Origin of the sequence: Pseudoalteromonas sp. OANN1 (genome assembly GCF_024124685.1) — a bacterium.
Lineage (GTDB): Bacteria > Pseudomonadota > Gammaproteobacteria > Enterobacterales > Alteromonadaceae > Pseudoalteromonas > Pseudoalteromonas piscicida.
Window position 1 is genome coordinate 57,672 of sequence record NZ_JAMXSE010000009.1, and the last position, 101,128, is coordinate 158,799.

Sequence of the window (101,128 nt, forward strand, 5' to 3'; positions counted from 1 at the left end):
ATTTTAAATATTTTTTCAGCAATAAATTTGGAATAGACAAACCATCCAAATAACATCCCTATGATGCCGAAGAGTACGATCATTATGGATTGCATAATGCTTACCTCTTGTTGTTGTTTTAATTACACGCAGTTGGCGTGATTAGTTTGTTGCACGACAACTTCGAAGCTAGCACAAATTAAACTAATTGCAGTTATCTTTTAGTCTAGGTAGGTCAGAATTAGCCATCAAAAAGTCCCAATTGAGCTTGTGTGTTAGACTTTTCATTTAGCCCTAAGTGCAAGCCCACGAGGCGCACGGGTTTAAACTTTTGCCGTGACATTGCTTCAATCAATAGCTCTTCGAAAACGGGCAAGTCAATATGCTGGTATTGGCATTCTTTGGTGGTTTGGGTGAAATCGTAAAACTTCACTTTAACACCAAGCTTATTAAAGCCACGTTGCAAATAAGGCTGTGCTCGGCGAGTCAGTTCAGGTAACAACTTTTCTTTTATGACTTGTTTTAAGGTATCAAGGTCAAGCGTATCTTCTGCAAATGTGGTTTCAACGCCTATCGATTTACGCACTCTGTCGGTCTCAACTCGGCGCTCATCAATACCTTGACAACGCCGCCATAATACAGCGCCAAACTTGCCAAATGACTGGCGTAACTGAGTTTCAGACAGTGCTTTAATATCTCGACCATACTCAAGTCCCATGGCTAGCAAACGTTGTTGAGTCACTTTACCTACACCTGGAATTTTTTTAAGGGGTAACGCATCAATAAAAGCGCTCACTTGGTGAGGCGGGATCACACACTGACCATTGGGCTTGTTTTCATCGCTGGCAATTTTGGCTAAAAACTTGATTGGCGCAATTCCCGCCGAAGCCGTAAGGCCCGTTTCTGCAAATATATCCGCTCGGATCTGCTCGGCGATAAGCGTTGCACTGCCATTACATTGCTGACACTCAGTGACATCTAGATAGGCTTCATCCAAAGACAGTGGCTCAATTAGCTCAGTATAGCGGGCAAAAATAGTTCTAATTTGTTGCGATATTGCCTTATATACCTCCATTCTCCCCGGTACAATCACCAGCTGAGGGCAGAGTTTCTTCGCTTGATAATTCGACATGGCCGAGCGCACGCCATATTGCCGAGCAATATAGTTAGCCGTGGATAGCACCCCGCGATGGCTACGACCACCAATCGCCATCGGCACCTTTGCAAGCTCGGGGTTATCGCGCATTTCTACTGATGCATAGAACGCGTCCATATCAATATGAATAAATTTACGCACGTTAAAACACTGTCTAAATAAACAGTGTTTATTATGTGCTAATTTTCCAACTGTTGCAATCTTGAACATAGGCCTTAGTGTTCTGGGCTATACTTGTGTGGATGTCTGTTGCAAGTTGCACTGCAAAACAGAGATAATGCTAACAATATCAATACAGTTCAAAGTACTAAATCCGTCACTTTGGCTATATTTAATCATTCAGCAATCAATCAGGAGCCTGCATGAAGTACTCACGACTTGGTAGTAGCCCATTAGAAGTTTCGCGCATTTGTTTAGGAAGCATGACTTGGGGCGTACAAAACAACCAGCATGATGCCGACGAGCAAATCAATTATGCACTAAGCCGTGGTATTAACTTCATTGATACCGCTGAAATGTACGCGGTCCCTCCCTCACCTGAAACCTATGGTAAAACCGAAGCCATCATTGGCAATTGGCTAAAGCGCCACCAAGAAAAGCGCGAAAAGCTCGTGCTTGCAACCAAGATTGCGGGAAGCGGTTTGCCTTGGATCCGTGAAGGCGGCCCTATTACGGGACAATCAGTGATCCAAGCAGTGGATGATTCTTTAGCGCGCCTGAATACCGACTATATCGACCTCTACCAACTACATTGGCCAAACCGTACTTCACCGCACTTTGGTAAACAATGGCCAGGTATGGTGCCTTTGAGTGCGCTTGACCGAGACGAAGAACGCGCTGGCATGCTAGATATTTTAGAGGGCCTAGCGAGCTGTATTAAAGCAGGTAAAATTCGCCATTGGGGTCTTTCTGATGATACGCCTTGGGGTATTCACACTTACCTTAATTTGGCGATGCAGCACAACCTACCTAAGCCGGTTTCAATTCAAAATGAGTTTAGCTTGCTACATGCCAAAGATTGGCCTTACTTAATTGAGAGCTGTGTAAACGAAGATATTGCCTATTTACCTTGGTCGCCGCTGGCTGGTGGGATGCTGAGCGGTAAATATTTAGGGGGCGCAAGACCTGAAGGCAGCCGCTTTACCTTAGTGCAAAGACAAGGCCTATTTAGAGACACGCAACTAGCGCAAGAAGCCGTTGCAAAGTATCTAGAAATCGCCAAAGAATTTAATATGACTGCAGCGCAACTGGCGCTAGCTTGGTGCAATCAAGTCGATGGCGTGACTTCAACTATTATTGGCGCGACAACCATGGCACAGCTTAAAGAAAATATTCAAGCGTTTGAACAACCGCTATGTGCAGAATCTTTAGCAGAGGTTGATACGGTATTTAAAGCGTACCCAGCTCCGTTTTAATGTCTTCATTCGCGATACGCCGCTTTTATGCAGGCGTATCGCTTTGTAAACCCATTTTTGTTACCTAGATCGAAGTTAAAACCCCCATGCAAAGCTTAAACAACAATCCAGTCATTCCACTTCAAGGTAGCTGCTTTACCAGAAAAACTACTCGCGCCATTGTCCTTAGAGGCAACGACATCCTTATGCTTTACACCAAACGTTATGACGATTACACCTTGCCAGGTGGCGGCGTCGACGAGGGTGAAAGCTTAGAAGCAGCATTGGAGCGCGAGCTAAAAGAAGAAACGGGTGCAGTATCCATCACAGGTTTGACGCCGTTTGGCCGCTACGAAGAGTACCGCCCTTGGTATAAACCCGATCATGACAATGTGCATATTATTTCTTATTGCTACGTTTGTGAGATTTGTGGCGAATTTGATGCGCCAGCTATGGAGGATTATGAACACGCCAATGGTATGAAGCCGGTGTGGATCAATATAAACCAAGCCATCGCGCATAACAAAGCAAAACTCAATGATGCGAATAACAAAGGGATGTCCGTATTACGTGAACTCACTTTGCTAAAACACATTTCCGCGCAATTAGTCACAGATTAATTTGCCTATTGAGGGAACAATTAAGTCTTTATTAAGCTCTAACTCCGCATGACTCAAGGATTTAATAAGAATAATGCGGCTGCTCCAACACAACCTGATTAGTTTCACCATTATCGCCTCTATTGTGCTGCATCTACTGCTCGGCTGGTATCTGCAGCAAAGTATTTATATCCCCTCAAAGCCTGTAGAAATTAAGGCAATGAAAACCTATTTGGTTATTGAGCCTGCCAAGCCCAAGATGGAGCGTATTGAGACACCGACGATAACTGAAGATAAGCCAGTAGAGGAGTTAAAACCGACGCTGCCGGACGATACAGTTGAAGTACTAAAAACTGCGCAAGCAGAACAAAAAAAGCCTACGGTTGAAAGTACAACTAAGCACATAACCAAAGCAGCGGTCGTCACGCAACCTAAAAAATTAGACCATCGCAAAGCAATCTCTCAATTTCGTCAGCAACTTTTAGAGCGCGTTCCGAGTGACGTTGTACTCAGCCAAAGCCAAGAAAAGCCGCAGCGGATCACCGTGCCTAAAACGCATCAAACCACTGCTGCGAGCATGCAAAGAGAGCAACTCGAGTCTACGTCTCAATACACAGTCTACCGGGAAAATGGCCTGTGTTACGCTGAAGTTAGGCCCGACCCAAGCATTCCTACACCGGAAGGATTAAATAAGAATTGGCGTACTGCGCCTCGCCCTTGCGATGGCGGTGCCATTAAAAAAGCCTATGACGCCGCAATGAGTAAATGGCTAAACAAACGCTAATCTTGCTATCATAAAGCAAATCTATTGCGAAGAGTCCATTATGGAAAAAGTCACCATTTTAGTTGACGCCCAAAATGTTTATTACACCACCAAGCAAGCCTACCAAACAGGCTTCGACTATAATTCGTTTTGGCGCAAAGCGACGGCTAATCGCGAGGTATATCAAGCCATTGCCTATTCCAGCGAACGGGGTGACGACAAGCAAAGACAGTTCCAAAATATCTTGCGAGCGATTGGCTTTGAGGTGAAGTTAAAGCCTTATATTCAACGTGCCGATGGCTCCGCAAAATGTGATTGGGATGTTGGCATTACCATTGATGCCATGGAATGCGCGTCAGGATCCGATGTGATAATTCTAGTTACTGGCGATGGTGATTTTGATTTACTCGCGAATAAGCTCAGAGATAAATACCATACCCGAGTCGAAGTTTACGGCGTGCCGCAGCTTACCGCCGCTTCACTGATCCGTGCCGCCAGTGAGTTTATACCAATCGAAAACGAATTGTTGATTGGCAAGAAATAAAAAAGCAAAGCTCCTTGATAGCAGCGGCTTTGCTTGTTGACGAATTCGTCACTTTTGATTGCTTGGTTGTGCAATACACGCGTTTTAATCCGATAAGTAATATTCCACGCTCGTCACAACACGCACGATTTTTATCTGTGGCGTATTACTGTCTCTGTCGCGAATACTAAATTGTCCTTGCCTTGCCGATTTTATTTTGCCAAGCACAGAGTCGGAATCTTTAGCAAATTTGACCGCCACTTCTCGAGCTTTTTGTGTGGCTTCTTGCACCATTTCAGGTTTAATATCATTAAGACCAGTAAACAAATATTCAACCCGATTTTGATAGTCGTCTTTGGTGATAGCAATACCTTGTTTGGCCAGCTCACTTAACTGCCCTAGTGCTTGCGAGACTTTATCTGGATTATTGGAGTACACAGTCACACCGGCTTTTGCCACATAGCGAAACCCTTGATTGTTTTGACCGTACTCTTGGGCGTATTTATCCGTAATGGAAGGCGCTGATATCGAAAGCTCTGAAGCATCAAAGCCATGCAAGGTTAAGAACGCGCGGATCGCCGCATTTTTCTTTTCCGTGCGCTCCACCAAGGCTTCCAGATCGTTATCTGCATCACGATAAAATACGGGCCAAATCACCGTGTCTGCTGTTACTTCCTTTTCCGATAAGCCTTTTACACTTACCGTTCGCTCCATTCCTTTTACTTCTAGAATGGTCGATTTTACCATCCAACCGCTCACTACCACCGCTAGTGATAGCAAAGCTGCAGGAGCCAAATATTTACTCATAGTAGACATATCTCTGTCCTCAACGTTACGCCTCAGTCATAGTTTTCAAACAATTATTAAGGGGATAGATCAAAGTCTACCTTAATTGCACTCGAAAACCGCGAGCAAAATGGTAGAGTGGTGCTTATGAGCTGCGGCTGAACTAGGAAACAGTATGAGCGTAAAGCGTATTAGCCAATTTTTTAACCCCCAATCCATCGCGGTGATTGGCGCCTCTAACAATCCTGATCGCGCCGGCTTTATCGTAATGCGTAACTTGCTACAAGGCGGCTTTAAAGGGCCCATTATGCCCGTCAGTCCAAAGCATACCGCCGTGCATGGGGTGCTCGCCTACAGCGCCATCAAGCAGCTCCCCAAAGTCCCTGATCTCGCTGTTATTTGTACCAACAAACAAACCTTAGTGCAAATCATCAATGAACTTGGTGATATTGGCTGTCAACATGCAATCATCATCGCGGCGGGGCTTGATAATCAGCACAAACAACAATTAAAAGAAGCTGCCAAAATAGCGAAAGTCACTTTACTTGGTCCTAATTGTCTCGGTTTACTCATTCCTCACTTGGGTATTAATGCCAGCTTTTCTCATACCGTTGCAGCGCCCGGTAAGCTTGCTTTTATTTCACAATCGGCGGCGGTATGTTCAACCATACTGGACTGGGCACAACATAAAAAAATCGGCTTTTCTTACTTTGTTTCCGTTGGGGACTGCCTTGATATCGATTTCGACGAACTACTTGATTTCCTTGGACGGGATCCAAAAACCCAAGCTATTTTGCTTTACATTGATAATATCGACGATGTTAGGCGCTTTATTTCTGCAGCTCGAGCCGCTGCATTTAGTAAGCCTGTCATCGCCATAAAAACCGGAAAAACCAAGGCTGGCGCAATCGCTGCGCTGAATCACACCGGCGGCAAAACCTCCGATGACGCGGTTTATGATGCTATGTTCCAGCGTGCTGGTATGCTGAGGGTAAACGATCTTAGGGAACTATTTGCTGCCACTCAAACCCTTGCTTTACACCCCAAATTGCTGCAAGTAGAACAGCTGACCATTTTAACCAATGGCGGCGGCCCAGGCATTATGGCCGTCGATACCTTACTACAGAACTCAGGCAAACTGGCGGTGCTAAGCGAGCAGACCAAGCAAGCGCTCAGCGCCCTGATCCCACAAACGGATCATGCTTGTAACCCTATAGATATTTTTGGTGATTCCTCGCCAAAACGTTACCAACAAGCACTAGAGATTTTATTAAAGGCTGACGAAGTCAAAAACTTATTGATAATTCATACTCCTTCAGCGCTTGCGCCAAGTACCGCTTATGCCGAGATCATTGCACAAACCCTAGCCAAAATTCCAAAAATGGCACGCCCTTATGTGATGACAAACTTTATGGGTGAAGAAGCGGCCTACGCCGCAAGGCTTGTATGCGCAAATGCTAAGATCCCAACTTATCGCACCCCAGAAGGTGCCGTTGGCGCCTTTATGCACTTGGTGAGCTACCGTCGAAACCAAAAACATCTCACGCAAACACCTGAGTCCTACAGTGATGAAGGCCAGCTGCAACACCTGCAAAGCAAACGTTTAATCAATGACTTTTTAAATTCAGGTGCCAATAAACTCGCGACCCATTTGGCTTCTCAGGTGCTGGCTAATTACGATATAGAATGTATAGAGACACAAATCGCACTCACCCCCTCAGAAGCGAAAGAGCAAGCTCAGCAGCTTGGCTTTCCCGTTGCACTCAAACTGATAAGCCATGATATTCCTTCTAAATCGGAAGTGGGTGGGGTTGTACTCAACCTCAACGATGCCGAAGAAGTAGAACAAACCGCATTTTCGATGTTACTACGGATCCGTGAGGCGGCACCCGAAGCTGAAATAGAAGGTTTCTCTTTGCAACGCATGGCAAAACGCGCTGGTGGACAAGAATTACGGATAGCGGTAAAAACCGAACCCGGTGTCGGCCCTGTTATTTTACTGGGTGAGGCGGGCACTGGGCTTAATTTCTCGCAAGCTGCGGTGGCATTGCCGCCACTGAATATGAACCTTGCAAAGTACCTAATTGCAGCCGCCCATGATAAAGGCTTTATCAAAGAGCGGGCACTACCTGAAAAGGTCGATAAATACCGTTTATGCGCCCTACTCACTCGAGTGTCTCAAATGGTAGTCGACCAACCCGATATCATTGATATGGAGCTCAATCCTATTTTGGCCTGCTCGGGTCAGTTCCAGGTGCTCGACGCCAGTATTACGCTAAGACGATACGAGCCGGTATCTGGCCGTAAGCGCTTGGCCATCCGACCTTACCCCAGAGAGCTGGTAAAAACCGTGACGTTAAAAGATGGCCGCCCCGCAACCTTGAGACCTATTCGTCCTGAGGATGAAAGAGCGCACCAAGAATTTGATCAGTCTTTAAGTAAAGAAGATAGATACCGCCGCTTCTTTGGTGAACTGCCGCAATTTAATCATGAACAGCTCGCCAAAATGACGCAAATTGACTACGACCGAGAAATGGCGTTTATCGTCACTGTGCCTAATAAATCTAGCTACCAAACGCTTGGAGTATCACGCGTATTGATGGACCCAGATAACCAAGTGGCTGAATTTGCCGTAGTGGTACGCTCAGATTGCCAAGGCCTTGGGCTTGGACGCATACTCATGGAAGCCGCTATAAAGCACTGTCGTAAACAGGGCGTGCAAAGCATAGAGGGGATCACCCTGCCAGAAAACAGCGGTATGATAGGACTTGCCAAAAAGCTTGGATTTACCGTATCTCGAGATTTTGAGGAAGGCACCATTCAGATGGTGTTACACTTAAACTAAACACAAAAAAGATAAGGGATGCTGGCAACTTGATGCAACTTCACATCAGAGAAAAAACGGCTGCGGTGCTCGAGGCTACAGGGCAGTATCGAAAACTTGGGCGGGCAGTTGATATCTTCCTCATCACCCTGATTTTAACCAATGTCGTCGCTATCGTGTTGGAATCTGAGCGCGACTTAGCAACAGTTTACCATCACTATTTTCTAACCCTAGAGTTAGTAAGTGTGACCATCTTCGCCATCGAATACTTACTGAGATTTTGGTGCTGTGTCGATAAACTTGATTACCGCCATTTGGATATACCTAATTGGAAAAAGCGCCTAAAGTATCTGATATCACCGCTGGCGGTGATTGATCTCATCGCTATTTTACCAACCATATTAATGGCCTTTATCACTTTTGATCTGCGCTTTTTACGTGTTATTCGATTACTCAGGATCTTTAAGCTGACGCGCTACTCTCGAGCCATGCAGTTGCTGCTCGCAGCATTTAAAGAAGAGTCGAGCTCATTACTTGCTGCCTTTTTCATTATGAGTGTGGTGCTTATCATGGCCTCTTGCGGGATTTATCTTATTGAACACGATGTGCAACCGGATAAGTTTGGCTCCATTCCCAAAGCCATGTGGTGGGCGATGGCCACTCTAACCACCGTGGGCTACGGCGATGTTGTACCAATCACCCCGCTCGGGCAATTTTTTGGTGGTCTTATCACTTTACTCAGTATGGGTATGGTCGCGATCCCCACAGGCCTCTTGGCTTCAAGCTTTGCGGACCAAATGCGCAAACGTCGAGATGCGTTCAATGAGGCTGTGCTGCATGCATTAGTCGATGGCGATGTCGACAAAAGTGAAAGAGCCCATTTAGAAGCGCTTCGTATTGAGCTTGGCTTAAGCCAATTGGAAGCGAACCAAGCAATTAAACTAATGAGCAGTCAACGCGTCCATCATATGTACTGTCGCCACTGCGGTAAAAAGCTGTAGCCAAAGAGGCTACAGCGATGTTTCAAAGAGTAATTGCGCTACCTGTTCACCACTAATCGCCGAGCTGAAGCGATAGCCTTGATAATAATCAACTTGCTCAGCTTTAATTCGCTGATACTGTAGGTCGTTTTCCACCCCTTCAGCGACACATTTTAATCCCAGTCCATGCGCTAAATTTACACATGAGCGAATGATTAAATAGCTTTCAGGATCCTCAGCAATTTGTTGTACAAAGCTTTTATCTATCTTGATGACATCAATAGGCAATTGTTGCAGATAGGTCAAAGAGGCGTACCCCGTCCCAAAGTCATCCATATAGATACGACAGCCTAGTGCTTTTATTTCTTTCATCACTTTCACCGCGCTATCAACGTTAGAAAGCAATGCGGTTTCCGTTATCTCAAAAGCCACTGAGTGACCAGACACTTTACTGCGACTTAGCGCCTGTTGAATATTATCGACCAAGCTCGAGGATTCAAAATCAATGGCGGATAGATTAATAGATATATACAAATCGCGCTCAATGGTTTGCCAGTGTCTCAATTCAACCAATGCCCGAGAAAGGGTTTGTAAGGTAAGCTCGGTAACTACGCCTGCATGTTCAGCTGCTAGCGCATACTCCTGAGCGCAAAACTCACTATTTTCAGGCCAACGTAATAGCGCTTCAAAGCCAAGCAAGGTATCGCTTTGTACATCGACAATTGGCTGATAATGATTACTAAATTCACCATTTTTGAGTGCTCGCATAAGCGCTTGTTCGACTTCACGAGAACGTCTAACCTTGCCATTCATCTCTTCGCGGAAAAACTGATAACTAGAAATTTGTTGTACATTGACATGCTCAAGGGCCGCCTTAGCCGCTTGATTGAGCTCAAAAGCGTCGGACGCATCATCCGGGTACATTGCAATTCCTATCGTTGGTTGCATCTGCACAGTATGTCCAGCAGCCTCCAAAGGTGTGCTAAATGAGTGAACTAAACACTCTACATATTGATGCACCTTTTCAGGGTTATCGAGATGCTCCATCAGCACATAAAACGACTTATCATGCCCCGTTGCTAAACTGTCTAATTCTCGGAAGCAACAGCGTAGCTTTGTTGCAAGAAGTGGAAGCAGCTCGGCCACAAAGTCTGCACCATAAATATCGTATAGATTCTGTAAGCGATTGAATTTGATTACCAATAATGCAAAATGTGTCTCTTGAGCCTGCGACTGCTTGATAGCATGCTGCACTCTATCCATCAATAACGCTTTATTCGGCAACTTCGTCTGTAAATCGTAGTTAGCGAGCTGATATAGCTCTTTTTCAGTACGCTTTTGTTGGCTAATATCGGTTAGCACCACGACATAACTGTATAGTTCGCCATCACCATTTGCCACGGCACTAATCTTAATCAATACGTCTCTTTCGTCACCATTAGGCAGACTAACGACTTCCTCTGAACTCAAGTGCTGATGTACTGCCAACGCCAACGTTTGGCGTAAATACATCATCCGCTTTTGTCTCGACATCCCAAGTTTTACCGCAGTACTTGATGACGGGATAGAGTCAAGGTTAAAGGCATTTTGCATCGCACGATTACAAGCCTGGATACGTAGTCTTTTGTCTAAGATCATAACCCAGTCACGGGTCTGCTCAAACGCAGCCCCAAATAATGCGGCACGCTCTTCAAATAAACGTTCACGCGTTAAGTTGGTATAGGTGCCAGCCACTTGTGTGGGATTACCTTCATCCCACTCGAGTACCTTGCCAAAATCCTTATACCAACGCCACTGGCCTTTGCTGTCTTTTAATCGATAAGTACAGTCGATAAACCCTTTGTTCGTTGTGACGAACTCAAGCCACTGTAAACGGAACATGGCTCTATCCGAGGGATGTATCTTTTGCAGGTAATCGTCCAAGCCGACACTCTCAAGCTCGTAGTCGAGCTCCGTAACTAATCGAGGCTGATAGATTAACGTACTACCCGCATGCCACTCCCATACGCCGGAGTTACTTCCCTCTAGCGCCATTTTCAACCTAGCTTCGCGGTCTTGTGTTTCCTTATGAGCGGCAAGAATAAGTTGCTCAACACGATACTTTCGATAGCTCCAAAGAGACAGTAGTAAGAGCGTGAGAAACACATATCCAGCAATCGCAACGGGTGAACGCCACGCGGGATAGTTTACATTAATGGTTAATTTTGCAGGCGGCGTATAATCGCCCGTTAATGGGTCTTTGGCCCACACTTTTAACGCATATTCACCGGGATTAAGTTTAGGAAATACCACACGATTTTGATTGCGGCTCAAGATCTTCTGACCACCAGATATTTGATACTCATAAATGATCCGATCCTGATAGCTAAATGCCATCGCAGAGAATGACACTTCGAGTCCAATATCGTCATGTTCAAGTTCAATGTGATCAAATTGCTTTAATCCAGCTTTTTGATTTGGCCGAGAAATTAAATCCACGCTGGTGATATTAACATGATCAAGTAATGGCTTTTTAGGCCGATTGTCATCAGGAGAAAACACCACAAACCCTTTTAACATACCATACGCAATGCGACCATCTTCCAACATCACGGAAGCACCACCATTAAATTCATTAGAAAGTATGCCATCCTCGGTGGTGAATTGTTGTAAGTGCAAATTATCCGGATCTAGACGCCAAATTCCCTTGTGAGATGACATCCAAATCATTCCTTCTTTGTCTTGGCGCATTTCATACATCAAAGTATCTATTTTATGGGCTTTTAAATCGATGTTATAAATCGGCTCATAACCGTCCAGCGTCAGACCAATCAAACCAAAGGATGATAACGACAACCACAAGATATTATTTTTATCTATGGTATAGGTGGTGATATCAACCGCTAAATGCTTATTTGCCTTTGGCGCTTTATAGATCTCAGTTAGCGTTTCCAACTGCGGATCATATTGCAGCAATACGCCAGCATAGTAGTAAAGGGGTTTAAGCGGTTCGTTTGGAAGTGGTGGGTAGAAGCCATAAGTAAGAAACGGATCGACATTTTCAAATGACTTCGTCAGGTGTGTCAGCTCTGCTGTATCAATATCATAAACGAACATCCCAATGTCACTATTTACGAAATAAAACTTACCATCAGCTAACAACTCCCCTCCTTTCACAAAGGAGGTCAGTATCTCTTTATCTTCTGGGTTATTAGCCTTGGGTCTTGTCACTTCATGAGTAATAGGGTCAAAGACAAACAATCCTTTCACAGTTGTTAGCCAAAGCTTATTGTTATACTCCGCAATCTTCCAGATAATAAACTCTGAGAGAATTTCGTCACCCAAGTAACCCTTTAGAAACTGTTTAGTCTCTCTGGTTTTTGAGTTGTATCGTGTTAGGCCGTCATTTGTTGCCAGCCACAAGAACTGATTAGATTCATGCATTGCCCAGACATTACTGTGAGAAAAACCTTCACCTTCAACGGTAAGATCGCTAACGTTGTCAAACGCCAGCGTGCTGTCTGGTAAGTAAAATGCACCATCTTCTTTAGTCGCAACCCAAAGCCCACCATAGTTGTCTTTAACAATATCGATAACACTGGTATTTGATGGCAAAAATACGCTTGTAGACAAACGCTTATCACGAACCGCATTGCCATCTTGAATCGTGTAATAAACAAGACCTTTGTCGGTACCAAGTAGCAAGGTGTGTTCATCATGTCTGAGCATTTTCCATATGTTTAGCTCAGGAAGCAGCGTTTTAAACGGTACCTCTGCGTCAAAATCTTTTAGTAATTGAGAAATATCTAGCTCGTACATCCCCTGAACCGCTCCCACGAGCAAGGTATCTTGGTCTAAAATAAATAGTGATTTAGTATTTGTTTGATAGGGATGTGCAATGGGAGCAAGGTGGTCAAGGGGTCTTAGTTTTTTCGTTGTTAAATGATATGCAAACAAGCGCTCTGAAGTGGCGATAAACAAGATGTCTTGATGTTGATAAACGGCACGTATAAAACCGCTTTCTTCATCTAGCGGTAAAGTCACTTCACTCTCAAGTTTGCCTGTATGGATATTGAGGATAGCAACATCATTGGTGCGTACAACCCACATATGGTCATCATCTTTGGTTAAAACGATATTAACCAAATTGGAATAAAACTCGTCCTCTGTGGAGGGGGGTTCTATGTACTTTCTATACTCGTCTTTCATCGGGTCGTATCGCAATAAACCCGCGATCCCCGTGGTGATCCAAATGCCACCAAGGTTGTCCTGGTAAATATAATTCACTTGCACTTTATCAAGCACGCCATCTGGTCCATTCACGTCCAGCACTTGATAACCGTCGTAACGGTTAAGTCCTCCTTCGGTAGAAAGCCACAAATAGCCCTGCTCATCTATGAGCAACGTATTTACGTAACTTTGTGATAATCCTTCCGCGGGTGAAAGTCGAGAAATTTGTGCAGCATTTACCAATGCAGTAAATAGGCAAATACAAAATATAAAACACAGGCGAAACATAAAAAGCCGAGGTTGTTAACTAGACGTAATACATTGCCACGAGTTGACGATTTTGTCCAAGATAACTAGATAAGCGAGAAGCAAGTTCGGGTGGTAGCTCTCGTGAATTGCTTTGAAACCCTAGTGCACTGTAAAAGTCATGAAGATGACAGTAAGCAAAAGTATAAATTATCTGCTGTGGCTGCTGACTACGAAACTGTGCAATAACGGTTTCAATTAGTTTCTTCGCAATGCCTTGTTTTCTATGTTGTGAAGCAATATAAACGCCCACCAGCAACCAATATCCGTCTACCGGCTGCAAACGACAAGCTGCGATAATTTCATTGCTATTTTTTGCAACCCAAACTTTGTCGTGTTTTGCAGCTCGTCCCCGCACCTTATGTGCAGCATAAAACTTATTAACAAGCGGCGTCATTACGGCGGGGAGCAATTCAATTGTCAGCATCAAGCAAGCATTAGACTCAGGTAATACTCAAACTTTTGCTTTAGCGTATCCTGTTCAGACAACGGCCTTTGATTGATGGTGTCATAAATCGCTTCTCTACTTTTTTTGCCTCGTTTTATTTGGTAGGCCCAAAACGACGCCTCATACTCTAGTTGAATTTGGTATTTTTCTTGTCTAGGTAGCAAACACAGGTTATAGCTCATTACGCATCATTCAATTTTAAGCAAAGGAAAGCTCAAGTGTATCACAAGGCAGTCTGTCTATTGCAGCAAAATCTAGTTTTGATTAAAGCGCGATAGCGTGCCCTTTATTGTAAAAATTATGTATACTTAAATGCATAAAAATCGCTGAGTGACCCACCGAAGGAGTTGGATTGAAAGCCGTATTACTGTGTTTACTAATGATTATTTCAACTGTTGCACACGCCGCGAATGAACTGCCAAAAGTTATGCGCTTCAATAAACCGCCGCAAACTCCACAAGCGCTCTATGTGATAGAGCTGATGGAAATGGTTTATCAATCTCTCGGAATAGAGTTACGCCTTGAGGAGTTTAATCATAAAGGCTCTTTAATTGCAGCCAACGCAGGAAACTTAGACGGACAGCTAGCTCGAGTTGCCAGTGTGGAGAATGAGTATCCAAACCTGCGCCGTATTGACTATCCTTTATTTCAGTTTAATTTACAGTTATTCACCCTATGTGCTCACTGCAAGCTTAACGAAATCAAATCTTTAACGGTCCGCAGCGGCTACCCTGTCGCAACTACTTATTTGGCTGAACACCATACCACAGCCTATGTTATTGGCGTTAAAAGCGCGGTGGCGCAGCTTAACTTAGTCATGCAGAAACAGGTTGAAGGTGCATTAATACTCGACTTTCACTTAAAGCCACATCTAAAGAACATAAATGAAGAAACATTACAGATAAAAAATTTAGCCGTCGTTGAAAGTTTCCACTTTGTACATAAGCGTAACGAACAACTAGTTCCACTTATCAAAGCAAAGTTAGAGGAGTTTGAGCGACAAGGAATAATAAAAATGCTTAAAGCTAAATATCAAATTTAAAGTTTTCCCCTTTTTGATCATCATCCATATGCTCTGATTTTGACTTTCGTTGCAGATACCTTTTATAACGTTGCTGACACAACGAGATAACTTTACGCTTTTGCTCGTTATTCAAATTATTCCACTCAAAGCGCTCCTCGCGACTGCGATAGCAACCTTTACAATAACCGCGATTATTTACCTGACAGATCCCCTTACACGGACTTGGGATCTCGAATATCTCAATTTGTTCCATGTATGCGCTACACCATTAACCCTAACCTAAGCATACTGGCTAGGGTAAACTCTGCCAAGGTGTAATTCTGATAAGCTTGCTTGCATTCAACAACACTCAAATAATGTTCATGATCAAAATCAATCAAGGTTTGAAGGCGATTTTTGCAGCTTAATTAAGAATAAAGTTTGCGTGGGAATAGGCGAAATTGAAGCGGGAATTGACTTGTCTTGAAAAAGAGCGATAACCGCTCTTTTTATATCTCAAATTACAAAGGCTAGTCACTCGCTAGCCTAGCCTTTTTAAGATGAAGTGTAGGCAAACTAATTTAGTTTACCGTTACTTTCGCAAACTTACGCTTACCTACTTGGTAGATTTCACAAGAACCTTTAGTAACTTCTAATTTAGTATCTGTTACTTTGTCTTCGCCGTTAAGTTTTACTGCGCCTTGCTTGATCATGCGCATCGCCTCTGAAGTACTTGCCACTAAACCTGCTTCTTTTAGCAAGTTAGTGATAAACGTGCTTTCACCTTCGATAGTTACCGTGACTTCAGGGATCTCATCAGGTAAGGCATTTTTTTGGAAACGCTTGATAAAGTCTTGATGTGCCGCTTCAGCGTCAGCTTCACTGTGGAATCGAGCAATCATTTCTTTTGCAAATTCAATCTTAATGTCACGAGGGTTACGGCCGCCCGCAACTTCTTCTTTAAGTGCAGCGATATCATCCAGTGTTTTTGCACTTAGTAATTCGTAGTAACGCCACATTAAATCATCAGAAATCGACATCACTTTACCGAACATATCGTTTGGCGCGTCAGTAATACCGATGTAGTTACCTAATGACTTAGACATTTTCTGTACACCGTCGGTGCCTTCAAGTAACGGCATCATCAGTACTGTTTGCGGCTTTTGCCCTTCGTCTTTTTGTAGCTCACGACCCATTAATAGGTTGAAGCGCTGATCGGTACCACCGAGCTCAACATCCGCCTCTAATGCAACCGAGTCCCAACCTTGAACCAGTGGATATAAGAATTCGTGGATTGCGATTGCTTGGCCATTTGCATAACGCTTTTTAAAGTCGTCGCGCTCAAGCATACGTGCCACAGTTTGACGTGCAGCAAGCTTGATCATACCGGCAGTGCCTAGCTTTTCCATCCACTCAGAATTGAATGCAACTGTGGTTTTAGCAGGATCAAGGATTTTGAAAACCTGTTCTTTGTATGTTTCTGCATTTGCCAGTACATCTTCACGAGTGAGTGGCTTACGAGTTACATTCTTGCCCGTTGGGTCGCCAATCATACCGGTGAAATCACCAATCAAGAAAATCACCTCGTGGCCTAAGTCTTGAAAGGTTTTCATTTTATTGATTAGCACTGTGTGTCCTAAATGCAAATCAGGCGCTGTTGGATCGAAACCCGCTTTAATACGTAGTTTTTTACCTGACTTCAGCTTTTCTTTTAATTCATCTTGCAACAGAATTTCTTCTGCACCACGGCTAATCTCTGCAAATGCAGTTTCTAAATCCACAATTCTCACTCCAACAGCTATAACTTGTAATCGCTCGATTCTAGCCTATATTTATCCGAGTTTAAATGCACAAAACGCTGGTATTACGGGTTTATTACGTATATCCTGCAATATTATCTACAATAATTCTTGACAGCAGAAAAGGCGCATTATGGTTCATGTGGTTCATAAGCTCCCCAAAAAGCACAAAGTGCTCATCATCGGCTTCCTATCTGCGATGGTCGGAATTGCCCTGATCCCCTCTGAAAAAGCAACGGCTTCAAAAGACAATGACGGAAAAGCTTTAGAAGTTGGGAAACGTTATGAGTTGCCAGTAAAAATATCAGAAAAAACAGAGCAACTTACTGAATTAGATGCAGCGCCAGCCATCACGCCTGAGTCTGCCCCTAAACAACCTGTATTTGAATTTAAAGACCACAAAGTTAAGTCTGGTGACAGTCTAGCCGTGATTTTTAAACGCGCAGGTTATTCTGCCAAAACGTTACACAATCTGGTCAATACCAACGCAGAAACCCGTAAGCTGACTAAAATCCACCCGGGAGAAGTGCTTAGCTTTGCTAGCAATGATGAGGGTGAATTAGCTCAATTAAAATACATCTTGTCAAAAACGGACACCTTATTGGTCACTCTAAACGACGAGGGTAGCTACGAAACTAAAATCGAAAGCAAAGAAATCGAAACTCGCGAAAAATCAGCAGGTGGCGAGATCAGCTCCAGCTTCTGGAGCGCAGGTATTTCAGCCGGTCTTAGCGAACGTCAAATAATGAACTTCGCCGATATTTTTGGTTGGGATGTCGACTTTGCAAACGATATTCGCAAGGGTGACTCTTTCGCATTAGTGTTTGAAAAGCACTACGTAGACGGTGAAGAAATCGGCAATGGCAAAATTATTGCAGCCGAATTTATCAATCAGGGCGAGCGCTACAGTGCGGTTCGTCATACTGATGATGAGTTCTATACCCCTGAAGGCCGCAGCATGAAAAAAGCCTTCTTAAGAGCACCGGTTAACTTCAAATATATCAGCTCCAGCTTTAATCCGCGTCGCCTTCACCCCGTGACTGGTCGGGTGTCGTCTCACAATGGTATAGACTATGCGGCACGCGTAGGCACACCGGTGGTTTCCTCAGGTAACGGTAAAGTACTTAAGTCTGGCTACAATAGGCTCAATGGTAACTATGTATTTATTCAGCACGGTAGCAAATATGTGACCAAGTACTTACACCTGAATAAACGTGCCGTGAAAACAGGTCAAAAAGTGAAGCAAGGACAAAAAATTGGTACCGTCGGTGCAACCGGCCGTGTGACGGGTCCTCATCTTCATTATGAGTTTTTAGTAAACGGTGTACACCGTAACCCTAAAACGGTAAAACTGCCGAAGTCTGAACCATTACCTCAGTCTGAGCTAGCTAAGTTCAAACCCATTGCGGATGCAATGCTGGTAAAACTAGAGCGCAATAGAGAGTTAATGCTTGCAGCAGCAAACAAAGACTAAAAACTAAAAAAGGTAGCCGCGGCTACCTTTTTACTATGCTAGCTAAAGTTTATTTTTGATTAAATAAAGCAAGTGCACTATTGGTCATTGCTCTTACTCCTGTCGCGATGGCGATAGGATAATCCGGCGCAAATTTACTAGAGTGTAATGAAGGTAAAGGCTCACCGCTTTTTTGTGCCGCATCGAATACTGCTTGATTAACACCACCTAGCCAAAAAATGGTAATTGGCACATTGTCATCAGTACGACCATATAAGCCGAAATCTTCACCAGCCATCACCGGCTGAGATTGTTCAACATTTTCTGCACCAATTTCCTGCTTAATGGCGCTAGTTACAAACTCAGCCAACTCGGGGTTATTATACGTAGATGGAATGCTTTCGCTTTCATGAACGATAACCTCAGGCACAAGACTGTCCTCCAATCCTGCACTTTGTGCTATGCCTGCAGTCAGGCGTTTGATTGCCGTAATTTGTTGCTCACGTACATCCGGATTATAAGAACGTAGCGTCAATTGTAGCTTCACTTCGTTTGAAATGATGTTGTGCTTAGAACCACCGTGAATAGAGCCTACTGTGATCACCGACGGTTCTAACGGAGAGATCTCTCGTGATGTAATGGTCTGTAGTCCCATAACAATTCGCGATGCCAGTACCACAGGGTCGATGGTAGTATGTGGATAGGCCCCATGGCCCCCTTTCCCCTTAACTATGATGTCAACTGAATCAACATTAGCCAGAGCATAACCCGGTGCGATCGCCACTTTACCGGCAGGAACCGCAGCACTTACATGTAAACCAATAACATGATCGGGTTTAGCAAACTGAGTATACAACCCTTCCTTTAACATGGCTTTTGCGCCGCCCCCCACTTCTTCAGCGGGTTGAGCTACTAACATCAATGTACCTTGCCATTTTTCCTTGTTAGCCATTAGCTGTTTTGCTGTGCCGATTAAACTGGTCATATGGATGTCGTGACCACAACCGTGCATCACACCAACCAAATTCCCCGCATCATCTTTCACCTTTACTTTTGACGCGTATGGCTTCCCTGTTTCTTCAATAATTGGCAAACCATCGGTATCGGCTCGGATCATCACCGTTGGACCATCACCGTTTTTCAGCATGCCGACAACACCAAAACCACCCACATTTTCAGTCACGTCATAACCTAGTCTGCGCATTTCATCCGCCAAACGCCCTGCTGTTTTTTCTTCTTTATAAGAGAGCTCAGGGTTTTGATGTAAATGTAGGTATAAAGATTCAAGTTCAGGCATAGACTCTGCAACTTGTTGTTTCAAATTGGCATTCGCATGCCAAGACAAAGTGGCAATGAGGCCTAATGCCAAGGGAGATAAGCGCATAAGATAGACTCCTTTTTGTTTTTTTCAGGATGCGGGTTTATTGGGGGAAAATCAATCATATTTATATTTTAATCCTTTCTATTTTACCAAGCTTTGCTACGCTTAAAGACACAACTAAAGGAATCCTCATGCCAGAGATTAATATTAATATCAGTGATTTAGAGCCAGGTATGTTTGTTGTCGGTGTGACAAAGCAGACAGGCTCAGTTGCGATTAAAACCAAGGGCTGGGTGAGAACGAAAACAAGCATTACAAAGCTACAAAAGAGTGGTGTTTTAGAGGTAACGGTCGATCCCAGTAAGCGCCTTTCAGAACACGACCCTCACGATGAACCTCCTCATGATGAAAATATAGAAGAGCCGCATAAACCAGAGCATGATCCTTGGCAAACTAAGTGTAGTGTTGACGCAGAAATGCAACACGCAGTGACACTTTACGACGAAGCAAAAGCAATTCAAAGCAAAGCGTTTGCGGATATTAAAGCGGGTAAAGCGATAGAAATAGAGGCGTTTAAAGCAACAGCGAGTGGCTTTATTGACTCCGTTTTTCGTAATCAAGATGCGCTTTCCTGCATTGCTCGGATCAGAGAAAAAGACGCCTATTTATTGGAGCACTCTATTAATGTTTCTATCTTAATGGCTATTTTCTGTAAGCACCTTGGCTATTCGAGAGAGTTAACCGAGGAAATGACTACAGGAGCACTACTCCATGACATTGGTAAGATAGAAATTCCCGACGATATTTTACATAAGCCTGGAAAGTTGAGCTTAGATGAATACGGCATTATGAAATCACACGCAAAATATAGCTTTGATATTTTGCTCAATGCGGGTCTTGGACGAGTTGCTTGCGAAATTGCGGGTTATCACCACGAGCGCCTAGATGGCACAGGGTACCCTTATGGCAAAACCGCGGACGAACTACCACAGCATGTGAGAATGGCCGCTATTGTAGATGTGTATGACGCATTGACCGCCGAGCGCGTCTACAAAGAAGGTATGACACCAATTAAAGCCTTTAAGTTAATGCGTGAAGGCTGCCCTCACCATTTTGACGAACAACTACTAAGCCGGTTTATTGCTTGCATTGGCGTATACCCCGTGGGCACCTTAGTAAAGCTCACTAGTGGTAAGGTCGGTGTTATTGCCCAAAGCAATCCCAAAACGCCGCTAAAACCCGTAGTAAAAGTGTTTTATCACTCTAAGCACATGCATTACATTGAAGTTCAGGATATAGATTTAAGCGCGAAAAAAGCAAACGATGAGCTAGAGTCAGCGATCAAGCCTGAAGAATTCAAGCTTGATCTTATTCGGTTTTTTAAACACTCAATGCTGCCTTGATATTAAGGCAGCCAGTCCTCCATTGCCTCGAGGCTGAATTCAATACCGTCGAAATCAAAACGTGTTTGCTCTGGTGTAATTTCTACAACGGTCAAAGCACCTAGACTATCACCCTCATATAAAGGTCTATTGTTTATTTTTATCCACCGCTCATGCGAGTCGGTAGCATAAATATGCGCTTGATAACGTAAGCTTGGAATACTATTTTGCAATTGAGCAGGCAGCAGCGCGATGGGCGTAGCTGAAGCAGAGTCCTTAGTCGTAGAAAGCACCTCCGGCTCTTCATGCGGTGCCGTTTCTTTTACCGCCTCGGCAAAGGCTTTTTTAAGTTCTTCTGATACCCCGGCAAGTTCATCATTTTGTGGTTTTGGCTTAGCGCCAAATACGCGATAACCCGCATATTCACCAGCCATTTGGATCTCTCCAGGAGATGAATCTTGAGTAACCTGATTAGGTTGAATGGCATCAGATGTAGGGGCAGGAACAACAGGTACAGCTTTAACAGAATCTACCGGGACCAATTGTTGTTGATATAAAGGCTTGCCTTGGTTATCAACGCCAATTTGCACAGATACCCACTGGAAGTGCTGCTCAGGCTCAGCAGTTTGCGTCGCTAGATTAGGATTAACAGTGTTGTTTGTCGCTGAAGTAGTCGCTGGTGTACTCACTTCTTGACTAGCAACATTGGCTTTTTGCGCCTGCTGATTATTCTCCAGCGCAAGATCTGTAGAAAGCTCAGCTTGCTCTTCTTTTTTCGGCTCCACTTTAGACGTTACTGCTGGTTGCACTTCTGCTGGGGTCGTTATCTTACCAATATAATACCCCGCCCCAAGTGAAGACAAAGACAAGAGACCCGCACCGGCATAGGTAACAAGCTTTTTATAAAAAATGAGCTGGGCGTCTTGGCGTTGACTCAAATAATCCTGTTCGGCATCTGCGCCTTGTTGCGACTGTTTCATTGCACTTGTTAAATACGACATGTTTCCCTCTACACCAATTTTGCCAAGCCAAAGCCTGCAACAAATAACACCCCAAGCCAAGCCGTAAACAATAAAGGCACGCGACTCTTTTCCTGGTTTGCGACTGGCACTAAATTAGTGGGTAGCGCCTCTTTTGCAGCTTGAACAGCGATTGCTTTCGTTACCTGAGTTTGCGATGCCGAGTAAGCACCTAATAAACATCTGTCGGCCAACAAGTTTATTAATCTTGGGATCCCAGCTGTCACTTGATGTACATAGGCTACCGCATCGTGGTGGAACAACGCTTGCTGACAACCAGCTTTTTGCAGTCGGTGCTGTATATAAGCAAATACTTGCGATTCGCTAAGTGGTAGCAAGTGATAACGTGCTGTGATCCTTTGTGCCAATTGACGTAACTCGTTGCGCTGTAACAAATGCTGTAGCTCGGGCTGACCTACCAATACAATTTGTAGCAATTTTTTATGATCTGTTTCTAGATTTGTTAGCAGCCTAAGCTGTTCAAGTACCTCTGGTGCTAAATGCTGAGCTTCATCAATGATCAACATAGTATGACCACCACTATGATGGTTCTCTAACAATCTATGCTTAATCACATCGGTAAGCGATTTTAACGTGGCGTTGTTGCTGTCATAAGTAATCCCCAACTCGTCACAAATCGTCGCAAGTAGTTCAAGCTCTGATAGTGATGGATTAAGTATAAAAGCAACTTTCGTTGATTCAGGTAATTGAGCCAACATGCTGCGTGTTACTGTGGTTTTTCCCGTTCCCACTTCACCTGTCAGTAGCACAAAGCCACCCGCGTCACCCAACCCATAGGTTAAGTGTGCAAGTGCTTCCTTGTGACGTTCGCTAAGGAATAAAAATTCAGGATTTGGAGCAATCGAGAAGGGTTTTTCAGTTAACCCAAAATAGCGTAAATACACGACTTGTCTCTTTATTGTTATGATGCGCTCTATAATGGCAAAATCCGGTTCAAGATAAAACCTCGAATCGCAGAAAATGGAACATAGAAAATGAAAACCTACCTCGTCGGCGGTGCAGTTAGAGACGAACTGCTAGGGCGCCCAGTAAAAGAAAGAGACTATGTCGTCGTTGGCAGCACACTCGAGCAAATGAGCAAACTTGGTTATCAGCAGGTTGGTAATGATTTTCCCGTGTTTTTACATCCAACGACCAAAGATGAGCACGCACTTGCGCGCACTGAGCGTAAGAGTGGTCAAGGATATACCGGATTTATTTGCGACTTCGGCCCTGAAATCACACTGGAAGAAGATTTACTTCGCCGAGATCTTACCGTTAATGCAATTGCTAAAGATGATGATGGTTCACTTATCGACCCTTATGGCGGTCAAAAAGATTTAGAAAGCAGAATTTTACGCCATGTCAGCAGTGCTTTTAGTGAAGATCCACTTAGAGTGTTACGAGTGGCCCGATTTGCAGCTCGTTATAAAGAATACAACTTCACCATTGCCGCTGAAACTTGGCAGCTTATGCAAACCATGGTTGCTCACGGTGAATTAAAAACCTTAACCAAAGAGCGTATTTGGCTAGAAATAGAAAAGACAATCCAAGATAGAGGTTTGGGGCACTTTCTACATACCGTTTGGAGGCTCAGTGCGCTTGATGCTGTCACTCCATATATCCCAACATGGGATAAAGTAACCTATGAAAAGTTCCAACATGCACTCTCTAAACTTGAAAAAAATGATGAGTTAGATGGGTTAGCACAATTCAGCCTTGCCTGTTACTTTTCGGGTACTAGCTTGATTCAGTTAGCGCAAGCAAAACAATTCAAAGTACTTAATAGTTACATAGAAAGCAGCAAAGAGCTCATCACAAATCTCGATTTATTGAGCAAGGAAAGTAAAACACCGGAGGATTGGCTTATTATATTACAAAATATTGACGCATGGCGCAGACCTGAGAAATTAGCGCGTTTTTGTTATATTTGTAGCAAGGTAAGTGATAATTTACGCGTGCTTTGTGACAAACTTACACAGAACTTTTTAGCAACTCGCAACATAGACGTACAAGAGATCATTGCAAAAGGCTATCAGGGAAAGGCTATTCAAGAGCAGCTCAAACTCAGACGCCTAAAAGCTATACAGAACTAGCCATCTATCGTGAAAAGATAGGTTGATTTTCAGCCTATCTTTAAAAGTTCCCACAAAAATGATCTCCAAAATATCAAACGCTCATTTTTAACACAGCAAATACTACATAAAAATTACAAATACAGCTACAAATACGCTCAAAATTACCGCTAAAACTTATACCATTCCTATCAAATATAAATTTATTGTTCTCAAAACAATAACAGAATTTGTAAACACTCACTAACCGTAAACAAAAGATGACACAACAAACAAATATAACCCCATGATTAATAAAAACAAAATCAAAACAGGAACAACAAAATCACACATTACACCTTTTATAAACATCATACACATTTAGACAAAAGCCATATTTAACAATTGTTTATGGTAAAAACGCTGCACCTATATTGCGATATCTCCTCTTTCATATGTATGGAAAGAGTTGACCGTCGTTATAAACAAAGTAAATAAGGGTCAAAATGTTGAAGAAGTTAAATCTAGTTACCGCGGGTATCCAAGTTGCTTTAGTGGCCGGTGCCGTAAGTAGTTCAGTAGCTGTTGCAAACGAGCAGACAGAAGCAAAATCAGTAGAGCGTATTCAAGTTACAGGTTCTCGAATTAAACGTGTCAACCTAACTTCGCCGACTCCAGTTACCGTTATCGGTGGTGTGGAGCTTGAAAACCAAGGCATCACAAACGTAAATGACCTTTTAGCTGAAATGCCTCAAGCAACAGTTGGCCTATCTCCAGAGAATACTACTAGCTATATCTATGCATCAGGCTTAAATACAACTGACCTACGTGGTTTAGGTTCAGAGCGTACATTAGTACTAGTTAATGGTCGTCGTTTTGTGCCTGGTTCTGTTGGTGACACTGCAGTAGATTTAAACAACATCCCTACCTCTATTATTGAGCGCGTAGAAATCGCAACAGGTGGCGCAGCAGCAGTATACGGTGCTGACGCTGTAGCTGGTGTTGTAAACATCATCACTAAAAAGTCATTCGATGGTGTAGAAGTTGATGTGTCTACAGTAAAGCCTGAACAAAGCGGTGGTGAGGAATATTTCTTCTCTATTACAGGTGGTCAAGAACTAGAAAAGCTATCTTTCATTACCTCTTTAAACTACACCAAAAATGAAAGCTACGCGAAACTAGACCGTGACTTCTTCAAGCGCGGCATGAGATCTATCTCTAACCCTGCAAATACAGGTGGTAGTGACGGTATTCCTGCTGATATCGAGTTTAATCACCCAACAGCGCTTGGCTATTACTCAGAGCGTGGTGACTTCTTTGCTTGGACTGGTACAAAGACACGTGAAGCGTTTGAGAACCACCACTTCACTTTCGATGAAGACGGTACAATGCGTCCATTCGATTACGGTCTTGGTCTAATCGATGATCCTAACCCAGCTATTTCAAAGCGTGCTGCTGGCCGTTACACGTATGACGAAGCAAACCCTGGTGATGCTATCTTCAGACACGGTTATAAAGATTATTTCCGCACACCACTTGAGCGAATGATCGGTACTCTTTACGGTACATATGAGCTGAATGATGAACATGCACTTACATTTGATGCGACTTATTCTAAGACAGAAGCAACGACTGAAAGTAGCCCTGCATTCTTCTCACACACAATCCGTCGCGATAGCGCATTTGTAAACGATGCCATGGGTAAAGTGATGGATGACGCAGGTCTAGACTCTGTAACACTTTATCAAGCAAACGAAAACTTATGGGGTGACCGTAAGTATAACCAAGAGCGTGAAGTGTTCCGTTCATCAATTGGTGCTGAAGGCATCATTAACGATGACTGGAGCTACAGCACATACTTCCAATTCGGTCGCATCGAACAAGACACGCTGTGGACTGGTGAAGTTTACAAAAACAACCTAGCTAATGCGATTGACTCTGTATTAATCGATGGTCAAGTTGTGTGTGCTACCCGTGATGCTGAAGGTAACGTGACTGGTGCACGTGAAGGTTGTGTACCATTCAACCCAATGGGTGCAACAAGCGCAACTCAGGAACAACTAGGTTATATTTCAACGACTGCAACTCGTTTTGCAAGACACGACCAAGCAGTATTTGGTGCAACGGTTGATGGTGTATTATTCGAATTACCGGCAGGTTACGTAAGTGCAGCGTTTACAGCTGAGCACCGCCGTGAAGTTGCTAAGATCCGTCCATCTGAAAACATGGAGCAGGGCCTTATTAAAGGTAACTCAAGCCTACCTATGGATGGCGAAATCGAAGTTAAAGAATTCTCAGCAGAGGTTTCTGTACCGCTACTGATGGATGAATTCCTAGCTACTGACCTTACTTTTGAAGGTGCATACCGCTACATGGATTACTCTGTAACAGGTGGTGACGATGCTTGGAAACTAGCACTAAACTGGGGCGTGACTGACGAACTACGTGTACGTGTAAACCGTTCTAAATCGGTACGTGCGCCAAACCTAGGTGACCTGTTTACTCCAAACTCTAAAACTTATAGCTCAGGCCGTGCAGACATTTGTCGCGCAGATTCAATTGCAGAATTAAGCAGTGACTACAAGTACAGAGATAACATCATCAACAACTGTCAAGCTGCTGGTCTAGCTGCTGGTTGGATGCCTTCTGATGAATGGTTATCTGGTGGTAGCTTACCTGGTTACATTCAAGGTAATACTGAGCTGAAAAACGAAGTATCTAATGACTACACTATCGGTGTAATTTACACGCCAGAGTTTGTTGAAGGCTTGGATCTTACTGTTGATTACTGGTCATTTGAAATCGACGGTGCAATTGAGTACTTTGGTCGCGACAGTGTTAAGCTATGCTACGAAGCATCTTCTCTAGATAATCCGTTCTGTAGTAACTTTGTTCGTAACAAAGATACTGGTGAAATTGAGAACTACTATGCGCGTCCAATTAACGCAGCACAAATCACCAAAAAAGGCATGGACTTTGAATCTGCATACAAATTTGACGCATTAAACGGTGAGTTTGCACTTAAACTAACTGCGACTTATTTGATTGAAGATAACCAAAACTCAACAGGCCGTGCGGAAGACTTCCGTAACTACATGGGTGAAACGGATGACGCACCACGCTGGAAAGGCCGTTTCAGCGCGCTATACACGCATGATGATTCTGCATACGTAGTAACAGTAAACTATCGCCACAGCACTGTTGAAGATAACGAGTGGACACCTGAAGATAACAACTTCAACGAGGTTTCTTCTTATACTACTGTAGATTTCATGTATAAAACTTACTTGGTTGAAGATCTACAACTACGTGTTGGTGTAAATAACGTGTTTGATAGAGAGCCGCCTCGTACACCTTATACATACGATGACGGTGAATTCTTCGATGTTAAAGGTCGTCGTCTATCACTAGGTATGAAGTATAACTTCTAATCTGCTGTAAAATTTCGATCCGAAAGCCTCCTTTTTGGAGGCTTTTTATTTAGCCCCCCCACCTTTTATCGTATTTTCGACGCAATTGGACAAACTTGAGTATTCACCTCTCCCCGCTTATGATTTAATACTCATGTTAATTTTTTTGTCATTAAGATTTCGTGTAGCAAGGCAGCTAGTTATCCATGAAAACAAGCAAGTTAAGTATTCGACTCCTTTGGTATATCACCCCGCTTGTGATATTACCCTTGCTGTTTCTTGGCGGATTTACGCTCACGAATGTAACTAGCTCAACGCAAAAACAAGCCAAGCTCATTGTTAGTCGTTTCGTTGAACAACAACAGCAGAAGATGTTCAATTATATTGAGATTTACCAGTCAACAACAAAACTGCTCTCAACCTCTCCAGTACTTAGTGACTTTCTTAATTCGGCCAACCTTGAAAGGATGGAAAAAACCAAACGTTTAGGTGCACTGATGGATGTATTTGCCAGTTATAGTGAAGCCTACCCAGATATTATCAGCATCAATCTTTTATCTCCCAATGGCAGAAGCTCCGCATTTTATTCCAGTAACTTAGGCGAAGCGCCAAACCTCTACCCTTTCGCCAAACAAATCATGCAAAGTAACTTGCGCCAACATCAATTTATGGTTGCCTCAAGTGCAGGTACACAGCTGTATTTTGTCCAGCAAATATACAGCGTAGATTACGAGCTCAAGCAACCTAGACAACAAGGTTATATCGTCGTACAAGTCTCTCCTTCTCTTTTAAGTACCAGTATTCTCGAAGCACCTTACGACAATACGCTAAACCTATTAGTGAGCATTGATGGTGAAGTGTTATTCAGCTCAGATACGAACCTCATTGGCCACTACTTAAGCGCCAGTGAAATAGAAGAAATTGGCTATATTGCTGACCTTGGGCAATTAGACTCTACCGTTATTCATAGTATTGATAATGTAGAAAGGATGACCTACAGCGCGCAACTAAGCGGAGGCTACTTTTATATTTCTACGATCCCTAAGTCGCTACTTTACCGCTCAGGTAAAACTATTAGTCTGATCACTGCATTGATCGTTATTCTATCTGTAGTTACTTTGCCCATTTTGATTTTTATCGTGGTCCGCAACCTGTTGCTCAACCCCATAGAATTACTGGGGGAAGCGAGCCATAGAGTCGGAGATGGTGACCTAATGGTGGCGCTACCTGAGCATAACAGTGACGAAGTTGGCATCCTTTTCCGAGATTTCAACCATATGATCGGCCAAATTCGTACCTTTCAGCGAGAGCTTGAGGATTACAAAGAGCACTTGGAAGAAAAAGTTGAAGATAGAACCAAAGAATTAGAAGAAACCAATAGCAAGCTAGAAGTTGCTATTGTAGAAGCCGAGCAGGCAAACCAGCTTAAAAGCCGCTTTTTAGCTAACATGAGTCATGAGATACGCACCCCGCTGACCGCTATCATGGGGTTTACTGAGCAGCTTATACAGCATCCTAATTCTCCAACCTCAAAACAGCACCTAGACACAATTTTAAGAAACTCTAAACACCTTTTAGAACTTATCAATAATATCTTAGACCTTTCGAAAATTGAGGCTGAAAAGCTGGATGTGGAAGAATCAGAGGTCTTGGTAATGCCACTCATCAATGATATTGAATCCATCATTGAGCCGATGACGAATGAAAAACTACTGAACTTTTCCACAGAATTTATTCTACCCTTGCCTGACAAGCTTTACACCGACATTACTCGCTTAAAACAAATCTTGCTTAACATCGCAACAAATGCGGTGAAATTTACTGAGTACGGTGGCGTTCATTTAAAAGTGGAGTTTAGACCTGAATCTGAAAAGTTTATCTTTAGCATCAAAGACACCGGAATTGGCATGTCTCAAAACGAACTAGAGCGCGCATTTAAGCCTTTTGAGCAAGCCGACACAACAACAACTCGACGCTTCGGTGGCACAGGGCTTGGCCTTTGTATTTCAAAGAATTTAGCTCAATTGCTTGGTGGTGACGTGCATGTTCAAAGCCAACAAGGCACAGGAAGCTTATTCTCTGTTGAGGTGTCTGGTAATTTCAAAGAGCGCTCTTACTCTTGGCTAAACGCACTTGAGCGACCAAAACAACCAGATAACAGTAAAACCCATATTGCGGCGGTAAAAGAGCTTGATGCCAAAGTGCTTGTTGCGGAAGACAACCCCGATAACCAAGAGCTTATTACACTGCTACTGTCTAACTGGGGCATAGTTCCTGATATTGCTAATAACGGTGCTGAAGCGGTTGAGATGGCGCTGGTTGAAGACTATCAACTGATATTAATGGATATGCAAATGCCAGTCATGGGTGGTGAAGAAGCAACACAAATGCTCAGACATGCTGCGTATGATGGACCAATCATCGCACTTACCGCAAACGTGATGAAACATGATATAGACAACCATATTAAAGCAGGGTGTGATGCCACTCTAGGCAAGCCGATAGATAAAGAATTGCTAGGTAAACTGCTACTAGAGTACCTTGAACTTCAAAATGATAAGTCTTCTTCATGGGATGCCTTGTTACAAACCGAAAAGTTCTTACAAATAAGTCGTAATTATGTCGAAAAGCTACCGTCACAGCTAGTTGAGCTGCAAAAGCTTTATGATACACAAGAATGGGAGTCTTTAAGGGCACTGGCACATAGTATCAAAGGCAGCGCGGGTTGCTTTGGCTTTATGAATATTCATGAAGCCGCAGGGGAATTAGAAACAAGTTTGCAAAAAACGCAAAATAGTAACCGCCATTACTATTTGCTTAAGCTCACTGAGGCTATGCGCTATACCCTATCAATAGACCAGCCAACGGATAATAGTCACTTAGGCTAATGGTAAAGCCATGAGCATTGCATCTTCACGACCATGAGTGCTCGGGTAGTAGTTTTTTCTCAAGCCCATTTCGACAAAGCCATAGCGATGATATAACGCGATTGCCGTAGTGTTTGACGCTCTTACCTCAAGAAAGATATTTTCTGCCTGCAAGCTCTCCGCTTGCGCTAACAAATCTTCCATGAGTGGCTTCGCGTAGCCCTTACCTTGATAATTAGGACGAATACAAATATCCATCAAGGTTAAGTCTGGGCCCGCACGCTCTGCAACGTAGAAGCCTACCAGCGTATTACCATCGACAATAGCCGTATTAAAGTAACGACCGTGAAGGCAAGACTGCATGGTTTTCTCACTCCAAGGAAAAGCATGACAGGCTTGTTCTACTTGCATAATCTCATTAAGTGGAAATTGTAGTAAACCACCTTGCTTAACTTGCATCTTGTTGACTCCAGATTATTTGCCACAACTCACGCTTTTGAGCCGTACTTAGTTGTGCACTTGGCAAACTCAATTGGTTATCCTGAAGTGCAATCGTGTTGCCCATGACAACCTCAATTTTTCTACCCGTCACCAATTCAAAGTCCTGCAACAAAACAGCCGGTAAAGCTATTTGCTGAAGCTCATTTGCAGCAGTAGTAACAACAGCGTTAGGGTCAAGATGTGCAAATGTAGAATTTAGCTTTAGCGGTACAATATCAAGAATATCTGCGTAAATCGGATTCATGGCTAAGCAGCTTAATTTTTTAAGGGAGTTTACTTTGAAAAAATGCGAAGTGCAAAATAAGAAGTGGCAGGGGCGGCAGGACTCGAACCCGCAACCATCGGTTTTGGAGACCGCTGTTCTACCAATTGGAACTACGCCCCTGCAATGTCGACGCATTATAAAGCGCTTTTTTGAAAGGTAAAGTGAAAAATCACTTTTTTGATTCAACTGCTTCTAAAACAAGCAAAATGGCGAATATTTATCATATTCGCCCTTTTCTTAAGCGGGTGCTAACTCATTTTAGAGTCATTATTCCCACTAGAAGATCAACAAGAAGAAAATATATCTACATAGCAGCTAGTTAGAAAGCTAGCTGTTCTCGATACCATCATCTATACCATGCGCAGAATTTTTGATTTTTTATTGCTCATCGGCGTTTTAGTTCAGCTTTGGCCTAGGCCGAAGATTCTTGTATATCACGACGAAGCTCTTGTATCTCTTCAACACTCAGCCGTCGCGGACCCGAGGTAATTCTATCCATCTTATGCCTCCAACTGATCACCATACATTTTAAGTGGTTCGTCAAACCGAGAGTTACCAGCAGAGAACTTAGAGGATATTTTTTGATCATTTTTCATACAAACCTTGAAAACCATCAATGCTGCTCAAAAATCACACAGCGAGGAATAACCTCGTTAAATAAAAAGATCAAATCATGGGTTTGAAACCAGGACCAAAACCAATTGCCAGATCAACAGGCAAGCCAGATCAACGTCGACGTGACAACAAAAGAACTCCTGGAAACACTCCAGGCCTAAAGCCGAGTAAATCCTCGAGCAAGTAACTCTACCTCAATATCGGGTCAGTGTAAGCGGTACTGACTCTTGTTGTTAAAACCCGCTTCTGCCCCAAAACAAGCTAGAAAACTTTGTTCAACGGGGTATCATCGGTTCTAACCGAATATTGCTTAGTCAGCATAAATTTGACGATATGGTTTAAAAATGGCGAACGAGCTCTCATTGAGTTAGCTCTAAAAGTTGACTGTATTTATATACAGTTTCGCCGTACTTCTCCTATAGTCAAGAAAACGACCCCGAGGGTCGTTTTTATCCTTTTCATAATGATGAAAAATATCAGTATAGCAACAAGTTAGTTATTATGATAAAACTGGTACAATGAGATTAATGACCCATGACTCGGTAGAGAGACGACCCATTGGGTCGATATGAAATTGTTAGATTTTTTCGTAGAACTGTTCCAATTTTAGGAGAATATAGTAAAGTGCTTCTGGGCGATGGTGTAAGGGAAAACATACTCCGCAAGGAGAGTATTTGTGAGGTTCGAATCCTCACCGCCAAAGTTTATTCCATGAGTAAACTTTGGCGGTGGTAATTCAACATGTCTAGAAACCCTTCTAAAATTTACATGCAACATGTAGCTAATCTACGAGAACTCGAATTAGCAATAAGTCACACTGGCCGAATGGCTCGTTCAGAAATCGCATCCAAGGACCCTCAGCAAAGCTTAAGATCGTTACTACGTCTATACTCCTTTTTGATTGGGGCGTGGGCAGAGACTAGATTAAGAAAGTTATTGCACGAAGAATTTGGTTTTAACGAAATAGAAAGAGCCAAGATCACAGATAAATCGTCCCAGCTTGAACAGTGGCAAGAAACTATCGATTTGGCTTTTAGAAAGCATCACAGAATAACAAAAGCACCTCTTGATGAACGCTCTCTTGGTGTAGCACACGCTGCGAGGAGAGGAGCCTTACATGATGTGCTATCTAATGAGCTACGTATCATAATTGAAATAAGAAATAAGCTGGCCCATGGGCAATGGATTTACCCATTTAACAGCGACGAAACAGCCGTGGAGCCAGATAAATACAAGCTAATCAACAAAGAAAACTTTCAATCTCTACAATTCAAGTTTTCACTGATTGGGCATCTTGCAGACGCTGTCCATGATTTGGTAGTGAGTCCTGCAACATTCGAGCGTGATTTTGAAGATCACTTTAAAGAGTTATTTCAAGTACGCACTAATTTAACAACCAAAAGCTACGAGAAATACGAGAGTGGTCTAATTAAGAGCAGAGAAAAAGCTCGTGCCACAAGAAAATCTAACAAGTAGCTGCACAGGAAAAATTACTCGCTGCGCTCCCAATTTTCCTGTGAGCTAGGCGTTAAGGCTCGGTATAAGATACGAGATAAGAAATTATGAAGATTGATAAATTGGAGTATCATTTTCATACTCTAAGTGGAGGATTTGAACTTAGAGTTGAAGCAAACAATGAGAAGAGTATGGGAGCTCTTTATGAACTGCACTCTATTTTCTTTGAAGTTAAGAATAAACGTTTTGTTTACGATAGTGAAATTCATTATGTAACAATGAAAATGAAGGAGGAAGTGAGGCTATATACTAAGAAGTTTGAAAGATATATTCCACAAATTAACCAGTTGAATAGTGCTATTTCTAAAATGGAGTGTGGTGAAGGCTTTGCTTTATTGAGCAAAAAAATTGATTCTACAATAGATGAAATAAGGGTTATCAACGCAGTATTATCGAGCAACTCATTTTCAATTCCCGATCTTGGGAAACTTAGTAGTGATGATCTTTGCGCATTTAAAAAACAAGCTTATAACTATAGATTTTTTAGCCCACGAGTTGATCTAAGAATTCTAATAGGACCAGCAAGAAAGAAGGATCGTAAATGTAGATTTTGTGGAGAGACCACTTATACAGGTGTTACCTTTAAAAAAGTAGCTCATGCGATACCCGAGAGTCTTGGTAATAAAAATATTATTTGCGCTGACGAATGTGACACATGTAATCATTTTTTTGGTAAGACGTATGAGAAGTCTTTAGTTGAATATTTTAACTTTTTTAGAGTAATAGATGGTGTTAAGTCTAAAGAAGGTTTTCCTTTTATTAAATATCAAAATGGATATGCATTTCATCGTGACGGATTGTCTCAGGTTTATTCTGAAAACATGTTCATGAATGAGGATGGAAGTGGTTCGATAAAGTTAAAGTCAAATGAATATTATAGTGATAATTATTTTTATAAGGCTTTGTGTAAAATAGCACTATCAGTAATAGATACAGAAGAATTAGAGTCATTAGAATTGACATTAGATTGGTTAAAAAACGAAAATAATGCAGGTCATCGCTTGCCTCTTGTAGGTTTAAGAATGACACCAGAGTTCTATGTAAGTAAACCAAGAATTATTGTTATGACAAGGACCAACGATAGTTTAAGCACTCCCCATGCTATGGCTGAGCTTAAGGTAGGATTCTATAGTTTCTTTTTCATTTTACCATATTCCGATAAGGACGAAATTAGCTATTGTACAGAAAGTGAGCTTGAGGTGTTATTTAAAGTTTTCCCGCAATATTCTCCAAACGTTGGTTGGAAGTATAAGTCACACATTAACAATGAAATGAAGAAAATTGAAGTTTCAATCAATTTTAGCTCTTAAACGGTTTGAGCCTTAACAAACTGTTTAAGAGTGATTCGCAACGCGTGGCATTTTTACTATGCGTTGCGTTTAGTGTTTAAGGTGGTATGCGGAAGCTTCGGTATTGCGTTGCTCACACCTTAACAGGGCGCTAAGCCCATGGAAATTTGTATGCGAAATTCATCTAATACAGCCGACGACCTAGGTCATTTTTGTCCTTTGGCGAGTTATCCAGTGACTCGCCTTTGCCCCAAAACGTGTTTAGACGAATTACTAAAAAGAGCGAACTTCGGCCATTCAAAATTGCTTTTCTATTTCGTCAAAGTATATTGCTTGCATATTCAGGAAAGCGACCCAATCGCTCGTTTTTGTCTTGAGACAAAAGCTAGAACAACTGCATTTTAGTAGTAATGGCAATTAATTAAGAAGTTTGCTACAAATGAGTGATTCAGAAAAACGAGCGACGCTGTGGTAGAAAAACGCGCGATTCGCTCGCTATAAACAAGTTAGATGCAAAAACTTAAAAAAGGAGATTACCGTGAAAAAGATGTTGGTTATATTAATGGCGCTTGTATTGTCAGCATGTACAAGCGTACCTGCTAATTCACCACAACTTAATCAGCGAGTCAGTGATGGAGTTGAGAAGCTTAAACAGCAGCACTTTGTAACCTTGGATAAGGTGTACCGCCTTTCGATAGCGAAGGTTAATGCGGATTATGACAAGATATATGCTAAAGCACTAAATATATTCAAAAGCAAGAATGGAAAAGATCCTGCTAGCGAGTCAGACTACAAAGTAGTTTCTATAATTGCTGCGGGCATTCGAGAAAATATTATCGAAAGGCTTCGAAAGGATAATTTAGAAATAAAAAAATCCATAGAGGATAATTATGACTTGGTGTCGGGCGTAAACAATGAGGTAACTTCATACCTATATTCCGCAACAAAATTATCAGAGGATAGAAAGGAAACAACAGAGCTTATTAGTAAGTTGACCAATATAGATCTAGATTTAGAGAAGAAATTCTTAGAGCTAGACAATAAAACCCAAAAGGCAATAGAAGAGGAGATAAAGAAATGAGTGCATGGGATGAGGTAATGAGCACATATGGCGAAGATATCGAAAATGCTTCATCGGAATATATTAAAGCATCGAATATTTTGCCATATTCAATATCTGAGATTAAAGCAGTATTTTCAGAAGATGAACTTTCTGAAATCGCATCATTCTTAAAAGAAATGAAGGCTGCAACAGCTGACAATGAACGTAAATTACAACTTATCACACAATACAAACAAGTAGCCTTCGGCCTGCTAAAGCTAGCAAAGATAGTGGTGTAAAGCATCTAACACATATGAACCTTATCCGGTCAAGTAAGCATAACGATTCTTTTTAGCTGCTTTTAAGCAGCTAATTTGCATTGGCAACGCTTAAACCTGTTCAACTTCGTTATGTCGGTTAGCCGTTAAATCGTTTACGGCAAACACATATAGAGGGTCTCTTATTGCGATCTCATCGCTGCCTAAATCAGTCGATACAACTTATCGTTTAGGGCCACTAGACATTCATCGGTTAACCTTAATCTTGCACTACTCAAGGGGATGGCTCATTCGTCCAGTTAGTTAAAGGCTCAGCTAAGGTGTAAACGATTCAATTCATTGCTTAAATAAATGCGCACCAATGGGGTGTCTAATCAAGGCCAAATAGCTTATTACTTCGACAACACTTACCTGTAAAATTCAGCTATTACTGACAAAAACACAAATAATGCATGGTTGTTCGTGCTTATCTAGTTAGGTGTAGAGCTCACCCCATTGTGCGACTTAGCTTTTTAAAAAGCGTTCATCGTCGAATACCGTTTTGTTCTTAAGCATAAAATAAACACAACGACCGAGCTTATGGGCGAGCACTGAAAGTGCTTTGGCTTTGCTCATGCGTTTTTGTAATTTGTTTAAGTAGCACCGAGCTTTGTCATTTCCACGTAAATAAAGTACAGCGGCTTCACTGAACGCCCATTTCAAGTGTCCATTTCCAATTTTATTGCCGCTGGTGCCATAGGTTTTGCCAGCAGATTCTGCTTTGCACTTAACTAGTCGACAATAAGATGCAAATTTTTGAACAGACTCGAAGCGGTTAATATCACCAATTTCATACAAAATAGTCATGGCTAGAATAAGACCAATACCTGGTATGGTTCGCAGTTGTGCGTAATAGTTTGGTTGATGCTTTTTAGCTTTGCTCTCTAAATAATATTCAAGTTTTTTAAGCTCTTCTGCGTAGGCATCGAGGATGGCTAAATCAAAGTTAACATTGCGTTGTACGGCTTGGTCGTCAAAACGCGTTTGGAATTCTTGTCGAACACATTTGTTTTTCATGTGTAATTCGAGTGGCGGGTAGTTGTACTGGCTATTTGTGTTAACTATATGCGCTTTCAGTTGTGCGCCATGCTGAACCAGTCGCGTTCGTCTGCGAAGTAAATCGCGTGTTGAACGCATATTAGCAGGATAATTGTAAGCCAGCGGGAAGTTGCCACCACGCAATAGACTAGCGATTTTATAAGAGTCAATCTTATCGTTTTTGGCTTTACCACCGTGAATAGCTTTCATGTAAAGCGCGTGACCAAGCACAAAATCAATATCATGTTCAGCACATAAATCACTCACCCAATACCAACAATGCATGCATTCAACACCGATAACGATATCTTCGAGATAGGGCGAAATCAGTCTAAGTAATTCATGTTTATCAGCTTTTATTTTCTGATGAACAACTTTATTACCACGCTCATCAATAATGCAAACGTATAAAATGCGTGCATGAAGGTCAATTCCGCAATAATATTTATGAAAAGTAGTATAGAATTTCATTGAGCTTTCTCCTTTGGGTTTCGTCGCCTTGAAGTTTAGCTGTTCGCTAAACTTCGGGGAGAAGGTTCAATAAGTATCAAGTCAAAGCACTCGGACGCAGCAAAGCTGCGCCGGTGTTTGAGGCGTTAGCCCTAGCATGCGACTAAGGAATCATAATTAAGAATGATTAAAGATATACCTACTAGCTCTGAATTTAATTCTGCGGCAAAGGCTCAGTTTGATTTTGCGTGGGATATTGTAATCTCGTTTTTGTTAACCCTAGATGATGCTGGACGCTATTCTGATATAGATGAAGGAGATGAAATTGCCTTCTGGGAGACGGCGCGACAGAGAATATTGACTGCGCTAATTATAGTTCAGCAAGGTGTAGAGCTATCGTTAAAAGGAAAGCTTGTTTCAATTAGCCCTTATCTTCTTATTGCAGGTAACCCGAGTGACTGGCCAAAAGATCCAGACGGTTCTGGTGTTAGCTTCTCTGATTTCAGAGCATTAGATGCCCAAGATTTGATAAAGGTGCACAATACTGCCTCAACTTCTCAGCTTGATGATGATTTCGTAAACCTATTTGAAAAGGTTAGAAAACTTAGAAATAAAGCAATGCATACTGTCGATAGAGAGTTAAATGTATCCGCGCTGGATGTTGTTACCATATTACTTGAAGTGCATGAGCATCTATATCCTAGTGATAATTGGGTTTCAACACGAAGGGACTTTCTCTTTGAATCACCTGCTACTCATGTGCATTTCGATACCGATCATGTGAACGGGCTTATCGCTAAAGAGTTTCTGACGGTTTTCAATTTCTTGACACGATCTCAGATAAAAAGGTTTTTCAAAATAGATAAACGACAGCGATTGTATTTATGTCCAGAATGTCATTATGAAAGCGAAAAGTACGAAATGATCGAACCGAAATATGCTGTATTGCAGCCTAATGAGCCAGATTCAGAGCACTTATATTGCTTCGTATGTGATAGCTTGCACCCTGTTACAAGAACCGACTGTACAGCAGACGACTGTCCGGGAAATGTGATTAGCTATGAGACTGGTTGCTGCTGCACTTGTAGTTCAGAGCAGGGCTAACAAAGTAAATTTAAGTACGGACAAAAAACAGTTGGCTTTGTTCGTACCTCACATATTTTAGCCAACTATTATTAGCCGTTTATTTGCGGCGTTACCGAGCGTCTGCTTCCAAAAAGTCAGGAGAATTGCACTCTACTAGCCGAACGGCGGTTGTTGGCACACAACTGTCCTTCTTCCATAACACGCTTCTGTCCAGAAACAAGTTACAGCTTCACCATAATCGGTTTGATATATATGAAAATGTGGTCAGGTACTATTGTAGCCACAGCCCAAAAAATAGCAGGCCAGCATCACGATGAACATCACTGCGAAGAAACCAAATACCTCCGCAAGGCTTTTTAAGAAAGTAAAAATTCATAAAAAAGGCCAGTCAGAAATACTGGCTGGCCTTTTATTAATCTAACGAAAGCTAGGTTAGGTTTTTACAACCAAGCCTATTCCCACTCGATTGTCGCTGGCGGCTTACCTGATACATCGTAAACCACGCGAGAAATACCATCAATTTCGTTGATGATACGGTTTGAAACGTGGCCTAGTAGCTCGTATGGTAAATGCGACCAACGTGCTGTCATAAAGTCGATAGTTTCAACACAACGTAGTGAGATCACCCAATCGTATTTACGTGCATCGCCCATCACGCCAACAGAGCGTACTGGTAGGAACACGGCGAATGCCTGAGACACTTTGTGGTATAGATCCGCTTTATGTAGCTCTTCAATGAAGATAGCGTCAGCACGGCGCAGTAAGTCACAGTATTCTTTCTTGATTTCACCAAGTACACGAACACCAAGACCTGGACCTGGGAACGGGTGACGATAAAGCATGTCATATGGTAGGCCAAGCTCTAGACCAATCTTGCGAACTTCGTCTTTAAATAGTTCACGCAGTGGCTCAACCAGACCAAGCTCCATATCTTCAGGTAATCCACCCACGTTGTGGTGAGATTTGATCACATGCGCTTTACCGGTTTTTGATGCTGCCGATTCGATAACATCAGGGTAAATTGTACCTTGTGCTAGCCATTTCGCGTTTAGGCGCTGGCTGGCTTGCTCATCGAACACTTCAATAAAGGTGTGACCGATTGCTTTACGTTTGTCTTCTGGGTCGTTTAAGCCGTTAAGCGCGTTAAGGAAACGCTCTTCAGCTTCTACCTTAATGATGTTCAGACCAAACTTATCACCGAACATATCCATTACTTGCTGGCCTTCGTTCAAGCGCAGCAGGCCATTATCAACAAATACACAGGTTAGCTTATCGCCAATCGCACGGTGAATAAGCATTGCAACCACTGATGAATCAACACCACCAGATAAGCCAAGGATAACTTCGTCATCCCCTACTTTCTCTTTGATACGCTCAATTGCATCTTCAATGATTTGCTCAGGCGTCCATAGTTTTTCACAACCACAGATATCAATTGCAAAGCGCTCTAGTAAACGCAAACCTTGCTGAGTGTGCGTTACTTCTGGATGGAACTGTACACCATAGAAACGCTTTTCTTCCCAAGACATTGCCGCATGAGGGCAAGTATCCGTTTTCGCTGAAGTTTTGAACGTATCTGGAATTTTAGCAACTTTATCGCCATGGCTCATCCACACGTCTAGGAAACCTGCACCATCTTCGATGTGATCTTCAATCGCTTCGAATAGCTTACAGTCACCTACTTTCTCTACTTTTGCGTAGCCGAATTCTTTTTTATCTGAGCTATGTACCTGACCACCAAGCTGCATTGCCATCGTCTGCATACCGTAACAGATACCCAGTACAGGCACACCGGCTTCGAATACGTAATCTGGTGCTTTTGGGCTACCTTCAAGCGTTGTTGACTCTGGGCCACCTGATAGAATGATACCTTGAGGATTGAACTCACGGATTTGCTCTTCTGTCACATCCCAAGCCCAAAGTTCACAGTAAACACCAATTTCACGTACACGACGTGCAATTAGCTGAGTGTATTGCGAACCAAAGTCTAAGATCAAAATTCGGGAATCGTGGATATCTTTGCTCATTGATAATCTCGTTAGTTAGGAACTAAACAGGATAAAGCCGCATTGCGTCTCTATCAAAAGTAATAAGGGCTAGCAACTTGCTAGCCCAGAAACACGCCTTGAGGCTTAACCCATACGGTAGTTAGGCGCCTCTTTGGTGATCTGCACGTCATGTACGTGAGACTCACCCATACCCGCAGAAGTCACACGAACAAACTGCGGCTTAGTATTTAATTCAGTGATAGTTGCACAACCTGTTAGACCCATTGCACTGCGAATACCACCGATTTGCTGATGGATAATCGTTGCGATTGGTCCTTTGTATGCTACGCGACCTTCGATACCTTCAGGTACTAGTTTGTCAGCAGCATCGCTCTTCTGGAAGTAACGGTCAGACGAACCTTCTTTTTGGTTCATCGCACCAAGAGAACCCATACCACGGTAAGACTTGTAGTAACGGCCTTGGTATAGTTCAACTTCACCAGGAGACTCTTCAGTACCCGCCAGCATTGAACCTACCATTACGCATGAAGCACCCGCAACTAGCGCTTTTACGATATCACCAGAGAAACGGATACCACCGTCAGCAATCACTGGAATATCACGACCTTTAAGGCCTTCTACTGCATCAGAGATAGCAGTAATTTGTGGTACACCACAACCAGTAACGATACGAGTAGTACAGATAGAACCTGGGCCGATCCCCACTTTAACGGCATCTGCACCAGCATCAGCCAATGCAATTGCACCTTCAGCTGTTGCTACGTTACCTGCAACGATTTGTAGTTCTGGATATACTTCACGTGTCGCTTTAACACGGTCAATAACACCTTGAGAATGGCCGTGAGAAGTATCGATTAGAAGTACATCAACACCCGCATCAACTAAAGCAGCAATACGCTCATCAGTACCAGCACCAACACCAACAGCAGCACCAACACGAAGACGGCCTTGCTCATCTTTACATGCGTTTGGTTTATCTTGCGCTTTTTGGTAATCCTTAACAGTGATCATGCCTTTTAGTGCAAATGCATCATCAACCACTAAGATTTTTTCGATACGGTGTTCGTGCATTAGGCCAAGGATCTCTTCACGAGATGCGCCTTCTTTTACTGTCACTAAGTCATCTTTCTTAGTCATGACCGTTGAAACTGCTTTTTCTAGCTTAGTTTCGAAACGCATATCACGGCTAGTTACAATGCCTTCAAGTTGGTTGTTTGCACCAACAACCGGGAAACCTGAGAACCCTTTGTCCTGTGCAAGCTCCATTGCTTCTGCAATCGTAAGATCAGAAGTAACCGTCACAGGGAAAGAGATAATACCCGCTTCATACGTCTTAACTTTACGTACGTTGCGAGCTTGCTCTTCGATAGTCATGTTTTTGTGGATAAAACCAATACCACCTTCTTGTGCCAGAGCGATCGCTAAGCGCGCTTCTGTCACTGTATCCATTGAAGCGGAAACAAGCGGTAAGTTTAATTCAATCCCACGAGTCAAACGCGTTTTCAGGTTTGCTGTGTGAGGAAGAACAGTTGAATGAGCTGGTACTAAAAGTACGTCGTCAAAGGTAAGGGCTTCTTTTGCAATTCTTAGCATGTTCGCGGCTTCTCTCAAGTGAACTGAGTATAAGGAATTGCGTGCGAATTTTATCAGCGTTCCTTATGGGAGTAAATAAAATTTAGCAAAAAATGTGATAAAGTGACTGTGAATTTTTTATGGAGGCCAACATGGGATACCCCAATAATAATAAAACCTATTCTGTATCAAGACTTAACAGAGAAATACGCTCGCTCTTAGAACAAGGTTTTGCCTCTGTACAACTTACTGGAGAAATTTCAAACTTTGTTGCTCCGGCCTCAGGGCATTGGTATTTTTCTCTAAAAGATGACAAAGCACAGATAAAAGCGGCCATGTGGCGAGGTAATAATCGTTACTGTAACCACCGCCCTGCCAATGGTCAGCAAGTAATGGTACAAGCTAGAGTGTCAGTGTATGAGCCACGAGGCGACTATCAACTGATAGTCGAGCAAATGGCCCCTGCCGGTGAAGGTTTGCTCAAGCAGCAATTTGATGCCCTCAAAATGCAGCTAGCCGCAGAAGGCCTGTTTTCAGCTAGTCACAAAAAGCCTTTGCCAAGTGTCATTAATCGCGTGGGGGTCGTCACCTCAGCGACAGGCGCTGCCATCAAGGATATTTTGACCGTACTCAAACGCCGTGCCCCGCAGTTACAGGTCGTTATTTATCCGGCCCTAGTGCAAGGCGATGACGCCAAACAGCAGATTTGCAAACAAATCGCTCAAGCGAATGCTAGACGCGAGGTAGACGTATTGATCGTTGGCAGAGGTGGCGGCTCATTAGAAGACTTATGGAGCTTTAACGAGGAATCAGTCGCAAGGGCTATTTTTGCCAGCTCAATTCCGGTGATAAGCGCAGTGGGCCATGAAATAGATACTACCATTTCCGACTATGTTGCAGATGTCAGAGCGCCAACTCCATCGGCGGCCGCCGAATTAGTGAGCCCAGACTCAGAAGCGTTAAAACAACGTACTTCGCAGTTACTACAATATCTCAATCAAGCTTTTAAACGTCGCCTTGAAGGTGCATCACAGCGATTAGCAAACTTTGAAGCCCGACTGCAGTTACAACACCCTAAAAATCAACTAATGCAGCAAACACAGCGAGTTGATGAATTAGAGCAGCGATTAATTCGTGCTCAAGCCCATCACTTACGTCAAAAGCAATCGCAATTTCATTTGCTGCAACATCGATTTGATCGATTACATCCAGAGCAAAGAATCGCTCAGTTCAAACAATTGGTCGCACAACTCGGTGATAAGTTACAGTATGCAATGGAGCAAAAGCTTAACACACATAGACATCAACTCGCGGTATCAAGCGCAAAACTAGACAGCGTCAGTCCACTGGCGGTATTAGCTCGGGGCTATAGTATTGCCAAGCAAGAAGATAAAGTGATTAAGTCAGTGGCGGATATCGACCCAGAAAAGCCGATAATCACACAACTGGCTGATGGTGAGGTGGTGTCTATGGTAAAAGCAACCCAATAAGCGGATATAAAAATGGGGAAGCGATTTCCCCATTTTTAATCTAATAACCTTACAACATCGCTGAGGTGATTGACTCATTTTCGAGCTTATCATCATCTTCTAGGAAGTTTTGGTTCATACTCTCTGCAGGACATGGGCACGATGGCTTACCGACGACCTTAGCTGGGATCCCCACTACCGTAGTGTGCGGTGCAACAGGGCTGAGTACAACGGAACCTGCTCCAATTCGAGCGCCCTCTCCTACTTCAATGTTGCCAAGTACTTTGGCACCAGCACCAATCAATACACCGGCGCGGATTTTCGGGTGACGATCACCCTGCTCGTTACCCGTACCACCAAGTGTGACTGATTGCAGAATAGAAACATTATCTTCAATAACCGCGGTTTCACCAATGACTATACCAGTCGCATGGTCAAACATAATACCATGACCGACTTTACAAGCAGGATGGATGTCAACACCGAATACTTCAGAGGTTCTGCTCTGTATAAAGCGAGCCAGCTCTTTTCTGTCTTGACGCCATAAGCAGTATGCCAATCGATGTGCTTGGATTGCATGAAAACCTTTCAGATTTAAAATTACGTTGAGATAACTATCGGCAGCTGGGTCGCGATCTTTAACGGCTTTTATATCATGTGCAACATGAGTCAGCATGGTATCGCAGTGCACAAAGGCCTGATCAAACAGCTCGCGAATTGTAAATGCTGACACCACGGCATCCGCTAGCTTATTCGCAACGATAAAGCTTAATGCAGAACCAAGACACTCGTGATTTAAAATACTCGAGTAAACGTGACTAGCAAGCAATGGTTCGCGAGCAACCAATTCATTGGCTTCTTCGCGTAACTTATTCCAAATCTCATGTCTCATGTGACGAACTTCCGATAATACTGATACTTCTCATAGTGTAACGCTTAGAGTCATTAAGTGTCATGTATTATAAAAAATCAGGCTTCAAACACTTGGTTATATCTAATAACCAACCAACATATTTTAGTCCGGTTTTAAACGCCTTCAGTTGGACCAAAGATTCTTACAATTTTGCACTGTCGAACTGAACAGATCTTCGTATAATAACGCTCCATTGAATACTACCAACGCGGGATCGCTAATATGTCGATAAAGATCAAGACAACGGATACCAACAAACCAAATGGCACAGGGCTTGCGCGGATAGTCAAAGCAACGCATTGCTCAGCGAAAGGAATGAAAGCGGCCTATAAAGAAGAGTCGGCATTTAGACAAGAAACGTGGTTACTGGTGGCAAGTCTTCCTTTATCAATCATATTGGCGCAAAGTATTGCTCAGTGGGCCTTATTGGTCGGTAGTGTACTGTTGATATTGGTCATAGAACTTATCAACTCGGCAATCGAAGCACTGACAGATCGAGTGAGTACAGAGCATCACTTACTATCTGGTCGTGCAAAAGATATGGCATCAGCGGCCGTTACGCTGACATTATTAATTAGCTCATTAATTTGGATAGCTGCCGCAGTGGAGTGGTTCAACACCATAACCTAAAATTACGCGTGGTTTTGACACAAAAAAATGGCAGCTAAATTTTTAGCCGCCATTTTTATTAAGCTGAATAATCGTTATTCAAACACTTTTTCTACATCTAACGTTTTAATATTCTTACTTGGAATATTTAGCGGGTATGTAGCAATTTCAGCATCTTCTGCCAGCAATACATCAGGCTTTTTCGTGTTATAAGTCATAGGAGATGACTGCTCAGCACTTAGGCGCTTCGCCATATCTTTTGCATCACCAGTGATAAACACATAGTGAATATCTTCGGTCTGCAAATTCTCTTTGATAACTCGATTGATATCTTCAACAGACAGCGACGCTAGCTGCTTTGTCACATAAGCAACAAACTCATCGGTGTTGTAGAACTGGCTATCAAGTGCATAACCTAGCTGTCTATCTTGGCTCGCCACCATTTGCGGCACAAAGTTGATTAAGAAGTTACGTGTTGCTTCAAAGTCTGCTTTGCTCATCCCTTCTTTGATCAGCTTATCGAGTTCAAACAATGCAGTGCGCGTTGCAAAATGGGCATCGTTATTAGAACGAAGTGGGCGTAACCACACCTGGAAAATTTGCTCACTACGACCTAAGTTTGCATCCGGCTTCGTTTGGAACATACCACGAGGGAAGTATTCGATATATGCATAATCACCATAGTTCATGCCACGAACCTGACGGATACGCTGGTACAAGTGGCTGTTTGAACTGCGGTGCTCACCAAAGTATGAACGCACTAACCAAAGCGCGGCCCAGTCTTTACTGCTACGAACCGTGTCGATTGGGAAACCAAAAGAGACCGCTGTTGATTTTGCATTCTTTTCTACGATGGTTGCGTGATGGCCAGATAGTTTAGGGGCATCAGGCACTTGTAAACGCGCTTCTTCGCCTTTAGGTAAAGCCGCAAGGTCGTTAAACATCGCTTCTTTTAGCTGTTTATCGAGTGCACCTGTGATACCCACGTTTAGTTTAGCTTGAGTAAATTGCTGAGCGTAAAAAGCCTTAACGTCATCAAGAGTGATTGCTTCTAAGTCTGATAAATCACCAAAGTTATAGCTTTCGTATGGGTGGCCTTTGTACAGCTCGTGATAAAGCACTTCTTTACCTAGCTCTTCATCATTTGACGCTTTCAAACCAGCCTTAATGCCGTCGATTAGCTCTTTTTTCAGACGTTTAAAATCATCTTCTCTGAACCCCGGGGTCAAAAGCTGCTGACTCACAATGCCATACCATTGATCAGCATTGTCTTTATGAATACGACCACGTAAAGAAATCATTTCTTTATCGATTTGATAGCCAAAGCTACCAGCAATCGGGTACAGCGCCTTTTGAATTTCTTTGTATGATTGCGACTCACTTCCACCATTGGCAATCATAGCCGCAGTAAGCGCAGCAAGACCTTTTTTACCTGCAGGATCGGCAGCAGCACCTGTGTAAAAAAGAAAATTCACATCCACCAGCGGTGAGTTATTAGTCTTGTCTAATACGTTGAAATGACGTGTTACTGGCTTGTCCATTTTTGCCACTAACTTATCTAAGTTAACTTCCTTATCAAAACCAGAGACAGACTCAAGTGCAGACATCGTCACCGTTGTGCGGCTGCTGTCCACAAAGTATTTATTGGCAATATCACGAATATCTTTTGCAGTGACTTTATCTGCACTTGCATACAGTTCATTCACCACTTCAGGATCACGCTCAAAATGCATGTAGCTTGCAAGTGTCGAAGCAATAGATTGTGATGAATCAAGGCCGTTAATAAAGCTGTACTTTAGGTTTGATTTAAGTGCAGCAAGTTTATTTTCATCTACCAGCTCTGTGCGTGCTTTTGCGTAAGTGTTATTGATTGCATCACGCACTGTCGCCAAATCTTTTTCATCTTCTACTTTAACGAAAACATGTAGAAGACCAGGGTCTTTGGTTTCAGGGTTATAGGTAAACATTTGGCTTGCAAGCTGTTTGTCTACCACTAACTCTTGATACAATGCTGAGTTTTCAGAGAAATAAAGCTGTGAGATCAGATCAAGTGCCGCTCGGTCTTTTTTCTTCGGCTCCCATGCAGCGCCTTTATACGAAACTAGCAACCAGTGACCCGGTAAGCCATCATATTTTTCGTGAACGTAACGCGCTTTATCTTGCTTTGGCTCAACAGGAATATCGGCTTGGTAGTCACCCTTTTTCCAATTACCCCAATGCTTCTTCACCATAGCCATAGTTGCTTTAGGATCTACATCACCTACGATCACAAGTGATACATACTCAGGCTTATAAAAACGCTCAAAGAAGGTTTTACCATAGGCCATTTGATCTGGCATTGCTTCGATGTCTTCAAAAAAGCCCATCGTTGTGTGTTTATAGGTATGTTTATCAAATGCTTCTTTTCTTACCGCAGAAAGCAGTTTTCGAACCGGACTGGCATTATTTTTAAGGTATTCACCTTTCACAGTTAGTGCTTCGGTGCGGAACTGTTCTTCACTGTATGTCAGGTTTTGAAAGATATCCGCTTCGATTTCTAATACTTTATCTAAATGCTGCTTTGAGAAATTTAAGTGGTAGTTAGTGTAGTCGTTGGTCGTGTAGGCACGATTATCAACACCTGAGTTTTTCAAAATGTCCGAATAAACGTCTTGTGGATACTTTTCTGAGCCTTTGAACATCATATGCTCAAAGAAGTGAGCAAAGCCGGTTTTACCCGCTTCTACTTCATTACGCGAACCAACAGAAACCGGAATTTGTAGCGATACCACATCAGGATAGTTAGTTTTAACTACCATGACGCGAAGGCCATTTTCTAGCTCTTCCAAAACATAATCTTGGGCGAATACTTTATTGGATTGGGCAGCTTGAGTACTTACAGCTGACTGTTGAGCTTGATCTGAATTCGTCGCTGCGCAGCCACTAAGCGCTAAGCTTACGGCAAAGCTGGTTGCTAGTAATTTGAATTTCATGAATTTGGTCCTAATCATATTTTTTATTCTAAGTAAGTCGTGTTCACTTACGTTAGCAAACCTCCTGATTATGCCCCAAAGTCATACTAATTCGCTAATTTCCAAGGTGATTTACCACCCTAATGTGTAAACAAATATGAAATTTTGATTTGAGCACTTGAGATTAATTCATAATTATTGAAATTCTTTCATTAAAAAAATCTATCTAGACGTCTAAATGGCTGCTATATTAGTAAAGAGATACAGAAATGCTTTTGTGGAATGAGGATTATGGCTTTAACGCTTCAAGAGAAAATCATTGACCCTAACCAAGGGGTATATTTAATTGGTACCACACCACCTAAGATTGGCACCGACCCAGAACAGCTAAAATCAATTGCCGCTAAACTTTTGGGCCGTTTACATGAGATCGAATACGACGGCGTGATCATCTATGACATTCAAGATGAAAGCAGCCGTACTCAAGTACCACGCCCATTTCCTTTTAAGCACACCGTTGATCCGTGTGAATATAGCCAGTTGATCCGCGAATTGTCACACCTTGATGTAATTACGTATAAAAGTGTGGCACAGCGCGATAGTGAAGCTTTTGGCGATTGGTTAAGCAGCACCAAACAGCAATATGGGTTAAACAATCTAGTTTTAGTGGGCAGCCCGTCTTCACAAGGCGATATTAAGTTACCGCTTTCTGAAGCCTATGATGTACTGAAGCATCATCAAGATGACTTTTTCTTAGGTGGTGTAACCATCGCAGAGCGCCATGCCAGTAAGCGTAATGAACACGAAAGGCTGATAGATAAAACAGAGCAAGGCTGCCAATTCTTTGTTTCCCAAGCAGTGTATGACGCTCAAGCAACCATAGATCTGATCACGAGTTATGCTCGCACCTGTAAACAACAAGGGCAAACACCAAAACGCATTATTCTTACCTTTACTCCATGTGGTGGAGAAAAGACCTTGCAGTTTATGGAGTGGCTGGGGATCTCAGTACCAGAAGCAACCAAATGGCGCATGTTAGATGCAGACAATACACTAAGTGAGTCAATTCGTATTTGTAGAGAAAATCTGGATCAAATCTTAAAAAGCTGCTCACATCTAGATATTTCTCTTGGCTTAAATATTGAGAGCTTAACAAACCGCAAAGAAGAAATTGATGCGTCGATAAACCTTTACAGGCTGTTGAAGGCGACCATGGAATTATGCCTTGCGGAAAAGCAAATTGCTTAATGCAGTCTAGGGCCTGTTGATCTTCCAAGTTTGTTTTTGCAGCAGTTTGATTGGTATTTATACAAGGCAGAGCCTGCGTAGCATAGTCATTCTATGTAAGTCTGGCGATAACATAGTAGAAATGCCAATCAAGCGCTGCCCTTTGGGTTCACCTGAGTGCGCTTTGTTCATTGTTGCTCAACTTTTGCCTAGATTACTAGGCGGCAAGTCGAGCGTCGCGACCAAAACACACTCAGAAGAACAAAAATCAAACAGCGAAGGCCAACAGGCCCTATAGCCAGCTTCATCAAGCTGGCTTTTCTGTTAACCTTGCTGAATTATCCAAAGCTCAGATTAACTTAGGCTCAAGAAAGCGATTAATCCCACCCCAAGTAACAAGCGGTAAATGACAAATGGCATCATGCCCATGCGCTCTATGATTTTCAGGAAAAAGAAGATACAGGCATAAGCTGAGATAAACGACAGTACCGCACCACTTAATAACGCATTCCAATCAACCACTTCATCGCCGGTAGCAAGCTCTAAACTGTAATACAGTCCCATCATCGAAATAACTGGAATAGACATTAAAAACGAAAAGCGCGCCGCACTTTTCTTATCAAGCCCGAGTAATAAACCTGCGGTGATGGTAATGCCTGAACGCGATGTGCCGGGAATGACAGCTGTAATTTGCGCAAGCCCCAGTATCAATGCGCTTTTCCAGTTTAAGGCAAATTCGTCCTTGATTTGTTTCGCTTTCACGTCGGCATACCAAAGCAGTAAACCAAATACTATCGTCGATGTTGCAATCACCCAAGCGCTACGTAAATAAACTTCTACGATATCTTTAAGTAGTGGAGCTAAAATCACGAATGGTATAGTGGCAACCACAATACACCAAGTCAGCCGGCTTTCTTTTGAGTGCGTACCTGAGAATGACTTGAACCATCCTGCCAGTAGGCTGACAATGTCTTGTCGAAAATAAATAACGACAGCCAGCAAAGTACCAACATGAACAGCAACATCAAAGGCAAGACCCTGATCTTGCCAACCTAGTACCTGAGAAGGTAGCAGTAAGTGGGCAGAACTCGAAATAGGTAAAAATTCAGTGAGACCTTGAATAATTGCAAGGACGGCAATCTCAATAAAGCTCATTGCTTGGGAAACTCCACTTTCCATAATTTTTGAGTTGGGTTGTGATACTCCTGCCATAACTGAGCAATGGTTTTACCCTCAACAGGATGGATAAAATCAGGAGCTAGTTCAGCTAATGGCTGAAGCACGAAGGCATTTTTGGTTATTTCATCCCGAGGCAACTGAGCGGGTGATGAACAAATAAGGTGGTCATAAAAGAGAATATCGAGATCTAATGTACGTGGACTAAACTTCTTTTCACTACAGCGACGACCATGATCGTATTCTATCGATTTGAGCAGTTTATACACTTCGTCTAAAGACAGCTGTGTTTGTGCTGCAAAGACCGAGTTATAGAAGTTATTTCCTGCAAACCCGACGGCTTCACTCTCAAAAACACTCGAATGTTGAAAATCCGGAAAGTGTTCTATCAATACCCTCAAGCCACTCAGCAAGTTTTTTTCTTTTTCTATGTTTGAGCCGAGACTGATAAAAATTTGTGCCATGATAATTCTACTTCTTACGCACAATTTCTACACCAACCGTTTGTGCTTGTGGCACGGCAGCAGGTTTACTCACTTTTATAAGCACTTGTTGTACATTAAATTCATTTAGGATCATTGTAGCAAGCTGTTCAACTAAGGTTTCTAATAGCTCAACTGGTTTTGCTTGGGTATGCGCAATAATACACTCACTCACTTTGGCATAATCAACCGCCAAATTAATATCGTCATGACGAGCGGCAGCGCTAATATCGGTCAACATCTCAACATCAAAGTAAAGGCTTTGTTTACTTTCTTTTTCAAAGTCGTACACTCCTATTATGGCTTCGACGTGTAGCTGTGAGATATAGACTTTATCCATGTAAACTCCAAACATGTTTATCGCTGTAATTCACCCGCATTTTCTAATCGCAATTCGCGATCTGTGCAGGACTTAAGACCGCCGATCATAGCCCAAAACAACGCAATAAAAAATAAGGAAGACAGTGTTAATCAGTTTAATGTGCGTATGTGCTTATTTATTGGGATCGATTTCCTCAGCGATTCTGGTGTGTCGGTTATTCAACCTGCCAGATCCACGCTTTAATGGTTCTAATAATCCAGGCGCAACCAATGTATTAAGATTGGGAGGAAAGATCCCAGCTGCGCTGGTGCTCGTCTTCGATATTTTAAAGGGAACCATCCCGGTGTGGGGAGCTTACTTTCTGAAAATAGAGCCTGTATGGTTAGGTGCAATAGCCGTAAGCGCATGCCTTGGTCACATTTATCCTATTTTCTTCCACTTTAACGGTGGTAAAGCGGTAGCAACGGCATTTGGTGCGCTATTACCCATCGGCTTGTCATTGGGCGGGCTATTGATTAGTACGTGGCTCGTGGTGCTAGCGCTCACACGCTACTCTTCACTCGCAGCGATTGTCGCAGTCGCAGCAGCTCCACTTTACACATGGTGGATAAAGCCGCTGTATACGGTGCCGGTCAGCTTTTTAACTGTGGTGATTATTATTCGTCATAGGGCAAATATTAAAAGGCTCTTGAGTGGTAAAGAGCCCAAGGTGGGGAAAAAGTCTAAAGACTAGGGTCTAGACTTTTTCTAGACTATCCAGCGGCCAACGCGGTTTAGTCTTCATATCAAGTGGCGCATGCTGACCTGCTTTTAGGCGCTGCATTCCTGCATAAGCTATCATCGCCCCATTGTCTGTACAAAACTCAGTGCGCGGGTAATAAACCCGCCCTTTCATGCCAAGCATCATGCGCTCAAGCTTTTGCCTAAGTTCAGTATTGGCGCTGACGCCACCTGCAATCACAAGGCTTTTAATGCCAGTTTCTTTCAGTGCTCGCTTACACTTAATCGCTAGCGTTTCTACGACTGCTGTTTGAAAGGCATGAGCAATATCTGCTTTCGTTTGCTCATCATCGCCTTCATTACGGATCGTGTTTGCCGCTGCGGTTTTCAATCCACTGAAACTAAAATCCAGACCAGGTCTGTCTGTCATCGGTTTTGGAAAAGTAAATCGCCCTGCTTGACCCTGTGTCGCCATTTTCGCAAGCATTGGGCCGCCAGGATAATCAAGACCGAGTAGCTTGGCAGTTTTATCAAATGCTTCACCAGCGGCATCATCCACTGACTCACCAAGTACTTCATATTCACCGATACCTGAGACTTTGACCATCATAGTATGGCCACCAGATACTAACAGCGCGACGAATGGGAAACCTGGTTTATCGTCTTCAAGCATAGGGGCAAGCAAATGGCCTTCCATATGATGTACGGCAACAGCTGGGATCCCCCAACCAAACGCTAACGAGCGACCTATTGAGGTGCCAACCAACAAAGCACCGACCAAACCCGGCCCTGCGGTATAAGCAATGCCATCAAGGTCTTCAGGACCGCAACCCGCTTGGGCGAAAGCAGCTTCTATCAGAGGAATTGTTTTGCGTACATGATCACGAGAAGCAAGTTCAGGCACTACCCCACCATAATCGGCGTGTACTTTTACCTGAGAATATAATTGATGTGCCAACAGCCCTTGCTCATCATCATAAATAGCAATACCCGTCTCATCACATGAGGATTCTATACCCAAAATACGCAAGTTACTTTCTCCAAACTCTTTACTGCAGCCGCTGATTATACGAAATCAGCTACTCAAGTTCCAAACCAATATTTGTTTGGCCGTCAGCCAGTGCCAAGGCCTTCAGCGACTTCACTGATTCGCTGCTAATACGCCCCATATTTTCCACATGTTCGATAAGCTCAGCGAGGATTTCAATTTCATACTGCATCTGCGGGTGCTCACGCACTAGCTCATTCGTTGGAGATATATCTTCCGCCATCAACATAAACTCGATGTATTTAGCTACCGTTGCCTGAGAAATTTTGGCAACGCTTACAAACTCATGTTCATCTTTTGTCATCAGACCTTGCAACATGCCTAACAACGCTGTCGCTACGTCGATTGCGGGATAGGTACCAAACATATCAAACTCACTGAGCTCAGGTACATTTGGTTCTACCTTTTCAACCAGCTTTTCTAAGCTAATTTTGCTCTTTGGCAGTAATATTTTCTCCCAGATTAAATTCAGCGCATTTCTGAGCACTTGCTCGTCGCCAAAACCCGTTGCCTCACTAAATAGTGAATAATTTGGCAACATACGCTCAATAATAGCAGCGCCTAATACTGCCTTTTGAAGATAATTTAACTCTCTAATTCTTTGAAAGTTATTTGCTTTGCTCATGCTTATTTCCACATTGCCAGCAATATTCAAACGCTGGTCCATTTAATTCTGCACAGTGGTTACATAGCCAATCCGACAGCTCGGCGGCACTGCGATGACGTGATTTATTATAGTTTACCAATATTTCCTGAGCCTCGGGTAACTTTATTGCATAAACAAAGAGCTTGATGGCAGCTTGCTCTGCTGGAATTTCACCAATAGCCCCTGACAAATGCTCACCTTGTAAGCGAACCTGAATATTCGCTTGTTCTAGTTGACCTTTGAGTAAATGTGCTTCAACAAAGCCACTGATAGCGCACAATTGCACCCAATGAAAAGGCTGTTCACTCATTGCATTATCTTCACTATTGAATTAGCACTCATTGTGCTCATTTGTTTCTTGATAAAATCATTCATTATCATCACACTTAAACATCAAGCTATTCCATTAAAATACGACTATGACTCTAACAACACCGGGCCTATTATTCCCAGCAATTTCTTTATTGCTACTCGCTTACACCAATCGCTTTTTGGTACTCGCACAATTGATCCGTGAATTAAACGCTCGAGAAGGCGACACCATAAGATCTTTGGTTAAAGCACAAATCGAGAACTTAAGAAAACGAATTAGATTGATCAGACGAATGCAAGTATGGGGCGTCATCGCGTTTTTACTCTGCACATCTTCAATGTTTGCCTTGTTTCTTGAAATATCCTTACTTGGCGTCACATTGTTTGGTGCGAGTCTTTGTAGCCTAACCTTGTCATTGCTACTTTCTCTTTATGAAATCCACATTTCTTGCGATGCAATCGAACTAGAATTGCAAAATATCGAGAAAAAACCTCAACAAGATTAGCGGCCTTGTTACTGCCGACTATACTAATGTTGAGTCAGCATAAAAAGAGGAGCAATCTGTGAGCGGATTTTTGTTCTCAGATGAAGTGCTAGAAAGCCCTACAAATAAAATGGCCGAAACCTACTGGGATATTCTGGTTGTAGATGATGAAGAAGACATTCACCAAGTGACTAAACTGGTGTTATCTGGCTTTAAATTTGAGAATAAATCACTGAGATTTCATCACGCCTACTCTGCACAAGAAGCAAAAGCCATCTTGGACACGGAGCAGAATATCTCTGTAGGCCTCATTGATGTCGTAATGGAAAGTAATCATGCAGGGCTTGATTTAGTGCGATATATCCGCGATGACTTAGCAAACTTTGATATTCGCCTTGTATTGCGAACAGGTCAACCAGGAGAAGCCCCGGAAGAATCGGTCATTCGCGATTACGATATTAATGACTATAAGAACAAAACCGAGCTCACTGCCGTCAAGCTAAAAACACTACTCTATTCTGCTTTACGGGCTCACCGGGATATTCAAACCATCGAAAAGCACAAAATGGGACTTGAACGCATTATTGATGCATCCTCTAACTTTTTGAAGTGTAGCAATATTCAGGATTTTGCATCAACCATATTATCCCATGTATCCGCAGTAATGGGATTATCTGATTCGGAAATATATTGTGCAGCTGCGGTAAACCACCAAGCCAACGAACCGACAAAATTTAAACTACTTGCAGCCTCAGGGGCAGGCGTAGAACCTAGTATTGTTACCCTGCCCGAGAATGTACAAAATCTGTTTATAGAAACACATAATAAAAAAGCATCGATAAAGACCCGTAACGAATATATTGGCTACTTCCCTTCGCGAGAAGGGAGTGAAACGATGATTTATGTGAGTAAGGACAGCGAACTTCATAGCATGGACTTCCAGCTACTTGAATTTTTTGCAAACAATATTGCACTAGCCTACGACAACTTGAAGTTGCGTGAAACCGTCAAAGATTCTCAAAAAGAGCTTTCTTATATTTTGGGTGAAGCCGTCGAAAAACGCTCGAAAGAAACCGGCTCACACGTAAAACGCGTGGCACATTATAGTATGCTTTTAGCTCAGCTTTACGGACTCTCTCACTACCAAGCAGAAATCATCAAACTCGCCTCTCCGCTCCATGACATTGGCAAAATCAGTATTCCAGATCAAATCCTAAATAAACCCGGAAAACTCACTGATGAAGAATGGATAATTATGCAGACGCATGCGCAGCAAGGGTTTGAAATCTTAAAAAATTCAACAAATGAGATTTTGCAGTGTGGCGCATTAATCGCACATCAACATCACGAAAAGTGGGATGGTTCAGGCTATCCTAGGGGTTTAAAGGGAGAGCAAATTAACATTGTCGGCAGGATCACTGCTCTGGCAGATGTCTTTGATGCACTAGGAAGTGAGCGATGTTATAAGCCCGCTTGGCCACTAGATAAAGTAATAGATTTGCTAAATACTCAAAGTGGTAAACAATTTGAACCCAAATTGGTTGACCTTTTTCTAAAAAATCTGGAACAATTTATTGAGATACGTGACAGGTATCCTGACTAACTTTGTAATCAGAATGTAAAAACTTCACTTTCTTTTTCCCGATTGGTGTATTATTATTGGGAAAAGACGTAATAAATGTGTTTTAGTTGAAATTAAAAGGAATTTCACATGAGATTTGAACAACTCGAGCAGTTCGTAGCATTAGGTAATCTAAGACATTTTAGACAAGCCGCAGAACAAACCCAGATCAGTACTTCAGCGCTTACTCGAAGCATCCAAACCCTTGAAGATGAAATAGGTTGTGAACTCGTTAAACGCTCAACACGTTCAGTAAAACTGACTGAACAAGGTGAGCTGTTCTTAAAGTATTGCAAAACAACCTTATCAGAACTCGATCTAACCAAGAAAACCATTAAGCAAAGTTTGTTTGGCCGTGATAACCAAAAGTTAATTATTGGTTATACGACTCAAGCTAGCAGCATAGTGCCAGTTTCTTGCGGTCAGTTTTTAGCTCAGTACCCTAATGTGAAGATCGAAATGCAGTTGCAAGATGAGTTGGAGCTTACTCGTAAGCTACAACTTGGTGAGATTGATATCAGCGTGTATTTACAAAGTGCAAATAGCATAGTGAGTGATATTCACCTGCCTGATCAGTTAGTTTTATTTGTTTCGAGAAATCATCCTCTAGCAAATCAAGACAGCATCAGAAAAGCCGAATTAACGCAATACCCTATGTATGGCTGTTTCTCACAGTCGAAGCAAGTACAAAGTATGCTTAATGAAGCCGTTGATTCGTTAAACAAATCAACGAGCGTTAAAATTGGCAATATTGAACAAGTAATTGATGGTTTGAAGAATAGTAATAGCTTTGCAATTGCGAGTATCGAACATTCAAAAACTATCGCACAAGATCCTAACTTAGTTTTCTTAAAAACCAATAAGGCTTTGGATAGAGAACAATTGATTGTACAAACCAATCACCAAGTTGGCTCAAATGCACATATAAATCACCTGCTTGAGCTAATTGAGGATGCAGCATCTTCGTCTAGCAAGCATACAGTAACTTATTAGTTGCTAAACAGACGGGCAAATAATCTGTATTACTTGCCCGTTTTTAATTACTCGCTTTAGAGCGGTAAAAAGCCCAGCACGACCCCGACAAAAATCGCCAAGCCCACATAGTTATTGTTTAAAAAAGCCCAAAAACATCTGTCTCTATCTCTGTAGCGTATGGCATATTGTTGCCTAATCAGCAGCACAGAGGCTGCTAGTAAGCCGCACCAAAAAGCGAGATTCAAGTCAAACGTTACACCAACTGCCGCCATCATCGCGATAAATGTGATGTTGAGCAGTGCAATAATATGGAGGTCCCATTTGCCGAATAAAATCGCAGTAGACTTTACCCCTATCTTCAAATCATCATCCCTATCTACCATGGCGTACATAGTGTCATAAGCAACCGTCCATATTAAATTCGCAACAAACAATACCCAAGCAAGCACTGGCACATTTTGATTTACTGCCATAAAAGCCATCGGTATTGCCCAGCTAAAGGCAGCCCCAAGTACGAGTTGAGGTAAGTTTGTATAACGTTTCATGAAAGGATAAACAGAGGCTAACGCTAGTGCTCCAAAGGATAATACAATGGTTTGCCAGTTTAAAAAAAGTACCAAAATAAAAGCCACCGCGACCAAAATAGCAAATAGGCCTAGTGCCTCTTTACTCGTTACAGCGCCTCTTGCAAGCGGTCTTGTCGCGGTACGCTTTACAGCTCCATCAACCTTGCGATCAGCAAAATCATTGATAACACAGCCGGCACTGCGCATTATAAATACACCCAGAGCAAAGATAACAATAAGCCAAATACTTGGAACACCTTCAGCTGCAATCCACAGTGACCAAAGCGTTGGCCACAATAATAGTAAAGTCCCGATTGGCTTATCTAATCGCATAAGTTGGCTGTAAGCCTGCCATTTCTGGTGGTCAATCATAAAAGCTTTCCGATATAAAGACTTCACAAACTAAAATCTTTGCTTTGCCGTTTTTAAACCAGCTTCTTCTAGCAAATAAACGCTCTGGGGCGACGCCAGTTGTGGGTGCAATAAGTTCAATCAGCGCCGGATAGTCGGCAGTAGATAAACGAAGAAACTCAAGGGTTCCGCGCTGCCAATTTGAATCAGTAAACAGTAACTCACCCAAAGGTGTCTCACCAATTGCATCCATTCCGACAGTACATGCGTCCTCATTGAGCCAACTTTGTCCAAATACAGCTGCTTTACCGTTACAATTTAACGTTACTTCTCGGCACCAAACCTGTTCAGAAAGATCCGTACGTAACGCTTCAGGAGCGCTCCTGAACTCATTAGCAAGCACAGTCACAGAAAACCTTTCACAAGTTTCTTTCAATTTTGCGGTTAGAGATTGAGCCTCTAGTAAATAAGGAGAAAGTGCTGGCTCAACATCCACCAACTGTGTGTTCTTCAGCCAAGGGAGCTCTAAGGGTAATTGCAAAGGCAACGTTCTATTTCCGTTTTAAAAATCCGCGGTCATAATAGCAGAGCAGCGGCTTTCTAAAAAGTTTATGTTTGTATTGAAGCTACCTGTAAAATCAACGCAATTATGTATAAACTAAGTAAAAAGTAATTTGTATTAGGATACCTAATTAAACATGAGACTGTTGGCTGTTGTACTCACATTATGCATTGCATTAACCACGGCTTTCCCTGTAAAAGCGGACTCAACTATTGGGTATTTCGGGTTTGAGCCAGATATCATCACAAACTACATAGGCCAGTCCAACAAAAAGCTCGGTTATGTCCGTGTTACCGTTGACCTAATGTTAAATGACGTTGCGAATATTGCCGTGGTTGAACACCATACTCCTTTACTAAGAGATGCTATCGTACAGATCCTGAGTAAAGAAAACGAAGAAACCATTAAATCATTAACTGGCAGAGAAGAAATCAGAAAACGCTGTGCTGAAAAGCTAAAGACACTGCTAAAAGAAGAAACTGGGCAGGAAATTGTTCGTGATGTGCTTTTTACCAAATATTTATATCACTAACCGAATCAACTCATACACGAACTCGGAAGCACTAGATCCCGAGTTCGACGTAACTAGCTACTCTCTTTGAGTTGCCTGTTGATAGGCCAAAATACCGCAACCAACATACCTGATAGCAATCCAAACAAATGCGCCCAGTTAGCCATGTTAATAAAAAACATATCCGTAAATCCAAACAGCATCCAAAGCAGCATAAAGCCAATAACAGGTTTAGAGACCAAAGCGGCTCCGGCGGGATTTCGATGACCAATAACCCAGCAGAAACCTAGTAGTCCGTAGACCACGCCACTTAGTCCACCAAAATTAGCGTCAACGAATAGGAACTGCATAAAGTTACTAGTTAAGCCGGTTACAAAGTAGATGCAAACTAATGCCCAGAGCCCGAGTTTCTCTGAAATTTGTGCGCCAAGGTGTAACCACCAGCTTAAATTAAAAATCAAATGTATGGCGCTAAAATGTATGAGTGTAGGTGCTATCCAAGTCCAAGGTTTATCTAGGGAAAAACGTAGTGCAGAAAAGATGCCATTAGCGTCACCAAACAGCATGGCGACAAAAATAATAATACTGACACCAAAAACGCCCTGCAATAACCAGTTTAATCCCGCAAAGCGCCGCACCAAGTTTAAGTTTTGGCCTTGATAGCTAAATAACCCCTGTGTACTTCCGGTTTGCCAAGAAGCCGCTTGATATAAGTCGGCCTCAGGTTGCTCCAAAAACGTTTGCCAAAGACGCATAGCAAGCGCTTCATCACCACGCTCTAGCCAAACTTCAACTTGTTGCCCATCGTGACTTTGCAAAACACAATAAATCCCTTGCGTCTTAAAATAATCGACCGCACCTTGAGCTAGTCGTGCATTGTGATAATGGGCTATTAACTTCACTTTTCAATCTCGTTTGGCAATTCACTTGCCCACTGCGTAAAACCGCCATCCATACTGTAAACATCTTCAAAGCCTTGCTCAACTAGGTAGTTAGCTGCGCCTTGTGAGGAGATCCCGTGATAACACACAACCACGATTGGTTGGTCAAACTCTTTCTCCTGCATGAAATGAGCAAGATTAGCATTAGATAAATGTTCAGCGCCTGGAATATGCCCTTGTGCAAAAGTATTTTCATCGCGAATATCTGCTACCACAACATCATCATTGCCTAAAAGCGCTTGTGTGTCTGCTACTGAAATATGTTTAAAAGACATGTGTTACCCATTTAAAACTAAAAAATAAAAGACGGCTTAAGCCTTATCGACCTAGCCGTCTTTCTATTATAACTACTCATTCATGCACTAAGCAAAGTTGAGCATTAATCCCAATTCAGAATAACTTTACCTGATTGCCCTGAAATCATCGTATCAAAGCCAGTCTGGAAGTCATCAACATGGAACTGATGTGTAATGATTGGATCAAGGTTTAAGCCTGACTGGATCAAACTTGCCATTTTGTACCAAGTTTCAAACATTTCACGGCCGTAAATACCCTTGATCACTAAACCTTTGAAGATCACTTGGTTCCAATCCACCGCCATGTCAGAAGGAGGAATGCCCAGCATTGCAATCTTACCACCATGGTTCATGCTGTTTAACATGCCTTTAAATGCAGAAGGAACACCTGACATTTCAAGTCCAACATCGAAGCCTTCTGTCATACCAAGATCTTTCATAACCGTTTCTAGGCTTTCACTGGCAACATTTACTGCTCGCGTAGCACCCATTTTAGTGGCAAGTTCAAGGCGATATTCATTTACGTCTGTGATCACCACATGACGCGCACCAACGTGTTTCGCCACTGCCGCAGCCATAATACCGATTGGGCCCGCACCAGTAATGAGTACGTCTTCACCAACTAAGTCGAACGACAATGCGGTGTGCACTGCATTACCGAATGGGTCGAAGATAGAAGCGAGTTCGTCAGAAATGTTGTCAGGGATCTTAAACGCATTATAAGCAGGAATAACTAGGTATTCTGCAAATGAACCTTCGCGATTAACGCCTACCCCAATAGTGTTGCGGCATAGGTGAACACGACCAGCACGACAATTACGACAGTGACCACAGGTGATATGACCTTCACCAGATACTCGGTCACCAATGCTAAAACCACGCACCTCTTGGCCCATATCGACCACTTCACCTACGTATTCGTGTCCCACAACCATTGGAGTTGGGATCGTGTTTTGTGCCCACTCATCCCATTTGTAGATGTGTACGTCGGTACCACAAATTGCTGTTTTACGGATTTTGATCAATAGATCGTTGTGCCCTACTTCCGGTTTTGGCACATCCGCCATCCAAATTCCTTCTTCAGCTTTCAACTTGGATAATGCTTTCATAGTATTCGCTCGTTAGCTGCACCGGCTTAATGCCGGTGGCAAAATTAAATGACGCCTAGGTCTTTACCAATACGGGTAAAGGCTTCGATTGCTTTGTCTAGCTGCTCAGTCGTATGCGCAGCTGAAATTTGTGTTCTGATCCTAGCTTGACCTTTTGGCACAACAGGATAAGAGAAACCGATCACATAGATACCTTCAGCCAGCAGTCTGTCAGCCATTTCTGAGGCCACTTTGGCATCGCCTAACATAACCGGAATAATCGCGTGATCTTTACCCGCACAAGTAAAGCCAACAGCTTCCATCTTAGTACGGAAGTAGGCTGCGTTATCCCATAGTTTAGCACGTAAGGCATCGCCTTCTTTCATCATGTCTAGTACTTTGATTGAAGCAGTAACAATTGACGGCGCTAGCGAGTTTGAGAATAAATAAGGACGTGAACGCTGACGTAACCACTCTACGATTTCTTTCTTGCCAGAGGTATAACCGCCCGACGCACCGCCAAGTGCTTTACCAAGTGTTCCTGTAATGATATCCACTCGGTCTAATACACCACAGTATTCCGGTGTACCGCGGCCATTTTCACCAACAAAACCTACTGCGTGTGAATCATCAACCATCACTAATGCGTCGTACTTATCCGCTAAATCACAAACCGCTTTTAAGTTACAAATAACGCCATCCATTGAGAATACGCCATCGGTCGCGATAAGCTTGGTTTTCACACCAGCTTCATCAGCGGCTATTAACTGCTGCTCAAGATCAGCCATATCGTTGTTTGCGTAGCGGAAACGCTTAGCTTTACATAAACGCACACCATCAATGATAGAAGCGTGATTTAATGAGTCCGAGATAATTGCATCTTCAGGGCCTAAGATAGTTTCGAATAAACCTGCATTAGCATCAAAGCATGAAGAGTAAAGGATAGTATCTTCTGTTTCTAGAAATTCACTGATCTTTGCTTCAAGCGTTTTGTGAATATCTTGCGTACCACAGATAAAGCGCACCGACGCGACACCAAAACCATGGTCATCAAGGCCGCCTTGCGCCGCTTTAATTAGCTCTGGGTGATTCGCCAAACCTAGATAGTTGTTTGCACAGAAGTTAATTACACTTTCGCCAGTCGATACTGCAATTTCAGCTTGCTGCTGAGAAGTGATAATACGCTCTTTTTTATATAATCCTTCAGCTTTTACTTCTTCAATTTGTTGCTGAAGCTGGCTGTAGAAGGCCGATGCTCTCATCTGGGAGTCTCCATTTTTTGCACGGTGATAGTAAGCTACGTATCGCCATAGGCGGTTGTCATTCTCACTATCAGAAGTTAACGCTTGCGCTTATTCTATATTAATTAGCTCAAGTTAATTGGAACGTACCAATTCAATCATACCTGGTACATTAAAAGATATCTTTATTTTAAAAGGTTCACACAATAAATGCACGATTTGCGACAACTGGCAGCAAACTTTATTTTACTCAGACAAAGATAGTGCGGCTGGTACCTCCGCCAACGACGCACATACTTTATCCGCGAGCTGTTGTTGCTCTTGACTAAAACTCTGCCCAGACTCAACTAAAATGGCTGTTTTTACGCCAGCAGCGCGGGCAGCCTTGATGTCTGAGACTTTGTCACCAATCATAATACTTTGCGCAGGATCCAAGTCATGCTCGGCTATCGCTTGCAGCAGCATCCCAGGTTCAGGCTTACGACAGTTACACTCTACTTTATATGGGCCTTGTGCCTTTTCAGGGTGGTGAGGACAAAAATAAACACCAGCGATGTCAACACCATGCGCCATAAACTGCGCGCACATCCACTCACTTAACGCGTGAAATTGTGCTTCATCATAGTAACCTCGGCCAATGCCCGACTGATTCGTCACGACCACAATTTTATAACCGGCTTTGCTAAATGCTTGGCAGGCACTGAATACCCCGTCGATAAACTCAAAATCCGCGATTTGATGAACATAGGCGTGATCTTTATTAACAACGCCGTCTCTGTCTAAAAATACTGCCTTATGCATTGGTCACAATCTCCTGCTCTTTTATTACCCGATCAAACATCGTAATTACTGCATCAACGGAAATTTGAGACATGAGTTCACTACCCTTTACGCGTGTTCCCCACGGTAATTGTTCTGCAGTTTTACCCTTTTGCGCAATGAGGTTTTGATGATAAACCTCAACTACATAGTCTTGATACAGGTATGGCCCTGTACGAGTTGGGTTGGAGTGCGCATACAAACCAATCACCGGCGTTCCAACAGTCACAGCCATATGAGCAGGCCCGGTATCAGGTGCTAACACCAATTCGGCTTGCTCCAACACACAAAGTAGGGTTTTCAAGTCAGTTTTTCCCACTAAGTTTAATAACTCAGCTTGACTGTGTTTTTGAATTTCGGCTGCTAAGTTTTGCTCAAGCTCCGTTGGACCACCCGTTATCACCACCTGAAACCCCAATGCAGCAGCATGATCTGCAACCCTAGCATAACGCTCAGGAAGCCAATTGCGCTCGGCTTTACTTGCCGCAGGCGATATCACAAACACTTTCCCTTCGGGCAATAGCGATTTTGCCGCAGCTTGATGAGCTGCCGTCACTGGCATCTGCCATGTTGGCTCACCGCACTCAGCACCAATTGCACGGGCAAAGTTTTGGAAACCTTCGAGCACATGTGGCGACTTTTGAGGTGCGATCCGCTTATTAATAAACAAACTGTGTAACTCTTTTGAGCGCCCTTTATCAAAGCCTAATTTTTGCTTTGCAGGAATAACTCGCGCAACAAGGTTGGCTCTTAACGCAACCTGCATATGTAGTAATACGTCAAACTTTTGCCCTTTGAACTTTGCCTTTAAAGCCTTGAGCGCGGCTTTGCCCTGTTTTTTGTCAAATACGACGAGCTCAACACCGGGTAAGTCAGCCAGCAACATGGCTTCCACTTTACCTATCACCCAGGTTATTTTCGCTTGCGGATGTGCGCGTTGGATCGCCTGTACAGCACTTACTGCATGGCACACGTCGCCAATCGCTGAAAGTCGCAAAATACAAATAGAGGTCAAGGATTTGCTCAAAACAATAGTTCTCATGGAAAGTAACAAGCGCTTGATCTTAAATTAATCAAACAAGTTTGCAAGTTTCACTGAGGATGAAAAATCGTTAGAATGTCACAATTGACTCTTAAGAATCCTATATTGTGCAAATCACCAAACAACCGCATAGCTATTTACTAACGCCTTCAACCCTAGATTATGATGTTTCAGAAGAAATGTTTGACCCTGAATATTGGCATAAAAATAATGCGATTGTCGGCTCGAAAGAAGGTCGAGCAACGGCGTGGTTCGTGCGATTTAACCAAAGCATCGCGGTACTTAAGCACTACTATCGTGGAGGCTTAATCGGCAAGCTGTTGAGTGATCAGTATATTTTCACCAAACTAGAAAATACGCGCGTATATCAAGAGTTTGCTTTGCTAGAGCAACTACAACTACAAGGTTTACCAGTCCCAACACCACTTGGCGCAAGAATATCGCTTCATTTTGGTATTTATCGTGCAGATATTTTGACCGAAGCGGTGTCTGATGCCACCAGTGTTTGCGAAATTTTGCAAGCAAGAACGCTTAGTACAAATGAACTGGAAAGTATCGGCCACACCATTGCACAGTTTCATCAAGCCGGTGCGTATCATGATGACTTGAACATCAACAATATTTTGTTTGATGCCGACGGCAAAGTATTTCTAATTGATTTTGATAAGGGCAAAATCATGCAGCCAAACTCAAGTTGGCAGCACGCAAACCTGGAGCGTTTGCAACGTTCATTTAAAAAAGAGGCCGGCAAATGGCCGACCTTTTATTTTGATGAAAATCAGTGGCAAGTGTTAATGCAAGCCTATCTCAGCGCACGTTAACTTTTTTGTAGCTGTGCCTTTTTAATCACATTGGAAGTCGAGCAGCCATCCAAAAACGCTAACACCTCGACTTTTCCACCTTGATTAAGCACATGCTCTGCACCTGCGATCTCTTCTACTTTATAGTCACCACCTTTGACCAAAATGTCAGGGCTGACCATTTCTATCAACTTAGCTGGTGTATCACTTTCTTCAACACTGCCAAACGGAATAACCCAATCCACAGAAGCAAGTGCAGATAACACCATCGCCCGCTCTTTTAGTGGATTGATTGGACGTTCAGGTCCTTTGAGACGCGAGATCGATTCATCATTATTTAATCCAACGACGAGTCTGTCGCCCATCGCTTTAGCTTGCGCTAAATAACGCACATGGCCTGCATGGAGAATATCAAAGCAGCCGTTGGTAAACACAATGGTTTCGCCGTTTTGCTTGGCAAAAGTAATGTGCTTAAGCACTTCTTCAAACGGCGTTTGGTAGTGCTCGCCCGTTTCTCTAAGATATTGACCCAGTTTGCGACTCAACTCTTCCGGTGACACCGTTGCAGCACCTAACTTACTCACGGCAATGCCTGCGGCAATATTTGCAACTTCAACTGCATCTTTGGCAGACATTCCCGCACCTAACATAGTCGTCAGTGTGGCGATCACGGTATCACCAGCTCCCGTAACATCACTTACTTCCTGTACTTGAGCTGGGAAATCAAACTTTTCAGTACTGGTTATTAAAGACATGCCTTGCTCGGAGCGCGTCAGCAACATAGCGCCGATCCCTGACGTTTTCAGAAGCTCACGCGCACTAGAGGTGAGTGCCTCTTCGCTACTTGTGTCTCCACCAGCGAGTTTAAATTCGTTTAAGTTAGGCGTAATAAAATCAGCACCTTGATAGAGGCTCAAGTCACTATTTTTAGGGTCAATTAGTACCGTTTTACCAGCTGCTTTAGCCACCGCAATCATTTCTGAAATGGCGCACAAAGCGCCTTTGTTGTAGTCGCTAAACAACACAAAGTCATACTTATCAACTTCTTGCTTTAGACGCTCAAGCAGTAGTTGACTGTGAGATAACTGAAAAGGCTCTTCTAAATCGAGTCGGACTACTTGCTGATGACGGCTGATCACTCGCATTTTTGCGATAGTCGGCAACTCAACGACGTTAACTAAGCTAGATTCAATGTTTTCCTTGGTAAGGATAGCCTCAAGCGTTTTACCATTGTCATCTTCGCCGATAAGCCCAAGCAAACCCACTTTACCATCTAGGTGAGCGATGTTTTTGGCAACGTTCGCCGCACCACCAGCTTTGTCTTCCAACGCGCTGACTTTCACCACAGGTACTGGAGCCTCAGGAGAAATACGCCCGGTATCTCCATGCCAGTATCTATCCAACATCACATCGCCAACCACCAATACCTTGGCTTGATTTAGCTGTTGAAGTGCCGCTAGCTTCATGCCTCTTGCTCCGCCGCAACAAGCATATCGACCGCTTCGCATAGCCAGTGACCAATAAACATATGCGCTTCTTGAATACGCGCTGTCTCGTCGTTTGCGATAATAATCGGTAATTTAGCAATGTCCTTCACTTTGCCACCAGTTCTACCAGTCAATGCCACGGTAAAGGCACCAATTTCATTTGCGGCTTGAAGTGCCAAATTGATATTAGGGCTCGTACCTGATGTGGTTAAACCAATCACCATATCTTCCGGTTTACACAGAGCCTGAACCTGACGCTCAAATACGGAGTCAAAGTGATAGTCATTGCTGTGTGCGGTCAAAATTGAGGTGTCGGTAGTTAATGCAATCGAAGCCAAAGGACCACGCTCTAATTTGTAACGCACCACAAATTCTGCAGCGAGGTGCTGCGCATCTGCCGCGCTGCCACCATTACCAAACCAAATGACCTTACCACCAGCTGCTAACGTGCTTTGGCATGCTTCAAGTAGCTCAACACATTCTTGGTGATAGTTTGCCATTGTTTCAAAAACATCAACATGGCGCTGTAAGCTTGCGAAGTAGCTTTGTGCTACTTGTTCATTCAATGACATATTTGTTCCTAAACTATTCTATGCTTGTCCCGCGTGATACCTACCAGTATACATGGACTGATAACCAAGTGTAATTCTCACCGAAGACATCTTTACCCAAGGTTAATTTAGTTTCGACTTGCTTGCTATAGGCTTCACCAATATGTGCCAGCTCAAACTCGTAGCCACGTTCGTACTCAGCGCCAAGCTCTCCAAGTTCATTCAAATAATTACTCTCATTATCGATAACTGAAAGCTTAGCTCGCCATAAAGAACGGTAATCTGATTGGTAAGTACCTTCTAAAACGTGAATTTGCGTCGGTGCACCATCATCGAACTGGCGATGGTTTGCAGCAAAATGCCCAATGCCAAATCCGTCGATTGTATTGCCATAAGTATCGTAAATTTCGTTTACATACCATAAGCTTTCCATATCAGTAAACTCATAGCGTAATGAAGTCGTTGAAGTCAATTGAGGGAGAAAAACACCAACATTAACAACCGTATTACCGAACAAATAGTTTTTATGGTTATCGCTATCCTCACCACCGTATTCTAAATACCATTGTGCTTGAGTGCCGTAATTTGTGGTAAAGCTGGTCGTGATAGTTGCCCATTGATCGCCCAGTTCATCATCTTGAGTGAGATCACCTATCTTATTATCGTTTCCAACAGGGTCAAAATATGCCTTAATAAAGTCCTTAAAATCTACTTTCCTAGGTCCGCCTCCGAATTGCATGACTCTGTTTAGACCGATTTTCCATCCTGCTAATGGCTCTATACTAAAGTGACTACCCGCTATTTTAGGTGTTCCATCGTGAAGCGTGCCTTGAAAACGAATTCCGTCATGGACTTTCTCAAGTTCAGAATAAAACAGTTCAAAATCGAAGTTCCACCAATTTCGAATAGGCACAACTAAACCCAAAGAAGCTGATAATGAAGGTCTCGCGTTATTAGAATATACTTGAGCCGAATGCTTAAATGGTGAAAACCAATGTTCTTTATATCCTAAATTAAGCTGCAAGTTGCCGTAGGACATGCCATAAAAAGTATTGTATGGAACAAGTTTGTTTGCATCTACTCGATACTCAGCACCGATTTGTAAAATGCTTGATTCGCTTCCACGCCAAACACCACCGAGCCCCAATTCAGCATATTCACCACTGTAATTACCTCTGTCGTTGGCTATTTGCTTTTCTTCACCGCTATCAACACGAAGTGTTATTGATCTTTGCGTCAACACATCGTCCTGCAGATAAGGTGCAATCCCCTGACTAATACTCTGCTGTAATGTGGCGTCAATATGCCTAAGTTTCATCAAATGCATCTTGATTTCACTGATACGGTAAGGCTTTGCCATAGGCGTACCAACGGTCAAAGCAAACATTTTATCGATTTGATATTCCAACAGCGGATCTTGTCCAATGGGTAAATAAGCTGTGGGGCTCGCAAAAGCGAGATTCGAAGCCAATAAACTACAGCAAGCGAGTACTCGAGCTAAATTCATTTTGTTATTCCATTACTTTTTAATGCGCTAAATACTACCAAACCAAAAGCCCATAGGCATCTGTTGAACTGTGTAAAATTGTGTTGTTCATTCAATTTCGCCTTGGAACAAGGTAAAATACTGATTTTTGAGCTTAAGCGACTCCTATGGCGCGCCGACTATATTCCTTATTATTGCTAGTATTAGCACCTATTTTATTGAGTTATCTGTATTTTATTCGAGGTAGGAAAAATCCTGACTATCGAACTCATTTTACAGAGCGCCTCGGCTTTAGCCTAAACAAGCTTCCACCACATGCTGTTGTGATCCATTGCGCCTCCGTAGGGGAAGTGCTTGCAGCCACACCTCTCATCAAATCAGTACTTAAAGAACAAGCTGCAACTCCAATCATTGTTACTTGTAACACCCCGACAGGTAGAGAAGAGATAACAAAAGCTTTTCACAGCAATGTCCAAGTACATGTCTGTTATTTACCTATCGATTTTGCTTTTGCGGTCAGAAAATTTTTCAATACCTTGAAGCCCAAGCTCCTTATTGTGATGGAAACTGAGCTGTGGCCTAATCTCTTTCATTATGCCAAGCAAAACCAATGTAAAACCTTGGTAGTCAATGCCAGACTCTCTGAAAAGTCATACCAAGGTTATAAAAAGCATGCTTGGTTAACCAAAGGCTTAATGAGCAACATAGATCTGCTTGCAGCCCATAATGAAGAAGACGGTGAGCGTTTCATCAAGCTCGGGCTTGTTCAATCTAAGCTTCACATTACCGGCTCAATCAAGTTTGATATTTCAGTCACTGAAGAAGAAATTGCAAAGGCAAGACAATTCCGAATAGGTTATCCCGAGCGGGTAATTTGGCTTGCAGGATCTACGCATCCTAAGGAGCATGAGCAAGTCATTGCCGCACATCAGCGAGTATTAAAGCAGGTAAGTAATGCGTTACTTATTATCGCGCCTCGCCATCCCGAGCAGTTTGAAGCGGTTGCTGACTACCTCAATGAGCAAGAGATCGCTTTTACCAAAAAGAGTAGTAACAGCATAAACACAGAAGCCTCGGTCTTGTTAGCTGATACTTTAGGGGAATTAAAGTGGCTATTTGGCGGTGCCGATATCGCCTATATTGGTGGTAGCTTGATTGAACGCGGCGGTCATAATCCACTAGAAGCGGCAGCTCATGGTGTACCAATTTTAACCGGTCCACATACCTATAATTTTGCGCATATATACCCTCAACTTATCGCGCAACAAGGTGCCATCGTAGTCGATGATGAGGACAAGCTTGCCGCTGAAATTATTACGCTATCTGAAGATAAATCGCTTCGAACGCAAATCGGTGCTAACGCTCAATCGGTACTAGTTGAAAATACCGGAGCTATTGCTAAAACCATGAAACTAATCAATAAGAGCTTGGAATAATTCATGAATACAGTCATCTCTACAATGCAAAACTGGGTTAGCCAAGTCATTGTGAAATACAACTTTTGCCCGTTTGCTCGACAGGAAGTTGAAAGTAACAGCATTCATTATTTCGTGTCTCAAGCGATAAGACACGACGATGCCGTGATGGATATGTTAGAGCAGTGCTCAGAGTTAAACCATGAGCCAGAGCGAGAAACAACGCTAGTTATATTTGATAAAGGTTTTAGCAATTTTGACGACTTTTTGGATCTCGTCGACCTAGCAAACGCTTTATTAGTAGCGCAAGGGTTTGAAGGCACTTATCAAATTGCCACTTTTCACCCAGATTATGTTTTCGCTGATAGTGATGAGCATGACGCAGCAAACTACACTAACCGCGCGCCCTACCCAACACTCCACTTGATCCGCGAAGAAAGTATGGCTCAAGCATTAGCAGAGTATGACGATCCCGAGCAGATCCCAGAAAATAATATTCGCCTCGCAAGGCGTAAAGGGGAAGCGTTTTGGCAGCATTTGCTTCAGCAATGCCACAAAGCTAAATGACCTAAGCTTCGGATAAATAGTCAAAAGGCTGGTTTAGCCAGCCTTTTCTAGTAAGATTTTGGAAGTATTACTTTTTCACCCAGCTGCCATTTACTTGAATATAATGGCCTGAATGCGTTTTGTTATACGCTTTTTTAGCAGCTAAAGCTTCCACTTGCTCAAGTGTAATACCGTTCTTTTTCGCTAATTGCTGGTATTTTTCTTTGCGCTTTTCATTCACTTCATCAACTAGCTGCTGCACACCTTGGCCATTTTTAACTACGCCAAGATAGCCCGATGTAGTTTCGCCAACTAAACCCTGTGATTTAGCATCGTCAATGGAAATTGCGAATGCGGCGAAACTCATACTGAGCCCAATAATTAGGGTAGAGATTGCTTTTAGCTTCATAAATCCTCCTTAGAATAGCTCGCTGTCTTCGCTGAATAAATTGTCGAGTTCTTTATCCACTTTCACGCGGATCTCATGATCTACTTTTACATTTAAGTTGATCGTAATAGGCTCTTTGGTTTCTACTTGCACCTTATGAGTACAAGCGCTCAATACCAATAAAGCTGATATCACTAGCATCCATTTCATTCACTAACGCTCCTCTTTATTTAACGCATTTTCCACTTCGCGCGTAATCTCGTCGCTTAAGCGTAGGGCTCGTAATAAGGTAAACACATTTTCTGAGTGTGTATAGTTAAAGTTTACTGGTTGTTGTTGGAGTTTGTTAATTCCTGTAATTTTAACATCTAAGTCCAACCAGCCGTCTTCACTTAAATTTACGCCACTACTCAATTGCTCAATGGTCAACTCGTCAAGTACACCGATCACCGTTTGTAAGCTAGGTTGCTGCTCTTTTAGCGCATTAATTGATGCATTGTTTTCAACCTTTAATAGCCCTTCACCAACACTGTGTATTTTACCAGAGTCAATTCGCACACCCGATGAAGAGAGTTGCACTGGTAATGTCCCTGAGATTAGCCCTTTCAGCTCAACGCCCGCATCATGTCCAGAAGCGGCAATAAGCTCCAAACTCAGTTTATCTAGCGATACCTGAACGACCTGCGGCGTTGGGACCAAACTAACTTCATCAATCTCCACGTTACCGGCAAAAACCTGTGCGTTAATATCTTTCAATTTAGCCACGCCTGCTTCGCTGAGTAGTTGGCCTGTTATTGCTTGAACGATAACACCAGCTCTCAACTCTTCAACACTCAGTGTGGTTGGCTTGAGTTGAATATTAGCTGAACTTAATAGACCAAAGACATCAATCGTTGCATTTTGAATAAGCCGTTCATTAAATAACGCAGAGCCGTTTTGAACGCCCCCATCTAAGGTAAATATACGCGTGGATAAATCCCCTTCGACTACTGCAGAGAAGTTACCATTGCTAATTTTTAAGTTCGGTAAAAGCGCGTCAATATATGGCTGAAGTTGAGTAAGCTGCTGTGTGGGCACATGTAATTGTGCTGGATGTTTTAAGCTTGAATATTGATGCTCAAGCAACGCCTTTACACCATCAATATTAATCACATGTGACGCCATCAATCCGCGGCTTTGCTGCCCTTTGCTGTCAATGCTCACGTTTTTCAAACTGAGATCAGCTAAGTTAACTTCTGCTACCTTAGTATTGCCCGACAAGGTTGAAAAGATTTCTCCGGTCGCGACTGAGCCTTGCCAGTGCAGTGTCTGCGCAAACTCATTCAGTTTATAACTCTGCTGTTGTATCTGTGCACTGGTTAAGTTGAGATTGATATCAAAATCATGTGTAGGCTCAAGCACAACTCGCCCGCTCAACGCACTCTGTTTTGCTGTTACATTCTCAACACTCAGGTTTTGCAGTTTTGAATCAAGCGTTATCGCAAAACTCATCCCTTCAGGTAAGACTCTGTGTAGTAGATGCCCACTTTTGAGTTTTGGCACATCTAGCTGCGCATGTAAATCAAGCGTCAGAGATGGATTATCGATCACCAAACCTGATGTCGATAACTGGGTTGAGAATATGCTCGGCTGAGCCTCAATTGTAATTAGCTCGGTTGGGTTACCCGATATTTTGAAGCGGCTATTGAGCTCGAGATTCTCAGCAATAACATCTTGTAGTGTAAGCTTTTGAAGGTCAGTTGTGATTTCCCCGCTCATATTAACAAAATTTGGTCGCGCACTCAGCGCTCCAGAGAGTGTATGCGCGCCCCACTTATCATCGAAAAATTCAAGGCGAATATCACCATTGACGAAAGGCTCAGTTAAGTCGACTGCCAGCTCGTTAACTTCAAGTTGTAACGGTTTATCTTTACCCGTCACTTCAAGTAAATCTGTCGCAATTGAATCCGCAGAAATAGTAATTTCTCTCGTTAAATGGACCTGCCAAGTGGTCGGTAACAGTTTACTATATTCAGAAGTAAGACAATCAAGCGCTGATTTCGCTGAAATCGGCTCGGCAAGTGCTACCTTCCCCTGCTGCGTTGCTAAATCATAGCGCCCGGACAAAGCGCCTATATACGCAACGGTACCTTTACATTCAGCCTGTTCAAGCGCCACTAAAGTTTCAAGTTCTAGCTCTGCGTCCATAGCCAGACCATCGAATTCAAGTTGGCTAGTTCCTGAAAGGGCTTGGATCTGAGGAGGTAATAAAGCGCTGAGGTACTCGCCACTAAGGTCAATATTTGCAGCAATACGCTCTGGCTGCAACGTAACTTCTGCATCGATGTCACCTGCTATTACAAATTGATTCAGCTCGGACTCCGAAATCGACACAACTAATGGCTTTGGTAATGGCTCGCCAGATACAGACAGCTTGGCAATATGCGTTTTGGGTCTGGTGATGTCGAGTGGCAATGCAAGGCGCTGTGGCTGAGTTGCATTTGACTTTTTGGGCGGAAGAAGTTGAATATCTGCTTTTTCAATATTGACTTGGCGCATGCTTAGTTGCGCATCAAAAAGCTGGGCATTAAACGCATCTGTCTGCACACATGCTTTTGTAATATGGATACGATTGAAGCCCGACAAACGCCAGTCAAGACAACTGACCTGAAGTTCATTAAGGGGTATAAAATGTTTAATGGCCCAGAGCGACAAAGGAACTCTGGCAAGGTAAACACCCACGAAAACACTGAGTATCAACACTAAGCTCCAAAGCCATTTTTTCATTCGTATCCCTAAAATATGATTGGTATTTCCTTTTCAGTGTACCCGATAGATAATTATCGAGCCATGAATAAAAAAGGTCACCGAAGTGACCTTTTTTAATTTCGTTAGCCTACTAGCTTACGCGCATTGCGAAACATACGCATCCAAGGGCTATCTTCTTGCCACTCATCTGGGTGCCAAGAGTTTGCTACTGCTCTGAATACACGCTCAGGGTGCGGCATCATCACAGTTGCACGACCGTCTGTTGACGTCATGCCCGTAATACCAGCAGGAGAGCCATTCGGGTTAGCTGGATACTGAGTGGTTGGATCACCGTAGTTATTAACAAACTTCACAGCAACTGAACCTGAATTCAGTGCAGTTTGTACCGCCGCTTCGCTTGCAAACTCAGCGTGACCTTCACCATGTGATACCGCGATTGGCATACGAGAGCCAGCCATACCATCAAAGAAGATTGACGGGCTTTGCTGTACTTCAACTAAGCTGAAACGCGCTTCAAAACGCTCTGACTTGTTGGTGACAAAACGTGGCCAGTTTTCCGTGCCTGGGATCAGCTCTTTTAATGTAGAAAGCATCTGACAACCATTACACACACCTAAGCTGAAAGTATCTTGGCGTTGGAAGAAGCCTTGGAATTGCTCACGTGCTGAGTCATGGAATAGGATTGATTTAGCCCAGCCTTCACCAGCACCTAAAACGTCACCGTATGAGAAGCCACCACATGCCACTAGGCCTTTGAATTGCTCTAGCGTTAAGCGACCTTCAAGGATATCGCTCATGTGTACGTCGATTGCCGCAAAACCAGCACGGTTAAATGCTGCCGCCATTTCGATATGTGAGTTAACGCCTTGCTCACGCAAGATGGCAACTTGAGGCTTCACCCCTTTTGCAATATAAGGCGCTGCGATATCTTCGTTTAGATCAAAGCTTAGTTTAACGTTAAGACCCGGATCTTTGTCATCGAACTTAGCGTCAAACTCTTGCTTCGCGCAATCTGGGTTATCACGTAGTGCTTGCATCTGGTAAGTTGTCTCAGCCCAGATAGTGCGAAGCTCAGTGCGAGTATTTTCAAGTACCGCCTGACCGCCACGAGTAAAGATAACCTTGTCTTCACCGTTTAGCGTACCGATGCGATGTGCAATATCAGCAATACCGTACTCAGCAAATATCGCTTCAACCGCAGCGATATCGTCATTGCGAACTTGTAATACTGCGCCAAGCTCTTCATTAAATAGCACTTCTAAGTCAGTACCTTGCAGCGCATCTAATTCAATGCTCACACCTGTGTGGCCTGCAAACGCCATTTCGGCGGCAGTGGTGAATAGACCACCGTCAGAGCGGTCGTGGTAAGCGATAAGCTTGCCAGACTCAACTAATGCTTGTACCGCATTGTAGAAGCCTTTTAACAGCTCTGGGCTGTCAACATCAGGTGTCTTGTCGCCAAGTTGCTTGTACACTTGGGCTAGGCTTGAGGCACCAAGACGGTTTTGACCAGCACCTAAGTCAAGTAGGAATAGGCTGGTTTCACCCTTATCAGTACGAAGCTCAGGCGTGACTGTTTTGCGAATATCCTCAACACGACCAAATGCGGTGATGATAAGTGATAATGGCGCAGTCACTGACTTTTCTTCGCCATTCTCATCCCACTGAGTCTTCATCGACATTGAATCTTTACCAACAGGGATTGTAAGGCCTAATGCAGGACATAATTCTTCACCAACCGCTTTAACCGCTTCGTAAAGACCCGCATCTTCGCCTGGGTGACCCGCAGCCGCCATCCAGTTTGCCGAAAGCTTAATGTTGTTTAGGCTACCGATATTAGCACCAGCGATATTGGTTAACGCTTCTGCTACCGCTAGACGAGCCGAGGCTCCATAGTTAAGTAGTGCCGCAGGGGTGCGCTCACCCATCGACATCGCTTCACCGTGGTAAGTATCGTAAGTTGCCGCCGTTACCGCGCAGTTAGCGACTGGTACCTGCCAAGGGCCAACCATTTGGTCACGTGCAACCAAACCTGTTACGGTTCTGTCACCAATCGTGATAAGGAATGTTTTCTCAGCAATCGTTGGTAGGCGAAGTAAACGCTTAGCTGCATCTTCAAGCTCAATACCCGAAGTATCTAATGCTGTACCCACTACACGCTTTGACTCAACGTCACGATGCATTTTAGGTGGCTTGCCAAGTAATACGTCTAGTGGCAGGTCCACAGGATTATTATCAAAGTGGCTATCAGCTACTGTTAGGTGACGCTCTTCTGTCGCTTCACCAATTACCGCATATTGTGCGCGCTCACGCTTACAAATTGCTTCAAAGCGAGCAAAGTCTTCCGCGGCAACTGCCAGTACATAACGCTCTTGCGACTCGTTACACCAGATTTCGTGTGGTGCCATGCCAGGTTCATCGTTCGGGATGTTACGCAACTGGAATTTACCACCACGGCCGCCGTCGTCGACAAGCTCAGGGAATGCATTTGATAAACCACCAGCGCCCACATCGTGAATAAACGCTATTGGGTTATCATCACCAAGCTGCCAACATTTGTCGATCACTTCCTGACAACGACGTTCCATCTCAGGGTTTTCACGCTGAACAGAAGCAAAGTCTAAATCTTCGTTTGATTGGCCAGATGCCATTGATGAAGCTGCACCGCCGCCAAGACCGATGTTCATTGCCGGACCACCAAGTGCGATTAGCTTAGCACCTACAGGGATTGAGCCTTTTTGCACATGATCTTCACGGATATTGCCTAAACCACCAGCGATCATAATTGGCTTGTGATAACCACGTACTTCAGCGCCATTATGGCTTTCTACTTTTTCTTCGTAAGTACGGAAGTAACCCAATAGGTTTGGACGACCAAATTCGTTGTTAAATGCAGCGCCACCAAGTGGGCCATCAAGCATGATGTCTAATGCATTAACAATGCGTCCTGGTTTACCAAAGTTTGTTTCCCAAGGTTGCTCGAAACCAGGAATACGAAGGTTAGAAACCGTGAAGCCAACTAAACCAGCTTTTGGCTTAGAACCACGACCGGTTGCACCTTCATCGCGGATCTCACCACCAGAACCTGTTGATGCGCCAGAAAATGGGGCAATCGCCGTTGGGTGGTTGTGCGTTTCCACTTTCATCAGAATGTGGATATCTTCCTCGTGGTAAGCATATTCGCCGTCTGTATTTGGAAAGAAACGACCAGCTTTAGAGCCAACCATTACCGCAGCGTTATCTTTATACGCCGACAGCACGTTGTCGCTATTGGTTTCGTAGGTGTTTTTAATCATTTTAAACAGCGACTTAGGCTGCTCTACACCATCGATAGTCCAATCAGCGTTGAAAATTTTGTGACGACAGTGTTCAGAGTTTGCTTGAGCGAACATGAACAGTTCGATGTCATTAGGGTTACGGCCAAGCTTTTCAAAGCTTTCTACTAAGTAGTCAATTTCGTCATCGGCAAGTGCAAAGCCTTGCTCAACATTCGCAACCGCGAGTGCTTCACGGCCGCCGCCAAGAATATCTACTGAAGACATTGGGCGAGGCGTTTCCGTGCGGAATAATTTAGCTGCATCATCAAGCTCTGCATGAACAGATTCGGTCATGCGATCATGAAGTAACTGTGCAACTTCTTCAAACTGAGCTTGTGTTAGTTCACCCTCAACATAATAAGCAATACCACGCTCAACACGGTGTACTTGCGTAAGACCACAGTTGTTTGCAATATCTGTCGCTTTAGAAGCCCAAGGAGAGATAGTTCCGATCCTTGGTGTTACCAAGATCAGTTTGCCCTCAGGCTTATGCTCCGTAATAGTCGGTCCATACTTTAACAGGCTGTTTAGCTTGGTTAACTCAGCCTCTGAAAGCTCAGCCGTTAGATCAGCAAAATGCATGAACTCGGCATAAACATTGGTAACTGGTAATTGAGCTGCAGCGCAGGTTTTAAGGATCTTTTGGACTTTGAAATCTGAAAGTGCAGGTGCACCACGTAGGATTAACATAGGTATTTTCATCCGGGGTTAAGGATTGAACGATATCTTTGGGCGCTCATTATAGTGGAAATAGCGCGCGGAATTAACACTAATTTGTCAAAACTAGAAAATATCATGCAAATCTATCATTACCTTAAGTTAATTCGGCTTTTGCAATTATGATTTTGCTGCGGTAAGTTGGGATTTCGAGCGCAAAAGAGAACCTAGGTCATGTTTAAATACGTCTTTATGTGCTTTGTTGTCATCTGTTTAGTTGGGTGCGACAAAGCCCCTCTTAATCAGTTGCAACATGTAAAACAAAATAAGGTATTACGTGTTGGCACGCTCGCGGGTCCGGGAAACTACTACCAAGGCACCACTGGAGAACAAGGGTTCGAATATGAACTGGCGAGTGAATTTGCCAATGAGCTTGGTGTTGAATTACACATCGTTCCTTACTTTAACTTAGATGAGTTATTTGCAAGGCTAGATGCCGGAGACTTAGATATCGTCGCCTCCGCGGTGAGCTTCCACCCATCAAGAACAGCGCAATATCGTTTTGGCCCAACGTATAGAATGATCAGTCAAAAGCTCGTGTACAAACAAGGGAGAGAGTGGCCAAGAGACTTTGATGATATTAAAGCGCCAATTACCGTACTTGCACACAGCAACCATGTTATCGCGCTTGAAGAGGCTAAAACAAGCCATCCTCATTTGAGTTGGGAGGTTGTCTCAGATAAAGGTGAGGAAGAACTGCTTCAGGCCATCATTGATGGAGAGATTGACTACACCATTACAAACTCACATTCACTGGCCCTATTTAGACGCTACCACCCGACCGTCAGTATTGCGTTTTCAGTTACAAAAGATGAACATGTGGCGTGGATGATGCGTAACGAAAAAGACGACTCGTTATATGCGTTGCTGCCTGCATTTTTCGCTCGAGTACAACAAAACAACTTTTTGGCCACGCTCGAAGAGAAGTATTTTGGTCATATCGAAGAGTTTAACTATGTAAACACCTTAGCCTTTGTCGAAGCCGTACATAGTACCTTACCAACCTATCTCAAGTGGTTTAAAAGTTATTCGAAACAGCACAATATCGATTGGCGTTTGCTGGCTGCAGTCAGCTATCAAGAATCGATGTGGGATCCCAGAGCTAAATCTCCAACTGGGGTTCGTGGCATTATGATGCTAACGCAACCCACAGCTAAAAAAGTTGGCGTGACAAACCGCCTCAATGCCCAACAAAATATTGAAGGTGGTGCCAAATATCTACGTATTTTATTTGACCGTATGCCTGAAGAAATACAGCAACCCGATAGTACTTGGCTTGCCCTTGCTTCTTACAATGTAGGCTGGGGCCATGTACGAGATGCACGCAACATTACTTCGGATCAAGGTGGCGATCCGAATAACTGGGCAGATGTTAAAAAACGACTACCGCTACTTACTAAAAAGCGCTACTATCGAAATACAAGATATGGATATGCTCGTGGTGATGTTGCGGTAACGTATGTAGATAATATTCGCCGCTATTATGATGCACTTGTGTGGTTGGAAGACAACGGTGCACTCCTACCTGATAGCAGTAAAGCCTCTTCGCAAACGACTCCGGTTGATAATTCGGACAAAGCCAGTGAAGTCGAGAAGCAACAGTAATTTATATTTACTAAACTGGCTTGATAAATGCTTCAAAAGGTCATAAATCTGTCATAGGCATAGCGTATTTATACTAAATTAATATTTGGGGGCATTACCCCCACCTAATCTCTCACATTCGGAGGTTCTATGTTGAGAAGACGTCGGAATCATCAATTTAAACGTAACACCAAATACACGTCGCCAAATCGCCGTCGTGTAATGATGAAAAATGCACACCGTAAAATGCTCTTGCGCCATCGTATTTTTGCGCTAATTCAAATGGAAGAGCAAAGGGACGCAAAAACAGCCACAGCGGTAGTACAGCCTTAAGTACTACCGTTTTTCAACTTTTTTGCTGCTTTAATCTCTTGGCGTCTGCGCTTAAAAAATGCAGACAGCTTTTCGCCACATACTTCACCCAATACGCCCGATGTAACTTCTAGTTGGTGGTTCAGCTTTTCGTGCTGTAACAAGTTCATTATCGAACCAGCCGCACCCGTTTTTGCATCAGAGGCACCAAACACCACTCGGCTCAAGCGGCTATGAACCAGTAAACCGGCACACATAGGACATGGCTCAAGCGTCACATATAAAGTGCAATCAATCAGCCGATAATTTTCAACGATTTTGCCAGCTTCTCGAATAGCCATCATTTCAGCGTGAGCCGAAGGGTCATGACAGGTAATTGAACGGTTCCAACCCGCAGCTATCATTTCACCATCTTTCACTACAACAGCACCGACTGGAATTTCGTTTTCGGCTTCAGCTTTGTCAGCAAATGCTAACGCCATTCTCATCCAATATTGATCATCTTTTACTTCTGACATGATAATTTTATTGTCGTCCTCACCTAAAATGGAGTATATCACCTCCAGCAGAGCTCTGGTTAAGCTGCTATTCTTAAATAATCATAGTCACCATTACAGCTGCTTTTATAAGCAAACTCAGGATGTTACCAACATCTTTTTAATATTTTGCGGAGATTATTGATAATTTTCGCAATTTTGCCGTGGCTCACAGGGTTGGATTTACGCTATAATTCGCCGCTTTTTTTATTTCGTAAGCTCAAAAACACACGGGTAGAATATGAAATTTCCGGGACGCCGTAGGCATAAACACTATTTTCCGGTGGAAGATAAAGATCCGCTTATTAACCAGTTACACGCTGATGATCGGCTAAAAAGGAGCTATATCTGTGGTATAGATCAAATCGTCGTTGATATCGAAGCGAAAGTGGATCAAGCTTTTCTGGATGAATTCCACTTACAGCGTGGTATGTCACAAGTGATAGACAATGATGTCACCAACGCCCTTTATGATAGGCTAAAACGTGATGACATGATCGACTATGAATTTGCCGGCGGTACCATAGGTAACACCATGCACAACTATTCAGTGCTAGCAGATGACCGCTCAGTACTGCTTGGGGTGATGAGTGAAAACATAAAGATTGGCAGCTACGCCTACAAATTTTTATGTAACACCTCAAGCCGAGTTGATCTAGACTACTTGCAGCCAGTTGATGGTCCCATCGGTCGTTGTTTTACACTTATCGATGACAGTGGTGAGCGAACTTTTGCTATCAGCGCAGGATTAATGAATCACCTACGTCCTGAGTCTATTTGCCAAACGCTTATCGAAGAATCATCGGCGTTAGTGATCAGCGCTTATTTGATGCGCACGAGTGGCGACGAAACCATGACACAAGCAACGATGCAGGCGGTTGAGTATGCCAATAATGCTGGCATACCCGTAGTATTGACGCTTGGCACTAAGTTCTTAATTGAACAAGACCCCAAATGGTGGGCTGACTTCGTTGCTAAACATGTTGATATCCTTGCGATGAACGAAGAAGAAGGTGAGGCGATCACAGGCTTTAGCGATCCACTTCTTGCCGCAGATAAAGCACTGGACTGGGTTGATTTGGTCATTTGTACCGCTGGCCCTAAAGGGCTGTTTATGGCGGGTTATGTTGATGACAGCTGCAAGCGTGTGACTGAATACCCGTTGCTGCCTGGCGCTATTCCTGAATTTAATCGCTACGAATTCTCACGCGCAATGAAAAAAGCCCAGTGTGAACAGCCGATCAGAGCATACAGCCATACCGCTCCTTATATGGGTGGACCAGACATCATCAAGAACACAAATGGTGCCGGTGACTGTGCCCTTGCCGCTGTTCTGCATGATATTTGTGCTAATGAATACCATAAACTGAATGTACCAAACTCAGCAAAACATGAACAAAGTGCAATTACCTATTCATCTTTGGCACAGATAAGCAAATATGCAAATCGTGCAAGCTATGAGGTACTCGTTCAGCATTCACCAAGGCTATCTCGAGGCTTACCTGAGCGTGAAGACTCACTAGAGCAATCATACTGGGAACAATAACGGTTCTTAGCTTGTTTAGGATTGGTAAAAATAGCGACTACGGTCGCTATTTTTATATCATCTAGTGTGTATATAGCTTGGCATCAAAAAATAGCAGTACCAAGTTCGTTGGATAGGTATTCTAATGCCGCGATCCCAGCCAAAGAGTTACCTACTTTATCAAGCCCTGGCGACCATACCGAAATTGTAAAACGATTCGGCACAATAGCGATTATTGCCCCCCCGACACCCGACTTGCCAGGCATTCCTACTCGATAACCGAAGTCACCTGCTGCATCGTAAAGACCACTCGTAAACAACAGCGAGTTCATTTGCTTGGTTTGTTTTTTGGTTAGTATCCGCTGTTTTGATAAGTTGCAGTAACCCTGACTAGACAGATAGGAAAATGACTTCGCCAACTCAGTGGTATTCATTTCTATTGCACAAAAATTGAAATATGACCACAACACATCCTCGACTTCATTATTAAAATTGCCAAATGACTTCATCAAATAAGCCATCGCTGCATTTCTATACCTGTGATCATACTCAGACTGCGCCACAACCTTATTAATACACAGCTTATCATTACCAGACATCGCTCTATAGCTTTCTAGCATGGTATGAATTGGAGCAGATAAACGAGAGTACAGCGCATCACAAGTTACAATGGCACCTGCATTTATAAAGGGATTTCTTGGAATGCCATTTTCGAACTCAAGCTGAGTTAAGGAATTAAAAGCAGTACCCGAAGGCTCTTTCCCTACCCGACTCCAAAGCTCGTCACCATAGCGCTGCAATGCTAGCGTCAATGTCATTACTTTAGATACTGATTGAATTGTAAATCTGGCTTCAGTATCTCCAGCACTAAATGTTTCGCCATCTACCGTGTGAAGTGAAACAGAAAATTGTTCTAACGGCTGCTCAGCTAAAGCGGGAATATAATTAGCAACTTTGCCTTGGCGTAACAACGGTTGAACTCGCTGTGCAGCCTGCTCTAAAATTTCTTGGTAATTTGGCATATGCTCGTAATTAAGGCTAGCTAGGGTGATTGGAGAAGTGTATCAAAAAAGGCCCCGTAGGGCCTGATGTTTATCTGAAACTAAGGTTATTTCAGTTCCATTTCTTGAATAATCTCGTGCGCAATAGGTGGCGTTGTACTCACCGGCTTTTGATGTTTATTGGCTTTTAACTGACCTTTTCGGTGCTTCAAAGCTGCATCCAGCTTTTTAGACGCTTTAGCAATAGCAGGATACATCACTTCGTCTTCACCTTTTACTGATATTCGGCTACCTGCGTAGTTTGTACTTATCTCCGTGTAAAATTGTTTGTGTTCTTTGCTGACGATGATGTCTAGGGATAACAACGACGGAAAATGGTTAGCGATCTTGGCAAACTTTTCATGAACGTGGTTTTTAACAGCATCGGTTACATCTACGTGATGGCCAGATAAATTAATCTTCATATGCAATCCTTCTTTTGCGTTTACCCTTAACAATAGTATTGGCACGATTGCTCGATTTCTCAAGAGCCTTAGCAGAAATTTATTACAAAAATTGGAAGGAAGCTGATTCTAATCAAAAAATAGATTGGTAGAAAAATTATGCGCTAATTAGGATTGTTAGAAAACTCAGGCATAAAAAAAGCCCTAGAAAGGGCTCTTTTCATATTGCGTAAACTTTACAATTAAAGGCCTGCACGCTCTTTGATGACAGCAATCAATGCTGAACCACCGTGGTTTGACTCAGCCCACGCTAAATCTTTACCATCTTCTAACGCGCTTTTTGGAATACTTTTAATAATGTACTCGCCCGAATCGACAGCGTTGCTAGCAATTGCATGTCTAAGTAAGTTGTTACCGTTGCACTGGATTGCATCGTAAACATTACGCATTTTAAGGCGTGATGTTTTCAAAGCGTTACGAATGCGATTTTTATCGTCCGCTGCGATATATTCACATATAGAAAGCGCCAACTGATCGTTTGCACTTACTGGTTTGCTGAAAGAAAAAGCTGCAACAGCGATAGAAGCTGACAGTAGCACGGTAGTTAATTTCATTACACAGACCCTTTAATACTTTATTCGTAGCATATAACTGGCTATATTTTAGCAACCTAAACAATTGTTAGCAAGAAACTCATAGTTTTTTGTTCAGAGTTACGAATTTATAACTATGGTTATTTCTTTCATCAGGTTCGTTACACTCAGTTTCAAGCACTTCCCATTCAGCAACTTGCTCGTAGTCCGGAAATTGAGTATCCCCTTCAACTTCTAAATCGATGAAGGTCAAATAGAGCCGCTGAGCATAAGGCAGAAATATGTCATATATATGACCACCGCCAATTATCATAATTTCGTCACAACCCCTAACAGCACTAAGTGCGGCTTCAGGTGAAGCGAGGACTTCAATACCTTCTTGAGTATAGTCAAGATTTCTGGATATCACTATGTTTCTACGACCAGGAAGAGGCCTACCAATAGACTCAAATGTCTTTCGGCCCATAATCACGGGTTTACCTAGCGTAACCTTTTTGAAATGTTGAAGGTCTGCAGGTAAGTGCCACGGCATATCGTTATCTTTTCCGATAACACGGTTATTTGCCATCGCAGCTATCATTGAAATTACCACAACGCACCTTTATAGTATTTTAGTATTAGTTTATACACACAATTAGCATGCAAGATGTTTGGTTAACCTGACTCGGGATAAGAAGTAAGTTAATCCACTAAAATCACTAAGCTCAAAAGCGTAGTATCACTCTAGCCAGAAGTTATTTCTTAATACAAGGCAAATTTGTGCGTCAATAGCTGGCCTATTGCAAGCAAATTTAACGCAGTAGTAAGGGATAATAGCTGCTAGAGAACAAGTTGTTATCCCGAGTTCAGGTTGATTAGTATATCATCTTCAACACAATTGCGGCGAGAATACTGAGTTGAAGTAATATACCGCTTAAATAGGCATAAAAAAGGCCCATATATGGGCCTCTTAGAATAAATTCAATGTAACTTAACGCTCGTAAATAACTTCAACATCGTAGTCGTCGTCATCCCAATCATCCCAGTCATCATCGTCGCTCTTATCATTTTTAGTTGCATGTCTGTGGTATGTGTCCCACTTAAATTCAACTTCTTCTTGCTGCTCTTCTTCGAATTTATCTTTTGGCATGCTTTCAAGAAGGTTCATGATATCAAAGCACAAAGGTTGCGTATTTAACTTGTTTGCAGCAGAGATCATATAAAAGTTTTCTGCGTCTAACTCTTCAGCAATACGAGCGCATACTTCTTCTCTTTCTTCTTCAAGCAATAAATCCACTTTATTTAGCACTAACCAACGAGGCTTTTCCGCTAATTTAGGGCTGTATTGATGCAGTTCGTTAATAATAGCGAAGCCATTCTCAACAGGATCACTACCGTCAACCGGCATCACATCAATAATGTGCAATAACACTCGACAGCGCTCTAAGTGCTTTAAGAAACGAATACCAAGGCCTGCACCGTCAGCTGCACCTTCAATTAGGCCTGGGATATCAGCAATTACAAATGACTTGCTCGCTTCAGGTCTTACAACACCTAAATTGGGCACTAGCGTGGTAAATGGATAGTCAGCGACTTTTGGTTTGGCAGCAGATACACTGCGGATAAACGTAGATTTACCAGCATTTGGCAGACCTAACAAACCGACGTCTGCAAGCAGCATTAATTCTAAGCGAAGGTTACGAACTTCACCTTGAGTACCCAGTGTTTTCTGTCTTGGTGCGCGATTAGTACTTGACTTAAAACGCGTATTACCAAGACCATGATACCCACCTTTCGCTACGATCAGCTTTTGTCCATTTTTGGTCAAATCGCCTAAACACTCTTCAGTATCGACATCTGTAACTCTTGTACCAACTGGTACCTTAAGTACTAAGTCCTGACCTTTTTTACCGGTACAATTACGGCCTTGACCGTTGGTACCACGCTCAGCCCTGTGAAAGCGTTCAAACTGATAGTCGATAAGCGTATTTAAATTTTCATCAGCCTGCAGGAATACACTACCGCCATCGCCACCATCACCACCGTCTGGGCCACCATCTGGCACAAACTTTTCGCGGCGGAATGAAACGACACCACTGCCCCCATCTCCGGCTTCCGCTCTAATCTCTACTTCATCGACAAACTTCATGGTTTAAACTCTTTAACTCTGTCTGAATTCACTACACCATTATAGCAGCAGCGACAAATCGCTCCTAATACCAATTGTATTAATACGCCTTGATATAGCTAATTTGGTAATTGATGTGCTGAAAACAAAAAACCCCGCCTAAGCGGGGTTTTTTAGTATTTAATACCGATTACTCAGCAACGATGCTAACGTATTTACGGTTTAAAGGACCTTTCTGCTCAAAAACAACTTTACCGTCTGCTTTTGCGAAGATTGTGTGGTCTTTACCGATACCTGCGTTAGAACCAGCGTGGAACTTAGTACCACGTTGACGAACGATGATGCTACCCGCTAGAACTGATTCGCCACCAAAACGTTTAACACCTAAGCGTTTACTTTCTGAATCGCGACCGTTACGAGTACTACCAGCTGCCTTCTTATGTGCCATCTTTCTGTACCTCTAAAAATTAAGCGCTAATGCCAGTGATTTTAACTTCAGTGAACCACTGACGGTGGCCCATCTGCTTACGAGAATGCTTACGACGTCTAAACTTAACAATCTTAATCTTCTCGCCACGACCGTGAGATACAACTTCAGCTGTAATTTTACCACCGTTAACAAACGGTGCACCGATCTCGATCTTTTCACCATCAGCAATTAGAAGTACTGAATCAAATTCAACTGCTGCACCAGTTTCAACGTTTAGCTTTTCTAAACGAATTGTTTGACCTTCAGTCACACGGTGCTGTTTACCACCACTTTGGAAAACCGCGTACATAATTAACTCCGTCTGTGCGCCCTCAAATCGACGCAACTTAATATTCTTCAATAGGGCGCGAAGTTTACGCTAATGCGTATCTTGGCGCAAGAGCAAATTTGAAGAAAGTGAATAAAATTTAGCTCGTATGAGGGCAATCAAATATTTTCCCCTATTCTAGTCAAAAAAATGTCAAAGCCAAGCTCTTTTTTCTCTCAATTCATCAGACAAAAGGCGAATCTATAGTTTACCTAATACAGTGCCAAATGAGATTTCACTGTACCTATTTCACCCATTACGCGACCATTAAAAGCACAAAAAGTAAGCATAAAAACGTTTTTTTATAAGCAACTACGACAATTTATCGAGTCGATGATTTTTTTGTAGTACAATCGCCGAGTTTATTCATTTTCGGTTAATAGATTGGCTCGGAGCGCAATGGATATAAAAACTATCCAAAATTTGGTTGAGCAAGATATGCTTGACGTCAACCAACTTATACATCAACAAATGCAATCTGATGTTGCACTTGTAAAACAGCTAGGTTTATACATTGTAAATAGCGGAGGAAAACGCATCCGCCCAATGTTAGCCCTTTTGGCTGCACGAGCATTAGGTTACGAAGGTGATAAACACATCACACTAGCGACAATTGTAGAGTTTATTCACACAGCAACCTTACTCCACGATGACGTGGTTGATGAGTCATTACTGCGCCGTGGAGAACCGACTGCAAATGCTGAATTTGGAAATGCCGCAAGCGTATTAGTCGGTGACTTTATCTACACTCGTTCATTCCAGTTGATGGTTGGTCTTGGCAATATGGAAGTCATGCAGATCCTAGCGGATGCAACCAATATTATCGCTGAGGGCGAAGTGTTACAGCTAATGAACTGTAATGACCCAGATACAACTGAAAAGAGTTATATGCAGGTTATCTACAGCAAAACGGCAAAGCTTTTTGAAGCTGCAACTTTACTACCCGCTGTAGTGTTAGAGCAATCAGACGAAATTAAAACTGCACTTAAGCTTTACGGTATGCATTTAGGCACAGCCTTCCAACTTGTAGACGATATTCTTGACTACAGTGCTAACGCAGAATTGCTGGGCAAGAATATTGGCGATGATCTCGCCGAGGGTAAACCTACGCTTCCGCTTATTTATGCAATGCAGCATGCAAATGCTCAGCAAACAGCTCAGATCAGAACTGCAATAGAAAGTGGTAATGGACTTGATTATCTTGAAGATATTTTAGCAACACTAGCCGAGACCAAAGCACTTGACTTCACGATGGCTAAAGCCCAAGAAGAAGCCCAAAAAGCGATTGCACAATTGAGCATTTTACCTGACTCAGTGCACAAAGAAGCACTGATAGGACTTGCTAAACTTTCAGTGGATAGAGAGTATTAATCGTCCCCTAGCCAGTTTATGAGCTATAAAAAGGTCGCTGATGCGACCTTTATTTTTCTGGTGGCCTGTAGCCTTCAATTTCGACTTCTTTATCTTCAAACAAAAAGCCGACCATCTGCTCTTCAAGCATTTGCCTATGCTCAGGATCCATCATATTAAGATGCTTTTCGTTAATTAGCATGGTTTGCTTGTGTTGCCATTGCTGCCAAGCTTCTTTGGAGATGTTATTAAATATACGCTCACCAACTTCTCCTGGATACAGTTGAAAATCCAGTCCAGGCGCTTCCTTTTGTAACTTTTGACAAAATACCGTACGTGCCATGAGTATCTACCTCTTCAATTTTAATCGTGCACTCAATGAGAGTCAGCACCAGTGATAGCGTCAGTTTACCCTATTGTGGTTAATACTTTAACCAACTTTTTAGTCGGCGCCGCAAGCCCAACCTCTGGTGGATTATGAGTATCGAACCACAGCAATTGCTGATCATGCACACAATCTGGCATGCTTTTTACTTCTACAAGCACGGGGGTAATAGTTAACTCAAAATGCGTAAAAATATGCACAAAGGGCTCCAGTGTATTTGTACATTCAAGTTTAAGTTCTTGCTGTTTAATAAACGCGTCTAACTCATCTTGCTCTGCAAACTCAAAAAAGCCGAATAACCCCCCCCATATTCCACTCGAAGGGCGCTTCTCCATCAGCACTTTACCATCACATTTAATAATTAAGTGGTGAGTACGCTTTTTTGGTTTCTCTTTTTTGGGTTTAGGGTTCGGAAACTCTTTAACCCGATTATTTTTGAACGCTGAACATTCCTCAACAAGTGGGCAAACATCACAGTTGGGCTTACTTCTGGTACATACGCCTGAACCTAAATCCATCATAGCCTGATTAAACGCTCTTACATCACCGCTTGGCGTGACGGCATCACTCAAAGACCATAACTGATTTTCGACCTTCTTTACTCCGTACCAGCCCTCAACCATATAAAACCTAGCCAGTACTCGCTTAACATTACCATCGAGTATTGGATGATGCTGACCAAGCGCAAGAGAGAGTATCGCACCTGCGGTAGAGCGACCAATGCCCGGTAAGTCCATCACCGCTTCTAATGTTTGTGGGAATTCACCCTTATAGCTATCTCTGATCACCTTTGCAGCTTTATGAAGATTTCTTGCTCTGGCGTAATAACCAAGCCCAGTCCAATGGTGTAACACTTCATCTTCCGGTGCATCGGCCAACGCAATTACCGTTGGGAAGCGCGCCATAAAGCGCTCAAAATAAGGAATAACTGTAGTGACTTGAGTCTGCTGTAACATCACCTCAGAAATCCATACTTTATACGGTGTTTTTCCGAGTTGCCACGGCAGTGTTTTTCTACCATGAAGGTGATACCAAGACACAACTTGCTCACCAAACCACTTAGCTTGTTGCTGGCTAACTTTCATAAACTTGACTAGTACTTGCTACAAAAGCCGCCAGTGTAATCACAATTGCTTTAATAGTCACCACGTAAAATTTCACTCTATACTTGTTTATTGCCAACTGAATGACGATAATGTGCGACCATTTTCACGAGCATAGAAATGACCATGAACGAATCAAGCAAAAGTGCGCTCGAACAGGCGCAGGAAGAAGGCAAGTACATCAGAAAAGTGCGTAGCTTTGTTAAGCGTGAAGGACGTCTTACAAAAGGCCAAGCAGCATCGCTAGAAAAATGCTGGCCAACAATGGGACTGGAACACCAACAAGGTTTGCTAGACTTTACTGAAGTTTTTGGTAACAGCAATGAAGTCGTTCTTGAGATTGGATTTGGTATGGGTAAATCTCTCGTTGAGATGGCAAAAAATAACCCACAACAAAACTTTATTGGCATAGAAGTACACCGTCCAGGTGTAGGTGCTTGTTTGATGGATGCAGATGAGCAAGGCATCACTAACTTACGTGTTTTTGAACATGATGCAGTTGAAATCTTAGCGGATTGTATCGCTGATGGCAGCCTTGCTAAATTACAGCTATTCTTCCCAGATCCATGGCATAAAAAGCGTCACCACAAACGCCGCATTGTACAACTTGAATTTGCTGAAAAAATACGCCAAAAGCTTAAAGTCGGTGGTGTGTTCCATATGGCAACTGACTGGGAAAACTATGCCGAACATATGCTTGAAGTGATGAGTGCAGCACCTGGTTATAAAAACCAGTCGCAAAGCAATGACTATGTTCCTCGCCCAGACTTTAGACCGCTTACTAAGTTTGAGCAACGAGGCCATCGTTTAGGACATGGCGTTTGGGACTTAATGTTCGAGCGTATTAGCTAAACAACCCCTCTTTATAATGGAGCGGCTCATCAGGCTGCTTCATTGCCCATCTATTTGAGTACATTCACTAGGAGCTAGCGTTGCAGTTTACCAACCCGAGTTTATTACTACTTCGTAATGAAGAAGAGCTTATTGCCAACAATATTCTGGTTATTAACCATCAGCGCGATGGCTTCCTACGTGAATTAAAAGCGCTCAATCCAAGTTCGGCAATTCATGCGTTTAGTTTCGATTTTGCAAACCACCTTCACGCCGATAAAATCGCCGATGTTAAGAACTATGTAGATCATCAACTACCGCAATTGCAAGATATTGATTTAGTTATTTATTATTACCCTAAGTCAAAACCTGAAGCGCAAATGGTGTTTGACAATATTCGTCACTTGAGCACGGCTGAAACTAGGTTACTCGTTGTTGGCGAAAACAAAAGTGGGGTGAAAAGTGCAGAAAAGCAACTTAAAGAACACGCTGCACACTGTTATAAATTAGAAAGCGCAAAACACTGCATTTTGTATGAGTTTGATCAGCTTACTGCCAACCCAAGTTTTGACGTAAGCCATTATGTACAGACATTTTCAGTGCGTATCGCCAAGACCGAGTTTACTGCAGCAAGTTTGCCTGGTGTATTTAATCATGGGAAGCTCGATGCTGGTACTCGACTATTACTAGAAAATGTCACCCTTCCCTATAAAGGTAAAGTGTTAGATTTTGGCTGCGGTGCTGGGCTTATTGCCTGCTACGCCTTATTGAACAGCCCAACACTTAAATTCACCTGTTTAGATGTCAATGCGCTTGCGCTGTTTGCCACACAGCAGACTTTAGCTTTAAACAACCTTAGTGCAACTTTGTTGCTTAGTGATGGTTTAAGTGAATTGAATGGTAAATTTAACCTTATTTTAAGCAATCCACCATTTCATACAGGCCTTTCAACAGACTATGACATCGCTGAGCAATTTCTACATAACATTAAGCGTCATATGGATACCAAGTCTAATATTCAGTTAGTAGCAAATAGCTTCTTAAAATACCCACCTATTTTAGAAGCTCAGTTTGAACAGTTTGAAGTTGTCACTAAAAACACTAAATTCGCCATCTATAAAGCGCAGTAGTTTACTAACCTTAAGGTTTACTTGCTTATATCAAGTAAACCTTAACTCAAACCCACCTTTTATCTTTTCATTTTCAAAGATTTGCTCTACTTTATTATAATGAGTTATTGGATCTCAAAAGCTCTGTAGCCGCAGCTAAGGCTGATCATACAGCTGGAATAAGAATGAGTAAGCAATTAACCAAAACAAGCATAAGAAAAGTATTGATCAGCGCAGTGATGCTTGTAACCGCGCTGTGCCTCTCTTTATCCATATCTATTTCCACTTACCTTGATGTAAAAGAGCAAAAGCAACTGATCATCAACAAAATAGAGATGATAGCCGACATCGTTGCGTTCAATTCTCAGATCACTATTTTATTCGATGATCGAAAAACAGAAGATGCACGTCTAAAGTCTTTTCAACAAGTGGATATCATCAAAAACATCCATATCTATGCCATGGATGACGTAACCAACAGCCCTGTATTTTTTACCAGTTACAACGCCAGTCGAACACCACCAGTACCGCTAAAGGTTAATCAAATTGAAGAGTTAAAAACTCCCAAGGTCTCAGAAGACTACATTGAATTGATTAAACCTGTAATTTATGAGGGGAATATTGAAGGTTATGTTTATGTCCGCGGCGGTTTAGAAAGGCTCTCAAACTATATAAATAAAAAAATCTTGGTAGATATCGCGCTCACCTTATTCGTACTACTCCTCGTATTGCTAGTTTCAAGGGGGATCCAAAAGCGTATAGCGACGCCAATTGAAGGACTCTCAGCACTATTGCAGGACGTTTCAAAAAATCATAATTACAGTGCTAGAGCGCCAGGAAGCAATATTGCTGAACTAAACGTGCTAGCAAATAACTTAAATATCATGTTAGCTCGCACCGAAAATCAACTTGAGCGTCATAAAGCGGATAAACAAGAAATAAAACAGCTCAACCAGAGCTTGGAAGAAAAAGTGAATCAACGCACAATTGCGTTGAGAGAGGCTAACCAAGAGCTACTGAACGCTTTAGAGCGAATGCATCAATACCAAAACCAAATCATCGAGAACGAAAAAATGGCTTCGCTGGGGCAAATGGTGGCAGGTGTTGCCCACGAGGTAAATACCCCTATCGGTTTGGGTATCACAGGCTCTACGTTGTTAAGAGACAAATTATCCGATATTCGCGAAGCGTTTCAAACAAAGTCTCTGACCTCCAAGCAGTTAGAGCGCTTTGTTAACGATGGAATTGAAAATCTTGATCTCATCTACCGCAACCTAAACCGAGCGGCTGAGCTGGTTTCTAGCTTTAAGCGCTTGGCGGTAAGTCAGGATCTAGAAGTGAACTCACAAATAGATTTGTCAAACCTGCTTACTGAAGTCGTAGCATCTATGCGAGCTGAACTCTCCACAAAACAACCTGAAGTGACTATTGACTGTGACTCTGGACTTGCAATCGAAAGTAAAGCGGGGCCATTACAACAAGTGTTAGAGCAGCTTATATCCAACTCCTTACTCCATGGCTTTAAAGATCAACAAAGCAATAGCATTGCAATTACTGTGAAACCATCAATGGGGCAACTTGCTATTGAGTATGCAGACAACGGAATGGGTGTACCCAAAGCAATTAAAAAGCGCATCTTCGATCCGTTTGTCACAACTCGTAGAGGTGAGGGTGGAAGCGGCCTAGGTATGCATTTGGTTTATAACTTGGTAACCCAAGCACTTGGAGGCTCGATCACTTTAGATGAAGAATTTAGCCAAGGTGCTAAATTTATTATAACTCTTCCTCTGTCGGGTAATCTAAAATGAGGTTGATTAATCTAGTTATTTTGCTTTTATTTGTCTCCTTAAATACAACTGCAAAATCACCAGATCAGGTTCGCTCTGCTTTTCTCTATCAGATGGCAAAATTCGTCGAGTTTCCCGACGAAAACACAAAAACCAGTATTCAATTTTGCTTCTATTCACTTGAATCAGGGCCTGCTGCTGAACTAAAAAGTGCAACAAAGCTAAATGTGCGAGGCAAACCCATTGAGCTCGTAGAAGCAAAAAAAACCTGGAGTTATAGGGAACTTTCCAGCGCTTGCGATATCACATACATTGATGAAACTAGCGAAAATGATATACTGTCCGCTTGGACCGATACAATAGAGTCAAACATGTTGACCGTGGGCGAAAGTATTGAGTTTTTAGAAAGAGGCGGGATTGCTTCTTTGGTCCAAGAAGGGAGCAAAATTCGACTGTATATAAATAAGCAAGCACTAGAAAAACAGTACTTCATCGTGCGCTCAAGGCTGCTTGCCGTATCCAAGTTTCATCCCAACTGATTTTACTTGTTAACAATTGGATAAGCTCCTATAATCGTAAATATTCGGATTTATTATATAAGTCCGGACACATTGTAAATTATATATTCCGAAAAGGTTAATTAATAATGCAAACGCCAGTCATTCTAATTGTAGAGGATGAAGACGTAACTCGACTGAACCTCGTTAGTTTATTTGAAGCGGAAGGTTACAAAGTAATCGAAGCCATTGATGGCGATGACATGCATGACAAGTTGACATCAAATGATGATGTAAACCTTGTAATCATGGATATCAACCTTCCTGGTAAAAATGGTTTAATTTTGGCGCGTGAATTACGCCAGAAGAAAAACATCGGCCTTATTTTCCTAACAGGTCGTGACAATGATGTTGACCGCATTCTTGGTCTTGAGATTGGTGCTGATGATTACATCACAAAACCATTTAACCCGCGTGAACTAACAATTCGTGCTCGCAACCTAATCTCTCGTACTGGCACGTCTGCAGAAGAGTCAACAATTGATAGCAACGGCGTTATTACTTTTAATGGTTGGGAGTTAGATGAAAACAGTCGCTGTTTAACATCTCCAACAGGTGACTCGAAGCGTCTACCAAAAGGTGAATATCGTGCACTTCGTCTAATGCTAGATTCGCCTGGCCGCATCTTTAGCCGTGAGCAGCTTATCAAGCACATGACTGGTCGTGAACTTCGTGCAAATGACCGTACTGTTGACGTTACTATTCGTCGTATTCGTAAGCATTTCGAAACTGATAACAATACGCCTGAATTAATTAGTACAATTCACGGTGAAGGTTACCGTTTCATTGGTAAACTCGACGCTCAATAATCGTTTTTACTAATCTTCAGCGAGTTTTGCAATTAATGGATGAAGGGCTTCTTGCCCTTCTTCTATTTTTGCCTCTAACTCAGAAACCCAATTCAATAGCGTCTCTTCCTCTTTCCCTTCTGATTCTAATTCCATTTTCTTTGCTTGTAATTGTGCAAGTTGCAACCCTACCGAACCAGCAGCACCTTTAACTTTATGTGCAACCGCACCATATTCCTCGATATCATTTTGTGCAACAGCCTCTCTGAGCTCTTGACAGTACTTAGGACTGAGCTTAGTAAATAGGTCACAGCTTCTTTGGAATGCAGCAGCCCCCATAGACTCAACAAAGTCGCAAATGGTCTCTATATCTAAATCGGAGTACTCAGGTTGTGATAACGCTTCTCGAATATCGATACTTTGTTTGTTTTTCTGTGCCTCAATTCCAAATAACTCAGCGAGCATTTTGTCGAGCTTAGTAGTATTTATTGGTTTGGCCAAAGCTCCCTGAACATTAATCCCCTCAAGCTCTTGCTCGGCGCTTCTGACGTTTGCGGTTAAGGCAACTATTGGTAAGTGATCAAAGTGGCTGTCTTCTCTTATTTGACGCGCAACAACATCACCATTGATATCTGGTAGCTGCATATCCAGAAGAATGAGATCTAGGTCATCTTCAGTTTCAACAAACGAAAGAGCGTCCTCGCCAGTTTCAGCCCAGATAACTTCATGCCCCCGCTGTTCTAATAGATTTGTTGCAATTTCAGCGTTTAACGGCACATCTTCAACAAGTAAAATGTACAAGCTTCTACCAGCGTAACTTTGTTCTTTCGGTGCATTACATAGCTGTAACGGGATCTCAACATCAAAACGACTCCCCTTACCTTCTTGGCTAGTAACCGCTATCGTTCCTTTCATAGCCTGAACTAAAGCTTTAGTAACCGCAAGGCCAATGCCCGAGCCAATCGCATTGCTGCCCGATGCATCCGGAGCCTTGTAATACATCTCAAAGATCCGCTCAAGCTGATCTTCGGATATTCCCATACCTGTATCTATAACACTAATTGTCAGCCAAGGCCCATCATCTCGATTCTCACGGCGGCATTCCAGCGTCACATTACCCTTGTGGGTAAACTTCACTGCATTATTAATTAGATTCCAGAGTACCTGACGTAGACGTGTCGGATCGAGTAACGCATAAACGTCTAAGATTCCAGAACGATTGATAGTAAATTCTAAACCCTTTTGATCGGCAATTAGACCTGCAAAGTTGACCACATCATTTATAAAATCAGAGACATTGATACTGTCCGTTGCTATATCTAGCTGCTCCCTATCAATTTTATCTAAATCAATGATGTCGTTAAAAATATTGCCAAGCGTCTCCGCGCTTGAAAACACGGTATTACACCAGCTTTTTTGTTGCGCAGTCAGATCGGTGTCTAACATCATGCGCGTCAGACCAACAATACCATTGAGCGGAGTTCTTAATTCATGACTTAGCGTAGCAATAAACTTACCTTTATCCTTATACGCAGTTTCTAACGCCTGCTCGGCTTCTTTACGACTAGTAATATCACGACCAAAGGCCAACAAGCCTATATACTCGCCTTTATCATTGATAAATGGCAGCTTGCGCATTTCAAACCAACGAGGTTCGCCTTCAACAGGATACTCTACGTCAAGTGTTAATGGTTGCTGTGTTTCTGATACCTGGCTATCTGTTTCAAGTACTTTTGGAAGATATTGCTCTGAATATATTTGTTCGACTGATTTACCAATTAGTTCTTCACTGCTTTTGCCCATCACTAATTCGAACATCTTGTTACAGCCTGCGAATACACCGTTTTCATCGCGGTAATAGAACAGATCAGGAGATGAATCAACAATGCTTCGCAGTAACATACCCTGCTGTGCAAGTTCTTGTTGGGTCTTTTTACGTTCTGCAATTTCTTTTCTTAATTCATCTATCGCGCGGTGTTTAGCATGCAGAGCAATTTTACGCTCGTCAATCTCACTATTTAAACGATTAATATTGTCCTTCAGCGTTTGGTTCAGCATCTTTTCTTGTTGTGTTGCCGACTCCAAGTAGGCCTTGGATGAATGTACCTCCCGCATTGCCGCGACGGACATCATGATAAGAGCGGGCGCAATGACAGCGGTTAAGAAAAAGAGTGCCGATATATCGACAATTTCAACTACACCTAATGCAACATAGTAAAACATGCAAGATAGAATAACTGCAACGAAGAGCGTAAAAGCATAAGCGATGGCAAACGCCCGCTTGTTACCGTATCTTTCTACCAAGTTTGATAAAATTCGAGCCCATGAGCCAAACGAATTTTCTGTCATATTATTACTTCACCATTGTTAAACACTTGTCAGGCAAGTTTATATTCTACCGCTTGAGCCTGACTGAATTGCTTTTCAAGCCCTCAAAGTAAATATTATACAAAAGCCCTAGTAATAAGCGAGTATAGAAATTGCGAGGTCAGATCATTCACTCATTTTCATACACACTAAGCAGAACGATAGATAACGGAAATGAGACTCTGTATCACTAAATGCACAAATCATCTAATTTAGTGCGGATAGATTTAAGCTCCCCATCCCAACTTAATCTGATTTCGTGTAATATGCCCGTTTTTTAAGTCGTGAGAAAAGAGAGCGTCGATGCAAAATAACATGCCAGACATTGCACACAGTGCTAGTGCGTTACAAACAGGAACTTTAGACTGGGTAGGCATGGGTAACATAGAGTTGCCTTTAGTATTAGAAAGCAAAGGCCTAAATCAAGTTACTGTTACAGCCAAAGCCGATGCTTTTGTTAATTTGCAAAAAGAAGACGCAAAAGGCATTCACATGTCACGCCTCTTTCTTGCTCTTGACACGCTTTCTTGTGAGCAAGTACTTACACCAAAAACTCTAAAGCAGTTGTTAGATAACTTTTTAAGTACGCATAGCGACTTAAGTACAGGTGCAAAAGTAACCCTGCAGTTTGAATTGCCTATCAGACGCCCTTCGCTTTTAAGTAAAAAAATGGGATGGAAATCATACCCAATTACCCTTGATGCGACGCTGATAAACGGTATTTACAAGCTAGAACTGGCGCTTGACGTTGCTTACTCATCGACTTGCCCCTGTTCGGCAGCACTGTCTCGTCAACTGATCCAAAACGCTTTCCAACAAGCTTTCGATGGTAAACAATTAGATTTCCATAGTGTGCATAACTGGCTAGGTAGCACAGAAGGGATCGTTGCAACACCCCATTCTCAGCGCTCGATTGCAAATGTAAAAGTTAAGCTTACAGATAATAGTGCTGAGTTTGAAATTTTAGATCTGATCGAGTTGGTTGAAAACGAGTTGAAAACTCCCGTTCAAGCCGCCGTAAAACGAGAAGATGAGCAAGAGTTTGCGCGCCTAAATGGCCAAAACCTAATGTTTTGTGAAGATGCAGCTAGGAAGTTGAAAGCATTGCTAAACCAGCAAACTTATTTGGATTTCTATGTGAAGATAAACCATTACGAATCTCTTCATGCTCATGACGCAGTAGCCTATGCTGTGAAAGGGGTTGAAGACGGCTACAGCGTTTAATTATACCAATTAATTAAAAGAGCTATTTTTAACGGCACTAATATGGCATCTCACCCTTCAAATTGGCTGAAGAATAAATGCAATTGGTATTAGGTCCGCTCCGTTTACTACTATTATTAATCAGAGCTAGATAGCTCTGATTACTCTCCCCCCATACACAACAAGCTAAGTACTGTATTACTTTAAGTTATCTACTCAACGGTGGGCACTGTTTAATTTTCGAATAAACTGCTCGACAAGCACCTCTTGATTTTCTAAAGCCTGCTCTGTATTTTTCATCGTTTCATGCGTTTTACGCGCACTTTCCATAGACTCATCCGCAAGACCTGAAATTGTCACAGCATTTGCGTTAAGCTCATTAGAAACACTCGACATCTCTTCTGTCGATGTCGCAATTTGATAGTTCAAACCTGATATTTCATTTACTATTGTGTTGATCGTTTCAAGGCTCACTTTCGTTCCCTCTGCCTTTACTACACATTCAGAGGAGCGCTCTACTCCACTTTGAATGGCAGTAACCGCCCTTTCAGCTCGTTGCCTCAGGTCGGCAATAATACCATTAATCTCGGCTGTCGAATCTTGCGTCCTTTGCGCAAGCGCTCTCACCTCATCAGCAACAACCGCAAATCCTCTTCCCTGCTCACCGGCCCGTGCAGCCTCTATAGCAGCATTTAAAGCAAGTAGGTTAGTTTGCTCGGAGATCCCTCGGATCACGTCGACAACTCCTTCGATGTTAACTGTTTGCGCATTAAGATCTTCTATATCTTTTTGGGTGCGAGATAACTCTTCCGATAAAGCATAATTATTCTCCATATTGTCATCGACGGCTTTGTTGCCTTTCACAACGGATTCAAGGGCTGCTTCGGATTGCTGCGCTGCATTGTTAGTATTAGAGGCTATTTCACCAATCGATACCGACATCTGATTAATTGCTGTTGCTAAGGAGCCGGTTTGCGCTTGCTGTCGATTTAAAATATCAGAACTCGTTTTGCATTCTTGCATCGTTTTGGTTGCGTACTCTGAAACGGTGGCACTCGCATCTTTAACACGTCCAAGCACAGCCCGAAGCTCGGATTCTCTAGCAAGTAAGGCAAGCTCTATAGATGCAACATCATTAACCTTATTAAGATACACCTTTTGCATCAAAGGGTTATCGTAGACCTTTTTTGCTTTTTCGCTGAGCGATCGCACTGGAGCAAGGCGAGAATAAGTAATAAATAAAACAGCGAGAGTAAGCAGAGTTTCAGCGAAGTAATTCCAAGGTGATGATAAAGTTGAGATCAACATGGTCAAGGCATAGAAAACAATGATTATTGCCATCATTTGAGCTGACAAAGACCAAGAGGCACGAGTAAATTTACTTGGTGACACACCGTTATTTAAATCAGTGTAGATTTCCTCTGCACGGTTAACAACCTCCCGGCTCGGCTTTGTCCTCACTGATTGATATTCGACAGTCTTACCGGATGCACCTTTAATAGGAGTGACAAAAGCATTCACCCAATAGTGATCGCCATTCTTGCAGCGGTTTTTAACCATTCCCATCCAAGGTTTGCCCGCTTCGATATAATCCCATAGGTTCTTGAAAGCGGCTTTAGGCATTGTTGGATGCCGAACGATATTATGGGGCTTCCCTTCTAACTCACTAAGTGAAAACCCTGCAACTTCACAAAACTGTGAATTTGCATACTTTATCTGACCTTTTACATTTGTCGTTGAAAGTAGATTGTAAGAACTTGGATAATCATTCTCTTTTCCTGTGTAATCAGCTCTACCTTTTGTCATAGCTCGCTCTCGATTAAAAAGGGCAATAGATAATAAATTATTACTTTCTTAAAAATCGTAAGAAATTTCACCGAAAGGCTGATTGAGATCATAGTGAAGTATTATTTGAATACTTAACGAAAAGTAGAAAGTTAATATAAAAGCTAGCAGAGTTCTGAACTTAAACAACTAAGAAAAGAAGAATATAGAAATTGGTATGATGAGATATAGAATATAAATGAAAAGTAAGTGGCGTCCCCTAGGGGATTCGAACCCCTGTTACCGCCGTGAAAGGGCGGTGTCCTAGGCCTCTAGACGAAGGGGACGCAGAAATTGTTTTGCAAATCACCGATTTGCTATTTCTGTGTTAGATGAGACCGAGCCTGCGAGGCGAATGGGCCTATCAAAAACAGAAAGTTTTCTGTGTCACTAGGACTTTATTTAGCTGTTTATTCTCTTGCTAACCGAGTTACCTACCAAAGTAAGTGGCGTCCCCTAGGGGATTCGAACCCCTGTTACCGCCGTGAAAGGGCGGTGTCCTAGGCCTCTAGACGAAGGGGACGCAGAAATTGTTTTGCAAATCACTGATTTGCTATTTCTGTGTCACTAGGACTTTATTTAGCTGTTTATTCTCTTGCTAACCGAGTTACTTACCAAAGTAAGTGGCGTCCCCTAGGGGATTCGAACCCCTGTTACCGCCGTGAAAGGGCGGTGTCCTAGGCCTCTAGACGAAGGGGACACAGATGTGTCACTAGGACTTTACTTAGCTGTTTATTCTCTTGCTAACCGAGTTACTTACCAAAGTAAGTGGCGTCCCCTAGGGGATTCGAACCCCTGTTACCGCCGTGAAAGGGCGGTGTCCTAGGCCTCTAGACGAAGGGGACGCAGAAATTGTTTTGCAAATCACTGATTTGCAATTTCTGCGTTAGATGAGACCGAACCTGCGATGCGAATGGCCTTATCAAAAACAGAAAGTTTTCTGTGTCACTAGGACTTTATTTAGCTGTTTATTCTCTTGCTAACCGAGTTACTTACCAAAGTAAGTGGCGTCCCCTAGGGGATTCGAACCCCTGTTACCGCCGTGAAAGGGCGGTGTCCTAGGCCTCTAGACGAAGGGGACGCAGAAATTGTTTTGCAAATCACCGATTTGCTATTTCTGTGTT

At 42.8% G+C, this 101,128-nt stretch carries 90 protein-coding genes and 6 tRNA genes (1 of these 96 running past the window's edge); 39 read left to right on the forward strand and 57 right to left on the reverse strand.

What is annotated here, in order from left to right:
- Window positions 1–95, reverse strand: partial view of a carbon starvation protein A gene (locus NH462_RS09900; protein WP_010374688.1) — the 5' portion only. It extends 1,591 nt beyond the left edge of the window; 95 of the gene's 1,686 nt are visible here — the first part of the coding sequence; it begins with the start codon at window positions 93–95; its stop codon lies off the left edge, out of view.
- Window positions 96–220: 125 nt separating this feature from the next.
- Window positions 221–1,345: a DNA polymerase IV gene (gene dinB / locus NH462_RS09905; protein WP_069022594.1), complete on the reverse strand. Its 1,125-nt coding sequence runs from the start codon at window positions 1,343–1,345 to the stop codon at window positions 221–223.
- Window positions 1,346–1,497: 152 nt separating this feature from the next.
- On the opposite strand from dinB, the gene NH462_RS09910 reads away from it, so the two are divergent.
- The 4 genes from NH462_RS09910 (at window position 1,498) to NH462_RS09925 (ending at window position 4,435) form a co-directional block, all read left to right on the forward strand.
- Complete coding sequence (locus NH462_RS09910) at window positions 1,498–2,550, forward strand: aldo/keto reductase (RefSeq protein WP_253105586.1); 1,053 nt, start codon at window positions 1,498–1,500, stop codon at window positions 2,548–2,550.
- 86 nt (window positions 2,551–2,636) lie between these two features.
- On the forward strand, window positions 2,637–3,149 hold the full coding sequence (locus NH462_RS09915) for an NUDIX domain-containing protein (protein ID WP_253105587.1): 513 nt from the start codon (window positions 2,637–2,639) through the stop codon (window positions 3,147–3,149).
- 73 nt (window positions 3,150–3,222) lie between these two features.
- Window positions 3,223–3,912: a hypothetical protein gene (locus tag NH462_RS09920; protein ID WP_010374681.1), complete on the forward strand. Its 690-nt coding sequence runs from the start codon at window positions 3,223–3,225 to the stop codon at window positions 3,910–3,912.
- A gap of 40 nt (window positions 3,913–3,952) precedes the next feature.
- A complete protein-coding gene (locus NH462_RS09925) occupies window positions 3,953–4,435 on the forward strand; it encodes an NYN domain-containing protein (protein ID WP_253105588.1) in 483 nt (160 codons plus the stop codon).
- Between the two features lie 84 nt (window positions 4,436–4,519).
- Here the strand turns inward: NH462_RS09925 and NH462_RS09930 are convergent, their stop codons facing one another.
- Window positions 4,520–5,230: an SIMPL domain-containing protein gene (locus NH462_RS09930; RefSeq protein ID WP_010374677.1), complete on the reverse strand. Its 711-nt coding sequence runs from the start codon at window positions 5,228–5,230 to the stop codon at window positions 4,520–4,522.
- A 145-nt stretch (window positions 5,231–5,375) separates the two neighbouring features.
- Between NH462_RS09930 and NH462_RS09935 the strand changes: the two genes are divergently transcribed.
- Together NH462_RS09935 and NH462_RS09940 are read left to right on the forward strand one after the other, a co-directional pair.
- Entirely contained in the window at window positions 5,376–8,045 is a 2,670-nt protein-coding gene (locus tag NH462_RS09935; protein ID WP_253105589.1) for a bifunctional acetate--CoA ligase family protein/GNAT family N-acetyltransferase, read from the forward strand.
- Window positions 8,046–8,077: 32 nt separating this feature from the next.
- Window positions 8,078–9,025, forward strand: coding sequence for an ion transporter (locus tag NH462_RS09940; RefSeq protein WP_010374674.1), 948 nt, complete (start codon window positions 8,078–8,080; stop codon window positions 9,023–9,025).
- Window positions 9,026–9,034: 9 nt separating this feature from the next.
- Here the strand turns inward: NH462_RS09940 and NH462_RS09945 are convergent, their stop codons facing one another.
- From NH462_RS09945 to NH462_RS09955, 3 genes are read right to left on the reverse strand one after another with little or no spacing between them, the layout of a single operon-like run.
- Window positions 9,035–13,501, reverse strand: a complete 4,467-nt coding sequence (locus tag NH462_RS09945; RefSeq protein WP_253105590.1) for an EAL domain-containing protein — start codon at window positions 13,499–13,501, stop codon at window positions 9,035–9,037.
- Between the two features lie 19 nt (window positions 13,502–13,520).
- Window positions 13,521–13,946, reverse strand: a complete 426-nt coding sequence (locus NH462_RS09950) for a GNAT family N-acetyltransferase (protein ID WP_253105591.1) — start codon at window positions 13,944–13,946, stop codon at window positions 13,521–13,523.
- Entirely contained in the window at window positions 13,946–14,149 is a 204-nt protein-coding gene (locus NH462_RS09955) for a DUF3283 family protein (protein ID WP_010374667.1), read from the reverse strand. Before NH462_RS09955 ends, NH462_RS09950 begins: the two co-directional genes overlap by 1 nt.
- Window positions 14,150–14,319: 170 nt before the next feature.
- Here NH462_RS09955 and NH462_RS09960 point away from each other — a divergent pair, with 170 nt between their 5' ends.
- Window positions 14,320–15,009: a hypothetical protein gene (locus tag NH462_RS09960; protein WP_253105592.1), complete on the forward strand. Its 690-nt coding sequence runs from the start codon at window positions 14,320–14,322 to the stop codon at window positions 15,007–15,009.
- On the opposite strand, the gene NH462_RS09965 is transcribed toward NH462_RS09960, so the two are convergent.
- Both NH462_RS09965 and tyrS read right to left on the reverse strand, forming a co-directional pair.
- Window positions 14,993–15,244 carry a DUF1289 domain-containing protein gene (locus tag NH462_RS09965; protein ID WP_017216497.1) on the reverse strand — a complete coding sequence of 84 codons (252 nt, stop codon included), beginning with the start codon at window positions 15,242–15,244 and terminating at the stop codon, window positions 14,993–14,995. The genes NH462_RS09960 and NH462_RS09965 overlap by 17 nt on opposite strands.
- 307 nt (window positions 15,245–15,551) lie before the next feature.
- Window positions 15,552–16,751, reverse strand: coding sequence for a tyrosine--tRNA ligase (gene tyrS, locus NH462_RS09970; RefSeq protein ID WP_017216498.1), 1,200 nt, complete (start codon window positions 16,749–16,751; stop codon window positions 15,552–15,554).
- A 151-nt stretch (window positions 16,752–16,902) separates the two neighbouring features.
- Between tyrS and NH462_RS09975 the strand changes: the two genes are divergently transcribed.
- Window positions 16,903–18,243, forward strand: coding sequence for a peptidoglycan DD-metalloendopeptidase family protein (locus NH462_RS09975; protein WP_253105593.1), 1,341 nt, complete (start codon window positions 16,903–16,905; stop codon window positions 18,241–18,243).
- A 49-nt stretch (window positions 18,244–18,292) separates the two neighbouring features.
- Here NH462_RS09975 and NH462_RS09980 read toward each other — a convergent pair whose 3' ends face one another.
- Window positions 18,293–19,606: an amidohydrolase gene (locus tag NH462_RS09980; protein WP_253105594.1), complete on the reverse strand. Its 1,314-nt coding sequence runs from the start codon at window positions 19,604–19,606 to the stop codon at window positions 18,293–18,295.
- A 128-nt stretch (window positions 19,607–19,734) separates the two neighbouring features.
- Here NH462_RS09980 and NH462_RS09985 point away from each other — a divergent pair, with 128 nt between their 5' ends.
- Complete coding sequence (locus NH462_RS09985; protein WP_253105595.1) at window positions 19,735–20,946, forward strand: HD-GYP domain-containing protein; 1,212 nt, start codon at window positions 19,735–19,737, stop codon at window positions 20,944–20,946.
- A gap of 2 nt (window positions 20,947–20,948) precedes the next feature.
- On the opposite strand, the gene NH462_RS09990 is transcribed toward NH462_RS09985, so the two are convergent.
- Both NH462_RS09990 and NH462_RS09995 read right to left on the reverse strand, forming a co-directional pair.
- Window positions 20,949–21,926 carry a general secretion pathway protein GspB gene (locus tag NH462_RS09990; protein ID WP_253105596.1) on the reverse strand — a complete coding sequence of 326 codons (978 nt, stop codon included), beginning with the start codon at window positions 21,924–21,926 and terminating at the stop codon, window positions 20,949–20,951.
- An 8-nt stretch (window positions 21,927–21,934) separates the two neighbouring features.
- Entirely contained in the window at window positions 21,935–22,849 is a 915-nt protein-coding gene (locus NH462_RS09995) for an AAA family ATPase (protein WP_253105597.1), read from the reverse strand.
- A gap of 90 nt (window positions 22,850–22,939) precedes the next feature.
- Here NH462_RS09995 and NH462_RS10000 point away from each other — a divergent pair, with 90 nt between their 5' ends.
- From NH462_RS10000 to NH462_RS10010, 3 genes are all read left to right on the forward strand, one after another.
- On the forward strand, window positions 22,940–24,040 hold the full coding sequence (locus NH462_RS10000) for a tRNA nucleotidyltransferase (protein WP_253105598.1): 1,101 nt from the start codon (window positions 22,940–22,942) through the stop codon (window positions 24,038–24,040).
- Window positions 24,041–24,504: 464 nt separating this feature from the next.
- Window positions 24,505–27,429 carry a TonB-dependent receptor gene (locus tag NH462_RS10005; protein WP_253105599.1) on the forward strand — a complete coding sequence of 975 codons (2,925 nt, stop codon included), beginning with the start codon at window positions 24,505–24,507 and terminating at the stop codon, window positions 27,427–27,429.
- A 185-nt stretch (window positions 27,430–27,614) separates the two neighbouring features.
- Entirely contained in the window at window positions 27,615–30,296 is a 2,682-nt protein-coding gene (locus NH462_RS10010) for an ATP-binding protein (protein ID WP_253105600.1), read from the forward strand.
- Here the strand turns inward: NH462_RS10010 and rimI are convergent.
- From rimI to NH462_RS10025, 3 genes are all read right to left on the reverse strand, one after another.
- Window positions 30,288–30,734 carry a ribosomal protein S18-alanine N-acetyltransferase gene (rimI, locus tag NH462_RS10015; protein ID WP_253105601.1) on the reverse strand — a complete coding sequence of 149 codons (447 nt, stop codon included), beginning with the start codon at window positions 30,732–30,734 and terminating at the stop codon, window positions 30,288–30,290. The genes NH462_RS10010 and rimI overlap by 9 nt on opposite strands.
- Entirely contained in the window at window positions 30,724–31,020 is a 297-nt protein-coding gene (locus tag NH462_RS10020) for a hypothetical protein (protein ID WP_253105602.1), read from the reverse strand. Before NH462_RS10020 ends, rimI begins: the two co-directional genes overlap by 11 nt.
- A gap of 64 nt (window positions 31,021–31,084) precedes the next feature.
- A tRNA-Trp gene (locus tag NH462_RS10025) sits at window positions 31,085–31,161 on the reverse strand.
- 1,431 nt (window positions 31,162–32,592) lie between these two features.
- Here NH462_RS10025 and NH462_RS10030 point away from each other — a divergent pair.
- The 5 genes from NH462_RS10030 (at window position 32,593) to NH462_RS10055 (ending at window position 35,801) form a co-directional block, all read left to right on the forward strand.
- Window positions 32,593–33,132, forward strand: coding sequence for a hypothetical protein (locus tag NH462_RS10030; protein ID WP_253105603.1), 540 nt, complete (start codon window positions 32,593–32,595; stop codon window positions 33,130–33,132).
- 86 nt (window positions 33,133–33,218) lie between these two features.
- Window positions 33,219–34,481 (forward strand): HNH endonuclease, encoded by a 1,263-nt coding sequence (locus NH462_RS10035; protein ID WP_253105604.1) that lies wholly within the window; start codon window positions 33,219–33,221, stop codon window positions 34,479–34,481.
- Between the two features lie 150 nt (window positions 34,482–34,631).
- On the forward strand, window positions 34,632–34,865 hold the full coding sequence (locus tag NH462_RS10045) for a hypothetical protein (protein ID WP_253105605.1): 234 nt from the start codon (window positions 34,632–34,634) through the stop codon (window positions 34,863–34,865).
- A 133-nt stretch (window positions 34,866–34,998) separates the two neighbouring features.
- Window positions 34,999–35,541, forward strand: a complete 543-nt coding sequence (locus tag NH462_RS10050) for a hypothetical protein (RefSeq protein ID WP_253105606.1) — start codon at window positions 34,999–35,001, stop codon at window positions 35,539–35,541.
- The gene (locus tag NH462_RS10055) at window positions 35,538–35,801 is read left to right on the forward strand and encodes a hypothetical protein (RefSeq protein ID WP_253105607.1); all 264 of its coding nucleotides are present in this window, start codon (window positions 35,538–35,540) and stop codon (window positions 35,799–35,801) included. Before NH462_RS10050 ends, NH462_RS10055 begins: the two co-directional genes overlap by 4 nt.
- A gap of 483 nt (window positions 35,802–36,284) precedes the next feature.
- Here the strand turns inward: NH462_RS10055 and NH462_RS10060 are convergent, their stop codons facing one another.
- Window positions 36,285–37,328: an IS110 family transposase gene (locus tag NH462_RS10060; protein ID WP_010378863.1), complete on the reverse strand. Its 1,044-nt coding sequence runs from the start codon at window positions 37,326–37,328 to the stop codon at window positions 36,285–36,287.
- A gap of 162 nt (window positions 37,329–37,490) precedes the next feature.
- Between NH462_RS10060 and NH462_RS10065 the strand changes: the two genes are divergently transcribed.
- The gene (locus tag NH462_RS10065) at window positions 37,491–38,411 is read left to right on the forward strand and encodes a hypothetical protein (protein ID WP_253105608.1); all 921 of its coding nucleotides are present in this window, start codon (window positions 37,491–37,493) and stop codon (window positions 38,409–38,411) included.
- A gap of 434 nt (window positions 38,412–38,845) precedes the next feature.
- Here NH462_RS10065 and guaA read toward each other — a convergent pair whose 3' ends face one another.
- A complete protein-coding gene (gene guaA / locus NH462_RS10070; RefSeq protein ID WP_010374640.1) occupies window positions 38,846–40,420 on the reverse strand; it encodes a glutamine-hydrolyzing GMP synthase in 1,575 nt (524 codons plus the stop codon).
- A 105-nt stretch (window positions 40,421–40,525) separates the two neighbouring features.
- Window positions 40,526–41,995 (reverse strand): IMP dehydrogenase, encoded by a 1,470-nt coding sequence (guaB, locus tag NH462_RS10075; RefSeq protein WP_017216512.1) that lies wholly within the window; start codon window positions 41,993–41,995, stop codon window positions 40,526–40,528.
- Between the two features lie 131 nt (window positions 41,996–42,126).
- On the opposite strand from guaB, the gene xseA reads away from it, so the two are divergent.
- Window positions 42,127–43,464, forward strand: a complete 1,338-nt coding sequence (xseA, locus tag NH462_RS10080; protein WP_253105609.1) for an exodeoxyribonuclease VII large subunit — start codon at window positions 42,127–42,129, stop codon at window positions 43,462–43,464.
- Between the two features lie 49 nt (window positions 43,465–43,513).
- Here xseA and cysE read toward each other — a convergent pair whose 3' ends face one another.
- Window positions 43,514–44,335 carry a serine O-acetyltransferase gene (gene cysE / locus NH462_RS10085; RefSeq protein WP_045987778.1) on the reverse strand — a complete coding sequence of 274 codons (822 nt, stop codon included), beginning with the start codon at window positions 44,333–44,335 and terminating at the stop codon, window positions 43,514–43,516.
- A 243-nt stretch (window positions 44,336–44,578) separates the two neighbouring features.
- Here cysE and NH462_RS10090 point away from each other — a divergent pair, with 243 nt between their 5' ends.
- Window positions 44,579–44,986: a diacylglycerol kinase gene (locus tag NH462_RS10090; RefSeq protein ID WP_102057465.1), complete on the forward strand. Its 408-nt coding sequence runs from the start codon at window positions 44,579–44,581 to the stop codon at window positions 44,984–44,986.
- A gap of 74 nt (window positions 44,987–45,060) precedes the next feature.
- Here NH462_RS10090 and NH462_RS10095 read toward each other — a convergent pair whose 3' ends face one another.
- The gene (locus tag NH462_RS10095; protein ID WP_253105610.1) at window positions 45,061–47,937 is read right to left on the reverse strand and encodes a pitrilysin family protein; all 2,877 of its coding nucleotides are present in this window, start codon (window positions 47,935–47,937) and stop codon (window positions 45,061–45,063) included.
- A 270-nt stretch (window positions 47,938–48,207) separates the two neighbouring features.
- Here NH462_RS10095 and NH462_RS10100 point away from each other — a divergent pair, with 270 nt between their 5' ends.
- The gene (locus NH462_RS10100) at window positions 48,208–49,164 is read left to right on the forward strand and encodes a methylenetetrahydrofolate reductase (protein ID WP_253105611.1); all 957 of its coding nucleotides are present in this window, start codon (window positions 48,208–48,210) and stop codon (window positions 49,162–49,164) included.
- Between the two features lie 333 nt (window positions 49,165–49,497).
- On the opposite strand, the gene NH462_RS10105 is transcribed toward NH462_RS10100, so the two are convergent.
- Genes NH462_RS10105 through folB form a run of 3 tightly spaced genes read right to left on the reverse strand, consistent with a single transcriptional unit; the run spans window position 49,498 to window position 51,141 of the window.
- Entirely contained in the window at window positions 49,498–50,298 is an 801-nt protein-coding gene (locus tag NH462_RS10105; protein WP_253105612.1) for an undecaprenyl-diphosphate phosphatase, read from the reverse strand.
- Window positions 50,295–50,783 (reverse strand): 2-amino-4-hydroxy-6-hydroxymethyldihydropteridine diphosphokinase, encoded by a 489-nt coding sequence (folK, locus tag NH462_RS10110; protein ID WP_010374632.1) that lies wholly within the window; start codon window positions 50,781–50,783, stop codon window positions 50,295–50,297. The genes NH462_RS10105 and folK overlap by 4 nt, the downstream gene beginning before the upstream one ends.
- 7 nt (window positions 50,784–50,790) lie before the next feature.
- The gene (gene folB / locus NH462_RS10115; protein WP_010374631.1) at window positions 50,791–51,141 is read right to left on the reverse strand and encodes a dihydroneopterin aldolase; all 351 of its coding nucleotides are present in this window, start codon (window positions 51,139–51,141) and stop codon (window positions 50,791–50,793) included.
- Between the two features lie 124 nt (window positions 51,142–51,265).
- On the opposite strand from folB, the gene plsY reads away from it, so the two are divergent.
- A complete protein-coding gene (gene plsY, locus NH462_RS10120) occupies window positions 51,266–51,856 on the forward strand; it encodes a glycerol-3-phosphate 1-O-acyltransferase PlsY (RefSeq protein WP_029215929.1) in 591 nt (196 codons plus the stop codon).
- A gap of 3 nt (window positions 51,857–51,859) precedes the next feature.
- On the opposite strand, the gene tsaD is transcribed toward plsY, so the two are convergent.
- Genes tsaD through NH462_RS10135 form a run of 3 tightly spaced genes read right to left on the reverse strand, consistent with a single transcriptional unit; the run spans window position 51,860 to window position 53,847 of the window.
- Entirely contained in the window at window positions 51,860–52,873 is a 1,014-nt protein-coding gene (tsaD, locus tag NH462_RS10125; RefSeq protein ID WP_253105613.1) for a tRNA (adenosine(37)-N6)-threonylcarbamoyltransferase complex transferase subunit TsaD, read from the reverse strand.
- Between the two features lie 49 nt (window positions 52,874–52,922).
- Window positions 52,923–53,516 carry a YjaG family protein gene (locus tag NH462_RS10130; protein ID WP_010374628.1) on the reverse strand — a complete coding sequence of 198 codons (594 nt, stop codon included), beginning with the start codon at window positions 53,514–53,516 and terminating at the stop codon, window positions 52,923–52,925.
- Complete coding sequence (locus tag NH462_RS10135; RefSeq protein WP_010374627.1) at window positions 53,500–53,847, reverse strand: DUF2007 domain-containing protein; 348 nt, start codon at window positions 53,845–53,847, stop codon at window positions 53,500–53,502. The genes NH462_RS10130 and NH462_RS10135 overlap by 17 nt, the downstream gene beginning before the upstream one ends.
- A 109-nt stretch (window positions 53,848–53,956) precedes the next feature.
- Between NH462_RS10135 and NH462_RS10140 the strand changes: the two genes are divergently transcribed.
- The 3 genes from NH462_RS10140 to NH462_RS10150 all read left to right on the forward strand — a co-directional run bounded on the left by NH462_RS10140 (window position 53,957) and on the right by NH462_RS10150 (window position 56,948).
- On the forward strand, window positions 53,957–54,355 hold the full coding sequence (locus tag NH462_RS10140; protein ID WP_010374626.1) for a DUF2721 domain-containing protein: 399 nt from the start codon (window positions 53,957–53,959) through the stop codon (window positions 54,353–54,355).
- Window positions 54,356–54,413: 58 nt separating this feature from the next.
- On the forward strand, window positions 54,414–55,937 hold the full coding sequence (locus NH462_RS10145; protein WP_253105614.1) for a DUF3369 domain-containing protein: 1,524 nt from the start codon (window positions 54,414–54,416) through the stop codon (window positions 55,935–55,937).
- A 108-nt stretch (window positions 55,938–56,045) separates the two neighbouring features.
- The gene (locus NH462_RS10150; RefSeq protein ID WP_045988224.1) at window positions 56,046–56,948 is read left to right on the forward strand and encodes a LysR family transcriptional regulator; all 903 of its coding nucleotides are present in this window, start codon (window positions 56,046–56,048) and stop codon (window positions 56,946–56,948) included.
- A gap of 56 nt (window positions 56,949–57,004) precedes the next feature.
- On the opposite strand, the gene ubiA is transcribed toward NH462_RS10150, so the two are convergent.
- On the reverse strand, window positions 57,005–57,868 hold the full coding sequence (gene ubiA, locus NH462_RS10155; protein WP_010374623.1) for a 4-hydroxybenzoate octaprenyltransferase: 864 nt from the start codon (window positions 57,866–57,868) through the stop codon (window positions 57,005–57,007).
- Window positions 57,861–58,388: a chorismate lyase gene (locus tag NH462_RS10160; protein WP_248694171.1), complete on the reverse strand. Its 528-nt coding sequence runs from the start codon at window positions 58,386–58,388 to the stop codon at window positions 57,861–57,863. The genes ubiA and NH462_RS10160 overlap by 8 nt, the downstream gene beginning before the upstream one ends.
- 157 nt (window positions 58,389–58,545) lie before the next feature.
- Between NH462_RS10160 and NH462_RS10165 the strand changes: the two genes are divergently transcribed.
- Window positions 58,546–58,941 carry a flagellar basal body-associated protein FliL gene (locus NH462_RS10165; RefSeq protein WP_010374621.1) on the forward strand — a complete coding sequence of 132 codons (396 nt, stop codon included), beginning with the start codon at window positions 58,546–58,548 and terminating at the stop codon, window positions 58,939–58,941.
- Window positions 58,942–58,994: 53 nt separating this feature from the next.
- Here the strand turns inward: NH462_RS10165 and glpG are convergent, their stop codons facing one another.
- The 6 genes from glpG to NH462_RS10195 all read right to left on the reverse strand — a co-directional run bounded on the left by glpG (window position 58,995) and on the right by NH462_RS10195 (window position 64,347).
- Window positions 58,995–59,822, reverse strand: coding sequence for a rhomboid family intramembrane serine protease GlpG (gene glpG / locus NH462_RS10170; RefSeq protein WP_010374620.1), 828 nt, complete (start codon window positions 59,820–59,822; stop codon window positions 58,995–58,997).
- Window positions 59,819–60,136, reverse strand: coding sequence for a thiosulfate sulfurtransferase GlpE (gene glpE, locus NH462_RS10175; RefSeq protein WP_010374619.1), 318 nt, complete (start codon window positions 60,134–60,136; stop codon window positions 59,819–59,821). The genes glpG and glpE overlap by 4 nt, the downstream gene beginning before the upstream one ends.
- Before the next feature lie 104 nt (window positions 60,137–60,240).
- Window positions 60,241–61,266 (reverse strand): L-threonine 3-dehydrogenase, encoded by a 1,026-nt coding sequence (gene tdh / locus NH462_RS10180; protein ID WP_010374618.1) that lies wholly within the window; start codon window positions 61,264–61,266, stop codon window positions 60,241–60,243.
- A gap of 44 nt (window positions 61,267–61,310) precedes the next feature.
- On the reverse strand, window positions 61,311–62,507 hold the full coding sequence (locus tag NH462_RS10185; protein WP_010374617.1) for a glycine C-acetyltransferase: 1,197 nt from the start codon (window positions 62,505–62,507) through the stop codon (window positions 61,311–61,313).
- Between the two features lie 225 nt (window positions 62,508–62,732).
- The gene (gene gmhB / locus NH462_RS10190; protein WP_010374616.1) at window positions 62,733–63,287 is read right to left on the reverse strand and encodes a D-glycero-beta-D-manno-heptose 1,7-bisphosphate 7-phosphatase; all 555 of its coding nucleotides are present in this window, start codon (window positions 63,285–63,287) and stop codon (window positions 62,733–62,735) included.
- A complete protein-coding gene (locus NH462_RS10195) occupies window positions 63,280–64,347 on the reverse strand; it encodes a glycosyltransferase family 9 protein (RefSeq protein ID WP_010374615.1) in 1,068 nt (355 codons plus the stop codon). The genes gmhB and NH462_RS10195 overlap by 8 nt, the downstream gene beginning before the upstream one ends.
- A 107-nt stretch (window positions 64,348–64,454) precedes the next feature.
- On the opposite strand from NH462_RS10195, the gene NH462_RS10200 reads away from it, so the two are divergent.
- The gene (locus NH462_RS10200; protein WP_010374614.1) at window positions 64,455–65,168 is read left to right on the forward strand and encodes a 3-deoxy-D-manno-octulosonic acid kinase; all 714 of its coding nucleotides are present in this window, start codon (window positions 64,455–64,457) and stop codon (window positions 65,166–65,168) included.
- Here the strand turns inward: NH462_RS10200 and hldE are convergent.
- The 3 genes from hldE to NH462_RS10215 are packed head-to-tail and all read right to left on the reverse strand — an operon-like array spanning window position 65,165 to window position 68,692.
- Window positions 65,165–66,613, reverse strand: coding sequence for a bifunctional D-glycero-beta-D-manno-heptose-7-phosphate kinase/D-glycero-beta-D-manno-heptose 1-phosphate adenylyltransferase HldE (hldE, locus tag NH462_RS10205; RefSeq protein WP_010374613.1), 1,449 nt, complete (start codon window positions 66,611–66,613; stop codon window positions 65,165–65,167). The two genes, NH462_RS10200 and hldE, sit on opposite strands and share 4 nt — an antisense overlap.
- Window positions 66,610–67,206 carry an SIS domain-containing protein gene (locus tag NH462_RS10210; protein ID WP_010374612.1) on the reverse strand — a complete coding sequence of 199 codons (597 nt, stop codon included), beginning with the start codon at window positions 67,204–67,206 and terminating at the stop codon, window positions 66,610–66,612. Before NH462_RS10210 ends, hldE begins: the two co-directional genes overlap by 4 nt.
- Before the next feature lie 40 nt (window positions 67,207–67,246).
- Window positions 67,247–68,692, reverse strand: a complete 1,446-nt coding sequence (locus NH462_RS10215; RefSeq protein WP_253105615.1) for a capsule assembly Wzi family protein — start codon at window positions 68,690–68,692, stop codon at window positions 67,247–67,249.
- 146 nt (window positions 68,693–68,838) lie between these two features.
- On the opposite strand from NH462_RS10215, the gene waaA reads away from it, so the two are divergent.
- Together waaA and NH462_RS10225 are read left to right on the forward strand one after the other, a co-directional pair.
- A complete protein-coding gene (gene waaA / locus NH462_RS10220) occupies window positions 68,839–70,107 on the forward strand; it encodes a lipid IV(A) 3-deoxy-D-manno-octulosonic acid transferase (RefSeq protein WP_253105616.1) in 1,269 nt (422 codons plus the stop codon).
- Between the two features lie 3 nt (window positions 70,108–70,110).
- A complete protein-coding gene (locus NH462_RS10225) occupies window positions 70,111–70,653 on the forward strand; it encodes a DUF1415 domain-containing protein (protein ID WP_253105617.1) in 543 nt (180 codons plus the stop codon).
- A gap of 67 nt (window positions 70,654–70,720) precedes the next feature.
- On the opposite strand, the gene NH462_RS10230 is transcribed toward NH462_RS10225, so the two are convergent.
- The 4 genes from NH462_RS10230 to purL all read right to left on the reverse strand — a co-directional run bounded on the left by NH462_RS10230 (window position 70,721) and on the right by purL (window position 77,775).
- Window positions 70,721–71,041, reverse strand: coding sequence for a YdbL family protein (locus NH462_RS10230; protein ID WP_017216535.1), 321 nt, complete (start codon window positions 71,039–71,041; stop codon window positions 70,721–70,723).
- A 9-nt stretch (window positions 71,042–71,050) separates the two neighbouring features.
- Window positions 71,051–71,230: a YnbE family lipoprotein gene (locus NH462_RS10235; RefSeq protein WP_010374602.1), complete on the reverse strand. Its 180-nt coding sequence runs from the start codon at window positions 71,228–71,230 to the stop codon at window positions 71,051–71,053.
- Window positions 71,231–71,233: 3 nt separating this feature from the next.
- On the reverse strand, window positions 71,234–73,786 hold the full coding sequence (locus tag NH462_RS10240; protein ID WP_253105618.1) for a YdbH domain-containing protein: 2,553 nt from the start codon (window positions 73,784–73,786) through the stop codon (window positions 71,234–71,236).
- Between the two features lie 104 nt (window positions 73,787–73,890).
- A complete protein-coding gene (gene purL / locus NH462_RS10245) occupies window positions 73,891–77,775 on the reverse strand; it encodes a phosphoribosylformylglycinamidine synthase (RefSeq protein WP_253105619.1) in 3,885 nt (1,294 codons plus the stop codon).
- Between the two features lie 201 nt (window positions 77,776–77,976).
- Here purL and mltF point away from each other — a divergent pair, with 201 nt between their 5' ends.
- Entirely contained in the window at window positions 77,977–79,407 is a 1,431-nt protein-coding gene (mltF, locus tag NH462_RS10250) for a membrane-bound lytic murein transglycosylase MltF (protein ID WP_253105620.1), read from the forward strand.
- A gap of 129 nt (window positions 79,408–79,536) precedes the next feature.
- Window positions 79,537–79,719, forward strand: a complete 183-nt coding sequence (locus tag NH462_RS10255; protein ID WP_010374594.1) for a hypothetical protein — start codon at window positions 79,537–79,539, stop codon at window positions 79,717–79,719.
- On the opposite strand, the gene tadA is transcribed toward NH462_RS10255, so the two are convergent.
- Window positions 79,716–80,216, reverse strand: coding sequence for a tRNA adenosine(34) deaminase TadA (gene tadA, locus NH462_RS10260; RefSeq protein WP_253105621.1), 501 nt, complete (start codon window positions 80,214–80,216; stop codon window positions 79,716–79,718). The two genes, NH462_RS10255 and tadA, sit on opposite strands and share 4 nt — an antisense overlap.
- A gap of 259 nt (window positions 80,217–80,475) precedes the next feature.
- On the opposite strand from tadA, the gene NH462_RS10265 reads away from it, so the two are divergent.
- The gene (locus tag NH462_RS10265; protein ID WP_010374590.1) at window positions 80,476–81,780 is read left to right on the forward strand and encodes an inosine/guanosine kinase; all 1,305 of its coding nucleotides are present in this window, start codon (window positions 80,476–80,478) and stop codon (window positions 81,778–81,780) included.
- Window positions 81,781–81,863: 83 nt separating this feature from the next.
- On the opposite strand, the gene glsB is transcribed toward NH462_RS10265, so the two are convergent.
- From glsB to rplU, 7 genes are all read right to left on the reverse strand, one after another.
- Window positions 81,864–82,781 carry a glutaminase B gene (gene glsB / locus NH462_RS10270; RefSeq protein ID WP_010374588.1) on the reverse strand — a complete coding sequence of 306 codons (918 nt, stop codon included), beginning with the start codon at window positions 82,779–82,781 and terminating at the stop codon, window positions 81,864–81,866.
- Window positions 82,782–82,867: 86 nt separating this feature from the next.
- Entirely contained in the window at window positions 82,868–83,224 is a 357-nt protein-coding gene (gene raiA, locus NH462_RS10275; protein WP_010374586.1) for a ribosome-associated translation inhibitor RaiA, read from the reverse strand.
- A 221-nt stretch (window positions 83,225–83,445) separates the two neighbouring features.
- Window positions 83,446–83,817: a DUF3718 domain-containing protein gene (locus NH462_RS10280; protein WP_010374584.1), complete on the reverse strand. Its 372-nt coding sequence runs from the start codon at window positions 83,815–83,817 to the stop codon at window positions 83,446–83,448.
- A gap of 79 nt (window positions 83,818–83,896) precedes the next feature.
- A complete protein-coding gene (gene folA, locus NH462_RS10285; RefSeq protein ID WP_026345589.1) occupies window positions 83,897–84,388 on the reverse strand; it encodes a type 3 dihydrofolate reductase in 492 nt (163 codons plus the stop codon).
- Between the two features lie 378 nt (window positions 84,389–84,766).
- The gene (gene cgtA, locus NH462_RS10290) at window positions 84,767–85,924 is read right to left on the reverse strand and encodes an Obg family GTPase CgtA (RefSeq protein ID WP_010374580.1); all 1,158 of its coding nucleotides are present in this window, start codon (window positions 85,922–85,924) and stop codon (window positions 84,767–84,769) included.
- A 169-nt stretch (window positions 85,925–86,093) separates the two neighbouring features.
- The gene (rpmA, locus tag NH462_RS10295; RefSeq protein ID WP_010374578.1) at window positions 86,094–86,351 is read right to left on the reverse strand and encodes a 50S ribosomal protein L27; all 258 of its coding nucleotides are present in this window, start codon (window positions 86,349–86,351) and stop codon (window positions 86,094–86,096) included.
- A gap of 19 nt (window positions 86,352–86,370) precedes the next feature.
- Window positions 86,371–86,682 carry a 50S ribosomal protein L21 gene (rplU, locus tag NH462_RS10300; RefSeq protein ID WP_010374575.1) on the reverse strand — a complete coding sequence of 104 codons (312 nt, stop codon included), beginning with the start codon at window positions 86,680–86,682 and terminating at the stop codon, window positions 86,371–86,373.
- A gap of 417 nt (window positions 86,683–87,099) precedes the next feature.
- Between rplU and ispB the strand changes: the two genes are divergently transcribed.
- Window positions 87,100–88,071: an octaprenyl diphosphate synthase gene (ispB, locus tag NH462_RS10305; RefSeq protein ID WP_010374573.1), complete on the forward strand. Its 972-nt coding sequence runs from the start codon at window positions 87,100–87,102 to the stop codon at window positions 88,069–88,071.
- A 49-nt stretch (window positions 88,072–88,120) separates the two neighbouring features.
- Here the strand turns inward: ispB and NH462_RS10310 are convergent, their stop codons facing one another.
- Together NH462_RS10310 and mutY are read right to left on the reverse strand one after the other, a co-directional pair.
- A complete protein-coding gene (locus tag NH462_RS10310; RefSeq protein ID WP_010379401.1) occupies window positions 88,121–88,393 on the reverse strand; it encodes an oxidative damage protection protein in 273 nt (90 codons plus the stop codon).
- 65 nt (window positions 88,394–88,458) lie between these two features.
- Window positions 88,459–89,520, reverse strand: coding sequence for an A/G-specific adenine glycosylase (mutY, locus tag NH462_RS10315; RefSeq protein WP_253105622.1), 1,062 nt, complete (start codon window positions 89,518–89,520; stop codon window positions 88,459–88,461).
- A 144-nt stretch (window positions 89,521–89,664) separates the two neighbouring features.
- On the opposite strand from mutY, the gene trmB reads away from it, so the two are divergent.
- The 5 genes from trmB to arcA all read left to right on the forward strand — a co-directional run bounded on the left by trmB (window position 89,665) and on the right by arcA (window position 94,631).
- Complete coding sequence (trmB, locus tag NH462_RS10320; protein ID WP_017216543.1) at window positions 89,665–90,390, forward strand: tRNA (guanosine(46)-N7)-methyltransferase TrmB; 726 nt, start codon at window positions 89,665–89,667, stop codon at window positions 90,388–90,390.
- 80 nt (window positions 90,391–90,470) lie between these two features.
- Window positions 90,471–91,499 (forward strand): methyltransferase, encoded by a 1,029-nt coding sequence (locus NH462_RS10325; RefSeq protein WP_253105623.1) that lies wholly within the window; start codon window positions 90,471–90,473, stop codon window positions 91,497–91,499.
- 164 nt (window positions 91,500–91,663) lie between these two features.
- Window positions 91,664–93,286, forward strand: a complete 1,623-nt coding sequence (locus NH462_RS10330) for a HAMP domain-containing sensor histidine kinase (protein WP_253105624.1) — start codon at window positions 91,664–91,666, stop codon at window positions 93,284–93,286.
- Window positions 93,283–93,804, forward strand: coding sequence for a YfiR family protein (locus NH462_RS10335; RefSeq protein ID WP_010379409.1), 522 nt, complete (start codon window positions 93,283–93,285; stop codon window positions 93,802–93,804). The genes NH462_RS10330 and NH462_RS10335 overlap by 4 nt, the downstream gene beginning before the upstream one ends.
- Window positions 93,805–93,911: 107 nt before the next feature.
- Window positions 93,912–94,631, forward strand: a complete 720-nt coding sequence (arcA, locus tag NH462_RS10340; RefSeq protein ID WP_010379411.1) for a two-component system response regulator ArcA — start codon at window positions 93,912–93,914, stop codon at window positions 94,629–94,631.
- 9 nt (window positions 94,632–94,640) lie between these two features.
- Here the strand turns inward: arcA and arcB are convergent, their stop codons facing one another.
- Window positions 94,641–96,959, reverse strand: a complete 2,319-nt coding sequence (gene arcB / locus NH462_RS10345; RefSeq protein ID WP_253105625.1) for an aerobic respiration two-component sensor histidine kinase ArcB — start codon at window positions 96,957–96,959, stop codon at window positions 94,641–94,643.
- Window positions 96,960–97,280: 321 nt separating this feature from the next.
- On the opposite strand from arcB, the gene folE2 reads away from it, so the two are divergent.
- A complete protein-coding gene (gene folE2 / locus NH462_RS10350; protein ID WP_010379414.1) occupies window positions 97,281–98,201 on the forward strand; it encodes a GTP cyclohydrolase FolE2 in 921 nt (306 codons plus the stop codon).
- Between the two features lie 195 nt (window positions 98,202–98,396).
- On the opposite strand, the gene NH462_RS10355 is transcribed toward folE2, so the two are convergent.
- The 6 genes from NH462_RS10355 to NH462_RS10380 form a co-directional block, all read right to left on the reverse strand.
- Window positions 98,397–99,986, reverse strand: coding sequence for a PAS domain-containing methyl-accepting chemotaxis protein (locus tag NH462_RS10355; RefSeq protein WP_253105626.1), 1,590 nt, complete (start codon window positions 99,984–99,986; stop codon window positions 98,397–98,399).
- A 229-nt stretch (window positions 99,987–100,215) separates the two neighbouring features.
- Window positions 100,216–100,291 (reverse strand) — tRNA-Glu (locus NH462_RS10360).
- 160 nt (window positions 100,292–100,451) lie between these two features.
- Window positions 100,452–100,527, reverse strand: a tRNA-Glu gene (locus NH462_RS10365).
- 101 nt (window positions 100,528–100,628) lie between these two features.
- Window positions 100,629–100,704, reverse strand: a tRNA-Glu gene (locus NH462_RS10370).
- Window positions 100,705–100,773: 69 nt separating this feature from the next.
- Window positions 100,774–100,849 (reverse strand) — tRNA-Glu (locus NH462_RS10375).
- A 160-nt stretch (window positions 100,850–101,009) separates the two neighbouring features.
- A tRNA-Glu gene (locus NH462_RS10380) sits at window positions 101,010–101,085 on the reverse strand.
- Window positions 101,086–101,128: the final 43 nt, after the last annotated feature.

What these genes read in the sequence shown, in the direction of transcription:
- dinB (WP_069022594.1), bottom strand. Translation starts at nt 1,345, where the DNA reads ATGTTCAAGATTGCAACAGTTGGAAAATTAGCACATAATAAACACTGT.
- NH462_RS09910 (WP_253105586.1), top strand. Translation starts at nt 1,498, where the DNA reads ATGAAGTACTCACGACTTGGTAGTAGCCCATTAGAAGTTTCGCGCATT.
- NH462_RS09915 (WP_253105587.1), top strand. Translation starts at nt 2,637, where the DNA reads ATGCAAAGCTTAAACAACAATCCAGTCATTCCACTTCAAGGTAGCTGC.
- NH462_RS09920 (WP_010374681.1), top strand. Translation starts at nt 3,223, where the DNA reads ATGCGGCTGCTCCAACACAACCTGATTAGTTTCACCATTATCGCCTCT.
- NH462_RS09925 (WP_253105588.1), top strand. Translation starts at nt 3,953, where the DNA reads ATGGAAAAAGTCACCATTTTAGTTGACGCCCAAAATGTTTATTACACC.
- NH462_RS09930 (WP_010374677.1), bottom strand. Translation starts at nt 5,230, where the DNA reads ATGTCTACTATGAGTAAATATTTGGCTCCTGCAGCTTTGCTATCACTA.
- NH462_RS09935 (WP_253105589.1), top strand. Translation starts at nt 5,376, where the DNA reads ATGAGCGTAAAGCGTATTAGCCAATTTTTTAACCCCCAATCCATCGCG.
- NH462_RS09940 (WP_010374674.1), top strand. Translation starts at nt 8,078, where the DNA reads ATGCAACTTCACATCAGAGAAAAAACGGCTGCGGTGCTCGAGGCTACA.
- NH462_RS09945 (WP_253105590.1), bottom strand. Translation starts at nt 13,501, where the DNA reads ATGTTTCGCCTGTGTTTTATATTTTGTATTTGCCTATTTACTGCATTG.
- NH462_RS09950 (WP_253105591.1), bottom strand. Translation starts at nt 13,946, where the DNA reads ATGCTGACAATTGAATTGCTCCCCGCCGTAATGACGCCGCTTGTTAAT.
- NH462_RS09955 (WP_010374667.1), bottom strand. Translation starts at nt 14,149, where the DNA reads ATGAGCTATAACCTGTGTTTGCTACCTAGACAAGAAAAATACCAAATT.
- NH462_RS09965 (WP_017216497.1), bottom strand. Translation starts at nt 15,244, where the DNA reads ATGGAACAAATTGAGATATTCGAGATCCCAAGTCCGTGTAAGGGGATC.
- NH462_RS09975 (WP_253105593.1), top strand. Translation starts at nt 16,903, where the DNA reads ATGGTTCATGTGGTTCATAAGCTCCCCAAAAAGCACAAAGTGCTCATC.
- NH462_RS09980 (WP_253105594.1), bottom strand. Translation starts at nt 19,606, where the DNA reads ATGCGCTTATCTCCCTTGGCATTAGGCCTCATTGCCACTTTGTCTTGG.
- NH462_RS09985 (WP_253105595.1), top strand. Translation starts at nt 19,735, where the DNA reads ATGCCAGAGATTAATATTAATATCAGTGATTTAGAGCCAGGTATGTTT.
- NH462_RS09990 (WP_253105596.1), bottom strand. Translation starts at nt 21,926, where the DNA reads ATGTCGTATTTAACAAGTGCAATGAAACAGTCGCAACAAGGCGCAGAT.
- NH462_RS10000 (WP_253105598.1), top strand. Translation starts at nt 22,940, where the DNA reads ATGAAAACCTACCTCGTCGGCGGTGCAGTTAGAGACGAACTGCTAGGG.
- NH462_RS10005 (WP_253105599.1), top strand. Translation starts at nt 24,505, where the DNA reads ATGTTGAAGAAGTTAAATCTAGTTACCGCGGGTATCCAAGTTGCTTTA.
- NH462_RS10010 (WP_253105600.1), top strand. Translation starts at nt 27,615, where the DNA reads ATGAAAACAAGCAAGTTAAGTATTCGACTCCTTTGGTATATCACCCCG.
- rimI (WP_253105601.1), bottom strand. Translation starts at nt 30,734, where the DNA reads ATGCAAGTTAAGCAAGGTGGTTTACTACAATTTCCACTTAATGAGATT.
- NH462_RS10020 (WP_253105602.1), bottom strand. Translation starts at nt 31,020, where the DNA reads ATGAATCCGATTTACGCAGATATTCTTGATATTGTACCGCTAAAGCTA.
- NH462_RS10035 (WP_253105604.1), top strand. Translation starts at nt 33,219, where the DNA reads ATGAAGATTGATAAATTGGAGTATCATTTTCATACTCTAAGTGGAGGA.
- NH462_RS10045 (WP_253105605.1), top strand. Translation starts at nt 34,632, where the DNA reads ATGCGAAATTCATCTAATACAGCCGACGACCTAGGTCATTTTTGTCCT.
- NH462_RS10055 (WP_253105607.1), top strand. Translation starts at nt 35,538, where the DNA reads ATGAGTGCATGGGATGAGGTAATGAGCACATATGGCGAAGATATCGAA.
- NH462_RS10060 (WP_010378863.1), bottom strand. Translation starts at nt 37,328, where the DNA reads ATGAAATTCTATACTACTTTTCATAAATATTATTGCGGAATTGACCTT.
- NH462_RS10065 (WP_253105608.1), top strand. Translation starts at nt 37,491, where the DNA reads ATGATTAAAGATATACCTACTAGCTCTGAATTTAATTCTGCGGCAAAG.
- guaA (WP_010374640.1), bottom strand. Translation starts at nt 40,420, where the DNA reads ATGAGCAAAGATATCCACGATTCCCGAATTTTGATCTTAGACTTTGGT.
- guaB (WP_017216512.1), bottom strand. Translation starts at nt 41,995, where the DNA reads ATGCTAAGAATTGCAAAAGAAGCCCTTACCTTTGACGACGTACTTTTA.
- xseA (WP_253105609.1), top strand. Translation starts at nt 42,127, where the DNA reads ATGGGATACCCCAATAATAATAAAACCTATTCTGTATCAAGACTTAAC.
- cysE (WP_045987778.1), bottom strand. Translation starts at nt 44,335, where the DNA reads ATGAGACATGAGATTTGGAATAAGTTACGCGAAGAAGCCAATGAATTG.
- NH462_RS10090 (WP_102057465.1), top strand. Translation starts at nt 44,579, where the DNA reads ATGTCGATAAAGATCAAGACAACGGATACCAACAAACCAAATGGCACA.
- NH462_RS10095 (WP_253105610.1), bottom strand. Translation starts at nt 47,937, where the DNA reads ATGAAATTCAAATTACTAGCAACCAGCTTTGCCGTAAGCTTAGCGCTT.
- NH462_RS10100 (WP_253105611.1), top strand. Translation starts at nt 48,208, where the DNA reads ATGGCTTTAACGCTTCAAGAGAAAATCATTGACCCTAACCAAGGGGTA.
- NH462_RS10105 (WP_253105612.1), bottom strand. Translation starts at nt 50,298, where the DNA reads ATGAGCTTTATTGAGATTGCCGTCCTTGCAATTATTCAAGGTCTCACT.
- folK (WP_010374632.1), bottom strand. Translation starts at nt 50,783, where the DNA reads ATGGCACAAATTTTTATCAGTCTCGGCTCAAACATAGAAAAAGAAAAA.
- folB (WP_010374631.1), bottom strand. Translation starts at nt 51,141, where the DNA reads ATGGATAAAGTCTATATCTCACAGCTACACGTCGAAGCCATAATAGGA.
- NH462_RS10130 (WP_010374628.1), bottom strand. Translation starts at nt 53,516, where the DNA reads ATGAGCAAAGCAAATAACTTTCAAAGAATTAGAGAGTTAAATTATCTT.
- NH462_RS10135 (WP_010374627.1), bottom strand. Translation starts at nt 53,847, where the DNA reads ATGAGTGAACAGCCTTTTCATTGGGTGCAATTGTGCGCTATCAGTGGC.
- NH462_RS10140 (WP_010374626.1), top strand. Translation starts at nt 53,957, where the DNA reads ATGACTCTAACAACACCGGGCCTATTATTCCCAGCAATTTCTTTATTG.
- NH462_RS10150 (WP_045988224.1), top strand. Translation starts at nt 56,046, where the DNA reads ATGAGATTTGAACAACTCGAGCAGTTCGTAGCATTAGGTAATCTAAGA.
- ubiA (WP_010374623.1), bottom strand. Translation starts at nt 57,868, where the DNA reads ATGATTGACCACCAGAAATGGCAGGCTTACAGCCAACTTATGCGATTA.
- NH462_RS10165 (WP_010374621.1), top strand. Translation starts at nt 58,546, where the DNA reads ATGAGACTGTTGGCTGTTGTACTCACATTATGCATTGCATTAACCACG.
- glpE (WP_010374619.1), bottom strand. Translation starts at nt 60,136, where the DNA reads ATGTCTTTTAAACATATTTCAGTAGCAGACACACAAGCGCTTTTAGGC.
- tdh (WP_010374618.1), bottom strand. Translation starts at nt 61,266, where the DNA reads ATGAAAGCATTATCCAAGTTGAAAGCTGAAGAAGGAATTTGGATGGCG.
- NH462_RS10185 (WP_010374617.1), bottom strand. Translation starts at nt 62,507, where the DNA reads ATGAGAGCATCGGCCTTCTACAGCCAGCTTCAGCAACAAATTGAAGAA.
- gmhB (WP_010374616.1), bottom strand. Translation starts at nt 63,287, where the DNA reads ATGCATAAGGCAGTATTTTTAGACAGAGACGGCGTTGTTAATAAAGAT.
- NH462_RS10195 (WP_010374615.1), bottom strand. Translation starts at nt 64,347, where the DNA reads ATGAGAACTATTGTTTTGAGCAAATCCTTGACCTCTATTTGTATTTTG.
- hldE (WP_010374613.1), bottom strand. Translation starts at nt 66,613, where the DNA reads ATGAAGCTAGCGGCACTTCAACAGCTAAATCAAGCCAAGGTATTGGTG.
- NH462_RS10210 (WP_010374612.1), bottom strand. Translation starts at nt 67,206, where the DNA reads ATGTCATTGAATGAACAAGTAGCACAAAGCTACTTCGCAAGCTTACAG.
- NH462_RS10215 (WP_253105615.1), bottom strand. Translation starts at nt 68,692, where the DNA reads ATGAATTTAGCTCGAGTACTCGCTTGCTGTAGTTTATTGGCTTCGAAT.
- waaA (WP_253105616.1), top strand. Translation starts at nt 68,839, where the DNA reads ATGGCGCGCCGACTATATTCCTTATTATTGCTAGTATTAGCACCTATT.
- NH462_RS10225 (WP_253105617.1), top strand. Translation starts at nt 70,111, where the DNA reads ATGAATACAGTCATCTCTACAATGCAAAACTGGGTTAGCCAAGTCATT.
- NH462_RS10230 (WP_017216535.1), bottom strand. Translation starts at nt 71,041, where the DNA reads ATGAAGCTAAAAGCAATCTCTACCCTAATTATTGGGCTCAGTATGAGT.
- NH462_RS10235 (WP_010374602.1), bottom strand. Translation starts at nt 71,230, where the DNA reads ATGAAATGGATGCTAGTGATATCAGCTTTATTGGTATTGAGCGCTTGT.
- NH462_RS10240 (WP_253105618.1), bottom strand. Translation starts at nt 73,786, where the DNA reads ATGAAAAAATGGCTTTGGAGCTTAGTGTTGATACTCAGTGTTTTCGTG.
- purL (WP_253105619.1), bottom strand. Translation starts at nt 77,775, where the DNA reads ATGTTAATCCTACGTGGTGCACCTGCACTTTCAGATTTCAAAGTCCAA.
- mltF (WP_253105620.1), top strand. Translation starts at nt 77,977, where the DNA reads ATGTTTAAATACGTCTTTATGTGCTTTGTTGTCATCTGTTTAGTTGGG.
- NH462_RS10255 (WP_010374594.1), top strand. Translation starts at nt 79,537, where the DNA reads ATGTTGAGAAGACGTCGGAATCATCAATTTAAACGTAACACCAAATAC.
- tadA (WP_253105621.1), bottom strand. Translation starts at nt 80,216, where the DNA reads ATGTCAGAAGTAAAAGATGATCAATATTGGATGAGAATGGCGTTAGCA.
- NH462_RS10265 (WP_010374590.1), top strand. Translation starts at nt 80,476, where the DNA reads ATGAAATTTCCGGGACGCCGTAGGCATAAACACTATTTTCCGGTGGAA.
- glsB (WP_010374588.1), bottom strand. Translation starts at nt 82,781, where the DNA reads ATGCCAAATTACCAAGAAATTTTAGAGCAGGCTGCACAGCGAGTTCAA.
- raiA (WP_010374586.1), bottom strand. Translation starts at nt 83,224, where the DNA reads ATGAAGATTAATTTATCTGGCCATCACGTAGATGTAACCGATGCTGTT.
- NH462_RS10280 (WP_010374584.1), bottom strand. Translation starts at nt 83,817, where the DNA reads ATGAAATTAACTACCGTGCTACTGTCAGCTTCTATCGCTGTTGCAGCT.
- cgtA (WP_010374580.1), bottom strand. Translation starts at nt 85,924, where the DNA reads ATGAAGTTTGTCGATGAAGTAGAGATTAGAGCGGAAGCCGGAGATGGG.
- rpmA (WP_010374578.1), bottom strand. Translation starts at nt 86,351, where the DNA reads ATGGCACATAAGAAGGCAGCTGGTAGTACTCGTAACGGTCGCGATTCA.
- rplU (WP_010374575.1), bottom strand. Translation starts at nt 86,682, where the DNA reads ATGTACGCGGTTTTCCAAAGTGGTGGTAAACAGCACCGTGTGACTGAA.
- ispB (WP_010374573.1), top strand. Translation starts at nt 87,100, where the DNA reads ATGGATATAAAAACTATCCAAAATTTGGTTGAGCAAGATATGCTTGAC.
- NH462_RS10310 (WP_010379401.1), bottom strand. Translation starts at nt 88,393, where the DNA reads ATGGCACGTACGGTATTTTGTCAAAAGTTACAAAAGGAAGCGCCTGGA.
- mutY (WP_253105622.1), bottom strand. Translation starts at nt 89,520, where the DNA reads ATGAAAGTTAGCCAGCAACAAGCTAAGTGGTTTGGTGAGCAAGTTGTG.
- trmB (WP_017216543.1), top strand. Translation starts at nt 89,665, where the DNA reads ATGAACGAATCAAGCAAAAGTGCGCTCGAACAGGCGCAGGAAGAAGGC.
- NH462_RS10330 (WP_253105624.1), top strand. Translation starts at nt 91,664, where the DNA reads ATGAGTAAGCAATTAACCAAAACAAGCATAAGAAAAGTATTGATCAGC.
- NH462_RS10335 (WP_010379409.1), top strand. Translation starts at nt 93,283, where the DNA reads ATGAGGTTGATTAATCTAGTTATTTTGCTTTTATTTGTCTCCTTAAAT.
- arcA (WP_010379411.1), top strand. Translation starts at nt 93,912, where the DNA reads ATGCAAACGCCAGTCATTCTAATTGTAGAGGATGAAGACGTAACTCGA.
- arcB (WP_253105625.1), bottom strand. Translation starts at nt 96,959, where the DNA reads ATGACAGAAAATTCGTTTGGCTCATGGGCTCGAATTTTATCAAACTTG.
- folE2 (WP_010379414.1), top strand. Translation starts at nt 97,281, where the DNA reads ATGCAAAATAACATGCCAGACATTGCACACAGTGCTAGTGCGTTACAA.
- NH462_RS10355 (WP_253105626.1), bottom strand. Translation starts at nt 99,986, where the DNA reads ATGACAAAAGGTAGAGCTGATTACACAGGAAAAGAGAATGATTATCCA.